109 protein-coding genes and 1 tRNA gene (2 of these 110 only partly in view) are annotated in these 115343 nt (G+C 40.4%); 71 read left to right on the top strand and 39 right to left on the bottom strand.

Annotated elements, in window-relative coordinates; translation table 11 throughout:
- Positions 1-1901: the 3' portion of a DUF2339 domain-containing protein gene (locus tag PS1M3_RS12865; protein WP_008128911.1), read on the top strand. Its footprint begins 766 nt before the window's first position; only the last 1901 of its 2667 coding nucleotides appear in the window; its start codon lies beyond the left edge, outside the window; its stop codon occupies positions 1899-1901.
- A 75-nt stretch (positions 1902-1976) separates the two neighbouring features.
- Here the strand turns inward: PS1M3_RS12865 and PS1M3_RS12860 are convergent, their stop codons facing one another.
- Positions 1977-5417, bottom strand: a complete 3441-nt coding sequence (locus tag PS1M3_RS12860; protein ID WP_138740515.1) for a PAS-domain containing protein — start codon at positions 5415-5417, stop codon at positions 1977-1979.
- 411 nt (positions 5418-5828) lie between these two features.
- On the opposite strand from PS1M3_RS12860, the gene PS1M3_RS12855 reads away from it, so the two are divergent.
- The 12 genes from PS1M3_RS12855 to PS1M3_RS12800 all read left to right on the top strand — a co-directional run bounded on the left by PS1M3_RS12855 (position 5829) and on the right by PS1M3_RS12800 (position 18979).
- Positions 5829-6092, top strand: a complete 264-nt coding sequence (locus PS1M3_RS12855) for a DUF4212 domain-containing protein (RefSeq protein WP_004586074.1) — start codon at positions 5829-5831, stop codon at positions 6090-6092.
- A gap of 10 nt (positions 6093-6102) precedes the next feature.
- The gene (locus PS1M3_RS12850; protein WP_203984694.1) at positions 6103-7827 is read left to right on the top strand and encodes a sodium:solute symporter family protein; all 1725 of its coding nucleotides are present in this window, start codon (positions 6103-6105) and stop codon (positions 7825-7827) included.
- Positions 7828-7932: 105 nt separating this feature from the next.
- Positions 7933-9771, top strand: coding sequence for a DUF294 nucleotidyltransferase-like domain-containing protein (locus tag PS1M3_RS12845; protein ID WP_203984692.1), 1839 nt, complete (start codon positions 7933-7935; stop codon positions 9769-9771).
- A 7-nt stretch (positions 9772-9778) separates the two neighbouring features.
- Positions 9779-10402 (top strand): 3'-5' exonuclease, encoded by a 624-nt coding sequence (locus PS1M3_RS12840; RefSeq protein ID WP_203984684.1) that lies wholly within the window; start codon positions 9779-9781, stop codon positions 10400-10402.
- 139 nt (positions 10403-10541) lie between these two features.
- On the top strand, positions 10542-11273 hold the full coding sequence (locus PS1M3_RS12835) for an SIMPL domain-containing protein (RefSeq protein ID WP_203984676.1): 732 nt from the start codon (positions 10542-10544) through the stop codon (positions 11271-11273).
- Between the two features lie 26 nt (positions 11274-11299).
- Entirely contained in the window at positions 11300-11560 is a 261-nt protein-coding gene (locus PS1M3_RS12830) for a hypothetical protein (protein WP_203984668.1), read from the top strand.
- Positions 11561-11725: 165 nt separating this feature from the next.
- Entirely contained in the window at positions 11726-12742 is a 1017-nt protein-coding gene (gene epd, locus PS1M3_RS12825; protein ID WP_006791866.1) for an erythrose-4-phosphate dehydrogenase, read from the top strand.
- Between the two features lie 68 nt (positions 12743-12810).
- Positions 12811-13986: a phosphoglycerate kinase gene (locus PS1M3_RS12820; RefSeq protein WP_006791867.1), complete on the top strand. Its 1176-nt coding sequence runs from the start codon at positions 12811-12813 to the stop codon at positions 13984-13986.
- Positions 13987-14186: 200 nt separating this feature from the next.
- A complete protein-coding gene (fba, locus tag PS1M3_RS12815; protein WP_006791868.1) occupies positions 14187-15251 on the top strand; it encodes a class II fructose-bisphosphate aldolase in 1065 nt (354 codons plus the stop codon).
- Between the two features lie 587 nt (positions 15252-15838).
- Positions 15839-16528, top strand: a complete 690-nt coding sequence (gene phoB / locus PS1M3_RS12810) for a phosphate regulon transcriptional regulator PhoB (protein WP_006791869.1) — start codon at positions 15839-15841, stop codon at positions 16526-16528.
- Positions 16529-16588: 60 nt separating this feature from the next.
- Positions 16589-17920, top strand: a complete 1332-nt coding sequence (gene phoR / locus PS1M3_RS12805; RefSeq protein WP_039036458.1) for a phosphate regulon sensor histidine kinase PhoR — start codon at positions 16589-16591, stop codon at positions 17918-17920.
- A gap of 90 nt (positions 17921-18010) precedes the next feature.
- Positions 18011-18979, top strand: a complete 969-nt coding sequence (locus PS1M3_RS12800; protein WP_006791871.1) for a PstS family phosphate ABC transporter substrate-binding protein — start codon at positions 18011-18013, stop codon at positions 18977-18979.
- Positions 18980-19047: 68 nt separating this feature from the next.
- Here PS1M3_RS12800 and PS1M3_RS12795 read toward each other — a convergent pair whose 3' ends face one another.
- The 8 genes from PS1M3_RS12795 to sfsA all read right to left on the bottom strand — a co-directional run bounded on the left by PS1M3_RS12795 (position 19048) and on the right by sfsA (position 25482).
- Entirely contained in the window at positions 19048-19284 is a 237-nt protein-coding gene (locus tag PS1M3_RS12795) for a hypothetical protein (protein WP_203984666.1), read from the bottom strand.
- 28 nt (positions 19285-19312) lie between these two features.
- A complete protein-coding gene (gene panC, locus PS1M3_RS12790) occupies positions 19313-20161 on the bottom strand; it encodes a pantoate--beta-alanine ligase (protein ID WP_203984664.1) in 849 nt (282 codons plus the stop codon).
- Positions 20161-20955, bottom strand: a complete 795-nt coding sequence (gene panB, locus PS1M3_RS12785; RefSeq protein ID WP_006791874.1) for a 3-methyl-2-oxobutanoate hydroxymethyltransferase — start codon at positions 20953-20955, stop codon at positions 20161-20163. Before panB ends, panC begins: the two co-directional genes overlap by 1 nt.
- Before the next feature lie 31 nt (positions 20956-20986).
- Positions 20987-21472, bottom strand: a complete 486-nt coding sequence (folK, locus tag PS1M3_RS12780) for a 2-amino-4-hydroxy-6-hydroxymethyldihydropteridine diphosphokinase (RefSeq protein WP_008130948.1) — start codon at positions 21470-21472, stop codon at positions 20987-20989.
- Between the two features lie 4 nt (positions 21473-21476).
- The gene (gene pcnB, locus PS1M3_RS12775; protein ID WP_006791876.1) at positions 21477-22904 is read right to left on the bottom strand and encodes a polynucleotide adenylyltransferase PcnB; all 1428 of its coding nucleotides are present in this window, start codon (positions 22902-22904) and stop codon (positions 21477-21479) included.
- 187 nt (positions 22905-23091) lie between these two features.
- Entirely contained in the window at positions 23092-23994 is a 903-nt protein-coding gene (gene gluQRS / locus PS1M3_RS12770) for a tRNA glutamyl-Q(34) synthetase GluQRS (RefSeq protein WP_203984662.1), read from the bottom strand.
- A gap of 18 nt (positions 23995-24012) precedes the next feature.
- A complete protein-coding gene (gene dksA, locus PS1M3_RS12765; protein WP_006791878.1) occupies positions 24013-24456 on the bottom strand; it encodes an RNA polymerase-binding protein DksA in 444 nt (147 codons plus the stop codon).
- A 306-nt stretch (positions 24457-24762) separates the two neighbouring features.
- A complete protein-coding gene (gene sfsA / locus PS1M3_RS12760) occupies positions 24763-25482 on the bottom strand; it encodes a DNA/RNA nuclease SfsA (RefSeq protein ID WP_203984660.1) in 720 nt (239 codons plus the stop codon).
- A gap of 115 nt (positions 25483-25597) precedes the next feature.
- Between sfsA and pepB the strand changes: the two genes are divergently transcribed.
- Both pepB and PS1M3_RS12750 read left to right on the top strand, forming a co-directional pair.
- Positions 25598-26893 carry an aminopeptidase PepB gene (gene pepB, locus PS1M3_RS12755; protein ID WP_203984658.1) on the top strand — a complete coding sequence of 432 codons (1296 nt, stop codon included), beginning with the start codon at positions 25598-25600 and terminating at the stop codon, positions 26891-26893.
- Positions 26894-27075: 182 nt separating this feature from the next.
- Positions 27076-27642: a phosphoribosyltransferase gene (locus PS1M3_RS12750; RefSeq protein ID WP_006791881.1), complete on the top strand. Its 567-nt coding sequence runs from the start codon at positions 27076-27078 to the stop codon at positions 27640-27642.
- A 95-nt stretch (positions 27643-27737) separates the two neighbouring features.
- Here PS1M3_RS12750 and PS1M3_RS12745 read toward each other — a convergent pair whose 3' ends face one another.
- On the bottom strand, positions 27738-28394 hold the full coding sequence (locus tag PS1M3_RS12745; protein ID WP_010555776.1) for a Crp/Fnr family transcriptional regulator: 657 nt from the start codon (positions 28392-28394) through the stop codon (positions 27738-27740).
- 384 nt (positions 28395-28778) lie between these two features.
- On the opposite strand from PS1M3_RS12745, the gene PS1M3_RS12740 reads away from it, so the two are divergent.
- Complete coding sequence (locus PS1M3_RS12740) at positions 28779-29030, top strand: YgjV family protein (RefSeq protein ID WP_008130966.1); 252 nt, start codon at positions 28779-28781, stop codon at positions 29028-29030.
- A gap of 52 nt (positions 29031-29082) precedes the next feature.
- Here PS1M3_RS12740 and PS1M3_RS12735 read toward each other — a convergent pair whose 3' ends face one another.
- From PS1M3_RS12735 to PS1M3_RS12710, 6 genes are all read right to left on the bottom strand, one after another.
- On the bottom strand, positions 29083-29760 hold the full coding sequence (locus PS1M3_RS12735) for a FlgO family outer membrane protein (RefSeq protein ID WP_010555777.1): 678 nt from the start codon (positions 29758-29760) through the stop codon (positions 29083-29085).
- 117 nt (positions 29761-29877) lie between these two features.
- On the bottom strand, positions 29878-31551 hold the full coding sequence (locus PS1M3_RS12730; protein ID WP_203984656.1) for an amidohydrolase: 1674 nt from the start codon (positions 31549-31551) through the stop codon (positions 29878-29880).
- Positions 31552-31706: 155 nt separating this feature from the next.
- The gene (locus PS1M3_RS12725; RefSeq protein ID WP_203984654.1) at positions 31707-31943 is read right to left on the bottom strand and encodes an EF-hand domain-containing protein; all 237 of its coding nucleotides are present in this window, start codon (positions 31941-31943) and stop codon (positions 31707-31709) included.
- An 8-nt stretch (positions 31944-31951) separates the two neighbouring features.
- Complete coding sequence (locus PS1M3_RS12720) at positions 31952-32188, bottom strand: EF-hand domain-containing protein (protein WP_203984652.1); 237 nt, start codon at positions 32186-32188, stop codon at positions 31952-31954.
- A gap of 180 nt (positions 32189-32368) precedes the next feature.
- Complete coding sequence (locus PS1M3_RS12715; RefSeq protein ID WP_006791887.1) at positions 32369-32596, bottom strand: hypothetical protein; 228 nt, start codon at positions 32594-32596, stop codon at positions 32369-32371.
- Between the two features lie 24 nt (positions 32597-32620).
- Positions 32621-32854 carry an EF-hand domain-containing protein gene (locus PS1M3_RS12710; RefSeq protein WP_203984651.1) on the bottom strand — a complete coding sequence of 78 codons (234 nt, stop codon included), beginning with the start codon at positions 32852-32854 and terminating at the stop codon, positions 32621-32623.
- 309 nt (positions 32855-33163) lie between these two features.
- Here PS1M3_RS12710 and PS1M3_RS12705 point away from each other — a divergent pair, with 309 nt between their 5' ends.
- The 4 genes from PS1M3_RS12705 to PS1M3_RS12690 are packed head-to-tail and all read left to right on the top strand — an operon-like array spanning position 33164 to position 37010.
- Positions 33164-34621: a HAMP domain-containing sensor histidine kinase gene (locus PS1M3_RS12705; RefSeq protein WP_203984649.1), complete on the top strand. Its 1458-nt coding sequence runs from the start codon at positions 33164-33166 to the stop codon at positions 34619-34621.
- 2 nt (positions 34622-34623) lie between these two features.
- A complete protein-coding gene (locus tag PS1M3_RS12700; RefSeq protein ID WP_203984647.1) occupies positions 34624-35139 on the top strand; it encodes a hypothetical protein in 516 nt (171 codons plus the stop codon).
- A gap of 2 nt (positions 35140-35141) precedes the next feature.
- Positions 35142-36491 carry a sigma 54-interacting transcriptional regulator gene (locus PS1M3_RS12695; protein WP_008130979.1) on the top strand — a complete coding sequence of 450 codons (1350 nt, stop codon included), beginning with the start codon at positions 35142-35144 and terminating at the stop codon, positions 36489-36491.
- 18 nt (positions 36492-36509) lie between these two features.
- Positions 36510-37010 (top strand): DUF1543 domain-containing protein, encoded by a 501-nt coding sequence (locus PS1M3_RS12690; protein ID WP_006791892.1) that lies wholly within the window; start codon positions 36510-36512, stop codon positions 37008-37010.
- A gap of 43 nt (positions 37011-37053) precedes the next feature.
- Here the strand turns inward: PS1M3_RS12690 and PS1M3_RS12685 are convergent, their stop codons facing one another.
- Positions 37054-37290, bottom strand: a complete 237-nt coding sequence (locus tag PS1M3_RS12685) for a hypothetical protein (RefSeq protein WP_203984645.1) — start codon at positions 37288-37290, stop codon at positions 37054-37056.
- Positions 37291-37414: 124 nt separating this feature from the next.
- Between PS1M3_RS12685 and PS1M3_RS12680 the strand changes: the two genes are divergently transcribed.
- Positions 37415-38668: a multifunctional CCA addition/repair protein gene (locus PS1M3_RS12680; RefSeq protein WP_203984644.1), complete on the top strand. Its 1254-nt coding sequence runs from the start codon at positions 37415-37417 to the stop codon at positions 38666-38668.
- A 491-nt stretch (positions 38669-39159) separates the two neighbouring features.
- Positions 39160-39525 carry a hypothetical protein gene (locus PS1M3_RS12675; RefSeq protein ID WP_021032388.1) on the top strand — a complete coding sequence of 122 codons (366 nt, stop codon included), beginning with the start codon at positions 39160-39162 and terminating at the stop codon, positions 39523-39525.
- Positions 39526-39925: 400 nt separating this feature from the next.
- On the opposite strand, the gene PS1M3_RS12670 is transcribed toward PS1M3_RS12675, so the two are convergent.
- A complete protein-coding gene (locus tag PS1M3_RS12670; protein ID WP_138740772.1) occupies positions 39926-41080 on the bottom strand; it encodes an IS110 family transposase in 1155 nt (384 codons plus the stop codon).
- Between the two features lie 116 nt (positions 41081-41196).
- Between PS1M3_RS12670 and PS1M3_RS12665 the strand changes: the two genes are divergently transcribed.
- The 4 genes from PS1M3_RS12665 to PS1M3_RS12650 all read left to right on the top strand — a co-directional run bounded on the left by PS1M3_RS12665 (position 41197) and on the right by PS1M3_RS12650 (position 42940).
- A complete protein-coding gene (locus PS1M3_RS12665; RefSeq protein ID WP_203984635.1) occupies positions 41197-41703 on the top strand; it encodes a hypothetical protein in 507 nt (168 codons plus the stop codon).
- A 95-nt stretch (positions 41704-41798) separates the two neighbouring features.
- On the top strand, positions 41799-42236 hold the full coding sequence (locus PS1M3_RS12660) for a hypothetical protein (protein ID WP_203984633.1): 438 nt from the start codon (positions 41799-41801) through the stop codon (positions 42234-42236).
- A 130-nt stretch (positions 42237-42366) separates the two neighbouring features.
- Entirely contained in the window at positions 42367-42588 is a 222-nt protein-coding gene (locus PS1M3_RS12655) for a hypothetical protein (RefSeq protein ID WP_006791898.1), read from the top strand.
- Between the two features lie 13 nt (positions 42589-42601).
- Positions 42602-42940: a hypothetical protein gene (locus tag PS1M3_RS12650; RefSeq protein ID WP_203984626.1), complete on the top strand. Its 339-nt coding sequence runs from the start codon at positions 42602-42604 to the stop codon at positions 42938-42940.
- Between the two features lie 188 nt (positions 42941-43128).
- Here PS1M3_RS12650 and pdsS read toward each other — a convergent pair whose 3' ends face one another.
- Positions 43129-45264, bottom strand: coding sequence for a proteobacterial dedicated sortase system histidine kinase (pdsS, locus tag PS1M3_RS12645; RefSeq protein WP_203984624.1), 2136 nt, complete (start codon positions 45262-45264; stop codon positions 43129-43131).
- A complete protein-coding gene (pdsR, locus tag PS1M3_RS12640) occupies positions 45264-45953 on the bottom strand; it encodes a proteobacterial dedicated sortase system response regulator (RefSeq protein WP_039036477.1) in 690 nt (229 codons plus the stop codon). The genes pdsS and pdsR overlap by 1 nt, the downstream gene beginning before the upstream one ends.
- Before the next feature lie 201 nt (positions 45954-46154).
- On the opposite strand from pdsR, the gene pdsO reads away from it, so the two are divergent.
- From pdsO to PS1M3_RS12625, 3 genes are read left to right on the top strand one after another with little or no spacing between them, the layout of a single operon-like run.
- Positions 46155-46889 (top strand): sortase-associated OmpA-like protein PdsO, encoded by a 735-nt coding sequence (gene pdsO, locus PS1M3_RS12635; RefSeq protein WP_203984622.1) that lies wholly within the window; start codon positions 46155-46157, stop codon positions 46887-46889.
- A gap of 25 nt (positions 46890-46914) precedes the next feature.
- The gene (locus PS1M3_RS12630; protein ID WP_203984620.1) at positions 46915-48909 is read left to right on the top strand and encodes a marine proteobacterial sortase target protein; all 1995 of its coding nucleotides are present in this window, start codon (positions 46915-46917) and stop codon (positions 48907-48909) included.
- The gene (locus PS1M3_RS12625) at positions 48906-49499 is read left to right on the top strand and encodes a class GN sortase (protein WP_033025547.1); all 594 of its coding nucleotides are present in this window, start codon (positions 48906-48908) and stop codon (positions 49497-49499) included. Before PS1M3_RS12630 ends, PS1M3_RS12625 begins: the two co-directional genes overlap by 4 nt.
- Here PS1M3_RS12625 and PS1M3_RS12620 read toward each other — a convergent pair.
- Positions 49394-50353, bottom strand: a complete 960-nt coding sequence (locus PS1M3_RS12620; RefSeq protein ID WP_008130411.1) for a DMT family transporter — start codon at positions 50351-50353, stop codon at positions 49394-49396. The genes PS1M3_RS12625 and PS1M3_RS12620 overlap by 106 nt on opposite strands.
- A 117-nt stretch (positions 50354-50470) precedes the next feature.
- Here PS1M3_RS12620 and proB point away from each other — a divergent pair, with 117 nt between their 5' ends.
- The 4 genes from proB to gltX all read left to right on the top strand — a co-directional run bounded on the left by proB (position 50471) and on the right by gltX (position 54598).
- A complete protein-coding gene (proB, locus tag PS1M3_RS12615) occupies positions 50471-51574 on the top strand; it encodes a glutamate 5-kinase (RefSeq protein ID WP_203984606.1) in 1104 nt (367 codons plus the stop codon).
- Positions 51575-51676: 102 nt separating this feature from the next.
- Positions 51677-52636 carry a GGDEF domain-containing protein gene (locus PS1M3_RS12610; protein WP_203984599.1) on the top strand — a complete coding sequence of 320 codons (960 nt, stop codon included), beginning with the start codon at positions 51677-51679 and terminating at the stop codon, positions 52634-52636.
- 72 nt (positions 52637-52708) lie between these two features.
- Complete coding sequence (locus tag PS1M3_RS12605) at positions 52709-53068, top strand: glutaredoxin domain-containing protein (protein ID WP_203984598.1); 360 nt, start codon at positions 52709-52711, stop codon at positions 53066-53068.
- Positions 53069-53113: 45 nt separating this feature from the next.
- Positions 53114-54598 (top strand): glutamate--tRNA ligase, encoded by a 1485-nt coding sequence (gltX, locus tag PS1M3_RS12600; protein WP_203984596.1) that lies wholly within the window; start codon positions 53114-53116, stop codon positions 54596-54598.
- 96 nt (positions 54599-54694) lie between these two features.
- Here the strand turns inward: gltX and PS1M3_RS12595 are convergent, their stop codons facing one another.
- Positions 54695-55093, bottom strand: a complete 399-nt coding sequence (locus PS1M3_RS12595; RefSeq protein WP_203984594.1) for a hypothetical protein — start codon at positions 55091-55093, stop codon at positions 54695-54697.
- A 171-nt stretch (positions 55094-55264) separates the two neighbouring features.
- Here PS1M3_RS12595 and PS1M3_RS12590 point away from each other — a divergent pair, with 171 nt between their 5' ends.
- The 4 genes from PS1M3_RS12590 (at position 55265) to PS1M3_RS12575 (ending at position 59824) form a co-directional block, all read left to right on the top strand.
- Positions 55265-55966: a DUF3581 domain-containing protein gene (locus PS1M3_RS12590; protein ID WP_203984592.1), complete on the top strand. Its 702-nt coding sequence runs from the start codon at positions 55265-55267 to the stop codon at positions 55964-55966.
- A 93-nt stretch (positions 55967-56059) separates the two neighbouring features.
- Complete coding sequence (locus PS1M3_RS12585; protein ID WP_203984590.1) at positions 56060-57307, top strand: DEAD/DEAH box helicase; 1248 nt, start codon at positions 56060-56062, stop codon at positions 57305-57307.
- Between the two features lie 241 nt (positions 57308-57548).
- Positions 57549-58088 (top strand): heme NO-binding domain-containing protein, encoded by a 540-nt coding sequence (locus tag PS1M3_RS12580; RefSeq protein WP_203984582.1) that lies wholly within the window; start codon positions 57549-57551, stop codon positions 58086-58088.
- Positions 58089-58090: 2 nt separating this feature from the next.
- On the top strand, positions 58091-59824 hold the full coding sequence (locus PS1M3_RS12575) for a response regulator (protein WP_203984574.1): 1734 nt from the start codon (positions 58091-58093) through the stop codon (positions 59822-59824).
- 85 nt (positions 59825-59909) lie between these two features.
- Here the strand turns inward: PS1M3_RS12575 and PS1M3_RS12570 are convergent, their stop codons facing one another.
- Positions 59910-60866, bottom strand: coding sequence for a methylenetetrahydrofolate reductase (locus tag PS1M3_RS12570; protein WP_203984572.1), 957 nt, complete (start codon positions 60864-60866; stop codon positions 59910-59912).
- 257 nt (positions 60867-61123) lie between these two features.
- Here PS1M3_RS12570 and PS1M3_RS12565 point away from each other — a divergent pair, with 257 nt between their 5' ends.
- A complete protein-coding gene (locus PS1M3_RS12565; protein ID WP_203984570.1) occupies positions 61124-64003 on the top strand; it encodes a pitrilysin family protein in 2880 nt (959 codons plus the stop codon).
- A gap of 172 nt (positions 64004-64175) precedes the next feature.
- Here PS1M3_RS12565 and PS1M3_RS12560 read toward each other — a convergent pair whose 3' ends face one another.
- Both PS1M3_RS12560 and PS1M3_RS12555 read right to left on the bottom strand, forming a co-directional pair.
- The gene (locus tag PS1M3_RS12560) at positions 64176-64496 is read right to left on the bottom strand and encodes a helix-turn-helix transcriptional regulator (protein WP_010555809.1); all 321 of its coding nucleotides are present in this window, start codon (positions 64494-64496) and stop codon (positions 64176-64178) included.
- 1 nt (position 64497) lies between these two features.
- The gene (locus tag PS1M3_RS12555; RefSeq protein WP_138527740.1) at positions 64498-64905 is read right to left on the bottom strand and encodes a hypothetical protein; all 408 of its coding nucleotides are present in this window, start codon (positions 64903-64905) and stop codon (positions 64498-64500) included.
- 302 nt (positions 64906-65207) lie between these two features.
- Here PS1M3_RS12555 and PS1M3_RS12550 point away from each other — a divergent pair, with 302 nt between their 5' ends.
- From PS1M3_RS12550 to PS1M3_RS12540, 3 genes are all read left to right on the top strand, one after another.
- Positions 65208-66137, top strand: a complete 930-nt coding sequence (locus tag PS1M3_RS12550; RefSeq protein ID WP_203984567.1) for a sensor domain-containing diguanylate cyclase — start codon at positions 65208-65210, stop codon at positions 66135-66137.
- Positions 66138-66278: 141 nt separating this feature from the next.
- Positions 66279-67097 carry a serine O-acetyltransferase gene (gene cysE, locus PS1M3_RS12545; protein WP_006791922.1) on the top strand — a complete coding sequence of 273 codons (819 nt, stop codon included), beginning with the start codon at positions 66279-66281 and terminating at the stop codon, positions 67095-67097.
- A gap of 35 nt (positions 67098-67132) precedes the next feature.
- A complete protein-coding gene (locus PS1M3_RS12540; protein WP_203984565.1) occupies positions 67133-67813 on the top strand; it encodes a hypothetical protein in 681 nt (226 codons plus the stop codon).
- Here the strand turns inward: PS1M3_RS12540 and xseA are convergent.
- Positions 67810-69141: an exodeoxyribonuclease VII large subunit gene (gene xseA, locus PS1M3_RS12535; RefSeq protein ID WP_203984563.1), complete on the bottom strand. Its 1332-nt coding sequence runs from the start codon at positions 69139-69141 to the stop codon at positions 67810-67812. The two genes, PS1M3_RS12540 and xseA, sit on opposite strands and share 4 nt — an antisense overlap.
- A gap of 147 nt (positions 69142-69288) precedes the next feature.
- Between xseA and guaB the strand changes: the two genes are divergently transcribed.
- From guaB to rimI, 5 genes are all read left to right on the top strand, one after another.
- Positions 69289-70758 carry an IMP dehydrogenase gene (gene guaB / locus PS1M3_RS12530; RefSeq protein WP_008130378.1) on the top strand — a complete coding sequence of 490 codons (1470 nt, stop codon included), beginning with the start codon at positions 69289-69291 and terminating at the stop codon, positions 70756-70758.
- Positions 70759-70854: 96 nt separating this feature from the next.
- Entirely contained in the window at positions 70855-72432 is a 1578-nt protein-coding gene (guaA, locus tag PS1M3_RS12525; protein ID WP_039036494.1) for a glutamine-hydrolyzing GMP synthase, read from the top strand.
- A 154-nt stretch (positions 72433-72586) separates the two neighbouring features.
- Positions 72587-72663: transfer RNA gene (locus PS1M3_RS12520), tRNA-Trp, on the top strand.
- Between the two features lie 65 nt (positions 72664-72728).
- The gene (locus PS1M3_RS12515; RefSeq protein ID WP_203984556.1) at positions 72729-73046 is read left to right on the top strand and encodes a hypothetical protein; all 318 of its coding nucleotides are present in this window, start codon (positions 72729-72731) and stop codon (positions 73044-73046) included.
- Positions 73033-73500 carry a ribosomal protein S18-alanine N-acetyltransferase gene (rimI, locus tag PS1M3_RS12510; RefSeq protein WP_203987320.1) on the top strand — a complete coding sequence of 156 codons (468 nt, stop codon included), beginning with the start codon at positions 73033-73035 and terminating at the stop codon, positions 73498-73500. Before PS1M3_RS12515 ends, rimI begins: the two co-directional genes overlap by 14 nt.
- 29 nt (positions 73501-73529) lie before the next feature.
- Here rimI and PS1M3_RS12505 read toward each other — a convergent pair whose 3' ends face one another.
- The gene (locus PS1M3_RS12505; protein WP_203984554.1) at positions 73530-76190 is read right to left on the bottom strand and encodes a hybrid sensor histidine kinase/response regulator; all 2661 of its coding nucleotides are present in this window, start codon (positions 76188-76190) and stop codon (positions 73530-73532) included.
- Between the two features lie 424 nt (positions 76191-76614).
- On the opposite strand from PS1M3_RS12505, the gene prfC reads away from it, so the two are divergent.
- From prfC to PS1M3_RS12485, 4 genes are all read left to right on the top strand, one after another.
- Positions 76615-78204, top strand: a complete 1590-nt coding sequence (gene prfC / locus PS1M3_RS12500) for a peptide chain release factor 3 (protein WP_008130373.1) — start codon at positions 76615-76617, stop codon at positions 78202-78204.
- Between the two features lie 62 nt (positions 78205-78266).
- The gene (gene argS / locus PS1M3_RS12495; protein WP_008130372.1) at positions 78267-80009 is read left to right on the top strand and encodes an arginine--tRNA ligase; all 1743 of its coding nucleotides are present in this window, start codon (positions 78267-78269) and stop codon (positions 80007-80009) included.
- Positions 80010-80402: 393 nt separating this feature from the next.
- Positions 80403-81041, top strand: a complete 639-nt coding sequence (gene pdxH, locus PS1M3_RS12490; RefSeq protein ID WP_203984553.1) for a pyridoxamine 5'-phosphate oxidase — start codon at positions 80403-80405, stop codon at positions 81039-81041.
- Positions 81042-81053: 12 nt separating this feature from the next.
- Entirely contained in the window at positions 81054-81821 is a 768-nt protein-coding gene (locus PS1M3_RS12485) for a TatD family hydrolase (RefSeq protein ID WP_203984552.1), read from the top strand.
- Here the strand turns inward: PS1M3_RS12485 and PS1M3_RS12480 are convergent.
- Positions 81788-82408, bottom strand: coding sequence for an AhpA/YtjB family protein (locus PS1M3_RS12480; RefSeq protein WP_058403049.1), 621 nt, complete (start codon positions 82406-82408; stop codon positions 81788-81790). The two genes, PS1M3_RS12485 and PS1M3_RS12480, sit on opposite strands and share 34 nt — an antisense overlap.
- Positions 82409-82550: 142 nt before the next feature.
- Between PS1M3_RS12480 and serB the strand changes: the two genes are divergently transcribed.
- Entirely contained in the window at positions 82551-83570 is a 1020-nt protein-coding gene (gene serB / locus PS1M3_RS12475; RefSeq protein ID WP_203984550.1) for a phosphoserine phosphatase SerB, read from the top strand.
- A gap of 25 nt (positions 83571-83595) precedes the next feature.
- Here serB and PS1M3_RS12470 read toward each other — a convergent pair whose 3' ends face one another.
- Positions 83596-86073 (bottom strand): PilZ domain-containing protein, encoded by a 2478-nt coding sequence (locus tag PS1M3_RS12470; protein ID WP_203984548.1) that lies wholly within the window; start codon positions 86071-86073, stop codon positions 83596-83598.
- 359 nt (positions 86074-86432) lie between these two features.
- Between PS1M3_RS12470 and radA the strand changes: the two genes are divergently transcribed.
- Entirely contained in the window at positions 86433-87818 is a 1386-nt protein-coding gene (radA, locus tag PS1M3_RS12465; protein ID WP_008130364.1) for a DNA repair protein RadA, read from the top strand.
- A gap of 75 nt (positions 87819-87893) precedes the next feature.
- On the top strand, positions 87894-88826 hold the full coding sequence (locus tag PS1M3_RS12460; RefSeq protein ID WP_203984546.1) for a hypothetical protein: 933 nt from the start codon (positions 87894-87896) through the stop codon (positions 88824-88826).
- A gap of 76 nt (positions 88827-88902) precedes the next feature.
- Here PS1M3_RS12460 and serA read toward each other — a convergent pair whose 3' ends face one another.
- The 5 genes from serA to metK form a co-directional block, all read right to left on the bottom strand.
- Complete coding sequence (gene serA / locus PS1M3_RS12455; RefSeq protein ID WP_138740242.1) at positions 88903-90132, bottom strand: phosphoglycerate dehydrogenase; 1230 nt, start codon at positions 90130-90132, stop codon at positions 88903-88905.
- 9 nt (positions 90133-90141) lie between these two features.
- On the bottom strand, positions 90142-90795 hold the full coding sequence (rpiA, locus tag PS1M3_RS12450; protein WP_006791940.1) for a ribose-5-phosphate isomerase RpiA: 654 nt from the start codon (positions 90793-90795) through the stop codon (positions 90142-90144).
- Between the two features lie 53 nt (positions 90796-90848).
- Positions 90849-91445: a 5-formyltetrahydrofolate cyclo-ligase gene (locus tag PS1M3_RS12445; RefSeq protein WP_138740243.1), complete on the bottom strand. Its 597-nt coding sequence runs from the start codon at positions 91443-91445 to the stop codon at positions 90849-90851.
- 20 nt (positions 91446-91465) lie between these two features.
- Positions 91466-92014 carry a hypothetical protein gene (locus tag PS1M3_RS12440; protein ID WP_138740244.1) on the bottom strand — a complete coding sequence of 183 codons (549 nt, stop codon included), beginning with the start codon at positions 92012-92014 and terminating at the stop codon, positions 91466-91468.
- 163 nt (positions 92015-92177) lie between these two features.
- Positions 92178-93329: a methionine adenosyltransferase gene (gene metK, locus PS1M3_RS12435; protein ID WP_006791943.1), complete on the bottom strand. Its 1152-nt coding sequence runs from the start codon at positions 93327-93329 to the stop codon at positions 92178-92180.
- Positions 93330-93634: 305 nt separating this feature from the next.
- On the opposite strand from metK, the gene tkt reads away from it, so the two are divergent.
- The 5 genes from tkt to PS1M3_RS12410 all read left to right on the top strand — a co-directional run bounded on the left by tkt (position 93635) and on the right by PS1M3_RS12410 (position 98566).
- Positions 93635-95626, top strand: coding sequence for a transketolase (gene tkt, locus PS1M3_RS12430; protein WP_203984545.1), 1992 nt, complete (start codon positions 93635-93637; stop codon positions 95624-95626).
- Between the two features lie 183 nt (positions 95627-95809).
- Positions 95810-96124, top strand: a complete 315-nt coding sequence (locus tag PS1M3_RS12425) for a pyrimidine/purine nucleoside phosphorylase (RefSeq protein ID WP_138740245.1) — start codon at positions 95810-95812, stop codon at positions 96122-96124.
- A 180-nt stretch (positions 96125-96304) separates the two neighbouring features.
- On the top strand, positions 96305-96661 hold the full coding sequence (gene hpf, locus PS1M3_RS12420) for a ribosome hibernation-promoting factor, HPF/YfiA family (RefSeq protein WP_006791946.1): 357 nt from the start codon (positions 96305-96307) through the stop codon (positions 96659-96661).
- Positions 96662-96803: 142 nt separating this feature from the next.
- Complete coding sequence (locus PS1M3_RS12415) at positions 96804-98039, top strand: NRAMP family divalent metal transporter (protein WP_203984543.1); 1236 nt, start codon at positions 96804-96806, stop codon at positions 98037-98039.
- Between the two features lie 71 nt (positions 98040-98110).
- Positions 98111-98566, top strand: coding sequence for a GNAT family N-acetyltransferase (locus PS1M3_RS12410; protein WP_138740247.1), 456 nt, complete (start codon positions 98111-98113; stop codon positions 98564-98566).
- Positions 98567-99265: 699 nt separating this feature from the next.
- Here the strand turns inward: PS1M3_RS12410 and PS1M3_RS12405 are convergent.
- Genes PS1M3_RS12405 through PS1M3_RS12395 form a run of 3 tightly spaced genes read right to left on the bottom strand, consistent with a single transcriptional unit; the run spans position 99266 to position 101580 of the window.
- Entirely contained in the window at positions 99266-100453 is a 1188-nt protein-coding gene (locus tag PS1M3_RS12405) for a VWA domain-containing protein (RefSeq protein WP_203984541.1), read from the bottom strand.
- Between the two features lies 1 nt (position 100454).
- A complete protein-coding gene (locus tag PS1M3_RS12400) occupies positions 100455-101303 on the bottom strand; it encodes a MoxR family ATPase (protein WP_058428479.1) in 849 nt (282 codons plus the stop codon).
- Positions 101304-101355: 52 nt separating this feature from the next.
- Positions 101356-101580: a DUF1653 domain-containing protein gene (locus tag PS1M3_RS12395; RefSeq protein WP_006791952.1), complete on the bottom strand. Its 225-nt coding sequence runs from the start codon at positions 101578-101580 to the stop codon at positions 101356-101358.
- 60 nt (positions 101581-101640) lie between these two features.
- Between PS1M3_RS12395 and PS1M3_RS12390 the strand changes: the two genes are divergently transcribed.
- The 11 genes from PS1M3_RS12390 to rpoS all read left to right on the top strand — a co-directional run bounded on the left by PS1M3_RS12390 (position 101641) and on the right by rpoS (position 109226).
- A complete protein-coding gene (locus PS1M3_RS12390) occupies positions 101641-102120 on the top strand; it encodes a DUF2947 domain-containing protein (protein WP_006791953.1) in 480 nt (159 codons plus the stop codon).
- A 74-nt stretch (positions 102121-102194) separates the two neighbouring features.
- Positions 102195-102827 (top strand): hypothetical protein, encoded by a 633-nt coding sequence (locus tag PS1M3_RS12385; protein ID WP_203984539.1) that lies wholly within the window; start codon positions 102195-102197, stop codon positions 102825-102827.
- 40 nt (positions 102828-102867) lie between these two features.
- Positions 102868-103155 carry a cell division protein FtsB gene (gene ftsB, locus PS1M3_RS12380; protein ID WP_006791955.1) on the top strand — a complete coding sequence of 96 codons (288 nt, stop codon included), beginning with the start codon at positions 102868-102870 and terminating at the stop codon, positions 103153-103155.
- Positions 103145-103846 carry a 2-C-methyl-D-erythritol 4-phosphate cytidylyltransferase gene (gene ispD, locus PS1M3_RS12375; RefSeq protein ID WP_008126883.1) on the top strand — a complete coding sequence of 234 codons (702 nt, stop codon included), beginning with the start codon at positions 103145-103147 and terminating at the stop codon, positions 103844-103846. The genes ftsB and ispD overlap by 11 nt, the downstream gene beginning before the upstream one ends.
- Positions 103843-104340, top strand: coding sequence for a 2-C-methyl-D-erythritol 2,4-cyclodiphosphate synthase (gene ispF, locus PS1M3_RS12370; RefSeq protein ID WP_008126885.1), 498 nt, complete (start codon positions 103843-103845; stop codon positions 104338-104340). The genes ispD and ispF overlap by 4 nt, the downstream gene beginning before the upstream one ends.
- Entirely contained in the window at positions 104337-105389 is a 1053-nt protein-coding gene (gene truD, locus PS1M3_RS12365; RefSeq protein WP_203984537.1) for a tRNA pseudouridine(13) synthase TruD, read from the top strand. Before ispF ends, truD begins: the two co-directional genes overlap by 4 nt.
- Positions 105370-106134 (top strand): 5'/3'-nucleotidase SurE, encoded by a 765-nt coding sequence (gene surE / locus PS1M3_RS12360; protein ID WP_006791959.1) that lies wholly within the window; start codon positions 105370-105372, stop codon positions 106132-106134. Before truD ends, surE begins: the two co-directional genes overlap by 20 nt.
- Complete coding sequence (locus PS1M3_RS12355) at positions 106124-106762, top strand: protein-L-isoaspartate(D-aspartate) O-methyltransferase (protein WP_006791960.1); 639 nt, start codon at positions 106124-106126, stop codon at positions 106760-106762. Before surE ends, PS1M3_RS12355 begins: the two co-directional genes overlap by 11 nt.
- Positions 106763-106771: 9 nt before the next feature.
- Complete coding sequence (locus PS1M3_RS12350) at positions 106772-107350, top strand: YqaA family protein (RefSeq protein WP_138740254.1); 579 nt, start codon at positions 106772-106774, stop codon at positions 107348-107350.
- A gap of 41 nt (positions 107351-107391) precedes the next feature.
- On the top strand, positions 107392-108216 hold the full coding sequence (locus PS1M3_RS12345) for a peptidoglycan DD-metalloendopeptidase family protein (protein WP_138740255.1): 825 nt from the start codon (positions 107392-107394) through the stop codon (positions 108214-108216).
- Between the two features lie 35 nt (positions 108217-108251).
- A complete protein-coding gene (rpoS, locus tag PS1M3_RS12340) occupies positions 108252-109226 on the top strand; it encodes an RNA polymerase sigma factor RpoS (RefSeq protein WP_006791963.1) in 975 nt (324 codons plus the stop codon).
- 68 nt (positions 109227-109294) lie between these two features.
- Here the strand turns inward: rpoS and mutS are convergent, their stop codons facing one another.
- Entirely contained in the window at positions 109295-111877 is a 2583-nt protein-coding gene (mutS, locus tag PS1M3_RS12335; RefSeq protein WP_203984534.1) for a DNA mismatch repair protein MutS, read from the bottom strand.
- Positions 111878-111898: 21 nt separating this feature from the next.
- On the opposite strand from mutS, the gene PS1M3_RS12330 reads away from it, so the two are divergent.
- Positions 111899-112390, top strand: coding sequence for a CinA family protein (locus PS1M3_RS12330; RefSeq protein ID WP_008128472.1), 492 nt, complete (start codon positions 111899-111901; stop codon positions 112388-112390).
- Between the two features lie 65 nt (positions 112391-112455).
- Positions 112456-113499 (top strand): recombinase RecA, encoded by a 1044-nt coding sequence (gene recA, locus PS1M3_RS12325; RefSeq protein ID WP_058403019.1) that lies wholly within the window; start codon positions 112456-112458, stop codon positions 113497-113499.
- A 263-nt stretch (positions 113500-113762) separates the two neighbouring features.
- Here the strand turns inward: recA and PS1M3_RS12320 are convergent, their stop codons facing one another.
- Positions 113763-115343, bottom strand: the 3' portion of a protein-coding gene (locus tag PS1M3_RS12320; protein WP_138740257.1) for a TonB-dependent siderophore receptor. It continues 543 nt past the right edge of the window; 1581 of the gene's 2124 nt are visible here — the last part of the coding sequence; the start codon falls outside the window, past its right edge — the gene reads right to left on this strand; it ends in the stop codon at positions 113763-113765.

The following is a 115343-nucleotide window of genomic DNA, read 5'->3' as shown; positions in this document are numbered from 1 at the left end:
GCGTGCCTATTTGGGTTAATACCGGCAGTAGCAACGTATTTGCATTATTTATGTATGTTGGCTTTGTTAGTTTATCGGCATCCTTGGTTGCACACAAAGTGCAGCGAGCTTGGCTTTGGTATTTAATGTGGGCAGGGCATATTGGTTGGTATTTAGTTGGTTTTATAATAATGCAGCTAAAAAGTAATACACCTTGGTTACTTGCAACCTTTGCATTACTGAGTATTGTTGGCCTGATTGCTTTGCCGCGTTTGGGTTTTAAATTAAAAAGTATTGAACATCGTCCGCACTCTTTAAAGCGCCTTATAAAAGTATTCCCCGATCACCTTTTACTCCTTGCCTTTATAGTTCCGCTAATTTTTACCATGTCGATAAGCTATTACAATTTAGAATGGCAAACTATCGGTGTATTAAGTATTGGATTGTTATTATTTTTAGCACTTAAAAATAGTCGCTGGGATCTATGGCAAGGGCTATCACTCGTTATTGCTACGCTAATGATTATAAGCGCAGAGCAAATGAATTCTTTATCCGCTTTTTTTGATGATGGATTATTTATATTTAAAAGCGAATACGGCTTAGGGTTATTGCTTGGTTTTGGCTTTATGGCGTACGGACTTTATTTTGGTAAAAAACAGGTAAAACGATTAGCGTTTCATATTACTGCGGCATTTAGCGTTTTTGTCATGATAAGTACCTTGTATGTACTAATTCCAAACAATGCATTAAGCATCGCTTATCCACTTTGGGCTTTTGTATTATGTGTGGTTGCGGCTATTTTAATTAAGTGTGCGCAGCATAATACAACGTTGTTTCAGCGTTTTACTTACTGGGTAGGCGCAAATGCGAATATTACTTTAGCTATAACAATGCTTCTAAGCGACAGCGGTTTAACCATTGCATTAGCTATTCAAGTACTGTTAATTAGTGTGCTCATAAAGCGTTATAATGTGCCTATGCCGCATTGGCCTATTAAAGCGCTAGTGGCTGCTTTATTACTTCGGTTAACGCTTGCGCCTTGGACACCAAGTTACGACGCTCTTACATTATTTGGCTTGCACTGGAGTATTATTGTATATCCGCTGTGTACCGCATTATTTTTTGCCACAGCTAAATGCTATAAAACATCGCAATTAAAAGTGTGGTTAGAAGGGGCCGCGCTTCATTGCTTTGCGTTGTTCATTACAACCGAAACCAGTTACCAGCTCGTTGGGCACTCCCCACAATTTGACGCGCTTAGTTTTTATGAGCAAGTTTTGCTTACCTGTAATTGGCTTGCGCTGGGCTGCGTTTATTTGCATCGTGCACGTATTGCGGGGAGCTTAGCTAAGCTTTATCAAATTGCAGGGAGTTTATTAGCAGGCGGCGCTGGCTTTATGTCACTTAAAACACTACTCGACGATAACCCGTTATTAACCTCTATTTATATTGGTGAGCTCCCAGTACTTAACTGGCTGTTTTTACTTTGGTTAGTACCAGCCGGCTTAACGGTTTGGTTATACTCACTTATTAAACCTATAAAGGCTAAGATAGCGCCGTTTGTACTTGGTGTTGCAGGTTTACTTGGCTTAATTGCCATTAACAGTTTTATTCGTCAATACTGGCAAGGGGCTTATATTTATCTATCAAAAGGGGCCAGTAACGAAGAGTTGTATAGCTACTCTGTTATTTGGCTAATACTGGGCGCTGGTACGGTTATATTCGGACACCTTAAAAACCAGTTACTTATTCAAAAAATAGGCTTAGGATTACTTGCGGCTGTTATTGTAAAAGTGTTTTTAATTGATATGGCTAATTTAACGGGGCTGTTAAAAGCCCTGTCGTTTATTGGTTTAGGGCTTTCGTTAGTTGGGCTAAGTTGGTTATTTCAAAAGCTTAGAAGCCGCTCAAAAACAATATAAAATATATAGACACTTTATTAAGCAAAGCCCAGTAAACGTACTGGGCTTTTTATTTGCGATTAACTAAGTTGCAAATTAAGTGCTGTGATTAAGCAGGGCTTTTAATTTACCCGGCTTAATAGGTTTACTTAAGTAGTGAATATTAGCTGCTTTTGTTTCTTGTTTAAGTTCGGTGTCGCGTACTGCGGTAATTAAAATAGCCGGAATGTCGCTTTGCCATATTTCTCTGAGTGTTTTAATTAAAGTGATGCCATCGCACTCATTGCCTAACTGGTAATCCATTAATATAACATCCGGTGCGCTATGCGCTTTAGCATGCGACATGACGTTTTCGACATTATCAAACAGGGTATAATTTGCTTGCCACTTTTTAAGTAAGCTTGCCATAGCTGCGAGGTTTTCTGGATCGTCATCTACGGCAATAATGTTTATTGCGGTACGGTTTTCTATTAGGTTACTCGCTGCGCTTTTTTGCTGAACAAACTGAGCGTCACCATAGGGTACGTCAATACTAAAGCGGCTGCCTTTACCGGGTTCTGAGTGCACATCAAGCTCTAAACTTAATAAATCTGCCATACGCTTCACCACGCCAAGGCCCAGCCCTACGCCTTTGTTGTCGCCAGACTCGACGCGATAAAAATCGTTAAATATTTTGGCTTGTTCAACGTCGCTAATACCAGGGCCTGTGTCCCATACTTCAATGCGCAGGCTATGTTTTCGGTTTCTACATGCCACTAACACGCGTCCTTTATCGGTATATTTAACAGCATTAGACACTAAATTTTGAATAATTCGGCGCAGGTAGGTGATATCGCTATGCACAACTTGGCCACCAGAACGCACGGTGAGCTTTAGCCCCTTATCACTTGATAAAATAGCGTACTCACTTTTTAGCGGCGCTAAAATATCTTCAATGTAAAAGTGGCGCGGTGTGGGGGTCATTGCGCCTTGCTCTAGTTTAGCTATTTCAAGTAGGGCTGACATTAAGTGAACAGTCGAATCTAGGCTGTCACCAAGCTTATTAAAGTTATTTGCATTGGTGGCATCAAGTTGTTTTTCATCAATGGCAGCTAGGTATAAACGCGCTGCATTGAGGGGTTGTAAAATATCGTGGCTAGCGAGTGCTAAAAAGCGCGTTTTACTGTCGTTTGCTTGTTCGGCCTCTCGTTTTGCTAAAGTAAGTGCTTCCTCCGTTTGTACTCGGCTGTCTATTTGCGCTTGTAAGTCTTTATTTATTGTTTGTACTTCTTGGGTTCGCGCCTCAATACGGTTTTCTAGATCCATGTTCACTTCTTCAAGCGCATTTTGGGTGCTTATGTGAGTTGTGATATCAGAAAAGCTCGTTACAAAGCCGCCATCAGGCAGTGGATTACCAATCATCTCAAACACTTGGCCATTACGACGGTGGCGTATAAAGTGATGAGAGCTACCATTTTTTAAATGTTGCACGCGTTTTTCTATTTGGCGTTCTATTTCGCCAGGCCCACATTCACCGCGTTTAGCGTTGTATCTAATAATATCCTCTATGGGTTGGCCAACTTCTAAAAAACCTTCAGGGTAGTTAAACATGGCACTGTAGCGCTTGTTCCATGCCACTAGCTTTAAGTTTTTATCAACAACCGAAATACCATGGCTTAAGTTTTCTAAAGAGGTAAATAATAGGTTTTGGTTAAATTGTAGGGCTTGTGTGGTTTCATCAAAAAAGTTAACCACTTCTTCAAATGCCATGCGCTTGCCCGATGACACCGTATGAATGAGCGCCTGTGCAGATGACGCGCCTAAAACACCGGTTAATGCGCGTTCGCAATAGGCTATAAATTCGGGCTCTGGGTGAGCGTTATTGTCGTTTAAATGGTGCGCAAGTGCGTAATGAGCCAGTACTTGTTGACTGCGTTGTATGCCTAAAAAGGTTTGCAGCAATATTTTAAAGTCGTAAACCGTGGCTTTAACATCTTTATTCAAACGGCGAGACAAAATAGCCTGATCTTTTGGATTTACAAACGCCGCGGCCTGAATTTTATCAATAAGGCGCTCTTCGGCTCCTAAAGAAAAACTAATATAACAACCAATATTTGCAAAGAGTGCGATGAGTGTTCCACGAGTGATGAGTGTTTGTTGTAACTCGCTATTTAAGGTATTACCTGCATCTAAAATGGGTAACATTAAGAACAGCACCCAGCAGGTTATACCAGCTAAAAGACCAGCATAAACGCCATAGGCATGACCTTTTCGCCAATATAAGCCACCAACAATAGAGGGCAATAACTGAGTCACTAACGAAAAGGCAACTAAGCCCATACTAGCCAGTGCGCTGCTATGGCCAAACCATTGTTGATAAAAATAAGCCAATATTAAAATACCGGCAATGGTAAAGCGCCTTACTAATAAAATTTGTGCCTTATAGCTGGTGGTAATTAGGTTACGTTTAAACTTACGACGCAGTATTAATGGCAGCACTACATCGTTTGAGATCATGGTACTTAGAGTCAGTGTTGCAACCACAATCATGGCAGTTGCAGCCGATAGGCCACCAATAAATACAAAGGTGGTTAAAAAGGCGTTGTCGTTAATTAGCGGCAGTGCCAGTACAAAGCTGTCTGGCGAATAACCAATACCAATATTTGGGTGAATAGCGGCAGTCGCTATAGGTAAAATCATTGCTGCGGTTAGTAATAAATATAAGGGGAACGCCCAACGAGCGGTATTTAAATGACGCTTATTTTGGTTGTCGACCACGGTTACATGAAACTGGCGGGGTAAACAAATAATTGCCGCGGCCGCCATAAGGGATTGACCAATAAAATTAAAACTAAAAAAATTAAAGTTACTCCAGTGTGCCCAAGCAGATTCGGTTAACTGAGCTGATGAGGTTTCTGGTAGGTTGAATAATGTATAAATAGCGAGGCCTGCCACAGCCATTAATGCAAAAAGCTTGATTAAAGATTCGAATGCTACAGCTAGCATTAACCCAGAGCGATACTCGGTGACATCGACTTTGCGGGTACCAAAAAATATTGCAAATAATGCCATGATAAGTGTGGCAGAAAGTGCCAGCATATCCCCCGATATTTTATTGCTATTTTGCAATAGCAAAAAGCTAGTGCTTAGGGCTTTAAGTTGCAACGCAATGTAAGGAATAGTGGCTAGCAGCGCAATAAGAGTCACCAAAATGGCGGTGGTTTGGCGTTTGCCATAACGGGCGGAAATAAAGTCGGCAATGGTCGTGATGTTTTGTTTTTTACTAACCAAAACCAGTTTGCGTAAAAACCCCTGCCCGAAAAAAAACAATAAGGCCGGACCCAATAAAATAGGTAAATAGCTCCAGCTGCTGGTGGCTGCGGTTCCTACCGAGCCGTAATAGGTCCAAGAGGTACAGTAAATACCAATTGCAAACGAATACACAAAAGGATGATGACTAATACGCTTTGCCAAAGGCGTTGTTTTATCGCCCCAGTTTGCTAGCCAAAACAGTACCCCTATATACCCTAATGCAACAATAATCAGAACGGCAGTCATGGTGTTATTAACCCTTATTATTTTTAAATGACCCTCAACCCAGAGGTTATTACACAATACCAGAACTGAGCTTAGGTGTGGGGGTTGATTTTAAATAGTAAATTAAAGTGAAAATATATCTTACTGAATAATAACAATAAAAAGTAAAGAGCCCCCGTATTAGACTAATGTCGCATTTGTGAGCTGAGTGGTAAATCAGCAATAAGTATAGCAAGTATAAAAAACGTAACATGCTGATATTAAATAAAAATAACGTTTTCTATTAAATAGGTTAAATGCAGTTTACGTAAACGTTAATCAGGTGTTACGACTATGGTCTCAATTCAATATGTGAGCTGCGTTGCTAAATTGATTAGCGAAGATAAAAAACCACCCATCGCGATACTGCGGTGCTTAAAGGGGAAAATAAAAATGGCTTTTAAAGACGAAGAACAAGCAAAAGCTTATTGGGCTGAAAACATTTCACTACTGTTTAAATTACTAGCAGTGTGGTTTGTGGTCTCATTTGGCTTTGGCATATTACTGGTAGATGTACTGAATGAAGTACGTTTTTTTGGGTTTAAACTTGGCTTCTGGTTCTCCCAGCAAGGCGCGATTTACACCTTTGTGGCTTTGATTTTTGTGTACGTTTTCAAAATGAATACGTTAGATAAAAAATACGGCGTAGACGAATAGGAGCTAAGCAATGGATGTTCAAACACTCACATTTATAATTGTTGGTTTAAGCTTTGCGCTTTATATCGGCATTGCAATTTGGGCCCGTGCGGGTTCAACAAACGAATTTTACGTAGCGGGCGGCGGCGTACCTCCACTAGCTAATGGTATGGCAACTGCAGCTGACTGGATGAGCGCCGCGTCGTTTATTTCAATGGCGGGTATTATTTCGTTCGCAGGGTATGATGGCGGCGTTTACTTAATGGGGTGGACTGGCGGTTACGTATTGCTCGCTATGTGTTTAGCGCCTTACTTACGTAAATTCGGCAAGTTCACAGTACCTGACTTTATTGGCGACCGTTACTACTCGCGCACAGCGCGCTTAGTGGCCATTTTATGTGCCATATTTATTTGTTTTACTTATATTGCAGGGCAAATGCGCGGCGTAGGCGTTGTGTTTTCTCGCTTTTTAGAAGTAGAAATTGAAACCGGTGTTTACATTGGTATGGTGATTGTATTTTTCTATGCGGTTCTTGGCGGCATGAAAGGCATTACCTATACACAAGTAGCGCAGTATTGTGTACTTGTATTTGCATACTTAGTTCCGGCTATTTTTATCTCAATGATGATGACGGGTCACTTCTTTCCACAAACAGGCTTTGGTGCCACTTTAAGTGACGGCTCAGGTATGTATGTACTTGATAAACTTGACGGGTTAAGCGCAGAGCTGGGTTTTGCACAATACACCGAAGGCTCTAAAAGCATGATTGATGTATTCGCCATTACAGGTGCATTAATGGTCGGTACTGCAGGTTTACCACATGTAATTGTTCGCTTCTTCACTGTACCGCGTGTAAAAGATACGCGTATTTCAGCAGCGTGGACGTTGGTATTTATTGCTATTGTTTATACTACCGCACCAGCAGTTGCTTCGTTTGCACGTGTAAACATGATCGATACAATCAATGGTAAAGACGGCAGCGGCACAGCGTACGCAGAAGCACCAGCGTGGATCAAAAACTGGGAGCGTACAGGCCTAATCACTTTTAATGATAAAAATGGTGACGGCAAAATGTTCTACACAGCAGGTAAAATAGAAGATCCAAATAGCGCAAATGAAGTAAAAGTAGACCGCGATATTATGGTATTGGCTAATCCTGAGATAGCTAATTTACCTGCATGGGTTGTTGCACTTGTAGCCGCAGGGGGGATTGCTGCAGCACTGTCGACAACAGCGGGTTTACTACTGGTTATTTCGACTTCTGTTTCGCACGATTTACTCAAACGTACTCTGAAACCCGATATTAGTGATAAACAAGAGCTACTGGCCGCTCGATTAGCCGCGATGATTGCCATTGTTATATCTGCTTACTTTGGTATTAATCCGCCTGGCTTTGTAGCGTCGGTGGTGGCCTTTGCCTTTGGTTTAGCTGCGGCGAGTTTCTTCCCTGCAATTATTATGGGAATATTCTCTAAAACAATGAACAGAGAAGGCGCTATTGCAGGCATGATTACCGGTATTGGCTTTACTGCAGCGTATATCATCTTCTTTAAATTTGTGAGCCCTGAGCTTAACAGCCCAGAGAATTGGTTCTTAGGTATTTCGCCTGAAGGTATAGGTTTAGTCGGTATGGTAGTTAACTTTGTTGTTGCTGCCGTAGTACTGAAATTTACTCAACCAACACCTGTTGAAATACAAGAAATGGTAGAAGGTATTCGTAATCCTAAAGGGTCGGCAGAAGCGCACGCGCATTAAGCCAACTTATATGTAAAGTACCAAAAGCCCGACCTTAGTCGGGCTTTTTATTTGTATAAATAATGAGTACATTGGTGCTGTGTATACTTTTAAGTGAGTGTAACAATGAGTGTAGAACAACAAGAAGTGGCCCAATATGTTTACCTTCAAGCGCCGTTCAGCATGCTCGATAACAGTGCTTGCGACTACTTTGTAAACCATCTTGATGTTATTTATTTAACGCGAGAAAACCAAGCGCAGTGGCTACAGAGCGAACACCCAAAGCTTTTTTTAATTCGCTCAGGTCTTTACGATCTAGTTGATGCTAAAGGTGAAGTCGTGGCGCGTCTGGCACAAGGTGATTATTTTGGTTTTCCCTCGCTTTTAACTGGCGAAGCAATTCAAAATAAATTGGCGGTTCAAAAAGAGGGCATAGTGTATATGCTCAACCAAGAACACTTTGATTTTTTACGCCGAGAGTACAAACCTTTTGAGCAATACTTTGTTAGAGCTCACGCCAATAGATTACTATCATCACATTATAAAAGTAAAAACGACAGTTGGTCAGAGCGCAGAATATCTGAACTCATGACCCGCACAGCCATAACGCTTTCACCCGATGCCAGCATTCGACAAAGCGCTAAAAAAATGAAAGAGCACGGTGTGTCGTCAATTATGGTTATTCAACACGCCCATTTAGTTGGCGTGGTAACAGACCGCGATCTGCGAAATAGGGTGCTTGCCGACGAGGTAGACCCGCAAGAAGCGGTTAGCAGCATAATGACCACAAACCCTAAATTTATATTTGAAAATAATCGCGTGTTTTCTGCGTTGCATTTAATGCTTAAATATAATATTCACCACTTGCCAGTGCTTGATGAAAGCCATAACCCGATAGGTATGCTCACCAGTACTGATTTACTGCGCCAACAAAAAAGTGATCCAGTGCAGCTCATTGGCCGCATTTATAAAGCGCATAACGTGACCGACTTAAAACGTTACGCCAAAGAAGTGCCCGATTTACTAAAGAGCTTCTCTCATAATATTGACGATATTTCACTTATTGGTAAATTACTAAGCGGGTTAACCGATGCATTAACATCGCGCTTGATCAGACTATTTCAAGAAGATCACGGCGCAGCCCCAACCAGTTTTAGTTTTATATGCTTTGGCTCACAAGCGCGCGAAGAGCAAACATTACATTCAGATCAAGATAACGGCCTACTGCTCCCCAACGATTTAACTCAAGAGCAGCATACTTACTTTAAAAAAATGGGAGAGTTTGTTTGCGAACAACTCGTTGAATGCGGCATTAGGCGATGCCCTGGTAACATAATGGCAAGCAGTGACTTATGCCGCATGAGCGTGAACGATTGGTCGGAACGCTTTTTTAAATGGATAAAAAGCCCAACCCCCGAAGCCATGCTTAATTGTAAAATATTTTTTGATTTACGCTTTATAGAAGGTTCAAATTCGTTATATACCGCATTTTGTGAACAATTAGTGCGGATATCGCGAAACGATTTATTTTATGCAGCCATGGCTACCGACATAAATAATAACAGCGTACCCATAGGGTTATTTAACAAGTTTAAAACGCAAAAAGATGACAACAACCACAAATACATAGATTTGAAAAAACGCGGTGTGGTGATCATTAACGACATAGTGCGCTTATACGCATTAAAAGCGGGAATTAAACGGGCTAACACCCAAGAGCGCCTAGAAGCATTATTAAAGTATAACCTCATCAACAAAGACGATATTTACAACTTAAAAGACTGTTGGCGGTTTTTAACTCAGCTGCGATTAAGCACACAAATTAATGAAGAGGGGTTACCAAGCAACTGTATTAACCCTAATAAATTAAATTCACTAGAGCGCCATCAGTTAAAAGAAGCGTTTTATTTAGTAAAACAAGCGCAGCAAGGCGCCGCGTTTAAATTTGCACGGGGCAGTTTGTGAGGCTCTCATGGTAAAAATGTTACTTACGCGGTATATAAAGCGCCGTCAATTACTAGCAAAAAATGCATTCTCGCAGCGCTATTTGGTGATTGATTTAGAGCTCACAGGGCTTGACTCAAAACAGCACGAAATAGTGTCGGTTGCATGGGTTGTAATTGATAGCCAATGTATAAAAATGAGCGAGTCGCAACATTTTATTAATAAAGACGTAAAAAGCCTTGAACAAAGCCCGGTTTTTCATGGTATTAGTAACGAAGCTATTAATACTGGGCTTAGCTTAAACCTTATTTTAAAAAGCTTAAGCGCTCATTTTAACGATTGTATTTTAGTATTTCATAACGCAGCTCTCGATTGGGGGTTTTTAAAAATAGCGCTTAAAAATGCCAATATAACCACCCGGCCTAAACTAATACTCGACACCCTTAATATAGAAAAAAAGCGACTACTTAACCAATCAACTGAAATAAAACAAGATGATTTAACCCTAAATGCCTGTCGCACTCGTTATGAGTTACCGAGCTATCATTGCCATCATGCACTGACCGATGCACAAGCAACTGCAGAATTACTACTAGCTCAGTGCCATCAAATAAGCCGAGGTAAAGAGCTAAAAGTAGGCGAGTTGAAGTAGGTTGGCTGCAGGCGCGGCTATATGCCGCGCGAGATAAACTATGGCTATTACAAAGAGAGCATTTACTTTTATAGTTATTGGTATGACTATAGGTACAGTTATATCTTCATTATTTAACTGATTACTCCAAGGAACGAATATGAAACTTTTTATTACTATTTTTCTACTCTTTTCACCACTTACCACTTTTGCTAATTCAAGCGTGCCTGCTAATCGCCATATTGCAGTGCAAGGTACTGCAGAGGTATTGGCAAAGCCTGATATGGCTCAAATATCTTTCGAAGTAATAAGCTTTAAAGACAAATCACTTGACGCTAAACGTGATGTGGATGACCGAGTGAATTTGTTATTTCAAGGGTTAAGCAAGTATGGTGTTAAGGAGACTGATGTTTCCGCTTCAAGCCTGTTAACCCAAAATGATGGCGATATGTTTGATGTCGAGAGCGGTACAGCAATTAATGCAGGATATGTAGCAATAAGAACACTTAAAGTAACATTAAGAAATATTGAAAAGGTGAATGATTTTATCGATTTTGCATTAAGTGTAAATATTAATGAAGTGACGAATATTGAGCTTATGTCTTCAAAAGCTGCGCTGTTAGAAGCTGAAGCAACACAAGGCGCAATAGAAAACGCTATAGTTAAAGGAAACGAGCTTGCTAAAGCGTTTGGGGCAGAACTTGGAAAAATTTACAGTATTAATTCACATTTTAACCGTTCAAGTTATGGTTATGGCGCAGATAGTTTTGAGCGAATAGTTGTGACCGGCTCTAAAGTGACTAGAAATCCATTTGAGCAAGGTAAATACCTGCAAGAAACGATTACATTTAAATCATCTATAAACGTGGTGTTTGATTTAGAGATAAAATAACAATTAGGGTATGAGGCATTAGAGAAATGGAATTAAATTATTTTTATATTGGGTTTGGTGTCATTGCATTACTGAATCTCATTGTTAGCGTTCTTTTAATAAAGCGCGATGATTTAGAGGTTTTTCAAAAAGTGGCGCAAGTCATATTGGTCTGGTTAATTCCGTTGTTTGCTGCGGTTGGTTTGTGGTTGTTTTATCGCTCACAGGATAAGCCCAAAAGCATACCTAAAAGCTTTGGTGGAGGAACTTCCTCTGGTACGAACACACACAATGGAAGCGGGTTATAAGCAAATTTTAACGTGTATACTTTAATGCTATGTGGGGATTTTCAACGTTAATTTAAAGTTTCTAATCGCCCCCTCTTATAATCAGGCGCAAGGTCGATTACAATACAGGCATCTAAAAGGCACATAGCCTTTATCTGCACGCTAAAAGAGTGGATTTTATATTTCATGGCAATCAAACTTGCAATTAATGGTTTTGGTCGTATTGGTCGAAATATTGTCCGCGCGTTGTACGAGTCAGGTTTGAGCGACGAGATTAAAATTGTTGCCATTAACGAACTGGCTGACCCTGAAGCTATTGCTCATTTATTAAAATACGACACATCCCACGGTCGTTTTTCTTTTCCTGTAAAACTTGGTGAAGACACCATTAGTGTTGCAGGCGATACTATTGCACTTTTTTGTGAAGAAAACCCAGTAGAATTACCTTGGCAAACCCTTGATGTAGATGTGGTACTTGAATGTACTGGTGTTTATCATTCGCGTGAGCATGCACAGTTACACATTACAGCGGGCGCCAAAAAGGTGTTGTTTTCGCATCCGGCTGATAACGACGTAGATGCCACAATTGTTTATGGCATAAACGACGATGAGCTTAAAAGCGAGCATACTATTGTATCTAACGGCTCGTGTACCACAAACTGTGTAGTGCCAGTAATAAAAGTATTAGACGATGCCTTTGGTATTGAGTCGGGTGCTATTACCACTATTCATGCATCGATGAACGATCAACAAGTGATTGACGCGTACCATCATGATTTACGCCGTACCCGCGCCGCGAGTCAGTCTATTATTCCGGTAGATACAAAACTTGCCCGCGGTATAGACCGCATATTACCTAAATTTGAAGGTCGCTTTGAGGCCATAGCTGTTCGCGTTCCAACAATTAATGTAACGGCTATGGATTTAAGTGTAACGGTTAATGCCGATGTAGATTTAAAGGCCGTTAATAATGCACTTAAAGCACAAGCAAAAGATAGACTCGAAGGTATTTTAAGCTACACCGAAGAGCCGCTTGTATCAGTTGATTTTAATCACGATCCACATTCTTGTATTATTGATGGCACACAGACACGAGTTAGTCACAAACGGCTGATAAAGTTACTTGTTTGGTGTGATAATGAGTGGGGATTTGCAAATCGTATGCTCGATACCGCGCGTGCGATGGTTGCAGTAACTCAGTAACTTTTTATATTACTATAATAATTTAAACGTATTTTTCAGGTTCAGTATCGTTAACTAAGGAGATATTCATGTCGGTCATAAAAATGGCAGATTTAGATTTAAACGGCAAACGCGTATTAATTCGTGAAGATTTAAATGTACCAGTTAAAGCAGGTAAAGTGACGTCAGATGCGCGTATTCGTGCTGCACTACCTACTATTAAATTAGCCCTTGAGAAAGGCGCTAAAGTAATGGTTATGTCACACCTTGGCCGTCCTACGGAAGGGGAATACAACGAAGAATATTCGCTTGCCCCTGTAGCTGATTACCTAAACGATGCGCTAGCGCAAACAGTACGTCTTGAAAAAGACTACTTAAATGGCGTAGATGTAGCTGATAACGAAGTGGTTGTATTTGAAAACGTGCGCTTTAATAAAGGCGAGAAGAAAAACGACGAAGCGTTATCAAAACAACTTGCAGCTTTATGTGATGTATACGTAATGGATGCCTTTGGTACAGCTCACCGCGCACAAGCGTCTACTCATGGTGTTGGTTTATTTGCTGATGTTGCCTGTGCAGGCCCATTACTATCGGCTGAACTTGAAGCTTTAGGAAAAGCACTTGATAATCCAGCTCGCCCATTAGTGGCTATTGTGGGTGGTTCAAAAGTTTCGACTAAACTAACTGTATTAGATTCACTGTCTAAAATTGTTGACCAGCTAGTAACTGGCGGCGGTATTGCTAATACGTTTATTGCAGCTGCAGGCAATCCGGTAGGTAAATCACTTTTTGAAGCTGATTTAATGGATGAAGCAAATCGTTTATGTGCAGCAGCGAAGGCAAATGATGGTGAAATTCCAGTTCCTACGGATGTAGTGGTAGGTAATGAGTTTTCAGAGTCAGCAGTTGCTACGCTTAAAGATGTAAGCGAAGTGACTAGCGACGATATGATTTTTGATATTGGCCCAGATACCGCCAGCCAACTTGCTAAAATTATTGCAAATGCAGGCACGGTAGTATGGAATGGTCCTGTAGGTGTATTTGAGTTTGATCAGTTTGGCAACGGCACGCGTGCTATTGCTCAAGCAATTGCTAATTCAAACGCATTTTCAATTGCGGGTGGCGGTGATACTTTAGCTGCAATTGATAAATACGGCATAGCCGATAAAGTTTCTTACATTTCTACCGGTGGTGGTGCGTTCTTAGAGTTTTTAGAAGGCAAAAAGCTTCCAGCAGTAGAAATGCTAGAGTCACGCGCTAAATAAAGTTATTTAGCCGTGTAAAGTGAGGGGAAACCCTCACTAATCATTAATTATTAAATACCTCTCACCCTAATTTAATAATTAATGTGTACGAAGCTTAACTGCAGAGCAGTGGGTTTCGTGGTGTTATTTAAACGCCAAACTAACATATCCGTTCAAACTAGATGGCAGTGAAATGCTATCGATAAATTGGAGAATACCCAATGGCTTTAATCAGTATGCGACAACTTTTAGATCATGCAGCTGAGCATGGTTACGGCGTACCCGCTTTTAACGTGAATAACCAAGAGCAAATGCGCGCAATAATGGAAGCGGCTGACAAAACAAACAGCCCAGTAATCGTTCAAGGATCAGCAGGCGCTCGTGCTTATGCCGGTGCTCCATTTATTCGCCATATGATTTTAGCAGCCGTTGAAGAATGGCCACATATCCCTGTCGTAATGCATCAAGATCACGGCACCTCGCCTGGTGTTTGTCAGCGTTCAATTCAACTTGGTTTTTCATCAGTAATGATGGATGGCTCGTTAATGAGCGATGGTAAAACGCCTTCAAGTTATGAATACAACGTTGAAGTTACTCGCGAAACAGTGGCTATGGCACATGCGTGCGGTGTATCGGTTGAGGGCGAGCTAGGTGTATTAGGTTCACTTGAAACGGGTGAAGCGGGCGAAGAAGACGGTGTAGGCGCAGAAGGCAAATTAACAACTGATCAAATGCTAACTGATCCTGAAGAAGCCGCTGACTTTGTAAATAAAACCCATGTTGATGCGCTTGCGATTGCATGTGGTACATCGCACGGGGCTTACAAATTTACGCGCCCACCAACAGATGATATTTTAGCAATTGATCGCATTAAAGCCATTCACGCACGTATTCCTAACACGCATTTAGTAATGCATGGATCGTCGTCGGTACCACAAGAATGGCTAGAGATCATAAACCAGTACGGTGGCGAAATTCCTGAAACCTACGGTGTACCAGTTGAGCAAATTGTTGAAGGTATTAAGCACGGTGTTCGTAAAGTAAATATTGATACCGATTTACGTTTAGCGTCTACCGGTGCTATTCGTCGTCATATGGCGCTTAATCCATCTAACTTTGATCCACGTAAATACCTAGCAGAAGCTACAAAAGCGATGACAGAGATTTGTGTTGCACGTTACAACTCGTTTGGAACGGCAGGGCAGGCTGGTAAAATTAAACCAATTTCTCTTGATGACATGCACCTTAAATACTTAAGCGGCGAGTTAGCACCACAGATTAAATAATCGATCGATTAAACAGATCAATGTGTAAGGCCAGTAATATTATTACTGGCTTTTTTATTGCCTGCCAATAGCAGATCATGCAATTACCAACGGTATCAATTGGGATCACTCATTTACTAACACAGGTTGTATTGGATCATTACTTTACTAAGTAAACGTAATTTTTAGCTTTATTTAGCATTAAAAATAATCAGATCTTTTTTTATTTGTACAAACAATCAACAGCTTAACTTTTTGAGTAGGTAGAGTATTGATCTCAACATTGATCGCCTTGGTAAAAATCTGATCTTTAAAGTGAAGCTTAGTAAAATCCAGATCTATTAAAAGCTGAGTAAATACAAACAAAGGCAGACTTAGTAAAGCAATGATCTGAGTATTCGAACATATTTAAAGTTTAGTTTTTGTAAGTACTAAAAATGTCTTTATTCAATTTTTAAAATATATAAATTTGTGACAGTAGTGAGGTTTTTATTATTAATTTGGCTTTTTTTTACCCCGATTTTAATTTACACGTTACACTTTCATAAAAATGTAATACTTAGTCATAATAATGAAAACTTATTCGATAGCTTAAGAGATAAATTGGAATGTCACGTAAAGTACTAGTCGTAGACGACGAAGCGCCTATCAGAGAGATGCTTGTTTTTGTATTAGAGCAAAATGGATTTCAGGCAATTGAAGCTGAAGATTATGATTCTGCTATTGCTGCAATGGTTGAGCCTTACCCTGATATGGTATTGCTTGATTGGATGTTGCCTGGCGGAAGCGGTATTCAAATTGCTAAAAAGTTTAAGCAAAACGAACACACGCGCCAAATACCTATTATTATGCTTACAGCTCGCGGTGAAGAAGAAGACAAAGTACGCGGCTTAGAAGTAGGCGCTGACGACTACGTAACTAAACCGTTTTCGCCAAAAGAATTAATGGCGCGTATTAAAGCGGTTATTCGTCGTGTGTCGCCAACCTCTTTAGAAGAAGCGATTGAAGTGCATGGCTTACGCTTAGATCCTATTTCTCATCGTGTTACTTCTGAAGGAAATGAGCTTGATATGGGCCCTACAGAGTTTAGGCTCCTTCACTTTTTCATGACTCACCCTGAACGGGTTTACAGCCGTGAACAATTGTTAGATCATGTGTGGGGAACCAATGTGTATGTGGAAGACCGTACTGTTGATGTTCATATTCGCCGTTTACGCAAAGCAATTGGCCCGTTAGGACACGATCGTTTGGTTCAAACCGTGCGTGGTGCAGGGTACCGTTTTTCAAGTAAACTATAACCTACTTAAACACCAGCTTAGTTTTATACGTGTATAACTACTCTAAGGTAAAGTGAGTGTATGTATCGAGTTGTTAATAAGCAGGCGTTAATAAAACGTCTGTTTATCTATTTTTTACCCTTACTATTAATTGGTGTGCTAGTTGGCGCACCTTTTTTGCTTTTATTTTTAGGCTCTTTTTCACTTCTTGTTTGGCATTATCATCAATTATACCGTTTAAGCGATTGGCTTTTAAATCAGCGCAGTTTTAACCCCCCTGAAGGCGAAGGTGCATGGGAGCAAGTGTTTGAAGGCATTTATCACCTACAACACCGTAACCGAAAAAAACGAAATGAATTGGCCGATTTAATTAGGCGATTTCGTGATGGGGCCGAAGCAGTACCCGATGCTGTTATTGTGCTTCAAACCGATTTAAGCATTGTGTGGTGCAATCAGCTAGCGCTTAAGGTACTAGGGCTGCAGTGGCCTACCGATCATGGGCAGCGCTTAGATAACTTAATACGCGAACCTAAGTTTGCAAAATATATGCACAAAGGTAATTTTGACGAAGCACTAGAACTTGATAATGGCCATGCTATTGAACAAGTGCTTGAGTTTAGGGTAATGCCCTATGCAACTACGCAGTTAATGGTTGTGGTGCGCGACGTAACCCGTTTAAAGCAGCTTGAACAAATGCGTAAAGATTTTGTTGCCAATGTATCGCATGAGCTGCGTACGCCGCTTACGGTGGTTACAGGCTACCTTGAAATGATGGACAGCGACAACTTACCGCCTCCTGCAATGTGGAATAAAGCACAATCTACCATGCTTGAGCAGTGTAAACGTATGGACAGCTTGGTCAGCCAGTTATTATCCCTTTCCCGAATAGAAGGTTCGCGCCGACAAGACAACGATAAAGCGATTAATGTACCTCAGTTACTTGGTTATATTCAAACAGAAGCCCAGTCTATTAATCAAGACAAAGGCCACGAATTACTCTTTGATATAGATAACACACTCGACATAAAAGGCTCTGAAGATGAGCTGCGTAGTGCGTTTTCTAATTTAGTCTTTAACGCTATTCATTACACTAAACCTGGCGGAAAAATACAGGTTAGCTGGCTTCGTAAAAATAATACCGCTTGTTTTACTGTTGTTGATAACGGTGATGGCATTGCTGCAGAACATATTAATCGACTGACTGAGCGGTTTTATCGTGTGGATAAAGCACGAAGCAGAACCACAGGTGGGTCTGGTTTAGGCTTGGCAATTACAAAACATGTGTTAACACGTCACGATAGTAAATTAAATATCACCAGTGAAGTTGGAAAGGGTTCTTGTTTTTCTTTTTGTTTTTCAATAGATAAGATCGTTGAACCCCAAAATAAACAACAAGTTTTGGTAAAGTCATAAAAGTGTCATTTAAGAGTCATATCATTGTCATGTACTCACTTTAGAGTGGGCAGCAGTTAGAAAATGGGACGAACAAATCGGAGAACCCACATGAAATTTAAAAATTTAGTTGCCGCAATGGGTGTGGCTGTTACAACTTTCGTATCTGCTCAAGCAGTGGCTTTAGATCAAGACATTCCTGAGTATCAAAAAATCAGCGGCGTATCAGGCAACTTTTCATCAGTAGGTTCTGACACTTTAGCTAACATGATGACGTTTTGGGCTGAAGAGTACAAACGTATTTACCCAAATGTAAACATTCAAATTCAAGCGGCAGGTTCTTCTACAGCGCCTCCAGCATTAACCGAAGGTACTGCTAACCTAGGTCCAATGAGCCGCGCAATGAAATCAAAAGAAATCGAAGCGTTTGAAAAACGTTACGGTTACAAGCCAACAGCCGTTCGCGTAGCTATTGATGCACTTGCTGTTTATGTACACAAAGATAACCCTATTGAAGGTCTTCGTATTGACCAAGTTGACGCTATTTTCTCATCAACTCGTAAGTGTGGTGCGTCAGAGCAAGTTAACCGTTGGAGCGATGTAGGCCTTGAAGGTAGCTGGGCAGCACGCGACATTCAATTATACGGACGTAACTCTGTATCAGGTACTTACGGTTACTTTAAGAAAAAAGCACTGTGTAAAGGTGACTTCCGTAATAACGTAAATGAACAGCCGGGTTCTGCATCTGTAGTACAATCAATTTCGTCTTCACTGAACGCAATTGGTTACTCAGGTATTGGTTACAAAACGTCAGGTGTACGTACTGTTCCATTGTCTAAAAAAGGCACTAACTTTGTAGATGCAACACTTGATAACGTTGCGCAAGGTAAATACCCACTTTCTCGCTTTTTATACGTGTACGTTAACAAGCACCCAAATAAAGCCTTGTCTCCGATGGAAGCTGAATTCTTAAAAATGATTCTTTCAAAAGACGGTCAACAAATTGTAGAAAAAGATGGTTATGTTCCTCTTTCTGCAAAGCTAGTTGAAGTAGAGCTTAAAAAGCTAGGTTTAAAATAATAAATCTAAGCAATAAAAACCGCTCATTGAGCGGTTTTTTTGTGCTTAAAATTAAACATTTTAGGGAATTAAATACCACCTAACTTTTCAGCACGTGCTTTACATTGGTTGTATGTTTCTACACATTTAGCAGAACACACCTGTTGCTTAAGCCCTTCAGCTGTTGTTTGTTGCTCGCAGGTGCTTTCGCAACGAAAGTTTTGTTGAGCACATTGGTTCATCTCGGCATTTTCAACATGGTTTTGACAACCGACTAAAACAGCTAAAGTGAGCGCAACCACGCTTGTTTTTATTAATATATGCATTTTTAATCCTTAAAGTAAGCTCAATAAATTAAATATCGACCTGCATGTTGTCAATTAATCTCACAGAGCCTAAAAAGGCGGCGGCTAAAATAACAAAATGGTTATCATCGAGTGTAGCACTTTTTAAGGTATCTCGTTGAGCTATCTCAAAATAGTCTGGCTTTAAGCCTGCTTGCTCTAGGCTTTGTTTAGCATGTGCTTTAAGCGAAGTGAAATCTTTATTACCTTGCTTAAGCTGCTCGGCACACTGGCCTAGCGCTTTAAATAAAGCAGTTGCTGTTGTTTTTTGCTCTGCTGATAGGTAGCCATTACGTGAGCTCATAGCAAGCCCTGATACTTCACGCATGGTGGGTACACCAATAATTTCAACAGGCATAGATAGGTCGCGAGCCATCGTTTTAATCACTTGCAGTTGCTGAAAGTCTTTTTCACCAAAGCAAGCGTAGTCAGGTTGCACCAGGTTAAATAGCTTAGTCACAACAGTTGCAACGCCTTTAAAGTGCCCTGGGCGCGAACCACCACAGTAACCAAGCGACACGCCTGGTACGTCAACAAAGCTTTGCTCACCAAGCCCATTTGGATAAATTGTGCTAACACTTGGTGTAAATACAATATCAGTACCTAATTCTGCAAGGCCTTGTTTGTCCTCTGATAATGTACGTGGGTAGTTATCTAAATCTTCGTTAGCGCCAAATTGCATTGGGTTTACAAAAATACTAACAACCACTTTATCAGCTAAAGTTTTTGCTTTTTCAACGAGTGAAAAGTGTCCTCGGTGTAAATTGCCCATTGTTGGTACAAACGCCACACTCAAGCCCGCTTGTCGCCATGCTTTAATTTGACTACGTAAAGATTTAATTTCAGTAATTGACTGCATTATTTAAACTCATGTTCAGCACTTGGAAAAGCGCCACTTTTTACATCGGTACAATATTTTTGAACGGCCGCTGGCATGTTGCCAGTTTCTAATAAAAAGTTTTTTGAAAATTTTGGAATATAACCTGCCGAAATACCCACTAGGTCGTGCATTACTAATATTTGACCGTCGGTCACATTACCAGCACCAATGCCTATGGTTGGAATACTAAGTGCATCAGTAATACGTTTTGCCAATGCACTCGGGATACACTCAAGTACTAATAATTGTGCGCCAGCGGCTTCAAGTGCTTTTGCATCATCAATCATTTTTTGTGCTTTGTCTTCTTCGCGGCCTTGGATTTTAAAGCCGCCAAATACGTGCACAGATTGAGGGGTAAGGCCTAAGTGCCCACACACAGGAATACCTTGTTGAGTAAGCGCTTTAATACTGTCGTAAAGCCATTCGCCACCTTCAAGTTTAACCATGTTTGCACCAGCGCGCATAAGTTCTGCGGCATTTTTACAGGTGTCGTTAACGCTTGAATATGTCATAAATGGCATGTCAGCAATAACAAATAATTCACGGCTTCCTGCACGCACACAGCGCGTATGATAAGCAATATCTTGGTTGGTTACGCCAAGCGTATCATCACCGCCTTGCAGCACCATACCTAATGAATCACCGACTAAAATAACGTTAACGCCATTATCATGAAATAACTTTGCAAAGCTTGCATCGTAAGCAGTTAATGCTGTGATTTTGTTATTTTCTGCTTTCATTTTATTTAAAGTAGAAACGGTTATTTTAGACATAATATTCCTCGCAGGCACAAGCCTTGGTTAATTACAGAGGTAATTGTTGTAAGTCGTTGAGCGGTAAATTAGTTGCAATGGTTTTTAGTGCAATGCCGCTGGGTAAAATAAGTTCTGGCGCAAGTTCAAGCAGTGGATACACCACAAACTCGCGTTCATTCAAGCCATAATGGGGCACAGTTAAGCGTGCAGTATTAATAATTTTATTACCAAACAAAAGGGTATCTATGTCTAGCGTTCGAGGACCCCAACGTTCAGCTTTTCTAACACGGCCGTGCTCTAGTTCAATTTTTTGTGTTAAATCAAGTAGCTGTTCTGGTTCAAGATGGGTATTAATACATGCAACTGCGTTAATGTAGTCGGGTTGGTCTTGCGGTCCCATGGGTTTACTTGCGTAATAGTGAGACACGCTTACAAACTCGCTATGCGGCAGTTTTTTAAGTGCCGCAATCGCGTTATCAAGCTGTTGTTTAGGCGAGCTTAAGTTAGCACCTAACCCTAAATAAACACAGTTCATGTTATTACTCAGCTGGCTTTCTTGGTGCGCGGCGACGAGAGCGTTTACGCGGCTTTGGACCACCTTGATGACCTAAGTTTTTAACCATGTCTTTTTGACCGTTAATATCTTGGCTAAGGTATTGAGTCCACCACTGTGCAAGTTCTTTATGCTCAGTTTCACCCGCATCAACGCGCAATAATAAAAAGTCGTAAGCGGCTTTAAAGCGCGGTTGTTGCGTTAACCTGTAAGCACGTTGGCCTGCACGTTTATCTAAACGGTGCTGGATGTGCCAAATATCGCGCGCACCCAACGTAAAGCGTTTTGGAACTGCAATATGTTGTGCGCTTTCGCTAAGTACTTTATTCATTGCTTGTGCAAAGGCATCGTACTCGCTAAGTTGTTCTTCGGCTTGAAGCTTTTTGGTTATTGCTAAAAGTGGGAACCATAATAGCGCGGCAAAAATAAATGCAGGCGTTACTTTTTTATCAGCATTTATGCGTTTATCGGTATTTTGAAACATTTGCTGAACAAAGGCTTGTTCTAAGCCATTTGGGTTGGCTTCTAAAATTTTATCAAGCGCAGGAAATAATGCACGGAAAAGCCCGTATTGGCGAAGCATTAAAAAGTTAGCTTCAGCTTTACCGTTTAAAAACAGTTTAAGCACTTCTTCAAACAAACGCGCCGGTGGAATGTTATCAAGTAAGCTGGCAAGCTCGCTGATCGGCTTTTCGCTATTAGGCGCAATGCTCATATCAAGCTTTGTTGCAAATCGAACTGCGCGTAACATACGCACTGGATCTTCACGGTAGCGTGTTTCAGGATCGCCAATAAGCTCTATTTGTTTTGCTTTAATAGCGGCTAAACCATTGGCGTAATCATGAATGCTAAAATCGTTAATTGAGTAATACAGCGCGTTAATTGAAAAATCACGGCGCTCGGCATCTTCTTCAATGCTACCAAATACGTTGTCGCGTAATAATTGCCCTTCAGTACTTGATTGGCTTATTTGGTTTTTAGACTCAGGCGCTTCGTGATGACCGCGCATGGTTGCCACTTCAATAATTTCACGGCCAAAAACAATGTGCGCTAAACGAAAACGGCGACCAATTAATCTACAGTTTCTAAATAGCTTTTTAACTTGGTCGGGCGTTGCGTTAGTGACTACATCAAAGTCTTTAGGTTGTTGACCTAACAATATATCGCGAATACAACCACCAACGAGGTAGGCATCAAAGCCACCGTCTTTTAATCGGTATAAAACTTTGATTGCATTTGGGCTAAATTGTTTACGAGAAATACCATGCTCACCGCGCGTGATTACTAATGGTTCGCTGCTTACAGAGGCAGAGGCATTTTCAGCACTCGTATTTGGGCCGATTATCTGTCGGCAAAATTGAAAAAGCTTGGAAATAATAATCCGTCTCCTAGAAGGTGTTGATTGGCCTTTCATCGCAATCAAAAATAACCGCAAATAGTGGTGTTAAACCCCAATACTCACCGTCTTACTCAAATAGCACATATTTAGGCGGCTATCATATACCAGCAGGGTTTAAAAATTAAGTTGATGTGTTGAAATTAAGCTGTTTTTAACGATTTTATTTACACAGTTTAGTAAATTGCTTGGCTTAACTTGTTTGCTACTGAGAAATTTGTATTTCAGCGACTTGCGGCACTTGCTTTAACTCAAAGGTATTTACGCCCCACTCAATGAGTTGCTCAGTAGTTAAATCCATTAAATTGGCATGAGTTGGCAAGCCTAAAAATTCAAAGACACTTATCAATGCGGGTTTTGGCTCTGCTTTACTAATTGCAGGAGCGTAGTTTTGTTTAGATAGTTTAAAACCGGGCTTGGCAACGGCTAAAGGTAAGTGAGCAAACTCAGGAATAGGGTGATTAAGTTGTTTAAATAAACTGATTTGCCGTGCTGTTGGCTCAATTAAATCGGCGCCTCTAACAATCCTATTTATGCCTTGGTCAATATCGTCCACAACAACCACTAATTGGTAGGCGAATAAGCCATCACTGCGCTTTATTATATAATCTTCGTGTGCCAGCTCGCTACTAACACAAATATCACCTTGAATCAGATCGTTAAAGTGTGTGGTTGCATGGCATTGTGTTAATCGAAGTGCGCCTGTATGGGTTGGGTGTCCAAGGTTTTTACACTGGCCTTGGTAAATTCCACCCAATGCTTTTATTTGTTTTCGGCTACAGTGGCAAGCATAAACACATTGTTGATTTTCAAGGGAGCTGACTACGTCTTGGTATAAATCGAGCCGCTTAGTTTGATAAACAACTGATTCATCCCAGTGGAGGCAATAGGCTTGTAAGGTATTTAGAATATCGGTGTCGGCATTTTTCACCACCCGAGTGGTGTCTATATCCTCGATACGGACGAGCCAAGACCCTTTATTTGCTTTTGCATCAAGGTAACTGCCCACAGCCGCAACAAGTGAGCCAAAATGAAGTGGCCCAGAAGGAGACGGTGCAAAACGACCGCGATAGTTGCGCATAGGCGCAGTAACGGCTGTAGGTGGCATGCTAATTAATAGGGTTAATTAGCCGCGTCCAGCTTGTTTTTCTTTAATTTCTGCAAGTGTTTTACAGTCTACGCATAAATCAGCAGTTGGTCGCGCTTCTAGGCGGCGAATACCAATTTCAATACCACAAGACTCACAAAAGCCAAAATCATCTTCTTTAATTAAAATAATTGTTTTTTCAATTTTTTTAATTAATTTACGTTCGCGGTCACGAGTTCGAAGTTCTAAAGAAAACTCTTCTTCTTGTGCAGCGCGGTCAACTGGGTCAGGAAAGTTAGCAGCTTCGTCTTGCATATGCGATTTTGTACGATCAACTTCGTTACGTAAATCGTTACGCCAAGTTTCTAAAATCGTTTTGAAATGAGCACGTTGTGCTTCATTCATATACTCTTCGCCTGGTTTTTCTTGGTATGGTTCTAAACCGGCTTGAGCCAATAAACCATGTTTCTTTTGGTCTGGCATAACTCTCTCCTAAATCCTTAATTTAATGCCTCAGCATTAGCCGGCGGTATAAATAACAGAAACTTATACCCTAGGCAAATTTATTTTTAATTATTCGAATTAGCTTCAACCATGCTTTGCGAGTAAAAAGTGCGTTAAATGAGGGTGCTTATTTAACTAACTTACTGGTTTGTAAAACTTGCCTATATATGAGGGCAAAACTTTAAAAAACAAGTTTAACTCTGGAATTGATTTTTATTGCTTCAATCTTTTCATCGCGTTGTTTGTTCTAATTACAATTACTGAGCTTAATGATTGGGTTATACATTAAGCTACAAATGCTATTTTTTTATGAAGAACGACTTCGTTTGCGCAAATAAGTGCTTTATAAGCGATAACTTCAACACCGCCATCGATGGCTTGTTGTAAAAGCGCTGCGTATTTTTCATCAATATGCGCCGCCGCGCTAACAATATTAATACCCTCATGCAAAACAGCGAACATTAGTACGGCGCGATGGCCTAATTCGACCACTTCAATAAGTTCGCGAAGGTGTTTTTGTCCACGCAGTGTTTGTGCATCCGGAAAGTAACCTTGGCCGCTGTGTGGATCATCTTGGCTTATTAAAGTGACCGATTTAACTTCAACGTAGCAGCTTGGTTTGTTTGGGGTTGTGAGTAAAAAGTCGATTCGGCTATTTTCACTGCCGTATTTAACTTCACTTTGAAGTTGCTCATAGCCTGTTAATTCATCAATCACTTTATGATTAATCGCTTCTTCTACTACTTTATTGGCTACCGCTGTATTAACACATATTAATTGCCCTAAATTGTTTTTGGTCAGCTCTAATGAATGTGGATATTTTCGTTTTGCGTTATCGCTGGTTGAATAAAAAGCAGTAAAACCTGGTTCGGCGCAGCCGGTCATTTTTCCGGTGTTAGCACAATGGGCGGTAAACTCAGCGCCATTGTTTAATTTTAAATCAGCTAAAAAGCGCTTGTAGCGTTTTAATAGTGTGGCTGATTGCAGTGCAGGTGTGTACTTCATGGTTGTGTCCAATGCGGTTAAATAGCGTGATAGGGGTTATTTATCTCAAGCTGTTGGGAACTTAGGCGCACTATAGTAAACTCAACAGCACATTTAAGTGCAAGGATATTCTAACATGAGTGAAAAATTTGTTGTTCAACTAAGCGAACACGCAGCACCGAGTCATTGGGGCGAAAGCGCAACGTTGTCTTTTAACGAGCGTGGCGCAACCGTTCATTTATCTGAGCAAGAAACATTAAAAAATGTTCAAAAAGCAGCGCGTACAATTGCTAATCAAGGTGTTAAGCATGTTGAGCTTGCGGGCGACACCTGGTGCACAGAAAGCCAATGGGCTTTTTACCAAGGCTTTGTAACACCAAAATTGTTAAATGGTGTTGAATTTGTTGATAACGCACAGTCAGATCTTAAAGAACTTGCGCATTTAAAAAGCTCAGCAACATGGGCGCGTGAAATGGTTAATGGCACCGCAGACGATATATACCCTGAAAGCCTTGCTGAAAAAGCAGCTGAGTTTATTCAATCACTTGCGCCAGAGCACGTAAGCTACCAAATAATTAAAGGCGATGCGTTATTAGAGCAGCAATGGATTGGTATTCATGCTGTTGGTCGCGGAAGTGTTCGCCCTCCGGTATTGTTAGAGCTTGATTACAACCCAACAGGCGACGATAACGCACCCGTTAGTGCAGCCCTTGTGGGTAAAGGTATTACGTTTGATTCGGGCGGTTATTCAATTAAATCGAGCGAAGGCATGCTAGGGATGAAGTGCGATATGGGCGGTGCTGCAACAGTAACGGCTGGTTTAGCACTTGCTATTAATCGTGGTATTGAAAAACGCATTAAATTATTCTTATGTTGTGCTGAGAACTTAATTTCTGGCCACGCTTACAAATTAGGCGACATTCTTACTTACAAAAATGGCACAACCGTTGAAATTGTAAATACTGATGCAGAAGGGCGTTTAGTGCTTGCCGATGGCTTAATGGCTGCGGGTGAAACAGGCGCGCCTTTAATTATTGACGCTGCAACATTAACGGGGGCAGCGTTGGTTGCTGTTGGTCAAGAATACAATGCGTTGTTTGCACTAGATAAAGAGCTTGCGCGTGAGGTTGAAGGTTTTGCATCTCAAGAAATGGAAGCAGCTTGGCCATTACCACTTGAAAAGTGGCACCAACAAAACTGCCCATCACCTTATGCTGATACGGCTAACAGCCGAGCGCAAAAAGGTGGCGGCTATGGTGGTGCGTCAAATGCTGCAGGCTTCTTATCACGCTTTGTGCCAAACGATGGCAAAGGTTGGGTACACATTGATTTAGCTGCTGCATTTAACATGGGTAGCACGAGCCAATGGGCTGCAGGCGCAACAACACAAGGTATGCGCACGGTTGCTCGTACGTTGCTAGAAAAAGCATAATATTAACTAAGTTAGGCTTTTTATATTAAAATTAGGCACCGTTTGGTGCCTTTTTTTATCTACAAGCAAGCAATTTTATTTAATTTACGGTAAAATCCATCGCCAATACCTGTTTGAGTGGCTAAGTTAGTTTTACTCTAAACTACGCTCAAATATAATATCCACCACTGGGGTTTCTAACTATGTCAGATAAGTGCTATATCACAGCTCAACAGTTACTTGAAGATTCATTCCGCGTAGCGGCACAAGTATACAAAGACGGCTTTCGTCCTGATTTTATTATAGGTATTTGGCGAGGTGGTGCACCAATTGGTATTGCTGTGCAAGAATATTACGATTACAAAGGTATTGAAACTGACCACATTGCAGTGCGTACATCGTCTTATTACGGTATTGGCCAGCAATCAAAAGAAATTAAAGTACATGGTTTACATTACATTGTAGAAAACGCTAATGCGGGTGATTCTCTGCTTATTGTTGATGATGTATTTGACTCAGGGCGCAGTATTGTTGCACTAAAAGAAAAGCTTTCAGAACTAATGCGCTTAAATTTACCACGCGATATTCGAATTGCTTGCCCATACTACAAACCAAAAAATTCAAAAGTAGATACCGTGCCTGATTACTACATTCATGAGTCGGAAGAATGGTTAGTATTCCCGCATGAATTGTCGGGTTTAACACCGGATGAAATTATTGAAGGTAAATCAGACCTAGTAAAAATTCACGATATTTTGTTAGAAGATTAATACAACGAGTGCATCGAATGCATATTTAGCCTTACGAACGTGTTATTCGTTTTTAGGGCAATAAAAAAGGCCTTAATTGGCCTTTTTTTGTGTGCTTAGAGTTGTGCAAAGCTGTCTACATATTCACTAAGCATTGGAATATCGACCGCTTGTAAACCATTAGTACTTCTTTGCACTAGGCCTTTTTCTACTAACTCTGTTACAACACGCCTGTAAGCTCGCTCAGTGGTTGCAAAACGTTCTGCCTCTGCGTTTACCGTTGGGTAGGCTCTAAGTAGGGTAGGGTTGCTATTCTCGGCTCTCAGCAGGCAATCTTTAGCTATATTGTAACTAAGTGGCAGTAATAACTTATCTAAGTTGATTTTTTGATTTTCTTGAAACTTAGCCGCAATAGTTTGTGCTGTGTATAAACTTAGCTCTGGTTTTTCGAGCAATAATGCACGCCAATGCCTTAATTCAATCAGGTTGTAAGTCACATCACTAAAACACGTTACCGTATAAATACACGGATTGTTGTTAAGTGCTTCTATTTCACCTATCAGGGTATTATTACAATCCAGTTGTCCTAGCAGCAGGCGTCGTCCGTTTCCTACGTCATAACTAAATGACACAGTGCCGCTGCGCACAAGCACAAGCTTGCTTAAAGGCTGATCTTGATGGATCAGCACTTCTTTTTTTGATTGTTGATAACTACTACCTGCAAAGGTTAATAGCTGTTCAACAAGATAACTAGAAAAATGGTATTGAAACATCAATATGCTCTTCGGACATTTGTCCTATTTATTATGTTTTAATGACGGTAGCATTAACACATTAAGAATTTACGCTAACTTGCTACTAATACTTTTAGCTTTGCTATGGGTATTATTTTACCTTCATTTCCCGTGTAATGATTTAAGAATTTGTTGGTTTTTTTGCCGGCAAACTTTTTCAGGTTTTTAAGCAAGTTAGCTTTTTATTTACGTATGTCACTTCGCTTAATTATTAATATGAGAGAGCTACCCTCTTACTAGCCAATTATTTTTCAAAATCTAAATAACGATCATAATTAAGCAAAGTGCTATTACTTTGCAATACTTACAACTGTAATAAGTTAGCATTAGTGTAATGCTAACCCAAAGGTTAGGAGAGAACAATTGAGTTGGGAATATTTAGGCTATATTGCGTCAGCTTTATTGGTTGCATCACTCACTATGACCGATGTAGTAAAGCTTCGTTGGTACAACATGTTAGGGTGTATTGTGTTTACGGCTTATGGCGTAGCTATTGGTGCTGTTCCTGTTGTTTTTACCAACGCGTTACTGGCATTGGTTAACTTGTATCACATTATAAAATTATACCGTCAGCCAAAAGCTGTTCAGCCAGAGGCACAGCAGCCAAAAAGCTAAATGACATGGTTTGTAATAAAAAGGGTTAACTTTCGTTAACCCTTTTTTGTTTTTATTGAATGGCGTCTAACATTATTCCATCTGTTTTGCGTGTCGGATATAAAGATTCAACAATAAAGCTAGGTATAAACCCTTTAGCAGAAGAGACTACAACCTTAGATTTTGCACCTATAATGCGAGCATTAACAATCACGCCTCTGTTCGTATATGTAAGGGTTCCAGATAGTGTATATTCAATATGCGGGTAGCCTTTAATTTCTTGCCCATTACGACTAAATGAAAAATCACCCATAGGTGTAACATGAACGGCACCAGTATGTTTATAGTCTACAACTGATAGCCCAAACTCTTGCAACTCAGAAATAAAACTTTCAGCTAAGTGATTGCCAAAAATATTTGTGGTTTGCAAGTTGTCGTCAAGGTTAACAAAAGATGTAATTGCTATAGGCGTACTACTATTAATGTAGTTCATGTTTTCAATTAGCTTCATGGCTAATTGCTCAGTGTAATTGCTTAATAACTTACTGCTGTTAACTGGCCGATAGTTATTCTCAGGGAATTGCCAATTGCTTACTCTTGGGTAATTGTTTTCTTCGTATTTAACATATGATTTGTGGTGATGCTTGTTATTGTGTGGCGCATGGCCGTTATAAATAGGGTGGGTAGAACAAGCTGATAGTGAAAGAGTAAATAGTGCCGATAAACTCAAAGTTACTTTTTTTGATAACATGCTTTCATCCTGAAACATAATAAGAAATTATAAGTACTTATGATTATCGACACGCTTTTTAATTACTTTAGTGATATTTATTAATTTATTTATCTATTTAAAACTAATGCTTTATTGTTATTCTTTTTCATAGCGCTTCATACCGGCAATCCATGTTTGTAGCACCTGGGTTTTGTATATATCTTCAACGGGTACTTTAAAGTAATCTTTATCCACTAGAATAAAGTCGGCCCATTTACCTTGCTCTAAGCTCCCTATTTTAAACTCTTGATGCGCAGCATAAGCACCGCCCAGTGTAAATGCACGTAGTGCATCTTCGCGGCTTAGTACTTCGCTTGGACGCCAGCCGTTTTCAGGCAGTTTGTTATGATCCATTCGCGTTATTGCTGAATATAAACCATCAAACGGGTTTGCAAGCTCTACAGGGTAGTCAGAACCCGCAGCAACCACTGAACCTTGTTGTAAAAATGTTTGCCATGCGTATGCAAAGCTAAGTTGCTTTTCAGTTAGGCGTTGCTCTGCCATATGCATGTCAGACGTAGCGTGAACAGGTTGCATTGATGGAATAATTTTTAGTGCTTTAAATCGAGGAATATCGTCTGGCGTTACTATTTGTGCGTGTTCTATGCGGTTGCGCAGTAAAATACCGCCTGTTTTTTTAAATACATTTTCGTAGGCGTCTAAAACCACACGATTGGCCTTGTCACCAATGGCATGGGTGTTGGCGGTAAAACCGTTTTTAAAGCTTTGCGTAAATAAAGCTTCGAGTTTTTCTTGGGTTTCAAGCATCAAACCATGATGTCCAGCACGATCGGCATAATCTTCAATAAGCGCTGCGCCACGCGAACCTAATGCACCATCGGCATACACTTTAACACTGCGAATTTCCATAAAATCGTAGTTATCGTGATATGGCCCCGCTTTTAACATCGCTGGTAAATCTGGGCTAGCACCACTTAGCATTGCCACAATACGCAGAGGTAAATTACCTTGATCGCCGCGTTCTTTGTACACTTCCCATGTGGCTTTATCTATGCCAGCGTCGTGAGTAGAAGTAATACCTAAGCTTAATAAGTGCTTTCCTGCGGCATCTAGCGAGTTGCTAATATCTTGTTTTGAAGGGGCTGGCATGTGCTGAACAATTAACGACTCAGCTTTATCAACAAAAATACCGGTAGGGTGACCAAATTCATCTTTTATTACTTCACCGCCTTTTGGCGATTTTGTATCGGCGTTAATGCCCGCAAGCTCAAGCGCTTTTGAGTTAACCCAAATTGCATGGCTATCAACACGAGATAAAACAACCGGACGATCGCTTACTACTTTGTCTAAATCTTTAGCGGTAGGAAAGCGCGTATCTGGCCATAACTCTTGGTTCCAGCCACGGCCGATGATCCAACCTTGTTTGCCTTGCGCAAATTGCTTTAGTTTATTTGTAACATCATCAACCGACTTAGCGCCGCGTACATCAAGTTGCGATAAGTTATCTCCTAGCCCAATAACGTGGCCGTGAGCATCAATTAAGCCGGGCAGTAATGTGTTGCCTTCTGCATTTATTAATTTGGCATCTGGGAAGCTTTCTTTTAGTGTGTCGCCGCCTACTTTTACAACTTTGCCATCTTTTATAACTAAAGTGCTAAATTGCTGAAGTTCACCTTTTTGCATTTTGCCTTTATAAAGCGGGGTGTAGCCATTAGCATTATAAATAACTTTGGTTTGTGCAATGGCAAAGCTAGAGCCCGCACAAAGGCTGGCAAGTACAAGTGGTTTAAGTAATTTTTTGAGTAACATAGGACACTGTTTTGTTATTTTTAGTGCAATAACACTAGCAAACCCTTTTTTAGAATACCAACAGGATGCGATAAGCTCGTAAATTAGACAGGTAAAGCTAAGCTGGTTGCTTAGCTATTAAATTAATTAAGTTAGAAAGGTTACTTAAGTTAGGGCTACTTACTGGCATATAAATGGTATTCGCTTAGTGTTAGCCGGCCGTCTTTATCTTGGTCGTAACGAATAAACTTAGACCATAAGGCGGGGTCTATTGAGGCTTCAGAACGCGTTAAAAATCCGTCTTTATTTCGGTCTATTTTTTTAAACTGATTGTTAATACTGTCACTTGCGGCAAAGCTTGATGCACTAAATACAGTGAGAGTGCACACAATAAATAAGTGTATGGGGTTCATTAAAATACTCAGTAAAGATTGTTAGTAAGGTAGTTTTTAAATTCAATTAATGAAATTTGTTTATCTTGATTTTCATCCCACATTATAAAAGTGCTAAGTAACTGTGGCTGGCGCTCTAATTCGTTATGGGTAAGGTAACCGCTTTTATCTGTATCGAGGTGATCAAAGCGTTGTTTTACATCAAGTGCTAAGGCATTAAAACTTAACAGCAATGCCGTGGTGGTTACAAAGCAACGTATCTTCATGGTAGTCCTTCCAAAAGGGTAATTAAGTTGTATTTAATAACAAGGTATAAAGCTTGATAAGATAAAGCACTTGCCATAATTTAACTCCCAACATTAAATCCTTTTACACACTCCCTCAGGGATTATGGCAAATGCTTTAGTACACTTTACATGCTAAAAACTTAAGCAAAACTTAATCTGTTACGGCTTAAAGTTTTCAAACTCTGCTTTAGAGATCATCTCATCGTTGTCTTCATCTAAATCGGTAAACTGTCTAAGCAGCTCTTTATCCTCCTTAGCTTCAACAAACGAGATACTTCCGTCCATGTTTGTATCTAAGTGTGCAAATCGCACAGCCGAAGGAGATGCCAACACTGTTGCACTAATAGCTAAAAATAATAATAAAAACGCGGCAATAAGTTGTTTCATAATTTCATTCCTTTTGAAGTTGAATTATTGAATAAATTTACTAAATTCATTTAGCGACAGTTGACCATTTTGGTCTGTGTCTATTTGTGCAAAGTTTTCTTTAAGCACAGCATCCATTTGGGCCTCAGCTTCGCTTAACAAGCCGTTATTATCCTTATCTAGCGCATCAAACGTAGCCTCAACGTCCATAGCATGTGCGTCTGTATTAACTAAACCTAATGCAAGTAATATTGAAAAAACCAACGCTTTTGCTCTCATGAGTATTTCCTTATTAAATTCATTTGTCATACCTACTAACAAAAAGGGTGCCATGTTTTGTTTTTGTTTATTTTCAATGGTTTACGTTTTATTGCTTGAAAGGGGAGGTAAAAATTACACTTTATGTGTGTAATTTTGTATGAGTACAGCAACAGAGTTTGAGGTGTTTTTTATGATGTTAACTAAATCAATAGGTTGCAATGTTGCTATTTAGCAACACTATAGCGAGTGAATATTAATATGGTTCAGCATGTGTATAGGCGGTATTGATAATAATAGGCGAGTTATTTACTGATAGAGTTTTCTGCAATGGCTGCAACGCTTACTAAACATTACAATGCAATGCTTAATTGGCGCCCTAATTTAATAGGGCAGTTTGCGTTAAGTATGCTGCTGTCGTTATTGCCACTGTCTATTGTGGTCATTGTGTTTTTAAATGCGTTGAACAAGCAGCTAGCAACCACTCAACAAATTGTAAGTAATAATTATCAGCTTACAAAATCGTTCGCTAGCTTAAAGCAAGACCTTAATAGCCTTGAGCGCGCAACAAGACAAAACTGGGTATTAAAAAGTGATTCGCTCGACACCCTCATAGTTGATAAATGGCAATCTTCAGTACAAAGCATAAACGACCTTAAACACATTAATACAAACCCAGATTACACACGCCAATGGGCACAGCTATTAAATGTTTTACAAACAGCACACCAGCAACTTGTTGATCAAAAAAAGCAAGATGCAGCGCTATTTGTACCTGTAAGCGAGTTAATTACAGCGCTAACAGTGTGGCTTAAAAATAAAAACGAAGCGCAAATAACCCTTAATCAAAACGAGCTAGCTAGCCTACAAACGTCGTTTATAAATTGGCTGGTGGCACTTATTCCACTTACTTTATTGGTTGGTGGTGGCTTTTTATGGCGTATAAGTGGGCGCTTAAAGGGATTAACTAGGGTTATTGATAAGCTAGGGCAAGGGGATTGGCAGCAAAAAATAGCAGTAAAAGGCTCGTCAGAGTTAGTGGAACTTGGAGAAAAACTACAGTGGGTACAAACTCAGCTGCATATGCTTGAGCAACAAAAAGATACGTTTTTACGCCACGTAACACACGAGCTTAAAACACCGCTTGCTTCTATGGTTGAAGGAACCGATTTACTAACAGATGAAATTGTTGGCCCCATTAATGACGAACAAAAAGCAGTACTTTCCCTTATAACTCAATCTATGGTGCGCCTTCGCATGATGATAGACAGCTTACTGAGTTATAACGCTATTAGATCAACAATAAATAGCTCAAGCGAGGTTAATATTGATCATTTAATTAAAAAAATTAATGGCCATTTTGAGCATCGTCTAACGGCTCGAAAGCAAAGTATTCAGTGGCAAAACTCTGTTTCAAGCACTGTCCTTGCGCTTCCTAATGAGCTAATAGAAATGATGCTAATTCAGTTAATTTCAAATAGCTTAAAATTTTCTGATGATAACCAAGGTGTGACTGTAAATTTAAAATGCGAGCAACATCAGCTGTGTTTGGTTGTGGCCGATAATGGCTGTGGCATTAAAGAGCACGAAATAAACCATATTTTTAGTGCGTTTTATCAAGGTAAACATGACCAAAGCATTACCTTACAAGGCAGTGGTTTGGGCCTAACAATTGTAAAAGAAACGGTTGAGCAGCTACAAGGCACATTAAGTGTTGAGAAAAATAAACCACACGGTTGCCGTTTTTTAATAAAAATACCAATCAGTAAAAATTTAGGAGTTAATTAACAATGCGCATACTCACTATTTTATGTGTGCTTGCAGGTAGCCTAATTGTATCGGGTTGTGAGCTTAATAATGGCACGCAAGCGCAGGGCGGTAATAAAACATCAAATACCAAAAACGTATCTCCTAGCCCTAAGGCAATGCCTAAATTAGCCCCTGTTTATCCCTCTGCTGAGCGGGTTATAGCGCTTCATGCAAATCAATGTGGTGGGTTTACATTGCCACCAACAAAGCGATCATTTAAAGGTGAAAATGAGCTAAAAGCATTTTTTAAATTTATGTGCTTAAAAGTAAGTACCGACCCAAATACAGTAATGACCAAGTTACTTAAACTCGACCTAGCCTATTTTTGGCCTGACGATATAAAGCAGTATTTATGGCTGCAAAAACAGCAGATTACCTTACAAATAAATGCTCAAAAAGAGCAGCAAGCACTTAATACCCAAATGCAGAAAACCCTGTCGTCGCTGGCAGATATAGAGCAGCAGCTATTACTTCGCGAAGATACCAAGGAGCAGTAACCATGGCCACAAATAGTCCGCACAAAGCAAAAGTGTTATTAGTTGATGACGATGCAAGTTTATTAAAGTTACTTGCTATTCGTATTGAATCAAAAGGCTATCAAGTAACAACTTGTGAAAGTGGCTTAGCAGCGCTACAAATTTTAAAAAGCCACGTGTTTGATGCCGTAATTACCGACTTACGAATGGATGAAATGGACGGCATGGCGCTCCATCGTCAACTGCAAAGCCGATACCCTGCATTACCAGTAATTATGATGACAGCGCATGGCTCTATTCCCGATGCGGTTGAAGCCACTAAACAAGGCATTTTTGCCTTCATTACTAAACCGGTCGATAAAGACGAGCTATTTGATAGCCTTGCAAATGCAATAGACATTCACGGTGTAAATACCGATGAAGCCCCATCAAAAAGTAATATAGTAACGCGCAGTGGTGCCATGTTGCACTTGCTCGAACAAGTTAAGTTACTTGGGCCTACTCACGTTAATGTGCTTATTTCGGGAGCCAGTGGAACGGGTAAGGAGTTATTAGCGCAGGCTATTCATCAGCATAGCCAAGTAAGTAACGGGCCCTTTGTGGCTATAAATTGTGGTGCTGTACCAGGGGAGCTTTTAGAGTCTGAATTATTTGGCCATAAAAAAGGAGCGTTTACTGGTGCCGTAAAAGATCACCAAGGTTTATTTCAGCAAGCGCAGGGCGGTACATTATTTTTAGATGAAATTGGCGATATGCCCCTTAACCTGCAAGTAAAGTTACTGCGTGTACTGCAAGAAAAAACCATTCGCCCAGTGGGTTTTCAAGAGGAGATCTCAATTGATGTGCGTATTGTATCGGCAACTCACAAAAACTTACCCGAAGCCATCAAAAACCAACAGTTTAGAGAAGATTTATACTACCGCCTAAATGTGGTTAATTTAAAATTACCACCACTGTGTGAACGCCGTGAAGACATAAGCCTACTAGCCCAATACTTTAGCGCAAGTATCGCTAAACGAATGAACCAAAATGAAAAACATTTTGCCAATGATGCTATGCACGCATTGGTACGTTATGATTGGCCGGGAAATATTCGTCAGTTACAAAATGTTGTTGAACAAGTGGTAGCCTTAACACCTGGTGAGGTTATTTCAGCGCATTTAGTGTTAGCAGCACTCGATAGCAACGAAAAAAGTGTAGAGCCACTCTCATTAAACGACGCTAAAAAAGAGTTTGAACGTGATTACGTTATTAATACGCTAAAAATGGCAGGCGGCAACGTAGCAGAAGGCGCCAAGCTTGCTAAGCGTAATCGTTCAGACTTTTATAAACTCATTAAAAAACACAATATTGATGTTGATAGTTTGGCGTAAAAAATTAAAGGAATCCTCATGCAGTTATTTATGGTGTATTTAGGCGGGCGAATTCAAGGCTGCCACATAGAAATGCACGACATTCGCTTTGTAGTTGGGCAAAACATAGAGCAAACCTACACCAAATTAAAAAGCCAATGGGTTGGCGACAAAAACAGCGTACACATGGATAGTTTTATGGCTGTTAACAATATTGATGGGTACAAAGTAGAAGTGGTAGAGGGTTATGTTGAACAAAATAAACAGCTTTATTTTGTAAACTTAGGCGCTTACAGAAGCGACTCAATGGCAGAGCAACACGACTTTGCATTATATGTAGCAAGCAGTAGTGAAGAGGCAAAGCAGCGTGCTAAACATGATTTATTAGCAGGCCTGAGCCATATTCATAAAGACGACTTACACGACGTAGACGATTGCTTTGCAATTGATTTACTCGACAGCCAATTAACAATAAAACTTAGCCCAAGCGGGCTTTCACAACCCATAAAACCGGATTGGTTTGGTTACCATGTTTTATAAGTTAAGTAATCTGAACACTAAATAATAAAGCTATCTCAAACCGCTATTTTTCTTGCTCGTTTTGCTCGTTTTGCTCATTTTTTTCACTGTTTGATGCCAGCTTAAAAGCCACAATAACTAAGCCAAACATAGCAAATGGCAAGGCTGCTAACATATATTCAACCATGTTGCTGTCTTGAAAGTTAGCTTGCAATAAAAAGTGCCCCGCCACACACATAACAATAACGACGAGTAAAATTGGCAGCAGCATGAGCTCTTTTTTTGATGAATGATTTTTCATTGAATAACAGCTTAAACAAAAAGTGATGCGCTATTGTAATGAGCTTGCATATGCTTGGCAAACCACAACGCTTTTAATGATATGATTGCTATAAATGAAGTTTGTAAATTAGTGTGGAAACAACGTGGAAAGTAGCTTAAAAAACGTTTACTTAGTCGGTGGAGCAGTACGCGATAAACTGCTAAACATTGCATCAAAAGATAACGATTATGTGGTTATTGGCGAAACGCCCTGCACCATGGAGTCGCTTGGCTTTTTACCAATAGGTAGCGACTTTCCTGTTTATTTGCACCCAAAAACAAAAGAAGAATACGCACTAGGGCGTACCGAACGAAAAAGCGGCAAAGGTTATACCGGCTTTGTGGTTGACGCCAGCCCAAGCGTAACACTTGAAGAAGACCTCGCAAGGCGCGACTTAACCATTAACTCTATGGCGCTTGACGAAAACGGTAAAATTATTGACCCTTTTAATGGCCAACACGATTTACAAAACAAAATACTGCGTCACACTACACACGCCTTTGTAGAAGACCCTGTGCGAGTGCTGCGTATTGCAAGGTTTTTAGCGCGTTACGGCAGCGATTGGCAAATCCATCCCAGCACTTATGCGTTAATGCGAGAGCTTAAAAATAAAGGCGAGCTTAACCACTTAGTGCCTGAACGTGTATGGTTAGAAACCGAAAAAGCGCTTGGCGAAAAACACCCCGAGCTTTACTTTCAAGCATTAGATGGGCTGGGCATTTTTCCTGAAATAGAACAAATGAAAAACGTACCACAACCTGCCAATCATCACCCTGAAGGCGATGTATTTGTGCATACAATGTTGGTGCTTAGGCGTGCGGCCGACTTAAATTTTAATTTAGAAACCCGCTTTGCTGCGCTTACCCACGATTTTGGCAAAGCCCTTAGCTATAAAATACGCGGCAATTTACGCGGTCACGAACGCGAAGGGGTAGCGGTAGTAGAGTCATTTTGTAATCGTTTAAAAGTGCCTAATCGTTTTCGTGATATTGGCGTATTGACCAGCGATAACCACACTTTATGCCATACGATTGATCAGCTTAGGCCGCAAACTATTCATAAATTAATTGTCACTAATTTAAATGGTTTGGTGCACCCTGAACGCTTTTTAGCATTTACTCAAGCCTGCCAGTGTGACGCGCAAGGTCGCGGAGAAACACTGGTTAATAAGCCTTACCCGCAGGCAATTAAGTTGCGCGCCATTCATAGTAAATTACAGCAAATGGATAAAAAGCACATAGTGCAAGAGGCGCTTAAAAGTGGCAAAAAAGGCCCAGAAATAGGCGAGGCAGTAAAGCTGGCAGAAATAAACTGTATCAAAGCGTTTTTAAGCGATGAGCCAAGTACAACAAGCTAACAAGTGCATATTAAATTAAGTACTGAGATACGCCTTGTTCATCAAGGCACGGTACTTTTTGAAGGTCGTTTATTTGCGTATGCTGTGATTTATTGCCTCTGGCTCAGCGCTTTTGTCTGATTTATATAAACTAAAAATAAAGTCGAGCTCTTCTCGTTCAAGTGATGGGGTCACGGCAAATCCTACTGCTTAATGCGTTAATATAGTCCCAGAGTATGTGAACGCGACTGAATTAAAGGTGAATAGTTACAAAGGAAGGTGACTGTTTATTTCCTCACTGTTTATTAGCACATTACTTTTCTGTCTAATATTACTGATCTCTACCATTTTGGGGTATTTCTACATTTAGAATATTTAAATGCTGAATAACTATTTGTTTACATGCGCTTATTAGCTGGCTACATTGGATTGATTGTAATATTTGGGTATGTGCCGGTTTATAAAGCGACACATGTCGGATACAAAGTTGTTATGTTTTCATGGAGCCCGTAGTGAGTTCAAGTAACTGGGATAGTGCTGTAATAAAAAGTATTGGCTATGTTGGTATAGGAATCGCCGTTTGGTTTTTATTCAATGGACTGGCACCTTCATCACTTGATGATATTTATGGACTTGCCGTTACTTTTTTACTTTATATTAGTGTTTACCTACTAATTTCTATCGTTGGTTGGTTAGTTGTTGGCTTTCCTGTTCACTGGTTTGTAAAAAAGTACACTAACGGCTCTTATGCTTTTTATATCGCAATACCACTAATAGTTGTTGTTGGTGGCTTGTTTAACAACACTCCTCAAATATTAGGTTTGGCGGCATTATTTCAAGCCTTTTTGTTTAGGTATTATCTGAACAAAAAAACATAACAAGGGTTTTCAAGTTGGACAAATTACAGTTGGCTTTTGTTCGTACCTCACTTATTTTAGCCAACTACAATTTGCCGCTTAAAACGGCGTTGGTATGACTCCCATTGTCAAGTTAAACGCACTGATCCTTGCCTAACTTTTTAAGCCATAATTATTTTAGCTCGAATTAGAGCGAGTTAATACATAGGATGAAGCAAGTAATGTCGTCGGTTATCTTGCTGATATTCGTTGGTTATTACTATTTCTAGTAACAGAGCAGACCTTACTTATTTCGTCGTGGCACCTGTCTTCAGTCTATGTTCGTGGTTCAATGCAGCGTTAGCTGCATTGCCATCCTAACGCCGTCGGTGGTTGTGCCACACCCGATGCTTGATCCCATGCATTAACTCTAATTCTTTTATCATGCGGGTACTCTTGCCAATCTAAGTTTTTTATTCACTGGCGTAAGCACCACTTCTCTTGCAATAGCCCATATGTACGCAATCATTTCTCGGGCAATGGCGGTAACAACCAGATTGTAGTGTTTCCCTTTGGCTATCATTTTTTTATAGCGTTTGCAGAGCCTAATCTGTGCTTTCCACGCAATATCAATAATGTCCTTTGGTAAACCTTCTTGTCGTTTTTGCATATCTGTGGATATATTTGCTGCATAGCGATAAGTATGTGCACCTTCCACAAGAAGGCGCCTTGCTCGGCCGTTCCCGCATTTTGTGATGGCGCCAATATGGCGTTTGCCACCACTCGAGTGTTCACTGGGTACAAGACCGAGATAACTCATTAATTTGCGGGGATGGTCGAAACGCGATAAATCGCCAAGCTCAGCAACAACGCCAGTGGCGACCAACAAACGGACACCACGCATAGCTTGTATTGCTTTTACTACAGGATAATAACGCCACTGGTGAACGTGGTGTGTTAGTTCATTATCTAGCCGCTCAAGTCGGCTTATTCGTTCGGTAATTGTGTGTAAAAATTCTTGTAAGACGATGTGCTGAGCGGGGTGTGGCAACACAAGCTCAGTGAGCCAACGTAAATGTTTTTGTGACCAATTCGCAGTGCCTTTGTAATTAATATTATTGCGAAGCAGCAGCGCCTTTAATTGATATTTGGCATCTTTTAAATCCTTCATGGCTACTTCGCGTGCACGAGATAAATCACGTACAGCTTCATCTTCAGGCTCAGGAACATAGATAGGTGTTAAATCTTCAGACTTAAGTAATTTAGCAAGCTTAAGGGCATCACGTTTATCGGTTTTAATTTTCTCACCAGGTTTTTTAGGAATAAGAGAAGGTGCAACCACATAACAGCAATGGCCAAGGCTGGTAATTAATCGGTAAATCCAATAACCACATGGGCCAGCTTCATAAACAAAATGAAGTGTTGCGCCAGGGTATTTCGATTCGAACTGGCGAACAAGCTTTTGAACGGCCATTTTGGAAGACGAAACTCGGCCAAGATGAACAGGTTGCGCACCTCTATGTTCTTCAATATAGGCAACTTCATTGAATTCTTTATGTGTATCAAGACCGATAAAAAGTATGCTATGTTTATTCATGTTAGCCTCTGCTGTTTAGTTAATTGACAAACTAATTATGGCTCTGGCTTTGAATTAAGCTAACCCACGAAAAGCGGAGGCTAACACCGTGTGGGAGTCATTATGTCTAGGTGCAAATGAAGAAGTTTAGGCCAACCATTCCAATTTCGGAATGGAAAATAGCAACTCATTTAGAAGCTACGGGTTCAATTCAGAATCAAAGTGGATTACCTGCTTATGCATGCAGCTGCAAATGGTGCTCGCTATGGAAGAGTAGTTTTAAAAATATCTTGCCTAGTTGGTTTGCATCTGAGCTAAAACGTATACTTGTTGATATACCTAACCCAGCAGATTTATATAGATTTGAGACAAACGGAAAATATAGCTCTATTCGTATAGTCTACTTTATCGTTGGTAAAATACAGTCAGGGCCAAATGCTTGGAGTGAAGGAGATTCGGGCAATACTTTAATGTATAGGACGATCCAAGAGAAACCCTACATTTCGTTAGCAGTATATTCTGCGACTCATTATTATGGAGATGTACCAATCCTTAATGATAATAAGGCTGGCGAACTGATATGTTTAGACATGCGGTTGATGGTAAATAATGAATTTCAGCATACTCACCTAACAAACGCATGAAATATCGCGCGTTTAAAAACACCGCTTCGCGGTACGCGCTGGACTCGCAACAAGTTGCTCGCCATTTATGCGGGCGTTAAATTAATAGAGAGTCTATGTCTGTTATTCGTAGCTCAGTATTTCAAATTATTTTTAAATCGATATTTTTACTACTATTTAACTTTATCGGATTTTTTCTGATTTACGCAGCTGCTCTTTTGTTAGTTAGAGAGAGCAATACCCCGTTATCGTTAATTGAACAACTTTCGGCGTTAATTTTAGCTTTGTTTACAACATCTATTTTTGCTTGGTGGATGGTAACTAGTTTTCGTCAATACGAAATCAAAATAGATAGTGAATCGATCCTACTCAAAGGGTTATCGAGCTGGAAAAAAATTGATAAAACTATTTTACTTTCTGACATTGATAGTGCAGAAATAGGGACCGACTTAGCTCTATTTAAGGGAAAAAAGTTGGTGGTGAAACTTTCAATGGTTTCTATAGCATTTGAAACAGATTCGCTTAACAAAAATATAAAAAATATTGTCGTCTGAACTGAAATAACAAAATATAAAGAGTAATTTAACAAGGGCTAAATATCAGCGGGCTGTTCGCTTTGCTTCATTTAAGCCAACCATTTTAAGTCGACTTTGATGGTCTTACATATAAAGAGGAGTACTTATAATGGTTCGTCAATCACGTAAATTTAAAATATTTGCTGCAATAATTACCATCCCACTATTTGCGGTGTTTTTATTCGGGTACAGCTTTATTATCTTTATGTATGCTGATGGGTTAAGCAACATTAAGCACTACTTATTACTCGGTTTAGGTTTTATTGGTATTCTTTTGTGGGTAAAAATGTCCGTGAATATGATTAAAGACATAAGATTGATTAAGGTGTAATAACAAGAAAGATATGCGTTCAATTCAATTTTTAGGTTTATTGACATCAATAGTGTCATTTTTGTGTTTGTTTTGGGCTTTAGCTCCGCTTTCGCCTGACAGTAGCGCTTCAGTAGAAGGTGCTATTGGCTTGTTTTTAATGTTTGGTGTAGCACCACTTTTTGGTTTTTCAGCCTTGTTGTTAATTCCTTCATCTATCGCACTATTTAATGCTAAGTTAAGGGCGAACACTTATTTTTATGGTAAGTTTTGGTACGGTGTATGGGGCATTAATAGTTTGATATCTATAGGGTATGTGTTTGTCATTTTATACATTGGTTATATTTACTTAACTTTAAAAGTTAGCAACTAGTACTGTAATTAAACTTCAGTGAAATAACGTTTACGTTTTGATGCCCGTTTACCCACTACTTTATACTTTAATCGCCGTTTTTCTAATGGTTTGTAATCAGCAGGTATTAAGCTCCTTGGTTTAATTAAGTCTTACAAGTTTCCCCGCTAGGTTAGGCTAAAAACTACTTAACACTAAATAATTTTCAACTAATTTGCTAACGGCAAACTCACTGTAAAAGTGACCCCATTATGTTGTGTGTTATTTTGCGCAGTTACACTGCCTTTATGGTAATCGCACACCAGCCTTACAATATAAAGCCCCAAGCCTAAATGCGGTTGTTGCTGCATGTGCTGGCTGCGCACAGACACCATAGAATCAAATATGTGCTCGCTCAACCCTTCGGGTAATAATGGGCCTGTGTTACTTACGCTAAGAACTGCTTGTGTATCTTTGCTTTGTAAAGTTACGTTAATCGCGGTATTAGCTTGGCTAAACTCTAATGCGTTATTAATGAGCTTATCAAGCAGCTGCGCTATAAACTCAGGTGCGCCTTGCATAGGTAATTTGTTTTGGCATACATCAAGCGTAAATAACTGGTTTGGGTAAGTAAGCTGATAGCCTTGCATGCAACCATTTATTACTTTTTGTAAATCAAAAGGCTCAGGCTCGTTACTTTGAATACTTTGCTCAAGGCGAGTAGCCTCACTCATGGTGGTGATAATTTTACCTAAGCGCTCAACGCCTTCACTGGCGCGATCGAGGTATTTTTGGCTAAGTTCGGTTTGTTCCAAACTTTGTAAGTTTTCAAGGGATGATCGCACCACGGCAACAGGCGTGCGTAGTTCGTGAGATAAACGCGACGACATGTTTTCTAAATAGTCGGTATAGCCGCCCAATCGGCTCACAATATTAGCAAAGCTACGCGACAGGTCGCCAATTTCATCATTAGAATCACTGTAACTAATACTGCCAGTAACACGCCCTTGTGCATCTATTGCTTGCTCTGCGGTATCGCGAAGGCGCCTAATACGGCTCGATATTCGTGATGCAAAAAAGAATAAAGTCACGGTACCAATCAGCATAACGGCTAAAATAACGTTAAATAACTTTTCGAGCGATTTATTACGAAGCGTACGTACACCATTTGTAGTTTCTTCTGCTATTACTGCACCAATGACTTTGTCTTCAATCCAAATAGGGTAGGCGGCAGATAAAATAACGGCTTTGCTATCGGGGGTGAGCCGCCAAGACGATGCAGGTTGGCCTTTTAATGCATTAGCTAAATGACTGCCTTGCATAGATGCTACGTCGTGTAGGGTATCTATAAATTCGTTTTCAGGTCGGGTTAAAATTTTATAATAAAGTGGGTGCAAATAGGTTTGCTCAAAGCGCTGCCAGGCATTTTTGGGTGGTTGATTTTTAAGACCATCGGCCCACACTCCATCAGCGTTTTGAATCGTGCCCGATTGCGCAAGTACGCGGTGATGATTGTCTACCACCCATATACGGCTGCCACTGTGGCCCATCCCTTTTAAAATGCGGCTAATTTCTGGTGAAGGCACAAGCACTGAGCCTAAATCGCTTGGGTTATTTAAATTAGAGGTCGACATAACGTTAGCGTTAGGTAATTCGCTTAAGCTATCGGTATCTACAATAGCAAAACCCAGTTTGTTTCCTAGCATGGCTAACGGAAAGCGTAGTTCAACGGTGTAGCCTGTTTGGGTGCGTTTAAAATAGCCCTGAATTTTTGTAAATGGTGCTTTGGTGTCTGCATTAAATGCATTAACCCAGCCGTCTTGCCTTGGGGCGATGATATAGGTATTAAATTGGCCATCAGGGGCTTTTAAACCAATTTTTAAATGGTCGTTATTAGTAATGCTTAAGCTGTTTTTAGCACGATAAATAAGTGTGTTGTCGGTCACATTAAAAACGGCATATAAGTAGTTATCAAATTTGCCTACCATGTGGTCGAATGACAGATCGCTGGCTTGGTGGTTTTTATTAGTTTTTTGTAAATAGCGTTTATCGTAATGCCAAAATAATGGTTTGTAGGGTTCCCAGTCGGTTAGTTTGCCATCGAGCTGAATAGGGTTTTTTAAGTTGTAGGCGTATAAATCGCGGCCTTTTATTACTTGGTCTAAAAAGTTGGTTTGCTCGTCAAATAAGGCAGGGCGTTCGTGCAGAGCAGTGGCAAGTGCACGCGTTGTGCCTACGAGAGTTTTTTCTTGGCCTTGGCGTAAAAACTTTTCCATTTCCCATACGTACTCGTAGCCTAGCCACGGCAGTAAAAATAAAAAACAAGAAAGCACAATAAACTTACTACGTAGGCCAAATCTAAGCATTAGTGCTGCTCCCACCTATAACCCATACCATACACGGTATCGATACAATCAAATTGTGAGTCGAGGGCTATAAACTTTTTACGAATGCGTTTTACATGAGAGGTGATGGTGCTGTCGTCCACATAAATTTTTGCATCGCTCATTAAATCGTTACGACTTTTTACATGGCCTGGGCGCTGCGCCAGTGAATGCAGCATCCAAAATTCGGTCACGGTTAAATCCACTAATTGCTGTTGCCAAAATACTTGCATGCGTTGTGTGTCGAGCGTTAACTGTCCGCGTGTTATAAGTGCATTGGCATCGGCGGGATGTTCAAGGGCTTCCATTCTACGAAATAATGCGCCTATCCGTGCTGCTAAGTGTGCCAAGCTAATGTCTTTTGTTAAGTAGTCGTCAGCGCCCATACGTAAGCCGCAAACCGTATCTATTTCGCTATCGCGTGCGGTTAAAAAAATAATAGGGAGCGTTTTAGATAAGGTACGCAGGGTTTGGCATAGTAAAAAGCCGCCATCAATTTCGTGGCCAAGGCCTATATCAACGATGGCTAAATCGGGGAGTGCGTCTTTAAATGCACTTTCTGCCGTTATGCGGTCGCTGTAACCACTCACTTGGTAGCCTTGTGCGCCTAACATTTCCATGTAGTTTTCGCGAATGGCGGTTTCATCTTCAATGATGGCTATTTTTTTCATTCTACACACCCTTATTTATTTTAAAACGCACTATATCGAAGTTTTTCAGCTATGTACGGTTAAAAAGGCAATTGCCATTTTTTTGCCACAATTGCTCAGCGGTTTGCCATTTTTGCTCCCCTTTGTTGCCACTTGATGTTGTTTTAATGCACCTATCGAAACAAAACATCACTAAGTTAAATCAATTTTAAGGATCATATTATGAAGAAGACATTAATCGCGCTAACGCTTGTTGCTGGTTTTTCTACTCCGACATTTTCATCGGCTGCTGAACATTCGCCCTCAAAAGAAGCAACTCAAGAAACCGCAATAGGTTTAGGTACAGGCGCTATTATTGGTGGTGTGGTTGGTGGACCCATTGGTGCGTTTTTAGGCGCATTTGCTGGTGGCTTAATTGGTGATGCAAAAGTCGCCGACAACAAAATTGACGAACAACAACGCGCCTTGGCCGTAATGAAACAAAAAACCAACGACTATCAACACGTACTTAATCATAACAATCTGTTAGAACAGCAATTAGAGGTGCTAGCACAGCAAAACGAGCAGTTAGCACAATCTCAAATTAATAACCTACTTGCAATGACCGTTCAATTTAAAACGGGTTCAAGCACTATAGCGCCTCACTTTGCTAAGCAGCTCGACCAGTTAGTTGTACTTTTAAACAACCAACCTCAATTAGCGCTTGATTTAAGTGGCTTTGCCGACCAACGAGGAGATGAACAGGCTAATTTTTTACTGTCTAAAAAACGTGTAAATGCAGTGCAAAGTTATTTAATAAAACACGGCGTTAGCCACAAACGTTTAAGTACGCAAGCCTTTGGTGAACAACACACATTGGCAAATAGCAATACCACAGAAGATAACTTTTTTGACCGTCGAGTAACGCTGACTACCCGCTCACTAGCGCCTGAAAGTGGCCAAACGGCGAGTAACTAATTTTAGCATTCGATGGAGTGATTTTATGTTGAGTAACCCAACCAAAATGCTTGTTAAGGCAAGCATTTTTATATTCATGGCAATAGTGCTATTAGCAAGTAAAAGCAGCTATGCACAATCGCCAAAGCTTGAACTAACCGATACGTTAGGTAAGCCCGTTAGCCCTGCCATAATATTAAAAAGCGACGCTCATATGACAGTAACAGGGTTAATCAACCATGTTGTCGTTAAGCAAACTTATCAAAACGAAAACCCATTTGCGGTGAATGCACGTTATGTGTTTCCACTACCCGACGAAAGTGCAGTGCACGCCATGACAATGCGTATTGGTGAGCGCGTTATTAAAGGGCATATTGATAAAAAAATAGAGGCCGAAAAAAAATACGCACAAGCTCAAAAGGCAGGAAAGCAGGCTGCACTGGTGCGTCAACAACGTGCAAATATGTTTGTCACTAATGTGGCAAATATTGGCCCTGGTGAACAGGTGGCCATTGAGCTTGAGTATCAAGAAATTATTAATTACCGCAGTGGTACTTTTACTATTCGTTTCCCTACCACAATTACGCCGCGCTACCATGCAATAAATGGCACATTAGAGCAGCCTAGTTTAAGCCTTATGGATCAAAACTTAGCGCCCAGTGGTTGGCTAAGCCCGGTATATAACATTCAAAAAAATAATGATGCACCTAGCAGTGAGTTTACTTTAAACATAGACATAGATGTGGGGTTAGAGCTTGTTGATATAACCTCTAAACATCACCGTATTAATGTTAATAATCCCGCGTTTGGGCAATATAAAATAGCACTGAACGATACAAATGGGGCTAATCGTGACTTTGTTTTAGCGTTTAAGCCGCTTCAAAAAGAAAACGCGCAAGCTGCCTTTTTTACCCAGCAGTTTGAAAACGCAGACCGCTATGGCCTTGCTATGTTAATGCCGCCTGGAGATCATTTTACGCAAACTCAGCGCTTACCCCGAGAAATGGTATTTGTAGTAGATACATCGGGCTCAATGCATGGGCAGTCTATTGAGCAGGCCAAAAAGGCATTATTTTATGCGCTGTCGTTACTTGAAAGCGACGACAGTTTTAACATTATTGGTTTTGATAATAATGTCACCGCCATGAGTGATAGGCCTCTTATAGCCAGTGATTTTAACTTACGCCGAGCAGAGCGTTTTATTTACAGCCTTGAAGCCGATGGTGGCACCGAAATACAAGGCGCGCTTGACGCGGTACTTGATGGCAGTACGTTTGATGGTTTTGTACGCCAAGTAGTGTTTTTAACAGACGGCAGTGTAAGTAACGAAGCTACTTTATTTAAAAATATTCAGGCTAAATTAGGTGATAGCCGTTTATTTACGGTAGGAATTGGTAGTGCTCCTAATAGCTTTTTTATGCGCCGTGCAGCCGATATAGGAAAAGGCACATTTACTTTTATTGGCAGCACACAAGAAGTACAGCCTAAAATGGAGCAGTTATTTGATAAGCTCGCCCACCCAGCCATTACAGACCTCGCTTTAAGCGATGAAAACGGTAACAGTTTAGATTTTTGGCCGTCACCACTGCCTGATTTATATTTTGGAGAGCCTATCATGGTTGCTATAAAACTTAATGATGCTAAAAGTGTGATACTTACAGGGCAAACAGCACAAGGGCCTTTAAGTATTAAATTAAGCATACAAAATAGCTCTCAAGCCAAAGGCATAGCAAAACTGTGGGCGCGTCAAAAAATTAAATCGTTACTTTTATATAACGAGCAAAGTAGTGTTAAAGACGAGGTGCAAAAATTAGCTTTAACGCATCAGCTTTTAAGTCCATTTACTGCGTTTATTGCCATTGAACACACTCAAATTAAAGACGTTGCAGATCAAACAGCGCAAGCCGCTAACCAAGTACCGCAAGGAATAGAAATGCGTTTGCCGCAAACCGATGGTCAAAGTAGGCTGCATATAATGTTGGGTAGTATGTTACTTATAACGTTTGGTGCTCTTAAATTAAAAAGACGTGTTAAAACATGAAAAAGTGGTTAAGTGCAGGGTTATTAATTGCTGGGCTCAGCTTGTTTGGCCACGGTGTGTATATGCAAGCAAAGGCATGGCTTGCACAAGTGCTTATTGAGCACGCGTGGCAGCAAGCGCTTGCAGAGCCGGGTAAAAAAGTAAAACCGTGGTTTTATGCTGACAGTTTTGTAACCGCGCAGCTTCACTTTCCATCGCATAATAAAACGTTAAGTGTGCTCGGTGGTGCGAGTGGTCGAAATTTAGCATTTGCACCAAGCCATTTTTTGCCCGCGGGGGAATTGGGAAATCGCCAAAAGGGAGCGTTAATAGCAGGCCATAACGACACCCACTTTGCGTTTTTACAGCACGCCAAAGTAGGGGAGCAGTTTACTATGCAGTTACAAAGCGGGGAGTTACAGCAGTATAAAGTCACGGCGGTTGATATAATTCATCAATCGCAGCATGACTTTTTACGCACACCGGGGCTTTATTTACTTACCTGTTATCCCTTTGATGCATTAGCGTCGGGCACCGATTTGAGGTTATTGGTATCGGCAGAAATATCTTCACCAGATTCACTAAGTGGTATATCAACAACTAGCTCTTGATGGCGCTGGCTAACCATAACGCCAATAAATACCACAAAAATACTAAGCCACTGCCAAAGTGTAAGTACTTCTCCCAAAATAATGGCCGATAAAATAAGTGTAAAAATAGGAATTAAATTTGAATACGCCGCTGCAGTAAGTACCGATACCTTGCTAATTGCATAGTTGTACATACCGTAGCCACCTAAAGTAACGCAAGAGCCTAAATATAAAATACTCATAAGTGCCGTTAGGTCGTGTTGATTTTCGCTGGGTAGGTCAATAAAAAATAAAAAGGGGGCAAAAAACAAACTCCCGCTAATGCCTTGTAATGCAATTAAAGTCAGTGGTGAATACCGGTTTGCTAAGTGCTTAATACTAACAGTATAAAATGCAGCACACACCATAGCCATTAACTCTAAAAAGTTACCCAAAATAGGATTAGGCGCTTGTTCTGAACTTGGTGAGAGCAGCGTAAGTAAAATACTGCCGCCAATACATAGCGTAAAGCCCACTACAATGGCTTTACTTATGTATTCTTTGAGCATAAAAAATGCTAAAAACGCGACTATTATTGGCAAGCACGACACAATAACACCCGCCTGAGATGCCGATGTATATTCCATTGCGTGGCCTTCAAATAAAAAGTACAAGCAAGGTTCAGCAAGCGACATGCCCACTAAATACTTCCAATCACCTTTTTGATATTCAAAGCGAATAACATAACGCCATAAACACAATGAAATAACGAGCGTAGTAAGCATACGTAAAAATATCACTAATGCTGGATCGTAAATGGCAATGGCGTATTTAAGCGCTATAAACGAACTGCCCCATAAAAAAGTGGCAATAATTAAACATAAACTGGCAGGCATAAGACGTAATTTAAACAATAAAATATAGCGCGATCCTAGCATGAATATTTTTAACTTGTTCAAAAATACCGAGCTGGTATAAGTTAAATCATAATAAAATTTTAATAGCTAAAAACAATGCAAAGGGAACAGATAATAGTTGTAAAGTTAGGTACAAGCGTACTAACTGGTGGCACCGATAAGCTAGATAAAGCCCATATGGTTGAGTTAGTTCGCCAATGCTGCGAGCTTAAAAAGCAGGGGCATCAGGTTGTTATGGTATCGAGCGGCGCCGTAGCTGCAGGCCGTGAGCAACTATTAAAATCCTGTGGTACGAGCTTAGTGGATAAACAAATGTTAGCCGCCATTGGGCAGGGCCAACTTATTCATATATGGCAAAGTTTATTTGCCTTGTATGGTGTAAACGTAGGGCAAATGCTGCTAACACGCGCTGATGTTGATGACAGAGAGCGCTACTTAAACGCACGCGATACATTAACGGCCTTACTTAGTTACAACGTGGTGCCTATTATAAATGAAAACGATGCGGTGGCGACGAGCGAAATAAAAGTGGGTGATAACGATAACCTATCTGCCTTGGTGGCTATATTAGCTAATGCAGACAAATTACTATTACTTACCGATCAAGACGGCTTGTTTACCAGCGATCCGCGCACCAATGCCGATGCAAAGCTTATTGACGAAGTAACTCACATAAACGATGAACTGCGTCAACTTGCTGGTGGCAGCGGTACAAGCTTAGGCACTGGCGGTATGGCAACAAAGCTTCAAGCGGCTGATATAGCAAGGCGTGCAGGCGTTGAAGTTATTATTGCCAAAGGCGCTGGCAGCAACGTTATTTTAAAATGCATGAGCGAGCAATTACCGGGTACTCGCTTTTTAAAGTTAACTGCGCCTAAAGATGGTCGCAAAAAATGGTTATTGGCCGGGCCTAAAAGTAATGGGCAAATAGTAATAGACACAGGCGCTATTAGTGCGCTGCAAAATAATGGGGCAAGTTTATTGGCCAAAGGAGTCACTTGTGCCTTTGGGGATTTTGAGCGTGGTGATTTAATAGATTTGATTGATACAAATAACCAAGTAATTGCGCGTGGTTTAACCCGCTTTAGTCGCTCGGAGGTTAATAAAATTAAAGGCGCACATTCAAAAAATATTGCACAGTTACTTAGTTATGACGCAGGGGCAGAAGTATTGCATAGGGATGATTTGGTACTACTTTAATGCTTAGCTAAAAAGCATGTATTTTAATTAACTGTCTAATTATTTAGTAAAGTTATAGATTATGTCTATACTGGTTAAAAATTACTCAAATTGGGTATGGCAATGCAAGCCAATTCATGTGGCCACGAGTGGGTAGTCGAACTCACTTGTCAGGAAGACGAAAGCCATTTAGATTCGGCTTTAATAGACGTGCTAGGTGACTTACTAAGCGTAAATAATTTTGCGATTTACATAAACAAGCACGTTACCTTGCAAGCCCCACCAATACTGATAAACAAACACAGCAACTTAACATACTTAGAGCCCAATCAAGCCCAATTAATACTTAATAAAGCAACACCTAGTAAAACAAGAGTTATTCATACGACTGATGATGTAACAACATACATCCCGGTTAATCATAGCGATACTATTTTGGGTGTTTTAATTATTAAAACCAAGCAGTTAATAACCGATAGAATAAGTGCATTAGCGATGTACATTTTAAATGTGTATGCGAATCAATTATGGATTTTGCATAAGTCGCGGCTTGATCCTTTAACGGGGCTTTTAAATCGCCAAACCTTTGACAAAAAGGTAATGGAAATAGTCACCGGTAATGGTTTTTTATTACCCCGAGAGCAAGCAGATACAAAACGCTGTTGGTATTTAGCCATTGTTGACATTGATTTATTTAAAAATGTTAACGATACATTTGGCCATGTAGTTGGCGACGGTGTGATTGCACAAGTTGCTAAACTCATTAAAAATAATTTTAGAATTGAAGATTATGCTTTTAGATACGGAGGGGAAGAGTTTGCAATAGTGTTTCAGTCGCAAACAAATACAGATGCATTTAATGCACTCACTCGTTTACGACAGCGAGTAGCCAGTCATGATTTTGAGCACATACAGCAGTTAACAATCAGTATTGGCTTTTTAGAGCTACAAAGCGCTGATACCGTTTCAAGCATAGTAAACCAAGCCGACATGGCGTTATATCACTCAAAAAAAACAGGACGGAATAAGGTGACATCATGTCACGAACTTACGCTCAGCAAAGAAGTCAGGATTTCTCAATAGTATTGAGCTTTTTTGATTGTAAAATTGTGCTAAAATCTGGCTCCTTAAATTGTTGTAGTCAGAGTATTAAGCATGAAATTCGTTCGTTGGTTTTTAGGTTGTATAATTTTATTCTTTAATTTTATATTTACTCCTCGTAGTAAAAAGCGTGCAAGCGAAGAGCAAGCCAAGCTTGATCTGCAAACCTCTCATTTTAAACTTTACCAATTTAAAGCATGCCCGTTTTGTGTGAAAGTACGCCGTACTATTAAGCGCGAAGGCTTAAACATAGAAACACGCGATGCAAAAGACAATGAGCAATATCGTCAAGAGCTACTAGAACAAGGTGGCAAAATTAAAGTGCCTTGTTTACGTATAGAGCAAAATGGCCAAACTCAATGGCTTTACGAATCTAACGATATTATTGCGTACTTAAATAAAGTAGCTGCTTAAACGATTCACTTAATTTTTATCTCACTTATTTAAAGAGACATTATCATGACAATCCGTACTCGTGTTGCCCCGTCACCTACTGGTGACCCGCATCTTGGCACCGCTTATATTGCATTATTTAACTACTGTTTTGCTAAGCAGCAAGGCGGCGAATTTGTTCTTCGTATCGAAGATACAGACCAAGTACGAAGCACACATGAGTCGGAACAAGCGATAATGGATAGCCTACGTTGGTTAGGTCTTGAGTGGGATCATGGCCCTGATGTAGGCGGTGAATTTGGCCCTTATCGTCAGTCTGAACGTAGCGATTTATATAAAAAATACGCGCACCAACTAGTTGAGCAAGGCAAAGCATTTTACTGTTTTGCAACAAGCGAAGAGCTTGATCAAATGCGCGAAGAGCAAATGGCTGAAGGTCTGCGTCCTAAATACGACGGTCGTGGTTTAAACCACACAGAAGACGAAATTAAAGCTAACCTAGCTGCGGGTAAGCCTTACGTTATACGTATGAAAATTCCAAGTGAAGGCACCTTCAAGTTTAACGACTACCTACGCGACGAAATTGAGATCCCGTGGGAAAACGTAGACATGCAAGTGCTATTAAAAGCCGATGGCTTCCCAACGTATTTCTTAGCAAATGTGGTAGACGATCACCATATGCAAATTAGCCATATTTTCCGTGGTGAAGAGTGGATTAACTCAGCACCTAAACTATTAAAGCTTTACGAAGATTTTGGTTGGGAAGCGCCAGTACTTGGGCACCTGCCACTATTACGTAACCCAGATAAGTCAAAGCTTTCTAAGCGTAAAAACCCTACAAGTATCAATTACTACAAAGAAATGGGTTACCTACCAGAAGCGGTACTTAACTACTTAGGCCGCATGGGCTGGTCAATGCCAGACGAGCGTGAAAAGTTCACACTTGATGAAATGATTGAACACTTTGACATGAAACGTGTATCGCTTGGTGGCCCAGTATTTGACGTAGATAAGTTAAGCTGGTTAAACGGGACGTGGATCCGCGAAAACTTGACTGACGAAGAGCTTGTACAGCGCTTTGTTGATTGGAAGTTTAACGGCGAAATGCTAGCTAAAGTATTACCAGAAGCTAAAACGCGTATTAATACGCTGTCGGATATGGTTGATTTAGCAGGTCATTTTGTAGGTGGTATTCCAACTTACGACCCAGCACTGTTAACGGCGGGCAAAGCCGACGAAAATGTAATACGCCAAGCGCTACAATTTTTTGTATGGCAATTAGAAGGCTTACGTAGTTTTGATAAGCCAGCTATTTTTGCCATTGCAAAAGAGGTTGCCACATTCCACGAGCTAAAAATTAAAGACTTTTTAGAGCCAATATTTGTAGCAATCACAGGTAAAACGTCATCGACGTCGGTACTTGATGCAATGGAAATTTTAGGCTCTGACTTATCACGTGCGCGTTTACGTGTAGCACTTGCTCATTTAGGTATTTCTAAAAAGCAGGCTAAAAATATTGAGCGTGCGTACCGCACATACCCAAGCGCATAACCTTTAGTCATACTTTATAAAAAGCCGAGCTTATTAAATAAGCTCGGCTTTTTTGTTTTAGGGAGCCAGTGTTAATTAGTTCTGGTATTACTGCATTTATTTCAAGTCGTAAGCTTGACCCGTACAAGTAACCGAAATGTCGCAATAAGATTGAGGAGTTTCTCTACAAGAATTAATAGTAAAGGCATTACCGCCTCTGCGCATTGCATCCGCTTTAAGTGAATCAATGGCACTTGATTTGGCGCGATTGTAACTAACGTTACTGTTTGCACCACGGCCATCTCCATTACAGCTCTCGCCTTCAATTCGGCCTAATAATGAAGCACCGCTTTCATGGGCTTGTTGGTCACTATAAAATTGATGCAAATCTCTTTTATTTACATAAGTACCAATTTCATCACCTAAAACATCGTTGTTTATATTGGTATGGTAAGTAACGCCAGAACACCCAGTTAGTGCAGTTAGCACACAGGTTACAGCAAAAATACGCAGCATAATGATTAATCCCTTAGTTATTGTTGGCTTAAGAACAAATTATCAATAAAAACAAAAGCAAGCAAAACAAAAAAAAAGTAAGTTGTATCATTTTGTAAGTGATTCGACCTCTCTTTAAATTTTTTCTGGTAGTATGGGTAAGTTATAAGCAGTTTAAGCAGTGAACAAACTATGTTAAGTCCTTACTTTCAGCAGCACGCTGATTATGTTTCTATCTCTCGTGAGCAAGGGTGTCGTTTCGCAAAGTGCGTTGCCGATGATTACAATCCACTTCATGATAAAGATGCCAAAAAGTTTTGCGCGCCAGGAGACTTACTTTTTTCTTTAGTGTTAGACCGCTACGGTATAAGTGAGCGAATGGAGTTTACCTTTGCTGGCATGGTTGACGAAAATACCAAACTTAATTTTCCACAAGGGGATGATGAGTTTGATGTAACCAACGGCGATAAAGTAATTTTAAAGGTAAAACGCGAAGGCAAAACCAGCAAATGTCCAACACTTACAAATAGCCTAATAAAAAACTATGTTGAGTTTTCTGGTGCGGCATTCCCGCATGTCATTATTCCGCTAATGGGTAAGCAAGAGGTAATGATTAACCCAGCGCGCCCTATGGTTATTTACGAGTCGATGATTATTAATCTTGATAACATTGAGATTAAAGCACCTATGCTTGAATTTGCAGAGCCAAGCTTTGAATATACAGGTAAACGCGGCAAAATTACCCTGCGCTTTAACCTATTAGAAAACGGCGAAAAAGTTGGTTTTGGTGAAAAGCACATGGTGGTGTCGGGTATTCGTGAATACTGCCAAGCAACGGTTGATGACTTAATCGCATTTTATAATGAGCGAAAAGCGACCCTAAAACCGGTTTAAAATCAGCATTTAAAAAAGGCGCTATTGATAGCGCCTTTTTTATTGCTAAAGCTCAGGTATAATGGCGCTCTTTGTTATTTTAAAGCTAAGCCTATGTCTGCTACATCATTTTCATCACTTAATCTCGACCCGTTATTATTAACAGCGATTGAGCAAAATAATTACACTACGCCTACCGCAATTCAGATTAAAACTATTCCGCCAATTCTCGCGGGCAACGATGTAATGGGCAGCGCACAAACTGGCACAGGTAAAACAGCAGCCTTTGTATTGCCACTACTACATAAGCTTTTAAATACACCTAAAAAAGATGAGCCAGGCATTGCTCGAGTGGTCATTTTAACGCCTACGCGTGAGCTTGCTCAGCAAGTGTTTGCAAGCTTTGAAAAATACGCTCAAGGCAGTAATGTTCAGGGTGCTTTAGCGTATGGCGGCGCAAGTATTGGCCCGCAAATTAAAGCACTTAAAACGGCGCAAGTGATAGTGGCAACACCAGGTCGTTTGCTCGATCATATAGTTAAAGGCAGTGTGGTGCTTTCTAGTGTTGATTCATTAGTATTTGATGAAGCCGACCGCATGCTCGACATGGGCTTTATTGATGAAATAAAACGTATTTTGCGCCACATTCCAGGCGATCGCCAAACCTTATTGTTCTCAGCCACATTCGATGACAGCGTGTTTGAGCTAAGTAAAAAGCTACTTAAAAACCCCGAGCTGATTGAAGTTGATAAACGTAACTCAGCCGCCGTTGAAGTCGAACAGGTTATTTACGCTGTTGATGAAGACAGAAAACGCGAGCTGGTATCGCACATGATTGGCATGAAAAATTGGCGCCAAGTACTTATATTTACGCGTACTAAACAAATGGCCGATAAGCTTGCCAAAGAAATGTGTAAAGACGGTTTAAAAACAGAATCCATTCATGGCGATAAATCGCAAGGTGCGCGAGACCGTGCACTACAAAACTTTAAAGAAGGCACTACACGCGTATTAGTTGCCACTGATGTAGCTGCCCGTGGTTTAGATATTCCGGCGCTTAAATACGTAATTAACTTTGAATTGCCATACATAGCTGAAGATTATGTCCACCGCATAGGTCGTACGGGTCGCGCAGGCGAGCAAGGCCTTGCAATGTCGCTTGTAAGTATTGACGAGCAATGGTTACTTGAAGAAATTGAAGTACTGCTTGATACGCGTTTAGCACCACAATGGTTAGAAGGTTACGAGCCTGACTTAAACAAAGCCCCTAAAGATAACCGAAAAAACACCAATAAAGCGCGTAAAGATCGTGACAAAAAGCGTATTACAGGTAAAAGGGCACCAAGCAGACGACGAAAATAATAGCCAATAGCATGGGGCAGTTAATGCCCCATTTAGTGATAAAAAATTAGTTTTTAAATAGTATTTAGCAATTTTATACACATCCGCTGCGCTTATTTTAATGGTCTCTTTTACATAAAGCGGCTAAATAAATACCCCCCCATTAAATAGCAATACTTTGTAAGTGTTTTTTCTTCTTACAAATGTGCATTATTACAGTTTAAATCTATACTTAATCTACGACTAATAGGTTGGTAGAGCGATGAAAGGTATTATTTTTACTGAATTTTTAGAAATGGTCGAAAGCACATTTTCACCTGCCGTTGCCGATCAAATTATTGAACAAAACGAACTGGATTCCAATGGGATTTACACCAGCGTTGGTAACTATAACAAGCAAGAGCTTTTAAAATTAGTGACTTCGTTGAGCAACATCGTCGATGTTCCAGTAGATGTACTGGTTAAAGAGTACGGAAAATATCTGTTAACACGCTTCTTGGTTTACTATCCACAGTTTTTTGAAAACCTCACTACCACGTTTGATTTTTTAGATACCATAGATAGGCACGTACATGTAGAAGTTGAAAAATTGTATACCGACGTTGAGTTACCTAGCTTTCAAACCAAGCGATTAAGTGATACCCAAATGCAGATGGTTTACCATTCGAGTAATCCCTTTGCAGTGCTTGCTGAGGGGTTAATAGAAGGTGCAGCCGAGCATTTTAAGGAAAATACCAGCATACGCAGCGATATCAGTGACGATCATCAAGTTGCTACATTTAACTTAACTCTGGTCGGTTAAATATGGATGTAGCTCTTTTACAGCGCAGATTAGAACGAGAGCGTTTGGCACGAAAAGAAGCTGAAAAACTACTTGAAGCCAAATCGTTACAGCTTTACGAAGCCAATAAGGTACTCAAAGGTGCGGCTGAAAATTTGGAGCAGGAGGTTGCTAACAGAACTCACGACCTTGAACTGGCTAAACAAGATGCAGAAGCTGCGAATGAGGCTAAATCAGACTTTTTAGCAAACATGAGCCATGAGATTCGCACCCCGATGAATGCCATAATAGGCATGGCTTATTTGGCTTTAGATACTGAGCTTTCGGAAAAACAGCGCGACTATGTTGAAAAAATTCATTATTCGGCAGAGTCTTTATTAGGGATCATCAACGATATTTTAGACTTTTCAAAGGTTGAAGCGGGTAAAATAGAGCTAGAACAAAAAGAATTCAATTTTAATACCTTCCTAGAAAATCTTGTAAATATTATTAGCACGCTAGCATCACAAAGAAAAATTGAAGTGGTGTTTGATATTGACCCCTTACTGCCTGACTTTTTTATTGGTGATGCATTAAGACTCAACCAAGTACTATTAAATCTGTTAAATAATGCACTTAAATTTTCAACACGGGGTAAGGTTATATTAGCTGTAAAACTAGTTCAGAAAGTAGATAGTTATTGCAGTGTTGCTTTTTCTATTTCAGATAACGGCATTGGGATGACCCAAGCACAAGTTGACTCACTATTTAAACCTTTTACTCAGGCTGACGTATCGACAACCCGAAAGTTTGGTGGAACGGGGCTTGGTTTGGTAATAAGCAAAACATTGGTCGAACTAATGCAGGGCGATATTACAGTAAACAGCAAATTAAATAAGGGGAGCTGCTTTAGTTTTACTATTCCACTAAATTATTCGACTAAGCAAAATGAGTTTGACATATCACATATTAGAGCCAAGCGAGCACTTGTTATTGAGAGTTCAGATAGTCAGTTAACATCATTACAAACGCTGCTTTTAGGTTTTGAAGTAAAATTTGACACTGTAAATAACATCAACCAAGTATTAGACCGGCTAGGTATGCTACATGATTACGATTTTATATTTATAGATTGGCGAACGTTAAATTTAAATCATGATAGTGCTGCGCAGTCTTTGCGCAATAAGCTTAAATTAAATGCAAAAAAGCTAATTGTAATAGCGCCTTGTGAAAATAAAGCGCTAAACGAAAGCCTACTAGGGTTTGGTAATAACACTTATAAAATACTTATAAAACCAATAATTAAAAGTACTTTGCATAACGTGCTTTTACAAATTATGCATATAAAAACACTGAAAAAACCAGAATCGCAAGAGAGCTTAAATACGCAAAACACACTACAAAAACTGCAAGGCATTCATATTTTATTGGTTGAAGATAACCCGCTCAATCAACAAGTAGCAACACAAATACTGCGTAAAAATGGCTTGATTGTTGATATTGCTAACGATGGCCTTGAGGCATTAGATGCGCTAAAACATAAAACTTACGATGGTGTGTTAATGGACTGCCAAATGCCTAGAATGGATGGTTATACGGCAGCCATAGAAATAAAAAAACAAGCAAAGTTTAAAAATTTACCCATCATTGCAATGACTGCTAATACAAGAGAAACCGATTTATTAAAGGCGCAAGACTGCGGTATGAATGGCTATATTTCAAAGCCCATTAAGGTTGAAAGTATGTTTGAAGTAATAGCAAAGTGGGTGTGTATTTAATTTTTTTGAGTTGTTTACTAAGTAAGCTGGTGAGATAAAAAAGGCAAGCATTAGCTTGCCAAGAAGGGTGTAAATTAGTTTAACTTTACGCTATTTGTTTCTCAGCTAGGTTGAGCTCCATAGTTGCTTTTAATAAACGGTATAGGTTAATTGATGCGTCAATTTCTTCTTTACGGTTTGTTAAGCTTTCAATGTTTAAACCCAGTGGCACATCTAAGTGCGCACAGCTTTTTAAAATTGAATCGAGATTTTCGCGGCAAATACGCACCGATTCACTCAAGGTGTTGTCGGCGTCAAGCATGCGCCATTTGGTCGCCTCAGGTACTGAAATACCCAACCATTGCATGAACTCTAAGGTTTTTTCTCCGCCACACGGCGTAAACGTTAGTATAATACGTTTTGGTGCAACGCCTTGTGCTTTGCAAGTACGCGCGTAACTTGTTATTAAATCAATAGTAGCTTGAGCATCATAAACCGCTTGCGATATAAAAAATTGGCAACCTTGTGTTGTTTTTTCTATTAAGCGCTCGTGTTCATTGCGCTTGCTTGCATGTCGCTCTGCAATGGTTACGCCTCCTAAAAAGAAGTCATTACTTTGCTCAGCTAATGTTTTATAAGCGTCAGGTAGGCTTAGTTTAATATCACCTTCCGACGATGGGCTACCCACTAAAACGACATTTTTTAAATCAAACTCGTTTTTAGTTTCATCTAGCCACTCTTTAAATTCAGCCTCACCGCGTTGCGCTACACTTTTGTAGGTAATTACATCTAGGCGTGATAAGTCTTTTAGCAACTTACTGTACTCACGCGGATCAACCGTTTGTTTAAATGGAAACGGACGAGCCTGATTAGTACGGCTACTCTCATCTTGAATATCGTAAATTACAACACCGTCGTATTCAATTTCGTGTAAGCGGCCTAATAGTTTTTCTGCAATGGTTTTTAACTGCGCTTTATCAGTGCCTATTTTGGGTGGCGTTGTGCCAATAAGATAAACACCTTGATTAGTGTCCTCAATTTTCTCTTGAAGTGATAAAGCCATAATCCTCATTCCAGCTCAATGGTTGATAGATTTAATATAGCAGCCATTTAGACGTCTAGATAGGTATTTTAAGTGAAAGTTTTTCAAGCAACGTGAGGATTATTCATACAAAGGAGTTCCTAAATTAAGTGCATGACACAGTTGTTTACATAATAAAGCGACTGAGGGCTCTTATATTCATTGGCTTTGGGGCATAATTAGTAGTGAAATTGTAAATATTTTGACAACAACTTTGCTCAATTTACTAAAGGACAATTATGAAATTTAAATTATTAGCAACAAGCCTTGCGGTATCACTCGCTTTAACTGGCTGTGCAATGCAAAAAAATGAAACGACGCAAACAGCAAAACAAGAACAAATAAAAAAAGCTGATGACCGTGTTTTTTCACAAGATTACCTAATTGAAGAGCTTGAGAATGGCTTACGTGTAATGGTTGTAAAAACGGATTACCCTGATGTCGTTTCGTTGCAAATACCCGTTTCTGTTGGCTCGCGTAATGAAGTAGAAGCGGGCAAAACGGGTTTTGCTCATTTTTTTGAACATATGGTATTTAAAGGCTCTAAAAAATTTCCGCAAGACGAATACACCGCCATATTTAAAAATGCAGGGGTTGACAACCGCGCATACACAACAAACGATTACACTAACTACCATTTAAACTTTTCAAAGCAGCACCTTGATAAAGTACTTGAGATTGAAGCTGATATTTTCCAAAACTTAACCTACACCGAAGAGCAATTTAGAACCGAAGCATTGACGGTAAAAGGTGAGTACTTAAAAAATAACGCCAGCCCAATTCGTAAGTTATTAAGTGCTGTGCGTGCAGAGGCTTTTGAAAAACACACTTATAAACACACCACAATGGGCTTTTTTGAAGACATAGAAGCCATGCCAGACCAAATGGCTTACGGTAAAGAGTTTTTTGATAAGTTTTATAAGCCAGAATATGTATCGCTAGTTATTGTGGGTGATGTTGACCCAAAAGCCACAATGGCAATGGTTAAAAAACACTGGGGTGGTTGGGAAAAAGGCAATTACGTTGCCGATATTAAAGCTGAGCCAAAACAGCAAGCTCCTAAGTATTTGCATGAACAAAATAAAGCCTTGCCGGGGCATTGGCTATTGGTATCGTATAAGGGTGCTGCGTGGGAACCCGCTAAAAAAGACAGAGCTGCACTTGATTTAATCTCGCAGCTTTATTTTTCAAGTAACTCAGATTTATATCAAGAGCTCGTTGTTGATAAACAAATAGCGAGTCAAATGTTTACTTATAATCCAGAAACCAAAGATCCAGGCTTACTGCATGTATTTGTAAAAGTAGAAAACGCTGATGATTTAGCAAAAGCGCGTGATGCAATTAACCGCACTTATGCAAAAGCCAGAACAGAGTTGGTCGATGCACAAAAATTAAGTGACTTAAAGTCTAACCTTAAATATGGCTTTATTAATGGTTTAGATTCTTCGCAAGCAATTGCATCAACCCTTGCAAGTTACATGCATTTTGAACGCGATCCTGAAGTAATTAACCAGCTTTATAAGTCGGCCGACAACATCACAGCAGAAGATATTAAAGCGGTTGCTAATAAATACTTTGTAGATAACACGCGTACTACCGTGACTATGTCGGCACTTGATAAAGCACCGGGGTTTGCAGAAGAGGCGAGTTTAAGTGCAGTAGTTGCAAAACTTGAACAAGCCCCAGAGGCACCTGTATTTAAAGTGCTTGATAAAACCAATAGCTCGCCGCTGATTGATGTAAACTTTTTATTTAATACAGGGGCAGCTGCTGATCCTCAAGGTAAAAAAGGTGTAGCTGCGCTTACCGCCGCAATGCTTGCTCAAGGTGGGTCGCAAAGTACCAGCTACAAAGAAATTCAAAAAGCGCTTTATCCACTTGCAGGTAGTTTTGGTTACCAGATTGACAAAGAAATGCTGTCGTTCCAAGGGCGTATTCATAAAGATAACGCTGAAACTTGGTATGCACTTGTAAGCGAACAATTACTTAACCCAGGCTTTAGAGACGATGACTTTAAACGCCTTAAAAAAGAAATGATCGACGGTATTAAGTCGGGATTAAAAGCATCTAACGATGAAGAGCTAGGTAAAGAAGTACTCTACAGCACGCTTTACAAAGGCCACCCATACGAAAGTTACAACTACGGTGATATTTCTGATTTAGAAGCATTAACGCTTGATGATGTAAAAGCATTTTACAATTCAGAGCTTACTCAATCTAAACTAACACTAGGTTTAATTGGCGCCGTGCCAAAAGCGCTTAAAGCAAATATTATGAGCGATTTAGCAACCTTACCTAAAGGCGAGCAAAGCCGTTTAAGTATTCCTGATGCGCCAGAGCTTAAAGGCCATCATGCAACGATTGTAGAAAAATCAGCGCAATCGACGGCAGTGTCGTTTGGCTTCCCAATTGATACTATTCGCAGCAGCGAAGATTGGACTGCCCTTTGGCTTGTGCGTTCGTACTTTGGTGAGCATCGTAGTTCTAACTCATACTTATATGAGCGAATTCGTCAAACGCGCGGTATGAACTACGGCGATTACGCATATATTGAATACTTCCCACGTGGTATGTTTCAAACTAAGCCTGATGCAAATTTAGGGCGTTCTGAGCAAATATTCCAAGTATGGTTGCGCCCACTTCGCTCTAACAACGACGCGCACTTTGCAACGCGTACCGCATTATTTGAGCTGGATAAGCTTATTAAAAACGGCTTAACCGAAAAAGACTTTGAGGCAACACGTAACTTTTTAATTAACTACGTGCCGCAGCTTGTAGCAAGTCAAAACCGCCAGCTAGGTTATGCACTTGATAGCGAATTTTATAACACTGAATCGTTTGTAAAATACGTAACAAGTAAACTTGAAAAGCTAACGCTTGCTGATGTGAATCGGGTGATTAAAGATAATCTACAAACAGATAACGTGCAGTACGTGTTTATTACCGGTGACGGTGAAGACATGAAAAAACGTTTAGTGTCAGAGCAAACATCGCCAATGGTTTACAACACAGAAAAACCAGCAGCGCTTGTTGCAGAAGATAAAGTTATTGCCGATTACGCATTAGCTATTCCGGCTAACAATATTGAAGTAGTGAAAGTTGACAGTGTTTTTAAATAAACCTTAAACAAAACGACTTGTAGATAGTTAAAAGCCCCACGTTTGGGGCTTTTTTATAGCATTGAGCCAACCTTTATCCCTAACCCTAAAATTATTACTGCGCTTATTATGGCTATTAATGTGATATGGCCTCGTAGTTCTTTTTCTTTACGTTCTGACACTTTTTAGCGCCTCAACTCATTATAAAAAATACAGTGATCATCCCCAATATAAAGCTGACTACTGACGATAGTGCTAAAATTGAGGTTATATTACGCGTGTTTAAAGCTGGACTAACATCGCAAGAGTTAGTGTTATCTTCAAGTTTAATTAATTCACCTTGGCGTACTTCCAATACAGCACATAAAGCCATTGTTGTTTCTTTTGATGCAGCACCTTCTTTCTCTACCCGTTGAATTGTTCGTAAACTAACATCGCAGGCGTCAGCAAGTTGCTGCTGAGTCCAATTTAACTGGCCTCTGAGTGATTTAACAGTTGTAGGATTTAATTGCACGTTAAAGCTTCCCTACAAATAGTTCAACAATGGTTGCAGTTGCATAGCCAAACACTGCACCGCCTAATGCGCAACCAGCAATAAAAAAGAAAGCCTTTTTAGGATCGTCAGGAAGACTGCATTGAATTTGTTTGGCAACGACTTTTGTATCTTTATAAAGTGTGCACTCCATTCGCCCTGTGAGTATGTTTAGCATGTCAAACTTTACTTGGTACTGTGAGTTCTCAAAATCAAAAGAGTGGGTGCTTGTGCAATTTACATTGCGCTTTTTACTAAATAAATCATCATTTATGTACACCTCTTCTTTACCAGTAAAGTAACTTCCAAAACAGGCTATTTGATTGTCGCCATCTTGAAAATAAAATTTATAGCCGAGTTTTTTAGTATTTAATATGTCGTTTTTCATCATCGTTATCCTTGTTGAGTTGATGATGCTAATTTAGCGTTTATTATTATTTTTTACGCCGTCATGAATATGCCAGTGAGCAGTTTGGCATATGACACTGTGGATGTCATGTGTGTTTAACTACTGATTTTAATGTGTTTTATTTGATTTTCGTTCAGGTTTAAAATGAGTGTTGCTGTCGTATCATTTTTATTCTTTGATTGAGTAAATAATAAATTTAAAGAAAAGTACGCATTTATTTTTGTCATAAAAACGCTAAGTACATATACTTTCAGACAATTATTCTTATAAGTCTGAAGGTAAGCGTGCTAGATGATAAATTATTTTTAAAGTTAGTTTTGGACACTATGCCAGAGCAGGTTGTTGTAATTAATAAAGAAGGAGAAATGGTTTTTATAAATAAAGGATGGCAAAACTTTGGTGAAGAAAATGACTGCTCATGCGGTGCTTGGGAAAAAGAAAATTATTTATTTACCTGTAAAAAGGCCGCAGACAACGGTGACGAAATAGGCGAAAGGGCATTGAAGGGAATTAATGCTGTTATTAATGCAGAGCAAGAAGCGTTTTACTTAGAATACCCATGCCATAGTGATGATGAAAAACGCTGGTTTATGATGCGCGTAGTACCATTTAAGTACAGTACTGATTTTTATTATGTAATTACGCATCAAAATATTACAGAGCGAAAGCTCGCTGAAGAAGAAGTCCAGAAACTGGCCAATATTGATGGGCTAACTGATATATTTAATCGTGGTTATTTTGATAGCTTTTTAGAGCAAGAATGGAATAGGTGCAAGCGTTTAAACATGCCTCTTTCATTGGCATTAATTGATTTAGATGACTTTAAGCTACTTAACGACACTTATGGCCATCAACAAGGTGATGAGTGTTTAAAACAAGTTGCGGCAGTACTTAAGCAATATACAAAAAGACCCAGTGATATTTGCGCACGTTTTGGCGGAGAGGAGTTTGTACTTGTTTATGGCAACACAAACTCAGAGCAAGCTACAATAATTATTAATGCTATTGTAGAGCAGCTAAAGCAGCTTAATATTTGTAATGAGCTGTCATTACCAAGTAAAACACTTACTGTTAGTGTTGGGCTGGCAAGTGTTATTCCTTGTAACAGTTATAAAATACAAAATATGGTTAAAGAAGCCGATGACTTATTATACAAAGCAAAAACTGCGGGTAAAAATTTAATATGTGCAGCCGATTTAACCGTGGTTGACTAAATTTTAAATACTTAGTTGTTAAATGTGCTTTGTTATACCTAATAACCAGAACAAATAACTAAGGCGTTAACACCTTGAGCTTTAAATCCGTTAGACTTAGCAAAAGGCTCTTTTTATATCAATTTAAGGCAGTTCAGTATTATGCGTCATGAAATTTGGCAACAGCTTCGAAGTGAAGCAAATGAAGTCGTCACTCGCGAACCACTTTTAGCAAGTCACGTGTATTCATGTATTTTGAATCATGAGTGCTTGGGTTCGGCGTTAAGCTTTATTGTTGCTAATAAATTGGCCGATGCTGTTGTATCTGCATTTACTATTCGTGAATTATTCGATCAATCATTTGTAAAATGCGATCGCATGCTGTCTTTTGTCGCAGAAGACATTAAAGCTGTAAAAGATAGAGACCCAGCCGCAGAAACCTACCTGACTGTTATTTTAAATTTAAAAGGGTTTCATGCTATTCAGGCTCACCGTTTAGCTAACTGCTTGTGGCAACAAAACCGTAAAGAACTGGCGCGTTTTATTCAAAGCCGTACCTCTGAGGTGTTTGGCGTAGATATTCACCCTGCGTGTCAGGTTGGTAAAGGCATAATGTTTGACCACGCAACGGGTATTGTTATTGGTGAAACGGCAGTCATTGAAGATAACGTATCAATACTGCAATCGGTTACGCTTGGTGGTACAGGTAATGAGCAGGGCGATCGTCATCCTAAAATTAGAGCGGGTGTGTTAATTGGCGCAGGTGCAAAAGTGCTGGGTAATATTGAAGTAGGTGAGGGCGCACGTATTGGTGCAGGGTCGGTGGTATTAACTGCTGTGCCACCTCATACAACGGCCGTTGGCGTACCTGCTAAAATTATTGGCAGACCTGAATGCCCGTGTCCTGCGCAAAGTATGAACCAAAACTTTTTAGCTACACCAGAGCCAGAAAACGAATCGCATACCAGCGCTATGCTGTGACATAGAATAAAAAATAAAATTTAAAGGGAATTAATATGAACAAAGAAAACGTTTTAATCCTTGGAATTGGGTTTATTGCTGGTGTGGGTTTAACTTGGGGATATTTTAGTTTGGCTTCAAGTGACTCAACTCCCGCAAAGGTACAGCATGCTGATACAAAGCAGCAGACCCCTCTTGTTCAGCCAGCTAAAATAAGTGAAGCAACAGCAAAGCGTGTTGTACCAGCTGCGCCTGAGCAAAGTGCTCGCTTAGAGCAAAAAGATATTTCCCCTAAACCAGATCCACAACCCCTTGATGAGCTTCCCCTAGAAGAGCAAGTTACACAGCTTAAGCTGCAATTAGCTCAGCAAAAGTCGGTAATGGAAAGTGTGGTCAAGCAGTTGCGAGCTCCAAATGATGTGCAAGCCGCTTTACAGGCACAGTTTGATGAACAACAACGTGATGAAGAGTGGGCTTATCAAACTGAAACCGCATTACAGGATTTTTTACTTACCGCAGATTTAGCATCGATACCTGATATTGTCAGCGCAGAATGTAAAACATCGGTTTGTAAATTTAAACTTGCAGCGCCAACGGATAACGATTCATTCGATCATACCCAATGGCGAGAGCTAAACGATAAGTTAATGAAGCAAAAGCTTTGGTTGCAATTTAAAAGAACAACCTCGACTTCAAGCGACACCGAACTAACGTTACTAATGGCAACAGAGCTTTAAAGCGCTGTTGACTTTACAGAGCCATCGACCAGCTCTGTAACTAAAACATCACCGGCTTTAATTTGACCCACAGATTTAACCACCTTCCCTTGTTGTGTTTTAGTGATGCTATAACCGCGTGCTAAAACATTAAGCGGGCTTACCGAATCTAGCTTACTTGCTTGTAATGCCAGGCTATTATTGGCTTGTTGTAATTGTTGTTGTATAGCTTGGTTTAATCTTGCTTGTAACTGCGACAGCTGATGAGAAGCTTGCGCTAGCTTTTTGTCGGGAGATTGACGCATTAAACGTGGCGTTAAATTATTAAGCGTGCGCTCTTGTTGGTACAACCGGCTTTGCATAGCTTGTTGTAAGGCAATACTTAACTCATCTAATCGCTGCGCTTTTTGATTTAGCTGATTGCGCGGGTGGCATAGATTTAAACGATGTTGCAATTGGGTTGCGAGTGCACGCTTATCTGCAATGCTATGTTTAAATGCATTATTTAAGCGGTTAATAAGCTGGGTTACTTTGCTATGCAACTCTTGCGTGTTAGGACTGACAAGCTCAGCCGCCGCAGAGGGGGTAGGGGCTCGCATATCGGCAACATAATCACTGATTGTGGTGTCTATTTCATGGCCTACGGCACTTATAATAGGTAAATCACTGTTATGAATAGCGCGGGCGAGTTGTTCGTGGTTAAAACACCACAGATCTTCAAGTGAACCACCGCCGCGCCCTAAAATAAGTATGTCTACTTCGTTGCGTGTATTGGCTAACTCTATTTGGTTAATTAAATGTATGTGGGCTTCTTTACCTTGCACCATGGCTGGGTAAATAATGACTTCTAATTGCGGTGCGCGGCGTTTAAGTACGGTTAATATATCTTTTATAGCTGCGCCCGTTGCAGAGGTTATCACACCAATACGGTTTATATTTTGCGGCAGTGGTTTTTTGTATGCAGAGCTAAACAGCCCTTCAGCAGCAAGACGCATTTTTAGCGCATCAAACTCTTGCTTGAGTTGGCCTTCGCCTGCCGGCTCCATATGTTCAACAATAAGCTGGTAATCGCCGCGAGGCTCATAAAGTGATACGCGTGCTTTTACTGTTACTTGTGCGCCGTTTTCTGGGCGGTAACTTTGGCTTCGGTTATTACCTCGCCACATAGCCGCTTTAATTTGTGCTTTGTCATCTTTTAACGAAAAATACCAATGCCCAGAAGCTGGCGCAATAAAATTAGAAATTTCACCGGTAAGCACTAATGAAGCAAAGCCTTGCTCAAGTACTGTTCTGATCTCTCTATTAAGACGCGAGACGGTATAAACCGTTTGCGAAGGCTTTGAAAACATAAAAAACAACCTAAAACTATTTATGAGGCAAGTTATAAGGGAAGTTTATCATAAATATTTGCGAAATATTATTTACGAATGCCTATAACGCTGTTAAAATTTGGCCGCAATTCCTTATCTTAGATCCACATGTGAGAAGTTGCCAAAATGCTTAGAATTGCTAAAGAAGCTCTTACCTTTGATGACGTACTTTTAGTACCAGGTCATTCTACTGTTTTGCCACACACGGCAAATATTTCAACTCGCTTAACGCGTGGTATCAAACTTAACTTGCCGCTTATTTCAGCATCTATGGATACTGTTACAGAAGCTCGTTTAGCTATTGCCCTTGCGCAAGAAGGTGGTCTTGGTTTTATTCATAAAAACATGACTATTGAAGAACAAGCGAAAAACGTACGAAAAGTTAAAACCTACGAAGCGGGTATTGTGTCTTACCCTGTAACAGTGACTGCTGATTTAACAATTGCAGATGCTATGGACCTTGCAGAAGAAAAAGGGTTCTCAGGCTTTCCAGTTACCGACCCAGAAAACACTTTAGTAGGTATTGTTACAAGCCGCGATATGCGTTTTGAGACAAAACTTGAACAGCCAATTTCGACTGTTATGACTAAAAAAGAAAAGCTAGTTACCGTTAAGGAAGGCGCAGCTCGCGAAGAAATTTTAGGTTTAATGCACGAACACCGCATTGAGAAGATTTTAGTTGTTGATGATGCGTTTAAACTTAAAGGCATGATCACCGTAAAAGATTACCAAAAAGCGCAAGATAAACCACATGCATGTAAAGACGAGTTAGGTCGTTTACGTGTAGGTGCTGCGGTAGGTGTTGGTGCGGGTACTGATGAGCGTATTGCTGCACTAGTTGAAGCGGGTGTTGATGTTCTACTTATCGATACTTCTCATGGTCACTCTCAAGGTGTAATTGACCGTGTATCTGCAACTCGTCAGGCTTATCCAGATCTTCAAATTGTAGCGGGTAACGTTGCAACTGCTGAGGGAGCAATAGCGCTAGCTGATGCCGGTGTTGATGCAGTAAAAGTAGGGATCGGCCCTGGTTCTATTTGTACAACCCGTATTGTTACCGGTTGTGGTGTTCCACAAATCACGGCTATTTCAGATGCAGTTGATGGTTTAAAAGGTCGCGATATTCCAGTGATTGCCGATGGTGGTATTCGTTTTTCAGGCGACATTGTGAAAGCGCTTGTTGCGGGTGCATCGTGTGTAATGGTGGGCTCAATGCTCGCAGGTACCGAAGAAGCGCCAGGCGAAGTAGAACTATACCAAGGGCGTTACTACAAATCATACCGTGGTATGGGCAGCTTAGGCGCGATGGATCAAAAAGAAGGTTCATCAGATCGCTACTTCCAAAAATCAAACGAAGCTGACAAGTTAGTCCCTGAAGGTATTGAAGGTCGCGTAGCGTATAAAGGGCCAATAGCGACTATTATTCACCAGCAGGTAGGTGGCCTTCGCAGCGCAATGGGCTTAACGGGTTGTGCAACAATTGAAGAGCTAAACACTAAGCCTCAGTTTGTGCGTGTTACATCTGCAGGTATGGGTGAGTCGCATGTTCATGATGTGCAAATTACCAAAGAAGCACCAAATTACCGCTTAGGTTAAACAACGACTTGAAATTACGGGGCTGGCTTTACCAGCCCTCTTTAATAGCCACTAAGCAAATTAGTGGAATTTAGCATCTACTTTACGAGATACTCCATGAGCAAAGATATTCACGATTCACGAATTCTCATTTTAGACTTTGGTTCACAATACACTCAGCTAATCGCTCGCCGTATACGCGAAATTGGTGTTTACTGTGAGCTGTGGGCATGGGATGTGACTGAAGAGCAAATTCGCGAGTTTAACCCACAAGGTATTATTCTTTCTGGTGGCCCAGAGTCAACCACACTTGAAAACAGCCCGCGCGCTCCTGAGTATGTGTTTAATGCAGGCGTTCCTGTATTAGGCATTTGTTATGGCATGCAAACAATGGCTACTCAGCTTGGTGGTAGTGTTCACAGCTCTGATAAAAAAGAGTTTGGTTATGCGCAAGTTGAAAAGGTAGGCAACTGTGCATTGTTTGATGCAATTGAAGATCATATTACCGATGGCGGCAATGGCGTTTTAGACGTATGGATGAGCCACGGCGATAAAGTAATGGAAGTACCAGCAAGCTTTAGCACTACAGCTAAAACACCAACGTGTCCGCATGCTGCTATGTCTAACGAAGAAAAACGTTTTTACGGCGTACAGTTTCACCCAGAAGTAACGCACACTCATCAAGGGCAACGTTTATTAGAGCGCTTTGCTATTGATATTTGTGGTTGTGAAAAACTGTGGACTCCAGCAAAAATTATTGATGATGCCATTGAGCGCATTAAAGAAACCGTTGGCGACGACGAAGTTATCTTAGGCTTATCAGGCGGTGTTGATTCATCGGTTGTAGCTATGCTTATTCATCGTGCCATTGGTGATAGATTAACATGTGTATTTGTTGATAACGGTTTACTTCGTTTAAACGAAGGTCAGCAAGTAATGGACATGTTTGGCAACAAGTTTGGTTTAAACATTGTTAAGGTTGATGCTGAAGATCAATTTTTAGCTGACCTTGCCGGTAAGTCAGATCCAGAAGATAAGCGTAAAGCTATTGGCCATACTTTCATTAATGTATTTGATGAGCAAGCTAAAAAACTTAAGAATGCTAAATGGTTAGGTCAAGGTACCATTTACCCAGACGTTATTGAGTCAGCAGCATCTGCTACAGGTAAAGCACACGTTATCAAATCTCACCACAATGTGGGCGGATTACCAGATGACATGAAAATGGGTCTAGTTGAGCCACTTCGTGAGTTATTTAAAGATGAAGTACGTAAAATTGGTTTAGAGCTAGGTTTACCGTACGACATGCTTTACCGCCACCCATTCCCTGGTCCTGGTTTAGGTGTACGTGTACTTGGTGAAATTAAAAAAGAGTACTGTGATTTACTTCGCCGTGCAGATGCTATTTTCATTGAAGAGCTACACAAAGCCGAGCTTTATCATAAAGTAAGCCAAGCGTTTACTGTGTTCTTACCGGTTAAATCGGTAGGAGTTATGGGTGATGCACGTAAATACGATTGGGTTGTGTCACTGCGCTGTGTTGAAACTATCGACTTTATGACTGCGCGTTGGTCACATTTACCGTATGAGTTTTTGGGTGTGGTTTCTAACCGTATCATTAACGAAATTGATGGTATTTCACGCGTTGTTTACGATATTTCTGGTAAGCCACCGGCAACTATTGAGTGGGAATAATTTACCCTGCATTTAGTTATGTAAATTAAAGTGATAAAAAACGGCGAATTAGCATGCTAATTCGCCGTTTTGTTTATTTAAAAAGCAGTTAAACTAAATGTGTGATTTTTCTCTTTACCTTTAGCGAAACTTCTCTATAATTCGTCGTCATTGCAGGGGCGTAGTTCCAATTGGTAGAACAGCGGTCTCCAAAACCGACGGTTGGGAGTTCGAATCTCTCCGCCCCTGCCATTTCTTCTTTACATCGTATTTATTAATTCTTATATTATCTTACTTCCTCATTTCATCGAGTCGTTATGCATTCACGGTACGCAGCTGTTTTTGATATTGAAAATCTCGAATTAAATACTCACTTTCGACCAGTAAATACTGAACCCCTTAGAAATAATGTTGAAAAAGAATTAACGCCTGCTTCATTTGAATCCCTTGAGCTTTCTAGCCAATTACTTGCAGATATTAATCGTGCAGCAGTGCCTGTAGCTATAAATAGCGTGGTGAAAAGCAAGCACATGCAATTAACGGGTGATCAGCTTGAATTGCCATCCCCACAACTAAATGCAACCGATAAACGTGCTTTGTGGGCTTTAATAAGTGAACACCTTGATAAACTTTAAACCTGTAAATAATGATGCCGTAGAAGCGCTTATAGCTATTGAAAACGCGTGTCATAGTCATCCTTGGACTTTAAAAACGATGAGTTCATGTATTGGTGGGCGTTATTTTAATTTAGCGGCTTTTGATAGTGGCATACTCGTTGGTTTTTACATTGGTGAAAAAGCAGGGCCCGATTTTACGCTTATGGATATATGCGTGAAGCCTGAGCACCAAGGTAAGGGGATTGCTAAGCAGCTATTGAGTAAATTTATAGAGCACGGTGAACAGCAAAATGCCGAAAATTTATTTTTAGAAGTTCGAGAGTCAAATACGCGTGCAATTAAACTTTATGAGCAAGCTGGGTTTATAGAGATGTCGGTACGAAAGAATTATTACCCAAGTGATGATGCAACTAAAAACGGTTTTGAAGATGCTATTTTAATGGGTATGGCATTAAGCTTAGGGTTTATGTAATTCTTTTTAGTTGCAGGCAGCCAACTGTTTTATTTTGAGTTAATAGCCTGCTGTATTGCCACTATTACTGAGTTTATAATTTCATCTCTTTGTGATTTATCGTTACTTTTTAGGTTTTCTTCAAGGTTGCCAGCGCTTTTGTAAATGGCATCAAAGTTAAAACATCCTGCGCTGCCTTTAACACTATGCGCAACTGCTTTTAGGCTTTCCCAATCTTGTGCATGGTGAAATGTTTTTATTTGTTCCAAATAACTGGGTAAGTTTGCTAAGTAATTATCAGATATCTGTTGAAACTTTTCACTTTTTAACAAGTCATCCCACTTATTTTGATTATCCTTTTCAAGGTGCAAGTAGCTAACAAGTACGTTTTCGAGGGCATCTTTATCTATTGGTTTTCCAAGCGCTTTGTCGCAGCCAGCTTCTATATAGGTACCAATATCGTGATTCATTACGTTTGCGGTAAGTGCAATAATGGGACCGTCGTAAGCAGCATGTCGTAGCATTTTGGTGGCTTCAAGCCCACCCATGACGGGCATTTGCATATCCATAATAATGAGTTGATAGTCGTTTACTAGCGCCATTTCTACGGCTTGTGCACCATTATTAGCTATGTCAGGCTCAAGCCCCCAAGTTTGCAACAGCAACTTAATTAGTAGCTGATTATCTGGGTTATCTTCAGCAACCAAAATATTTGCGTCAAAGCTGTTAGTCGCAAATGATAATAGAGGGTCTTTTTCAGGGGTTAATTGTGCATGATCGACAAGCAGCTCAAGCTCGGGTGTTTTGCCTTTTAAGTGGCAAGCAGCACTAATTGAAAATTCACTTCCTTCGCCCACTTCGCTTTCTAGTTTTATGTCGCCACCCAATAAATTTGCCAGATTTTTGGATATACATAATCCTAACCCAGTACCACCAAAGCGACGTGTAGTTGTCGCATCTGCTTGTTCAAACGGTTTAAATACACGAGAAATTTGATGCTCAGACATACCAATACCGGTGTCGGTTATTACAAACTCAATGAGGTTGCTTTTAGCATGATAATGCACACAAATAGAGACATGCCCTTGCTCTGTAAATTTAACGGCGTTGTTGGCCACATTAATTAAAATTTGTTTTAAGCGTGTTACATCAGTGTATATAGTTTGCGGTATTGGTAAGTCAAAAATAATATTAAGTTCTAAACGCTTTTCTTGCGCCAGTGGCGTTATGATTGACTCAATATCATGGATTAACTGCACAACGTTCACAGAGGCTTGCTCTACAGCTAATTTTTCAGCTTCAATTTTAGATAAATCCAAAATATTGTTAATGAGTTCAAGTAAGTGCTTTGAGTTTCGTAAAATAGTACTTAAATGTTGTTTGTCGTTTACTATTTTATCGTTATGTAGCAACTGCTCTGTAAAGCCCATAATAGCGGTGAGAGGGGTTCGTATTTCATGACTCATGTTTGCTAAAAAACGACTTTTAAGTTGGTTAGCTTGCTCTGCTTGAGTAATAGCGAGTTCAAGTTGGCTATTCATAGACTCAAGCGCTTGAGTTCGGCTTTCCACCTTGTCTTCTAGGTGATGTTTGTATTCTTCGAGTTGTTGTTGATAGTGCCTAATTTGATTAACCATGTGGTTAAAGTCGTTAAACAGTATGCCTACTTCGTCATCGGTATGAGCGGGTAAGCTTACTGCTAAGTCACCGTCACCTACTCGGTGACTGGCTGCACCTAATAGCTCTATTGGATTTAACAATAGGTTACGTACAACAACAAATATCAAGATAGGTAACGAGATCACTGAAATAATAACAATCAGACCCGTAATTAAGCTAATGGCTTTGCCCGACTGATGAAGTACCGCTTTGGGAATTGTTGATACGTAATAATAGCCGCCGCTCATTTGTACGGCAAAAATCATACGTTCGATTTTATCAATGCTCGATAACTCAATAGTAGAAAGTGAGCCTATGTCGGCCAAATCGTGAACCTTATTAAGTTCATATTCGCTAATGTATTGGCCTCGTAAATTATAATTAGAGCTAAATAGTATTTTACCGTCTTTGGTCAACAATAAATTGAGCGTATTGTTATAAGGCGCTTCTAAAATACTAGTATTTAAAATTGAAGGCTCAACATTTACAACAATAAACCCCAGTTGTTGTGGACGTTTTAGGTAATAACCCACGCTGTCTATTCGTTGCACAAAATACAGGCTGGTTGTGCCGTCGGGTTTTTGAACCATAAACTGTTGTTGGCTCAAATTGCTTTGTATAACCTGATTAAAAAAGGGGTAGTTTTTTGGCGCTATGGTTAAATTATTTGAATGATAGGCGTCACTTTTACCACTAGCCGACACTAGATTTATACTAATAATGTCAGGGTAGGCTTCGCTGTAACTGGCAAATACATCCATTAGAGCGCCAAGCCTGCGTGTATAATTTCCGTCTAAAAGGGCGTCATTGGCCAAAAAGTCGTTAAGTACCGGAGAGCGAGAAAGTAGCTTAGTGGTAGAGTGGAATGAGTCTATATAGTTAAACGCTTTTTGTTGTTGCTGCTCAACAAAGCGGCTCATGATTAGATCGGCTTGTTTTTGCGTAGAGTTAGTTACATTAGTTAACGTAAACCCACCTAAAAATAGCAGGGGCAATATAACAAGCGGAGTTATATACCATAATAATCTAATGCTTAACTTACTGGTTTTCATTAACTAACTAATATCCTTGACGCAATCTTTTTATAGTATGCGTTACAAGTTTATTAAACAAGCCTGCGTTTTACTCATCGCTAAAATATAAACTTTAGTTAGAGATAACTTCTCCTTTATGCATAGGTTTTAATTACCTAATTAGTTAAAAATTTTTATTTAGCTTGAGTCAAATTACAAACTAAACGGCCTGAGCTTAAATATTAATAAAAAAGATCAGTTAATAACTAACCATTGATTGTTTAAAGGGTCAAGATCAGCGAAAATAGTCTTTAATTACGATTAACATAACGGATCGCAAACTAGGAGCTAATTTACTCTTGGTTTTGGTGTGTTGAGGTTTCGGGGTTTAGCAGTTTTAGCCTTTAAACGTCTGCACACTTTATGGTGATATTATCCGTATTCAAACTATAAGAACTTTTTAATGGCAGACCAAAATCTCCTTAGCGAAATAAATAAACGACGTACTTTTGCAATTATATCTCACCCGGATGCAGGTAAAACCACCATCACCGAAAAAGTACTTTTGTTCGGACAAGCGATTCAAAAAGCCGGAACGGTAAAAGGCCGTGGCTCTAATCAGCATGCAAAGTCTGACTGGATGGAAATGGAAAAAGAGCGTGGTATATCGGTTACTACCTCTGTAATGCAATTTCCGTATAACAATGCGCTGGTGAATTTACTTGATACCCCTGGACACGAAGACTTCTCAGAAGATACGTACCGTACATTGACCGCGGTAGATTCGTGTTTAATGGTTATTGATGCCGCAAAAGGTGTAGAAGAACGTACCCGTAAGCTAATGGAAGTTACGCGCCTACGTACCACGCCAATTGTGACCTTTATGAATAAGTGTGACCGTGATATTCGTGACCCAATGGAACTACTTGATGAAGTAGAAACAGAGCTCAGTATTGCCTGTGCACCTATTACCTGGCCAATTGGTTGTGGTAAAGAGTTTAAAGGTGTTTACCACATTCATAACGACGAAGCGGTTTTATACAAAACAGGCCAAGGTCATACAATTCAAGAAGTTCGCACTGTTAAAGGCCTTGATAACCCAGAGCTAGATATCGCCATTGGTGAAGAACTCGCTGAACAACTACGTGAAGAACTAGAGCTTGTTATAGGGGCTTCAAACGAGTTTGACCTTGAACTATTTTTAGCGGGTGAGCTTTCGCCAGTATACTTTGGTACCGCCCTTGGTAACTTTGGTGTAGACCATGTACTTGATGGTTTAACACAGTGGGCGCCAACGCCACTACCGCGTGAAACAGAAGACCGCCAAGTAATCGCAACGGAAGAGAACTTTACTGGTTTTGTATTTAAAATACAGGCTAACATGGATCCAAAACACCGTGACCGTATTGCCTTTATGCGTATTGTGTCGGGTAAATACAGTCAAGGCATGAAGATGAATCATGTACGCCTTGGTAAACAGGTGAGTATTTCAGATGCAGTAACCTTTATGGCAGGCGATCGTGAGCGTGCAGCAGATGCATTCGCAGGCGATATTATAGGCCTACATAACCACGGTACTATTCAAATTGGTGATACCTTTACACAAGGCGAAAAGCTTAAATTTAGCGGTATTCCAAACTTTGCGCCTGAGCTATTTCGTCGTATTCGTTTGCGCGATCCGCTTAAACAAAAGCAGCTATTAAAAGGCTTAGTACAGCTTTCTGAAGAAGGTGCAGTACAAGTATTTAGACCGCTCATTAATAACGACTTAATTGTAGGCGCGGTAGGTGTACTTCAGTTTGACGTAGTTGTAGCGCGCTTAAAAGCTGAGTACAACGTAGATGCAATTTACGAAGGCGTAAACGTAAATACAGCACGTTGGGTAAGCTCAACTGATGTTAAAAAGTTTGAAGAGTTTAAACGTAAGTGCGAAAGCAACTTAGCACTCGATGGTGGCGATAACTTAACTTACATAGCACCGAGCCGTGTAAACCTTAATTTATCGACAGAGCGTTACCCAGAAGTAACCTTTAACCACACGCGCGAAAACTAGAATCGACTGACTAAAGTTAACTGAAAGCCTGCTATGGCGGGCTTACAAAGGTAAATAATATAATGAACATTCGTACTATTTTAGTAGAAAAAGCCATTGCCGCCATGACCGCAGCAGGCCTACCAGAAGACACAAACCCAGCTGTTACACAAAGCACACGCCCACAATTTGGTGACTACCAAATTAATGGTGCAATGGGCGCCGCTAAAAAAATGAAAAGCAACCCACGTGAGCTTGCGCAAAAAATTATTGATAACCTAGATGTAACCGACATCGCTGAAAAAACAGAAATTGCCGGCCCAGGTTTTATTAATATTCATTTAAAGCCTGAGTTTTTAGCCAACAGTGTAAAAGCAGCAAACAGCGATGCAAAACTGGCTGTAAACGAGCACGCAAATCCGCAAACTGTCGTGGTAGATTACTCATCACCTAACCTTGCAAAAGAAATGCACGTAGGCCATTTACGTTCAACCATTATTGGTGATGCCATTGTACGCGCCCTTGAATTTAGAGGCGACAAAGTAATTCGTCAAAACCACATGGGCGATTGGGGCACACAATTTGGTATGCTAATTGCCCATTTAGAAGATCAAATTAGCCAAGGCGTAGACTTAGAGTCGGTAGCGCTTGCTGATTTAGAAACGTTTTACCGCGATGCTAAAAAACGTTTTGACGATGAAGAGGGCTTTGCCGATAAAGCCCGTGACTATGTAGTTAAACTACAAGGTGGCGACGCGCACTGTGAAAAGCTATGGAAGCTATTTATAGCGACCTCTGTTAAGCACTCTGAAGAAGTTTACAAACGTCTAAATGTAACGCTTACTCAAGCTGACATTATGGCTGAAAGTGCTTATAACAGTGAGCTTAACGACATTATTAGCTTATTAAAAGATAAAAACATAGCGGTAGAGTCGCAAGGCGCACAGGTTGTGTTTTTAGATGAACTTGCAAATAAAGATGGCGAGCCTTCGGCGTTTATCGTGCAAAAATCTGGCGGCGGCTTTTTGTATGCAACCACCGATTTAGCCGCGTGTGATTACCGCTCAAATAAATTGGGTGCTGAGCGTATTTTAATATTTGTTGATGCGCGCCAAAGTCTTCACTTCAATCAAGTGGAGCTTACTGCACGAAAAGCTGGCCTTTTACGCGATGAAACAAGCTACGAGTTTTGCCCGTTTGGCACCATGATGGGCGCCGATGGTAAACCATTTAAAACCCGTACTGGTGGTACTGTTAAGCTTGCCGACTTACTTGAAGAGTCGATTAGTCGTGCAGCAACAAAACTTGCTGAGCGTGAATCTGATTTATCGGATCATGATCGCAGCGAAATTGCCCGTAAAGTAGGTATTGGCGCCGTTAAATATGCTGATCTTTCTAAACATCGTACCAGCGATTACATATTCAACTGGGACAGCATGTTAAGCTTTGAAGGCGCGACAGCACCTTACTTACAATATGCTTATACCCGTGTACGCAGCATTTTCCGTAAATCAGGTGTCGATGCCGCTTCGCTAAATGCTGATGTAGCCATAGCCGAGCCGCAAGAAAAAGCACTCGCGCTTAAACTACTTCAGCTTGAAGAAGTGCTTGATTTAATGATCTCAGAGGCCACTCCGCACGTATTATGTGGTTACTTATACGAGTTAGCTAGCTTATACATGACATTCTACGAAGCCTGCCCAGTACTTAAAGAAGGCGTAGAGCCAAACGTACGTGACAGCCGTTTAGTGTTGTGTAATTTAGTGGCAGATACGCTAAAAATAGGATTGGATTTGTTAGGCATTGAAGTCATGGAGCAAATGTAATCACCGTCGTATTTTAACCTAATACTGCGTTATCCACCCCGACTTACCCTAATCACATACAAACCGTATGCTCATAGGGATAAGTAGGGGTGAATGCCTTGTCTTAGGCTAAACTACTTAGGTGAACCTTCTGTTTCGTGTAGTTCGCTTTGGCTGCGTTGTCGTGCTTTTTTAGCCTAAGTCGCATACTAACTGTATGCTCCTTGGCATAAAAAAGTACTTCGCCTTGTCAGCACTCCTACACTTGCAGATACATAGGTTTGCACCGTAGGTTGGGTTGAGTGAAACGAAACCCAACATTAAACAAAACACTTTTATTTTTGCTCTTGTAACGATTAAATACCTGACCTTACTTACCCACATACGCTTTAATAAACAGAGAAGGATTTGTTTATGAAACTCGAAGACATCCGCCGTGAATACCTGCAAGACGCGCTAAGCGAAGATAACTTGCAAGATGATCCATTCAAACAATTTGAAACGTGGCTTGAGCATGCTGTGGGCAGTAATATCCCAGACCCAACGGCCATGGTGGTCGCTACGGTTGATGAAACCGGGCAACCTTCACAGCGTATTGTATTGTTAAAACATTTAGATGATAACGGGTTTGTATTTTTTACTAATACCGGCTCACGTAAAGCGCAAGAGCTAAAAGGCAATAACAAAATATCGCTGCACTTTCCGTGGCACCATATGGAACGCCAAGTAATTGTATACGGCGAGGCAAAACCATTACCTACATCAGCCGTGGCAAAATACTTTTTATCGCGTCCTAAAGAAAGCCAATTAGCAGCATGGGCGTCGCAACAAAGCAGGCCAGTGTCGTCGCGAAAAGTACTTATGGAAACCTTTGCTAATATGAAAAGCAAGTTTGCTAAAGGTGAAATCCCATTGCCAGATTTTTGGGGGGGGTACTGCGTAGTGCCTACTAAAATTGAGTTTTGGCAAGGCGGCGCTCATCGTCTACACGACCGCTTTATGTACCAACGCCAAGATGATAATAGCTGGCAAATAACACGCTTAAACCCTTAAGCGGTTTACGCTATGAAATTTATAGACTCCCACTGCCACCTTGATTTTAACGAGTTTGACGCAGAGCGTGAATCACTTATAAAAGCGTGTGTGGCAAAGGGCGTTGAGCGCTTTATTGTGCCGGGCATTAGCTTGGCGCAATCTAAACAGTTAATTGAGTTTAAAAGTAAATACACACAAGTGCATATAGCCGCAGGGCTTCATCCTTACTTTTTAGCTGATCATAAAGAGTCTCATCTTGCGCAGCTGTTTGATTTTGCAAAAGCAAATATTAACCAGCTGGGGGCAATAGGTGAGTGTGGGCTTGATAGAAGTATTGAAGACCTTACAAAGCAAACGTGGTTATTTGAGCAGCAAATAACTATTGCTAATGAGTTAAATTTGCCACTTATTATCCACCATAGGCAAAGCCATGATTTAATTGCGCAATCGTTTAAACGTTGTAAGCCAAAATATGGTGGGGTGATACATGCGTTTTCGGGGTCACTACAGCAAGCGCACTATTATATTAAACAGGGCTTTAAACTAGGTGTAGGTGGGGTTATAACTTACGAGCGTGCATTAAAAACCCGTAATGTTATTGCTCAAATTGAGCCACAGCATTTAGTGCTCGAAACCGACTCGCCCTCAATGCCACTGAGCGGGCATCAAGGTGAAATTAATACGCCGCTACATATTCCAAATGTATTTAACGTACTATGTAGTTTAAAACAATGTAGTGACAAAAAGGCGCTTGCTAAAGCGCTTTATAAATCTTGCTCAGAAGTTTTTTGCATATAGCGGTTTACCTGCCAACGTTTTAAACCACGCCCCAATTGCCAAGTAAAAATACACGCAATAACCAGCATTAATAAAACTTGCCTACCTAAATCGTGAAAATGACTGTGGCTGTTCGATATAGCTGCACGCGTTAGATACGTTACAGACACAAAGCCAATAGGACGGTCATCATCACTTATAACAGGCTCTACAAAAGGGGTTTTTAGTTTACTTATTCCTGGAGTCGACTCTGGAAGTTGACCTAAAATGTGGTGCGACTGCCAATTATCGCTACTGGCAACTAAAATGCCCTGATGATCATAAATGGTAGCCGAAAGTACAAATTCGTCTTTAGCTATATCGTTACATATCGCATTTAGTTCGGGTTTGTTTTTTTCTATCAGTGGCGTTTTAACATTTAATGCCATAAATTGGGTTAAACTTTTTGCCGTGTTATCGGCGCTATCGTACAACAATTGATGACTTTGAAAGCTACTATTTACACCAACCCAGCTAAGCAATACAAAACAGCCCGCAGCTAGCAATAACCGTAAAAGTCGTTTTTTTTGTGATGCTGATATTGGATTTTTTAGATGGTTATTTTTCATAGTCACCGTATATGCTGCTGACAGAATTTTGATTTGATGTTACAACTACTACTATAACCTTAAACTGACCCTGATGGCGAATTTAGCACTATTTTCATCAACTTTTTTAAATCAGGTAAATAAAAATAAACACGGAGATCCCATGTCGCAAATCAGCATGGCACAGCTTATTTCACAGCAATCATTATCAATGTTAACGCTTAACCAATGGTTTGCTCATAAAAATGGGGTTTTTAAGCTGTTTGACGGTGTACCAAATACACAATACGGGTTATTTAGCATTGCGTTTGCAGGTGATTTTAATGCAACGAGTATAGATACATTCATTCAGTTTTTAGCTCACCATGGGCAAACGGTTACTGCGCTTTGCCAATACCAACCTGACTTAGGGTTATCACCAGCACTGTGCTTTTATACTCAAAATACAACGCAATCTATCAACCCACTAACGCTTAAAGCGTTTTCAGAAACACTAGAATGTCAACTAGTACAAATTAATACCCCGCCTAACCTATACGAGCCAGGCTTGCTAGTGATGGATATGGATTCAACAGCGATTACTATTGAATGCATCGATGAAATAGCGCGCTTAGCAAATGTTTATGATGATGTAGCATCCGTAACTGCACTTGCCATGGCGGGTAAACTTGATTTTAGTGAAAGCTTAAATCAACGAGTAGCTAAGCTTAAAGGTATTGAAAAAAGCCTTATGGATGAGTTAAAAAGTACCTTACCACTTATGCCAGGCATAAAAGCTTTGTGCCAAGTATTAAAACATCACAATTGGTATTTAGCTATTGCCTCTGGTGGTTTTGTACCATTTGCAGAGCGTGTTCAGCAGCTTATTGATTTAGACGAAGTACATGCAAATGTGCTTGAATTCGAAGACGATAAGCTAACAGGTAAAGTGTTAGGTACTATTGTAGATGCACAGCAAAAGGCAATTATTTTAGAGTCTTTGCAGGCTAAGCTCGGACTTGAAAAAATACAAACAGTGGCGATTGGCGATGGTGCAAATGATCTCGTTATGATGGCAAAGGCTGGACTTGGGGTTGCTGTTCACGGTAAACCAAAAGTAGTTGAGCAAGCGCAAGCGGCTATTTGTAACGGTTCGTTATTACAGTTACTTTATATGCTCGCTATTCCGTTAAACAAAAAATAACGATGGCATATTAGCGTTAAACCGCTTAGCGAGAGCGGTTTAACCAAAGCAGTTTACGACGGCCCATTTGGTCAACCTTTTGTTGATCTAACTCAAAATGACTTAAAGCTTCTTCTGTAATATCAACCACATCACCCACACCTGTTACCGACCATAAAGCTTCTTCCAACTCTTTAGCTTTATGTAACGCGTATTGACTCACATAGCTAAGCTCGTTGGATAGGTAATCTGTATCTGGGCGACCAGTACGTGAAATATATAGTCGCATAACAAATATAATTTGAGACTTAATCCCCTTGCTAATTTGTTCATTAAAGCTGCTGTAATCTTCACCTAATATACACTGGCTTTGAATAGCTTCGGTGACTTTATCTTGTCGGGGATCAAAATTGATTGCCAGTGTAAACGCAAGTGGCGGATCTTGTCTGCTGCGATCTTTTATATTTGGAGTGATCACATTTAAAATTTGCTCGTTAGTTATTATACTCGACACGTCGGTTTTATTGCTAAGTAGACCAAAGTTTTGTAAAAGTACATGCAGCGGGCTTGAATATAAACCATAACCAATTGCACCCACTTTAAAATGTGCCGCTTCTTTGTGTAAATACAGCGGAAATTGGCAAACGCTTTTTGTTACCATGTTTCTAAGTGCTGTAGAGAGCCCTTCAATTTTAGGAGCCTCTTCACTTACCTTTAATTTATCTTTGTTATTTTCAATTAATTGTGTAAAAAAGCTAACGCCTGCATGAGGTAAATCAGCCACTCTATTTGCTTTTAAACTAACGGTGGTCAGTGATTTACTAATGGCCATAACTTCATACTTGAGCTCGCCCAATTTATGTTTTTTAGTTATTTTTTGCAACTCAGGAAATGTTAAAAGGACGATATCGCCTTTTTTAAAGTTAACAGGCTGATCGCACTCTAGTTGTAGCCCCATGACTGAAAAATCGCGCGTATGTCCACTTAATACCGTATCATTTATGTGTAATTTAACGTCGGTTTTGTATAAATAGCGTTTATGCGAGCGTAAATTTACATACTCAAGCGCAACAATGTCTAAATAGGGAGCCGTTTTATGTTTGGCATGCCCAAAAAGTTTAAGCTGATTGACCAAAGCTTTATCGTAAGTTATTTGTTTATAACGCAATTGCTCAACGCTATTACCTACACTAGTTAGTACAACAATATATTTTACGTCTTTTACTAGTCCTTCAACACGTGGGGAGGGCGGCTTATTGAGTTTTTCAATATTACTGCCCGCAGAATTTGGCAGTGAAAGTGGTATGTAAGCATCATCAGGATGACTTGGCATTATTTGAATTTTAAAACACTGCCAGCTTTCTTTTTGGCTACCAAATCCCAAGAATAAATCACGAAGTTTTGGGTTTTTATTAAGTTCGGTTCGTGTTGCAGAGTAAAAATAAACTTTACCAGAGGACACATGTGTAAAGGTATACAGGTAATCTTCTTTAACCGCTGTTGGTTGTGTTAATAACCCACTGACCCGTTTATGGTTAAGCACGTTGTATAAGCAAGGTACACTTCTTTCATCGGTAAAGTAGCGCTGAATAAAAATATTATTTTCGGTTGTTAGGCTTAAACTAGGATAATACTGATCGTCTTTTTTACTTAAAAACACATACAATGAAGTAACACGAGGTATGTAATATTGCTCATAACCTTTTGATACAACCGCATCGAGTGTGTTATCTAAATTAACTTTGTAGCGGCGTTTATTTCCGTGAATAAAGCTTTCTAAAAAGTTATCAAAGGCTTCATTATTTTCAACGTAAGTTCGCTTTAAACGAATATGATTAAATTCACGTGAGATATTCTCAACGGCAACTACTTCATATTGAATGCCATTTTTTAAACCCAGTTCAAAGTCTTGCTCTAGACCCACCAAACGCATTGCTATTAGTTGGCCTTTTCTGATTATGTTTCGCTTTGCCAGCTTTATTTTACAGCCGCTCAAAGAAATATCAGAGGTACTTGCTTTAATATTTTTCTTATCGTTATATTCAATAGTAACTTTTATTGAATAATTCATTCTTTCTTCTGCACGGCTTTCGTAAGATGCAAATTTAATAACATTAGTATTTAGTAAATCTTTTTGCTCTTGTTTATTCCCTTTTTCGGCGGCTTCTTTTTGCATTACGCGGTGGTTATTTTCCGTATTCATAACCGCTTCGTAAACAGCAAGTGTGTATTTACCATGCTGTTTTAATGCGCTTTCAAACACTTCAATGGCCGTTTCATCCATAAAGTGCTGTTTACCATTATGTTCGTAAGGTTTTACTTGTCCTGTAACTAAACCGCGTAGATCAATAAAGCGCTCGACAGGCTGAGAAAGGCGCGACATTTCCATTTTAATTAAAAACTGTTCAGGCTTCGTAAGCTCTGCTGTTTTTGATTTAAAAATTAGGTCAAACTTGGCGTTGCCTAAATATTGTTTTAGCTCATTAACGAGGGACTCGTGTTTGAGCATGATGTCATCAGCCATTTATAAAACCATCACCGTCTCTTTGAAAAAGTAGGTATACTATTAAATCCATTTATTAGAAATTCAATAAACGTAAAGCGTGCTATGTTGTTAATATAGGTACGATTTTTAGAGCAACTACCATTTAGTTTTTGTTATTATGTGTTATGTGCCATTTTATTGGCAAGTTACTTTTATTCAATTTTAAAGCAAAAACTGTGCCCTAAGATATATAAAGGTAAAACAGTTAATTAGGTAATGATTGTGGCTTAAGAAATTTGTACAGGCAAGCTATGTTGCTATGTAAATAGATGAAATGGCAAAATAACAACAAGACAGTACGCATTTTTAAATTCAATGATTAATAAATAAGGTTATTAATGGCTAAAGCGGCAAAAGTAGAGTTTGTTTGTACAGAGTGTGGCATGAACTATCAACGTTGGCAGGGGCAGTGTCGTTGCGGTGCGTGGAACACGTTAGCTGAATTTAAACCTTCAGCAGGACAAAGTAAGAAAGCAACAGCGCGCTCAAGTGTTGGCGGTTATGCCGGAGGTATTGGTGGTGGTTCTAAAAAAATTAATGACATAGCAACCGTTGAAGCTGAAAAGCAACTCACAGAAATAGGCGAGCTTGACCGTGTTTTAAGCGGTGGTGTTACTACGGGTTCTGTAAATATTATTTCGGGCGATCCGGGGGCGGGTAAAACAACGCTTTTATCTGACTTGGTAGCAAGAATGTCAAAGCGTATGCCGTCTCTTTACTGTACCGCTGAGGAGTCTTTGTCGCAGTTTAAAAATCGTGTTAACCGCTTAAAGTTAGACTATAACGCCGATGAGCTTTATTTGCTTTCAGAAACCAGCGTTGAGACTATTATTGAAGAGCTTGATAAAAATAAAATAAAGTTTGCAGTCATCGACTCCATTCAAGCCGTTGTTACAGATACTGCAAATGGCAGTCCAGGCTCTCCTTCGCAAGTTAAAAGTGCCGCTCAAGCATTAACTCAATATTGTAAGCAGAATGATGTGACCATGTTTATTATTGCTCACGTGAATAAAAATAACGAAATTGCAGGCCCGCAAACCTTGGTGCATATTGTTGATGCGCTATTACACATAGACACCAATGATGGACAAATACGTACCCTACGTGCCAATAAAAACCGCTTTGGTGACATTGATACTGTGGGTATTTTTAAAATGTGTGAACGTGGAATGTTAAGCGTAGACAACCCGAGTGAGATATTTTTATCGGGCTCGACGACTGAATCCCCGGGGTCGTCTATTACCTGTATCCGTAAAGGTAATCGGAATCTATTGCTTGAAATACAATGTTTAACAACAGAAACCGAGGCTGAATTTCCACAGCGTGTTTGTGTCGGTTTAAATATGAACCGCATAAAAATGCTCACAGGTATTTTACGTAAACATACAAAAACAAAAATATTTCACGATACCTTTTTTAATATTGTGGGTGGTTTAAAAATTGATGAATCAGAAACCTGTATAGATTTAGCCCTTGTTACTGCGTTACTAAGTAGCTTGAACGAATTTGTTGTGCCTCGAACCACTTGTATTATGGGGGAGTTGAGTTTAAACGGTGATGTGCGACCAATAGACAGCGGCGTACCACGAGTTAAAGAAGCTGCACAGCATGGTTTTACAGAAATATTTATCCCGTTTCGTAACTACCATAAATCAATGGAAGGCCTAGGCGCTAAGATAACTCCAGTAAAAACGGTACATGAGTTATTGAGCCTGATTAATTAACGCTTACAGCGGTTGCTATGCAATGTTACTCTTAAAGAAATACAATTTTTATAAAAAATAAAATAAGGATATAACATGAAAAAATTAATAATAGCAGCAGCGATTATTGCCGCAGGTGTTGGCGGCGTTAGCTATGCTAACTATGCTGCAACCCAAGAGGTTCGTGCTGAAGTAGACAAGCAGCTGGCCATGGTGAGTGAGCAAACGGGTGCAACATTTAAATATGCTGGCTTATCTGCAAGTGTTATTTCAAAAAGTGTTGAAATTACAAGTATGGAAGTAATAAGCCCTGAGGGCGAGAGTGTAGCCAACGTTCAAAGTATTGAAGTTAAAGGCTACGAAACCGATAAAATTTCGCCGCATACATCGCTTGATGTAAAAAATCTGACACTCAGTAAAGACTTTATTGCCACACTGCCTGCTGACACAAATGCTATATTAGCATCAGCAAGTTACAATCTGCATTCATCTTTAGATTATAATGAAGAGTCTGGTGAAAGCGATATGGTTGTAAAGCTCAATGCTAAAGATGTGATCAGTTTTAATATGGACATAGGACTAGCTAATTCTAAACCGCTCATGGATACGTCGCTTGCGATGAGCAAAGAACAAAAGCAAGCGGGTGATACCCCATTAACTTATGAGCAGCAACTACAACAGCAAACACGTATGATGCAAGCAATGAGCAAGCTTGAACCCCGTAACGCAAGCTTTGTTATAAATAATCAAGGTAAACTTAAAGAGTTATTAGAAAGTGAGCTTTCAAAGCAAGGTATGACTATTGAGCAAATGCAAGCAATGTTAGCCCAGCAGTTAGAGCAAGCGCCTGTAACTGAAGAAATAGCGAATGCGTTAACCAGCTTTGCCAGCGGTTTAAATTCGTTAACTGTTTCAGCAAAATTGCCTGAAGGCCAAACTATGATGGAAGTTAACCAGCAATTAATGATGCTAGCTGGTAAGCCAGAGGAACTGGTTAAGTTTATAAATTTAGAAGTTAAAGGCGACTAATCACTATAAGTCGTTAAATCATAATTTAAAAAGCCGCACTTGTTTAATCAAATGCGGCTTTTATTATAGATAATGTTTAGTGAAGAATACGCGCTCTAATTGTTCCTTCAACTGCACTTAGCTCTTTTAGCGCTACTTCAGAGTGGTCGGTATCAACGTCAATAACCACATAACCAATTGCTTCATCAGTTTGTAAGTACTGAGCCGCTATATTGATACCGTGCTGCGCAAACGCTTGGTTAATTTGCGTTAACACACCTGGACGGTTGTGGTGAACATGCAATAAGCGACTACGGTTAGCAAGCTCTGGCAGTGATACCTCAGGGAAGTTAACGGCGGTAATTGTAGAGCCGTTATCTGAATATTTAGCCAATTTACCTGCCACTTCAATACCAATATTTTCTTGAGCTTCTTGAGTTGAGCCACCAATATGCGGCGTTAAAATAACGTTATCGAAGTCGCGTAGTGGCGATACAAACTTTTCATCGTTAGATTTAGGTTCAACAGGGAACACGTCAATTGCTGCACCACTTAGCTTTTTCTCGTTAAGTGATTCTGCAAGGGCATCAATATCAACAACGGTGCCGCGAGAGGCGTTAATTAAAATAGCGCCTTGTTTCATTACCGCAAGCTCAGCCGAACCGATTAAGTTTTTGGTCTGTGGTGTTTCTGGCACATGCAAACTAATTACATCAGAGCGCTGAAGTAGCTGAGTCAAGTTATGAACTTGTTTTGCATTACCCAGTGTTAGCTTATCTTCAATGTCGTAAAACTCGACGTTCATACCTATGTTTTCAGCCATAATACCTAGCTGAGTACCAATGTGGCCATAGCCAATAATACCCAACGTTTTACCACGTGCTTCAAATGAACCCGTTGCTGTTTTTAGCCACTCACCACGGTGAGCTGCAGCATTTCGCTCAGGTATACCGCGAAGTAAAAGCAGTATTTCACCAAGTACTAGCTCTGCAACAGAGCGTGTATTTGAAAATGGCGCATTAAATACAGCAATACCGCGCTGGCGAGCGTTACTTAAGTCAACCTGGTTTGTGCCAATACAAAAACAACCAATGGCAATCAGCTTCTCTGCAGCATCTAAAACAGCTTCGTTAATATGAGTACGAGAACGCAGACCTACAAAGTGAGCGTCTTTAATACGTTCTTTAAGCTCGTCTTCAGGTAGCGATGTTTTAACGTAGTCTATATTGCTGTAACCATTTCGTTTTAGCGTTTCAACTGCGCTTTGGTGCACACCTTCAAGCAAGAGAATTTTAATTTTGTCTTTTGCTAACGATACCTTACTCATAACCTCATCCTATTTAATTTGAGGCCCATTTTTAGTGCCGATAATTACTTTATCAGCACCACGCATCGCAAATAGGCCATTGGTAACTACGCCAACAATTTGATTTATATCTGTCTCAAGTTGCTTAGCATTGGTAATATTTAAATTATATACGTCTAAAATAACGTTGCCGTTATCGGTAACCACACCTTGGCGGTAGACTGGGTCGCCGCCTAACTTTAATAACTCACGTGCTACGTAGCTGCGCGCCATTGGAATAACTTCAACTGGAAGCGGAAATTCCCCCAATGTGTCCACTAGTTTGGTGTCATCAACAATACACACAAACTGCTTAGCAACTGCAGCCACAATTTTTTCACGGGTAAGTGCAGCACCACCGCCTTTAATCATTTCATTTTGAGCGTTAATTTCATCAGCGCCGTCGATGTAAACATCGAGTACATCGATATCGTTTAGCTCAAATACTTCAATACCGAGCTCTTTTAAACGCGCTGTAGAAGCTTCAGAGCTTGATACAGCACCTACTAAAGTGTCTTTAACTGTGCCAAGGGCATCAATAAAGTGATTAACGGTTGAGCCTGTGCCTACACCTACTATCGTGTTTTCTTTTACAAACTCGAGTGCAGCCCATGCTGCTGCTTTTTTTAATTCGTCTTGTGTCATTATTTTGTGCTCATGTATGTCAAACGTGTGCTGTAAGTATGCGAATAATCACATCACCAGCAGTAATTATTGTTCGGTGTTATTATGGTTTTAAGCGGTACATCCCAAGACTCTATTGGCAATACATCAACTTTTTGGCACTCATGTGCAAGGCCTATAAGTCGTGGTTTTTGCCAGTTTTCATCGTGTAAACGAGCCAGTGTTCTATCGTAAAACCCACCTCCCATTCCTAAGCGATTACCTTGATTATCAAATGCAACTAATGGCATAAGTAAGTAGTCCAGCTCGGGTAAAGGGCATATTTGACTGCAATTTAGCTTAGGTTCAAAGATACCATAGCAATTTGCCTTCATGGGTGAGTTTTTCTCATAGCGCTGAAACAGCAAAGTGGCGCCATTAAATGGGTGTATTACTGGTAGGTAAATAACGTGATTTAAGTTCCATAATTCTTTAATTAACAAGGAGGTATCAAGCTCTCCGTCGTTACTTAAATAAATGGCGATATGTTGATTTTTAGCTGTTTTTTTTGTTTTTAAGTATTGAATAAAATTCATACTTAAAGATTGAGATGCTAAATTTTGCTGTTCATTAGACAAATTATTACGTAATTCGCGAATAGATTTTCTTATTTGGGCGCGTGAATCGCTCATTTTTCAAACTTACCAACTAATTAAAAAGCAAATAAAGCAGGAAACGCCAAGTACACCGCAAGTATAATAAGCAACGTAACAACCGTAGCTATTAACGAATAAAGCAATGCATTACTGCGTTTTTTAGGCTGAGTTATTAGCTCCTCGTCCAGTAATAGCTCTTCGTCTTGCCATTCGTCTTCATCTACTTCAGGGGTTTTTGTTTGGTTTTCAGGTAAGCGCTGCTCGAGGTCTTCGAGTTTTTCTTCTAGCCTGATTAAACTGCTAGTTATGTAGTCTAATGCGTCAAAAATACGCTCATCTCGCTGGCTACCACTTACCGTTTGAGTGGTTTTTTCAGTATTTGTCGATACAGCTTGAAGTTTACTTTTAATACCCATTCCAACAAGTAGCTTAGCTTGTTTTAATGCTTTGTTTTTATCGCTAGGCGCAAATAAAGGCTTACCTTTAAAAAATAAGGCTACTTTTTCTTCTGAGATTTTTAGTTTTGCCGCCAGTGTTGTACACGCTGTGTTTGAGTCAACGTTATCAGCGAGTCCAGCAAACATAACGCGAAAGTTATCGGTCATTTAAATATCCCTAAAGCTTTATAATTAAATGAGTATATACCTAAAGTATAAAAAAGTTCGAGGACCAATTAATAGTTATTTTTTAAACTATAAATTAGCGTTGCGTTACATAATTGCTAGCTATAAAAAAGGCCCTTAAAAGGGCCGTTTTTTTGCTTTAGTCTTAAAGACCCGCTGCTGCGCGAAGTGCGTCAGCTTTATCTGTGCGTTCCCATGGGAATTCGTCACGGCCAAAGTGGCCGTAAGCTGCAGTAGGAAGGTAGATAGGGCGCTCTAAATCAAGCATTTGAATTAAGCCGTAAGGGCGTAGGTCAAAATGTTCACGAATTAATTCGATTAAACGTGCTTCTTCTAATTTACCAGTACCAAAGGTTTCAACACTGATAGAGGTTGGCTCAGCAACACCTATTGCGTAAGATACTTGTAATTCACACTTATCAGCAAGGCCAGCAGCCACTACGTTTTTAGCCACGTAACGTGCAGCGTATGCAGCTGAGCGGTCAACTTTTGATGGATCTTTACCAGAGAAAGCACCACCACCGTGACGTGCCATACCACCGTATGTATCAACAATGATTTTACGTCCTGTTAAACCACAGTCACCCATTGGACCACCAATTACAAATCGGCCTGTTGGGTTAATAAAAAACTTAGTTGCGCTTGTGATTAGTTCAGCAGGAAGTACTGGCTTGATGATGGTTTCCATCACAGCTTCTACTAAATCGTTTTGAGAGATGTCTTCGCTGTGCTGAGTTGACAGAACAACCGCATCAATACCTACTGGCTTACCGTTTTCGTATGCAAAAGTAACTTGAGATTTTGCATCTGGGCGTAACCAGTTAAGCTCGCCGCTTTTACGTACTTGTGCTTGACGTTGAACTAAACGGTGAGAATACGTAATAGGTGCAGGCATTAACACTTCAGTTTCGTTACATGCGTAACCAAACATTAAGCCTTGGTCACCAGCGCCTTGTTCTTCTGGGCTAGTACGGTCAACACCTTGGTTAATGTCTGGAGACTGTTTACCAATGGTGTTCAAAATTGCACACGAGTCAGCATCAAAACCCATATCTGAGTGAGTGTAGCCAATTTCACGTACTGTTTTACGCGTAATCTCTTCTATATCAACCCATGCGCTAGTAGTGATTTCACCACCAACCATAACCATACCTGTTTTCACGTATGTTTCGCACGCAACGCGGGCATGAGAGTCTTGCTCTAGGATAGCATCAAGAACCGCATCAGAGATTTGGTCGGCGATTTTATCCGGATGACCTTCAGAAACAGATTCAGAAGTAAATAAATGTTTTGCCATTGTAATTATGCTCACAAATATTGCGCTTCACAAACGTCGGTATTAGCGCTAAAAAATTAAGGGGCGTATTTTATCTAAAACGAAACACCTTGCATAGTGTTTTTACGCCTAGACGTCTAAATTAAATTAGTTATGACATTATGGTCTTAAAAAATATTCATAATACCTCATTTTTATAGGGTTTTTAATTGCACACAGCCCCCACAATAAGTAAGAATGGTCGCAATAAAAGTGCTCTTGTAACTTGAGTACATAAACGAACACATAAATACCCGCGCAAATACATATATAAGGTAGGAGAATTCATGCCATCTCGCAAAGAACTTGCAAATGCTATTCGCGTCTTGTCAATGGACGCAGTACAAAAGGCCAAATCTGGTCACCCTGGAGCCCCTATGGGCATGGCTGATATCGCAGAAGTATTATGGCGCGATTATCTAAAACATAATCCATCAAATCCAGAGTGGGCAGACCGAGATCGATTTATACTGTCAAACGGCCACGGTTCAATGCTTATCTATTCTTTATTGCACTTAAGTGGTTATGATTTACCGTTGGACGAAATTAAAAACTTCCGTCAAATGCACTCTAAAACACCAGGCCACCCAGAATACGGTTATGCGCCAGGTATCGAGACCACTACGGGCCCACTAGGCCAAGGGATCACAAATGCGGTAGGCATGGCAATTGCTGAAAAAGCGCTTGCGGCACAATTTAACCGTGAAGGTCACGACATTGTTGATCACCATACCTATGCATTCATGGGCGACGGTTGTTTAATGGAAGGCATTTCGCATGAAGCCTGTTCGCTTGCCGGCACATTAGGCCTAGGTAAGCTGGTTGCTTTTTGGGATGACAACGGTATTTCAATCGATGGTGAAGTTGAAGGCTGGTTTAGCGATGACACACCAGCACGTTTTAAAGCGTACGGCTGGCACGTAATTAGTGACGTTGATGGCCACGATAGCGATGCAGTAAGTGCTGCAATTAGCGAAGCAAAAAGCGTGACTGATAAACCAACCCTCATTTGTTGTAAAACAATTATTGGTTACGGTTCACCTAATAAATCGGGTAGCCACGACTGTCACGGTGCACCACTTGGCGATGACGAAATTAAAGCATCGCGTGAGTTTTTAGGTTGGACGGGCGATGCATTTGAAATCCCTGAAGACATTTACGCACAGTGGGATGGAAAAGCTAAAGGCCAAGAACTTGAATCAAGCTGGGACGAAAAGTTTGCAGCCTATGCAAAAGCATTCCCAGAGCTTGCAGCTGAGTACAAACGCCGTACAAATTCAGATTTACCTGCCGACTGGGCTGAAAAGTCACAAGCGTATATTGAGCAGTTACAAGCAAACCCGGCAAATCCAGCATCTCGTAAAGCGTCACAAAATGCATTAAATGCATTTGGTCCATTATTACCAGAATTTATGGGTGGCTCTGCCGATTTAGCAGGTTCAAACTTAACAATTTGGGAAGGCTCTAAAGGCCTAACAGCGGACGATGCAAGTGGTAACTACGTTTACTACGGTGTGCGTGAGTTTGGTATGTCGGCAATTATGAACGGCATTGCACTTCATAAAGGCTTTATTCCTTACGGTGCAACGTTCTTAATGTTTATGGAATACGCACGCAATGCGGTTCGTATGGCTGCATTAATGAAGCAACCAAGCATTTTTGTATACACGCACGATTCAATTGGTTTAGGTGAAGATGGTCCAACTCACCAACCAGTAGAGCAAATTGCCAGCATGCGTTTAACGCCTAACCTTTATAACTGGCGCCCGTGTGACCAAGTTGAGTCAGCAATTGCATGGCAACAAGCTATTGAACGTAAAGACGGTCCTACATCGTTAATATTCACACGCCAAGGTCTTGAGCAACAGGCGCGTGATGCACAACAGTTAAGCGACGTCAAAAAGGGTGGTTACATCCTTAGCTGTGACGGCAACCCAGAGCTAATTATTATTGCAACCGGTTCTGAGGTGCAATTAGCACAAGATTCAGCTACTGAATTACGCAGCCAAGGTAAAAAGGTACGTGTTGTATCTATGCCATGTACTGATGCATTCGAAGATCAATCGCCTGAGTACAAAGAAAGCGTATTACCAGCAAGCGTTTCTCGTCGCGTAGCGGTAGAGGCAGGTATTGCTGATTATTGGTACAAGTATGTAGGCCTAAATGGTGCCGTAGTCGGTATGACCACCTTTGGTGAGTCTGCACCAGCTAACGAGTTGTTTGAGCACTTTGGCTTTACGGTTGAAAACATTGTAAGTAAAGCAAACGCACTTTTTTAATCGTTTTTGATTAAATAAGTTAAGTAACTTAAAACCCGCCAATGTGCGGGTTTTTTTATGCCCATATATGAAACAACTTCACCTTTATCAATGCAGCTTTCCTTGCAAGAAAGTAAGCTATCAGGCAAGGTAGTGCGATAAAATTTATGAAGAAAGATCTTTAAATTAATAGCAGGAGCTAAAATGTCTCAGTTTGAAAATGTAAGCGTAGTTAAAAAGGCCAACGTGTATTTTGACGGTAAAGTGTCAAGCCGTACGGTTGTATTTAGCGATGGAACTACCAAAACATTAGGCTTTATGCAGCCGGGTGAGTTTGTATTCGATACCAGTAAAAAAGAACTCATGGAGCTTTTAGGTGGCCAGTGGGATATTTTATTACCAGGCGAGAGTGAGTGGAAAACATTTAATGCGGGCGAGTCATTTAATGTAGACGCTAACGTAAGCTTTAAAGTAAAAGTAAGTGATTTTGCCGACTACTGTTGCTCGTACACAGATTAATAGCTAGCACAGCTAGACGTCTGAAAGCCCATGATTTATGGGCTTTGCATAAACTTTGCGCAACACATGATTTAAATCACCAAAAACCGCAAATAAACCTCAAATATCTCTCTTTTTTCCTTGTGTTAATCTAAATAGCCCCCAATACTATTTATGAGGTAACAAATAAAAGGATACCCTATGAAAATTAATCTTTCTGGTCACCATGTTGAAGTTACTGACTCTATTAGAGAGCACATCAACGAAAAATTTTCTAAAATTGAGAGCCACTTTCCATCACTTATTTCTCTCGATATGATCTTGTCTAAAGAGCATCATAAAATCCAAGCCGAAATTAGCACTAATTACGAAGGTGCGCGAATATCAGTAAAAGGGGAAAACGAAGTAATGTACCCAGCTATTGCAAGCGCAGCTAAAAAACTCGATGCAGCACTAAAACATCGAAAAGGGCAAATAAAAGCAAATTTACACGAAAAGCCTGTAAGTACAACGCCAGAAATAGCGCACGAAATCATCCAAGAGATGGAACTAAAATAATTTTTAGTCCCAAAGCACTATAAAAAAGAGCCTTATGGCTCTTTTTTATTGCCTTTAATTTAGGTAAGTTATGCAGCCTTCGGTGTTATTAATTGTGAAAATTAATAACCAGAGTGAATAACACACATAATTTGAGAAATTAATGCAGCAAACACACACTTCTTGGAAATCTCACGTAGGCGCACTAGGCCCTGGTATTTTAATGGCAACCGCAGCAATTGGTGGGTCTCACTTAGTTGCATCTACTCAGGCTGGCGCGCTATTTGGCTGGCAACTATTTTGGTTAATACTGGCTGTTAACGTATTAAAATATCCGTTTTTTCGCTTTGGTATGGAATATACCTTAGCCACTAAAAACAGTTTAGTAGAAGGCTATAAAAACAAAGGTCCGGTGTATTTTTATAGTTTTATAGGCCTAAACATACTCGCTGCTGTTGTTAATACCGCAGGCGTATTACTACTTACCGCCAGCTTACTACATTACGCATTGCCTGTAGTTATAGAGATAACCCTGCTATGTTGGATATTGCTCGGTGTGTGCTTAGCCATATTATTGTTAGGGCACTTTAAAGCGCTCGACAGCGTTGCCAAAGGCTTAATGGGGTTATTAACACTGGCTACTGTTATTGCGCTAGTTATCGCATTTAGTAATGGCCCAATGGCGCCAGCTGACTATGTTGGCCCGTCACCGTACGAACTTGTTATGCTCAGCTTTATGGTCGCGTTAATGGGTTGGATGCCAGCACCCATAGAAATATCAGCCCTTAGTTCGCTGTGGCTTAAAGAAAAGCAAGCCCAGCAAGCGGTCACTAAAAGCCAAGGCTTGTTTGATTTTAACGTAGGCTATTGGCTAACAGCCTGCTTAGCATTGGTATTTTTTAGCTTAGGTGTGCTGGTGCAATACGGGCAAAGCAGCAGTATTGAGCTTGGCGGTGTTGCCTTTGCTAAACAGCTCATAGACATGTACGCACTGACTATTGGTGAGTGGGCAAGGCCGCTGGTATCAGCTATTGCTTTTTTATGTATGTTTGGCACTACACTTACCGTGCTTGACGGCTACGCACGTACACTTAACGAGTCACATAAATTGCTTGGTTTTGGGCAATCAAAACACAGCCTAAATATTTGGTTAATACTACAAGCGCTTGCAGGTATGGCCGTTATTTTATTTTTTAAATCGGCCCTGGGGCCAATGCTTACTTTTGCCATGACACTTGCTTTTGTCACTACTCCCGTTTTTGCATGGCTTAACTTTAGCCTTGTGCGATCAGAGCCCGCCATTAAACACAGCGTACTATTGCGCTGCTTAACGTGGCTAGGCTTAGTGTACTTGGTTGGTTTCGCTGTTGCGTTTGTAGTGTGGAAACTAGCATTCTAAATAGAGCCACTTACTTTAGGGTTTTCATTAAAGCCCTAAAGCATTAAATTCTAGGGTTAAACGAGGTATAAATGGATATTAGAACAGGCGAGCTTTCAAACCCTCACGTTATAAAGCTACTACAAGCGCATCATAACGATATGCTAAAACACTCCCCCATAGAGAGCGTACATGCACTGGATGTAACTAAACTCACTCAGCCCGACATAACCTTTTATAGCTTATGGATTGATAATAACTTAGCGGGTGTCGGCGCATTAAAAGCGCTAAATACAACGCATGGCGAAATTAAATCAATGCGCACCTCAAGCAACTATTTACGCCAAGGCATAGCCGCTAAGTTACTCACGCATATTATTGAGCAAGCAACACTGCGAGGCTATAAAAAACTTAGTTTAGAAACCGGCACTGCTAAGGCATTTTTACCCGCACAAAAGCTTTATGTCCAATTTGGTTTTAAAGAGTGCGAACCGTTTGGTAATTATGAGTTAGACCCGTATAGCTTGTTTATGAGTAAATCGGTTTAAACTAAAATGACCGAGAAGTAACGTTTTGTAGTTGTATGATTTAAATATTATCCGCATGGCTGTTCAGAGCGATAAGCGGACATTGAGATTGGCTAAATATCGTCGTTAATAGATTGGTTAAACTGCTCTGCGCATATATTCATGAAAGTAAGCGCTGCGCGCATATTGGTTAATTTAACTTTACCTAAAAACTTTAGAAAACTTTGCGATAGTAATACCTTAGGTAATTTGTTAAAACTATATAATGTAGAAAAATGAGCGTAGCGTCGGCAGAAATATGCGCGACGAGCGCACTATTAAATTGTTATGAGCTTTAGTCGTCGTGTTAATTTTAAATAAAAGGAATTTTAAGTGTTTTATTTGCAGCTAGTATTTTCAATATTGTTTGTTTTTCTAACTATCTATGGGTATGTAAAAAACAAACGAAACACTATGCTTCTAGGCGCTATGTGTTTGGTAATTGCGACCGCGGTAGAGCCATTCTCTAAAGGTTTTAACGATGGTTTTTCCAGTGCTAAAGAGCAACTGAAAGAATCAAATGGAAAGGACTAAGGTTTGAAATCAGCTCATAACAAATCTATCAACCGGATGTTGGCAAGAGCGGCCAACACAGGTTATAAGTGAATGGAGTCAAATCTTGACTTAAGACATTAAAGTCGATGTCTGCTAATGGCACTGAGCTGTCATTGATATTAACGATCAACTCAGATCTTTTATCGCGCTACTTATCCCATCCAAGCTCAGCGCGTACATGCGATTGTTCATTAACTCTTTTATAAAGCCAATTGATTGATAGTACGGCCAGTGTTCAACGGGTTGTGGGTTGAGCCAGGCGACTTTATCAAAGTGGTTTGTTATACGTTGCAACCATGCACTGCCGGGCTCTTCGTTGTAATGTTCTACCGAGCCGCCGGGGTAGGCTATTTCGTATGGGCCCATAGTAGCATCACCCACAAATATGACTTTGTAGTCGCTGGTAAATTTATTAATCAGCGTCATGGTGTCTATTACGTTTGAATGGCGGCGTTGGTTATCCTGCCAAACGTGTTCGTATAAACAGTTATGAAAGTAGTAAAACTCTAAATGCTTAAATTCACTGTGGGCTGCGCTAAATAATTCTTCGCAGGTATGAATGTAGTCATCCATTGAGCCGCCAATATCAAACAGCATTAATACTTTTACCGCATTGTGGCGCTCGGGTGCCATTTTTACATCTAGCATGCCGCCTTGCTTGGCGGTTGCGCGAATGGTCTCGTTTAAATCAAGGGTGTCACTTGCGCCGGTGCGGGCAAATTTGCGCAGCTTTTTAAGGGCGAGTTTTATAGTGCGTGAGCCAATTTCGCGGTCTGAATCTAGGTTACGGTATTCGCGCTTGTCCCACACTTTTACCGCTTGGCGATTGCGGTTGCCGTCTTGTCCTATACGCACGCCCTCAGGGTTATAACCATACGCGCCAAAAGGAGATGTACCGCCGGTACCTACCCATTTATTACCGCCTGCGTGGCGTTTTTGTTGCTCTTCTAAACGCTCTTTCAGGGTTTTCATGAGCTCGTCGAGCCCACCCATCGCTTTCAGTTGGGCTTTTTCTTCATCGCTTAGTTTTTTTTCAAACTCTTTGCGAAGCCAATCTTCAGGTAAGTTGTGCTGTTGCTTTAAACTCTCGAGTAGGTCTAAGTCGGCAATACCGCTAAAGTAGTCGCTAAAGGCTTTATCAAACCTATCAAAATGGGTTTCGTCTTTTACCATTATGGTGCGGGCCAAATGGTAAAAGGCATCTACGTCGGCAAATATAACGCCTTTTTTTAAGGCGTTAATTAAATCGAGTAGTTCGCGCAGGCTTACCGGTAAACGGTATTCACGTAATTTGAAGAAAAACGCAATCAACATATTAACGGCGGCTCATAAACGCAAGTTTTTCGATGAGGCTTATGTCTTGCTCATTTTTAAGCAGTGCGCCAAACATCGGCATTAAGCCGCCTTTTTGGCTTTTGTCGTGTAATGTTTTAGCGTCTATATCCTCTGCCATTAAAAGTTTTAACCAATCTAGCAATTCGCTGGTGGAGGGCTTCTTTTTAAGGCCGTTGGCTTCACGTAAGTTAAAAAATACTTCTAATGCTTGGCGTACTAAATCTTGTTTAACGTTAGGGTAATGTACATCAACAATTTGCTGCATTTCCTCGCTGCTTGGAAAGTCAATATAATGAAAAAAACAGCGGCGTAAAAAGGCATCAGGCAGCTCTTTTTCGTTATTTGAAGTGATGATCACAATAGGACGCTCTTTTGCGATAATGCGCTCACCTGTTTCGTAAACGTGAAACTCCATTTTATCAAGTTCGAGCAGTAAATCGTTTGGAAACTCAATGTCGGCTTTGTCTATTTCGTCAATGAGTAAAACTGGGCGTTTGCCGTTAAGCTCGGCATAGGTAAATGCTTGCCACAGCTTACCTTTAACAATGTAGTTGCCAATATCATGCACGCGCTCATCACCTAGCTGGCTGTCGCGCAAACGCGATACGGCATCGTATTCGTATAAACCTTGCTGTGCTTTGGTGGTCGATTTAATGTGCCACTGAATAAGCTCGGTGTCTAAACTTTTTGCAAGCTCTTCGGCCAACATTGTTTTGCCTGTACCAGGTTCACCTTTAATAAGTAATGGTTTTTCAAGCATGATAGCAGCATTTACAGCCTGTTTTAGCGAGCTGCTTGCGATGTAATTGTCAGTAGAATTAAATTGCACGGTGTACCCTTGTCTGGTCTGAGCAGTATTGAATGGGGTTATAATGCCACAGTTAATCTGCAGGTCCAAGGTAGGCAAAACGAGGTATAGTTTTGCCCTCTTTTTCAACGGTTTCTAAAAACATACTAAGTGGTCGTGCCCAAATACCGAACTCACCATATAAGGCTTGGTATATCACCAATTGTTCGTCTGTTTCGCTATGTGTTGCCTGATATAAAACTTTGTACTGCGGGCCTTTGTAGTGTTGATATAAACCCAGTTTTAGTGCTGTAGTCATGCTTCAATCTCTTGTATAATTTGTGTTTGCACTTTTAATGCTAACTAATTTGCCAATATTATGAACTATATTTCGTTAGATGATTACAGAAAAGCGTGGGTTTTTCGCCATAAAGACATTCCGGTATCAAGTGATGACGCAGCTAAAATAAAACCAATGAGCGACGAGCGCGCAGCTGTGCTTTGGAGCACAATGGTAAGCCGGGAGTTTGACCACCCCGACTTTTTTGATGACAGTATGTGGTGCGGCCAAGATAAAAGCTTTAGTGATGAAGTTAACTGGGAAGCAGCTTGGGAAAATGGCGATGCTTTACCACCTCAAGAAATTTTAGAGTTTTTAGGGTGGGAAGCAAATACCACGGTATATTTTTGTATGGCGCGCGATAATGTTATTGAAACAACGTTTGACGTATTTAAACGTAATTGGCAAAACTTTATGTTTTTAGCCGATGGCAGTTTACTAGTTGGTAAAAAGCGCAACAGTGTTGTGCAATTTTTAGAGTCGGGTAAAGCTAAGTTAGGTGAAAAACCAAGCGCTTAATTTTTTATGTGTGCTTAAAAACTATTCAGTACTATGTTATAAAACAGTTATCTGAATGTTTTTGAGTAAAGCAATTGGTCGCGAAAAATCAGTCACTTGGTGAACAGCAGCAAGTTGAAATTTGGCAAACTGATGCGCAAAAGGCGCTTTATGCGCAGTTGTGCAATGCATTTTATCAGCGAGAAGTTCAGCGGCTTGTCGCCGAACCTAATGCCGATAAGCTGCGTAGGCAGTTAAAAAGTTTGCCTTATTACATTGAACGAGCTGCATCGCTTGTAGTAAACGGGCATTCGCCTTTTACGCTTGATGCACAAAATGGCTCGTGGCTCGAAAAACAAAAAGCAGCGCCGCCCAATGTAAATAAACAAGCCAATGAACTTTTTTTTCAAGCGCATGCCAAAGTGGGACTAATTGTTCCGGTGATAGTAAACCAGTATGACAAATTACATCTTAGGATAGACAGTATTGATCAGGTGTCTGAAAACAAGTTGCATTGCAACGAGCTAGGGTGGTTTGATTTTTTAGGCAACAGCCTAGAGCAGCAATATGCACAACTTTTAAAGCCAAGTAAGTTGAGTTTAGCTGCAGCGTGCTGTGGGCATCAGTGGCAGTTTTCAAAGCGTTGCACACCACGTGTATTATCATTGCGTGAAATGCTACTGGCAGGGAACATTAATTGGCGCAATATAAAACGCCCATTAGCTTAGTTAAGTTAAAACTTTTAAATTATTAAATAAGGAGTGTTAAATGCGTGTTTTTCAAGTGTGCTTACTGTGCTTAGCACTGTTTGTTCAATACAGGTTATGGTTTGGTCAAAATGGTGTGCAAGATTACTCGCGCTTAAAAGGAGCGGTGGCAACCCACCAAGACACTAACGAAAAGTTGATAAAACGTAATAAAGTGCTCAAAGCCGACATAGAAGATTTAAAGCTTGGCCTTGAAGGTATTGAAGAGCGTGCCCGAAACGAATTAGGAATGATTAAGCCGGACGAAACATTTATTCGTGTTTTACCGGGCAACCAATATGAGAAATAAACAAACTATCGTTGCGATTGTACCCGCAGCAGGTGTAGGCAGCAGAATGCAGCACAATGCACCTAAACAATATATACAGTTAGCGGGTAAAACAATTTTAGAACATACCCTAACTAAATTATCTCAATTACCACAACTGCAAACTATTGTTGTTGCTCTTAGCGATACAGACCCATACTTTAGTGAACTACCATTAACCGATGCGCGCATTGTTCGTTCAAGTGGTGGCAAAGAACGTGCTGATTCAGTACTTAATAGTTTGTTATTTTTAGCACCCAATCCCCCTGATTGGGTATTAGTGCACGATGCAGCGCGCCCATTGGTTGACCTAGCAGACATTGAGCGCCTTATCAGTGAGTGCCTTAGTACAAATGAAGGCGGAATTTTAGCCACTAAAGTAAAAGACACCATCAAACGCGGCGATACACACTCAAAGCAAACTGTCCCCCGAGACGACCTGTGGCAAGCGCTTACCCCTCAATTTTTTAAGTACAGTGACCTTAAAAATGCGCTGCAAAATGCGCTACAAAGTGGGGTGCCTATTACCGACGAAGCCAGTGCAATTGAGTGGGTAAACAAACCAGTAAAACTTATAGCGGGTCGTAGTGATAATATTAAAATAACCACGCCAGAAGATTTAGCTTTGGCAGGGTTTTTATTAAATAAACAACAAAACGAGAGTGCAGTATGATACGAATTGGCCATGGTTTTGACGTACATAAATTTGGCGGCGAAGGCCCGTTAACTATTTGTGGCGAAAAAATTGATTACCCACAAGGCTTTTTAGCACACTCAGATGGCGATGTAGCTATTCATGCATTATGTGATGCTATTTTAGGTGCGCTCGCTATGGGCGATATTGGTAAGCACTTTCCTGATACAGCGAGCGAATATGAAAATATAGACAGCCGCATTTTGCTTCGTCATGTTGTTAAGTTAGCTAAAGAGCAAGGCTATGTATTAGGAAACGGCGATGTCACCATTGTGGCACAAGCACCAAAAATGCTGCCGCACATACAGGCTATGCGTGTAAATCTAGCTAATGATTTAAACTGCGATCTTAGCCAAATAAATGTTAAGGCTACGACAACTGAAAAGTTGGGCTTTGAAGGACGTAAAGAAGGTATTTCTAGTCATGCCGTGGTTATTATGAGTAAAGAGCTTGCGAGTACAAAAAACGCATGAGCGACTTAAATTATTTATACGGCGCACCGCTTTCAAAAGCTGACTTTAAAACCACTGCAGAAGACTTTATGGTAGATGAAGATCTAGGTATAGAGTTTACAGGTAACGGTGAGCATGTATGCTTGCAGGTGGTTAAAAAAGGCGAAAACACACAATACGTGGCTAAAATTATCGCGCAAAAAGCCGGTGTATCCCCTCGCGATGTAAGCTACGCGGGCATGAAAGATCGTCATGGTGTATGTAGCCAATGGTTTAGTGTAAAAGTGCCCATTAAAAAGCATATAGATTTTACAGAGTTAAATAGCGAAAGCATTTTTATAGTGTCGCAACAGCGCCACGAGCGTAAATTACGCACCGGTTGCCACAAGGGCAATAAATTTACCATTACTTTTCGTAATGTTACCGAGCCGCTTGATATATTATGCCGCATAAATGCTGTGCGTGCTGGTGTGCCAAATTACTTTGGCGAGCAGCGTTTTGGCCGCGATGGGCATAATTTAGTTATGGCCGAAAAAATGTTTGCCGGCGAACGTATTCGCGATAAGAAGTTACGCGGTATTATTATTTCAGCTGCGCGTTCACATATTTTTAATCAACTTGTAAGTTTACGTGTAAAAGAACACGGTTTAGCTAAAACTATGCACCGCGAAGTATTTATGCTCAGCGGCAGTAATGCATTTTTTGAAGATGCAATTAACGACGAAAACATAGCACGTTTAGCCTCTGGTGATATTGTAATGTCGGCACCAATGGCAGGCAAAAGTGATAAAGGGTTAACTGAGCAAGAAAAAATATGGCTTAAACCCTATCAGGCTTGGTGTGAAGGCCTGGGTGAATTAGGGCTTAAAAACGAGCGTAGAATGTTGCGTTTGATTCCTGATAACTTGGCTGTAGAAACACTTGATAACACCACACTTAAGCTGAGCTTTGGTTTACCTAAAGGATGTTTTGCAACCGCATTACTACGTGAGCTGGTGGACTATACAGATGCAAGTCCAAAAGAGCGAAAAGAAAAGGATAATGGCATAAATGAAGATACTGTTAAGTAACGATGATGGCGTTAATGCTAAAGGCATAGCGGTCTTATATAACGCGCTTACAAAAATTGCAGACGTCACTTTGGTGGCACCCGATCGCAATTGCAGTGGTGCAAGTAACTCGCTCACATTAATGAACCCATTGCGTGCAACAACTCTTGAAAATGGGTTTATGTCAGTTAATGGCACGCCAACCGATTGCGTTCATTTAGGTGTTAATCAGCTTGTTGACCAAAAACCAGATTTAGTTGTGGCAGGCATTAATCATGGCGCCAATTTAGGTGATGATACGCTTTATTCAGGCACTGTTGCTGCAGCGACCGAAGGTCGTCATTTGGGGTTGCCTGCTATTGCAGTTTCACTTTGCTCACACAATGGCGAGCACTTTGAAACAGCAGCCGCGGTAACAGTTAATATAATTAAAGAACTTGCATCGCACCCATTACCAAAAGACCAAATTATTAATGTTAATGTGCCAGATGTTCCGCTAAGTGAATTAAAAGGTGTGCAGGTTACGCGTTTAGGCGCTCGGCATAAAGCTGAAACTATGACCAAGCAAACGGACCCTTGGGGTCGAAGTATTTACTGGTATGGCTCGCTTGGTACAGAGAGTGATGCAGGTGAAGGAACTGACTTTTACGCCATTAATAATGGTTTTGCATCGGTTACACCACTCAGTGTTGATATGACCGCACACAATAGCATTAAGGCAGTTGGGGACTGGTTATCTAATTTGGAGATAAATCGTGCTCGCTAATTACACGCGAAGTGCGAAAGCGTTATCAGATTTACTTAAACGTGAAGGTGTTGAGGATCAAGGCGTACTTGATGCCATTGCAGGTATACCTCGTCATTTATTTATTGACGACGTATTGCAGCACAAAGCTTATGAAAATACAGCGCTACCTATTGGGCAAGGGCAAACTATTTCGCAGCCTTATATTGTAGCCCGTATGACGGAGCTTTTGAGGTTGGCCGGTGTGCGCGATAAAGTATTAGAAATTGGCACGGGCTCTGGCTATCAAACAGCGGTATTGGCTAAAACGTTTACTAACGTTTATTCTGTTGAGCGGATCAAAGCTTTGCAATGGCAGGCTAAACGGCGTCTGCAGCAGCTTGATTTATACAATGTAACAATGAAACATGGAGATGGCTGGCAAGGTTGGCAATCTCAAGCACCATTTGACGGTATTATTGTTACCGCTGCGGCTGCCACCTTACCTCAAGGTTTGTTAAGTCAACTCGCCGATGGCGGTGTATTATTAGCGCCGGTTGGCGAAGCTGATCAAAAATTAATAATGGTTATTCGAAAGGGCGAAAGCTTTACAGAGCATGTTATTGCACCAGTAAGATTTGTACCTTTGGTACCTGGTGATATTGAATAGGAATTCACTTTGAAGTTGTTTACTAAGTTGTACGATATGGCCCTAGTATGGGCAAAGCACCGCCATGCGGAGAGTTATTTAGCAGGAATGAGTTTTGCCGAGTCTGTTTTTTTTCCTATCCCACCCGATGTAATGTTAGCGCCAATGTCGCTGGCTCAACCTAGTAAGGCGTGGCGTTTTGCAAGCTTCGCGACGATTGCATCTGTGCTGGGCGGGGTAATTGGCTATTTACTTGGTTTTTGGCTATTTGAACCTGTTGTAGAGCCGCTAATTGCACAGATGCATTGGCAAGAAAAGTTTGATGTAGCATTAAATTGGTTTAAAGAGTATGGCGTTTGGGTTGTGTTCTTAGCTGGTTTTTCACCCATACCCTATAAAGTATTTACAATTGGTGCGGGCGTTTTACAGATGGCGTTTTTACCATTTTTAATTGCTTCTGCAATCGGGCGCGGTGCTCGGTTTTTTCTAGTTGCTGCGCTTATGAAATGGGGCGGAGCGCAAATGGAGAAAAAATTACGTCAGTATATTGAAGTGCTTGGCTGGGGATTAGTAATATTAATAGCCGTTGCGTACTTTTTGTTGCGTTAAGCTATATAAAATAATGTTACTTAAACATGGAGAAAAGCACGATGAATAGACAATTTATGCTTTATGTTGCTTTGTTCATTAGTGTTTTTCTCTTTGGTTGTTCATCTCGCCATGTTCCAGCGCCCGTTAGTAGCTTAAATAATAATGTTAATGACTCAAACCATTTAATTAACATTGTAGATGGCAAATATACAGTACAAAAAGGAGATACACTTTATTCAATCGCATTTAGCGCAGGAAAAGACTTTAGAGAACTTGCTAAAAACAACTCAATTTCAAGTCCTTATGTTATATATCCAGGCCAGTCAATCTCTCTCTCTCCCACTATCAAAAAAATTAAAAGCTCAAAAAAATATACGAATTCGAGTAAAAAGTCTAGAAAAAACATACAAAATAATAACAAAAAATTAAAGAAAGGACTTGAACGGCCAAAAAAACGAGAGTATGTTCAAAAACAAGCCAAATATAAAGTTAGTAATCAAAAGCAGTTGTCGAGCGGTAAATTAAAGTGGTTTTGGCCAGCAAAGGGCAAAATTACCAAACGCTTTTCTAATAAAGAAAACGGCTATAAAGGCTTACAAATTACTAATAAAATGGGGGCTACAGTTTTAGCCGCTGCACAAGGAACGGTGGTGTATGCGGGTAACGCGCTTCGAGGTTATGGTAATTTAATCATTTTGAAACATAATGATGATTACCTAAGTGCTTATGCACATAACTCGAAATTACTTGTAAAAGAAAAGCAAAAAGTTAAGGCAGGACAAAAAATAGCAGAAATTGGCAATTCAGAGTCTTCGGTTACCGCGCTTCGCTTTGAAATTCGTTACCGTGGGAAAGCTGTCAATCCTGCTAAATACCTTCCTTAGATTTTAGGTATTGATAATTGCTCTGGAGAAGGCTTATGGCTAGCGCAGCAAAGATTGAAAAAAATATCAGCAATGACGACAAGTTTGATGAAAACACCGTTGAAGAAGCAACACCGCTACTTGAAAAAGTAGATGACGAAGACATATTTGCCAAAGAAGAAGTGACTAAAAACCTAGATGCCACCCAACTTTACTTAGGTGAAATAGGCTTCTCTCCATTATTAAGCGCTGAAGAAGAAGTATTTTTCGCGCGTAAATCCCTCAAAGGCTGTGAAGCCTCTCGTAAACGTATGATTGAGAGCAACTTACGTTTAGTTGTTAAAATTGCACGTAGATACAATAACCGTGGACTTGCACTACTCGATTTAATTGAAGAAGGTAATTTAGGGTTAATTCGTGCTGTTGAAAAGTTTGATCCTGAACGCGGGTTTAGATTCTCGACCTATGCAACATGGTGGATACGTCAAACAATTGAACGCGCCATTATGAACCAAACACGCACTATTCGTTTGCCCATCCACGTAGTGAAAGAGCTAAACGTTTACTTACGTACAGCGCGAGAGCTAACCCAAAAGCTCGACCATGAGCCAACAGCTGAAGAAATAGCTGAATGCCTAGATAAGCCAGTGGAAGACGTAACCAAAATGTTACGTTTGAATGAAAAAATAGCGTCGGTTGATATGCCAATTGGTGGCGAAAACGACAGCGTGCTGCTTGATATTTTACCTGACGAAAAAGGCAACGGCCCTGAAGGTGAAGTGCAAGACACCGAAATTAATAAACACATTGTTGATTGGTTAGGAGAATTAAACCTTAAGCAACGTGAAGTACTGGCGCGTAGGTTTGGATTACTAGGCTATGAGCCATCTACACTTGAAGATGTAGGTAGAGAAATAGGGCTAACACGAGAGCGAGTAAGACAAATACAAGTTGAAGCATTACGTCGTTTAAAAGATATTTTGCAACAAGAAGGGTTAAGCACAGATAGTTTATTTAACCAATTTTCTTAATAATAAATTTAAGGCCTTACAAGGCTTGAATAAAAAATGCCGAAGAAATTATTCTTCGGCATTTTTTGTTAAAGCAACGCTTTTAATTTATAGAGCAATTCGTGTGCTTGACGAGGCGATAAGTTATCTGGGTCAATTGCACTTAATTGTTCTTCCACTAATGAAGGCTCAATAACAGCGCCATTATTAAATGAAAATGCGTGTTGCTCAGCATTAGGTGCAGTAACACTTTGGTGATTTTCAAGTAACTTAAGCTTTTGTTTAGCTTGTGTAATTACCGCTTTAGGCACACCAGCCAGCGCAGCCACTTGTAAACCAAAGCTTTTGCTTGCCGCACCGTCTAGCACAGTATGCATAAATGCAATGGTATCGTTATGCTCTATTGCATCAAGGTGAACGTTTACAAGGCCCTGCGTTTGGTCTGCAAGCTCAGTTAATTCAAAGTAGTGAGTTGCAAACAGGGTTTTAGCGGATATTTTTGATGCTAAATGATTCGCTGTGGCATATGCAAGCGAAAGCCCGTCATAGGTACTTGTACCACGTCCAATTTCATCCATTAATACCAACGACTGCGCTGTCGCATTATTTAAAATTGTGGCGGTTTCGGTCATTTCAACCATAAAGGTTGAGCGGCCAGACGCTAAATCATCACTTGCACCAATACGCGTAAATATACGATCGATATTACCTATTTTTGCGCTATCGGCAGGGACATAACAGCCGATGTGCGCCATTAATACAATAAGTGCTGTTTGGCGCATATAGGTTGATTTACCACCCATATTTGGACCGGTAATAATCAGCATTTTGCGCTGACTATTAAGCTCTACAGGGTTTGCAATAAATGGGTCTTTCATTACCTGTTCAACAACCGGATGACGGCCTTGTTGAATGCTAATGTTGTCGTTGTCGCAAAGCTCTGGTTTAGCATAATTAAGCGCAAAGGCACGCTCTGCTAAATTATTTAATACATCTAAGTCAGCAAGCGCTACTGCCATTATTTGCAGCTGCTCAATGTGTGGGGCGATAAATTCAAACAACTCTTCGTATAGTTGTTTTTCAAGCGCGAGTGCTTTTGATTGGCTACCAAGTACTTTGTCTTCATGCTCTTTAAGCTCTGGAATAATATAGCGTTCATTATTTTTGAGCGTTTGACGGCGAATATAATCAGCAGGTACTAAATGTGAATTAGCGCGGCTCACTTCTATAAAAAAGCCGTGTACTCGGTTATAGCCAATTTTTAATGTACTAATGCCTGTACGTTCACGCTCGCGTTGTTCAAGCTGCTCAAGTACATCAGTTGCCCCTTTACTTAGGTTACGCCATTCATCAAGTTCACTGTTATAACCCGGCGCAATTACGCCCCCATCACGAATAAGTACTGGCGGATTATCAATAACAGCTCGCTCTAGCAATGCTTGTAGCTCAGGTAATTCAGGCGAGTGTTTGATAATACTTGTAATGCGTGGGTCGCTCGCATCACTTAATAAATTATGCAGGGGTGCAAGTGCTTGTAGTGCACTGCGTAAGCGCGTTAAGTCTCTTGGGCGTGCAGTACATAATGCTAAACGGGCTATTACACGTTCTATATCACCAATCTCTTTTAATGATTCGTGTAATTCGCCACATAGTTGTACGTCTAAAATTGCGCTAATAGCATTTAGACGAGAGTTCAACTCGTCTTTATTTCGAACAGGTGTATGAATGCGGCGTTTTAATAAGCGTGAGCCCATTGCCGTGGCTGTTTTATCAAGTACTTGTGCAAGCGTGTTTTCAAATCCGCCCGATAGATTAACCGTTAGTTCTAAATTTTTACGGGTAGCGGCATCTAATATAACAGCGTGTTCGTTATGCTCAAGTGTAATGGCGCGAATATGAGGCAAAGCAATGCGCTGTGTATCTTTCACGTATTGCATTAAACAGCCCGCAGCTACGAGCGCTGAGTGAGCTTTTTCTACACCAAATCCAACTAAATCTTTTGTTCCAAATTGATCGCATAATAAGTGCTGAGCCGTATCTAAGTCGAACTCCCATTCAGGGCGACGACGAGCGCCTTTAATATGTTCGATTAGATGGGTGTTTTCAAAATTTTCGCTATAAAGCAGTTCTGCTGGCGATAAACGTTGTAGCGTTGAGCTTAACGCTTCGTCAGTATTGACTTCTACAACGTTAAAACGCCCAGAATTTATATCAAGATACGCAACACCGTATTGGCCTTTTTTATTTTGCCAAAGACTGGTCAGTAAGTTGTCTTGTCGTTCCTGAAGAAGCGCCTCATCTGAAATAGTGCCCGGTGTTACAATGCGCACTACTTTTCGTTCAACAGGGCCTTTACTGGTTGCGGGGTCGCCAACTTGTTCACAAATAGCAACTGATTCGCCCATTTGTACCAAACGCGCTAGGTAGTTTTCTACGGCATGATAAGGCACACCTGCCATAGGAATTGGGTCGCCACCGGCTTTGCCGCGTTGAGTTTGCGAAATATCGAGCAATTGAGCTGCACGTTTTGCGTCGTCAAAGAAAAGCTCATAAAAATCACCCATACGATAAAACAATAAAATATCGCGATGCTCTGATTTTATTTTTAGATACTGCTGCATCATAGGGGTTTGTTGTTTTATAGTGTGTGGTGCAAAAAGATCAAACGACATGTATTTACCCAAAGGCTGAATATGGAATTACATCAAGAGATTAAAACACTTGCTGCGAAATTAGGTGTTATTTTAACGGATAAATGCTTATGGATCACTACTGCTGAATCATGCACGGGTGGCGGGGTGAGTTATGCACTAACAGACACACCTGGCAGCTCGCGCTATTTAGGGCGTGCATTTGTTACTTATAGCAATGAGGCAAAGCACGAACTACTCAATGTAGCGACGAGTACGTTAGAGCAGTATGGTGCTGTGAGCGAGCAAACCGTAAAAGAAATGGCGTTGGGGGCAAAAAATCTTGCCAATGTTGACGTTGCTATTGCTATATCGGGGATAGCAGGGCCGGGTGGAGCAACACAAGATAAGCCAGTGGGTTTTGTATGGTTTTGCCTACAATTTGCAGATAAACAATTTACATTTAAGCAAATATTTAGTGGTGATAGAGCCCAAGTTAGAATGCAGGCTATTGAATTTGCATTAAAAAATACAATTGAAAAGATAAATTTATAAATTTCGCTTGATACTGTGGTTTCATACAGTATACTTGTTCGCATTAGCCGGATTTGGAGAACAAAATGAACGATAACAAACAAAAAGCGTTAGACGCTGCACTATCACAAATTGAGCGTCAATTTGGTAAAGGTTCAATCATGAAGCTGGGCGACAATAAAGCCCTGAACATTGATGCAGTATCTACAGGTTCATTAGGGATCGACATTGCTTTAGGCATAGGCGGTTTACCAATGGGTCGTATTGTTGAAGTATATGGTCCTGAATCTTCAGGTAAAACAACACTGACTTTGCAAGTTATCGCACAAGCTCAAAAAGAAGGTAAAACATGTGCCTTTGTTGATGCTGAGCATGCTCTAGATCCTGTATACGCTCAAAAGCTAGGTGTTAACATTGATGAGCTGTTAGTTTCTCAACCAGATACGGGTGAGCAAGCGTTAGAAATTTGTGACATGTTAGTGCGTTCAAGTGCTGTAGATGTTGTGATTGTCGATTCAGTTGCAGCCCTAACACCTAAAGCTGAAATTGAAGGCGACATGGGCGACTCGCACATGGGCTTACAAGCACGTTTAATGTCGCAAGCATTACGTAAGCTTACGGGTAATATTAAACGTTCAAATACATTATGTATTTTCATTAACCAAATTCGTATGAAAATTGGTGTAATGTTTGGTAACCCAGAAACAACAACCGGTGGTAACGCGCTTAAGTTTTACGCATCAGTTCGTATTGATATTCGTCGTATTGGTTCGGTGAAAGAAGGTGATGAAGTTGTTGGTAACGAAACGCGCGTTAAAATTGTTAAAAACAAAGTAGCGCCTCCGTTTAAACAAGCCGAATTTATCATCATGTATGGTGAAGGTATTTCTAAGCAAGGCGAGCTAATTGATTTAGGTGTTAAGCACAAAATTGTTGAAAAAGCAGGTGCTTGGTACAGCTACAATGGTAACAAGGTAGGCCAAGGTAAAAACAATTCAATTAAATTCTTAAAAGAAAACGTAGAAATTGCAAACGAAATTGAAGGCAAACTACGCGATATGTTATTGCTTAAAGCGACAATTGAGCCAGAAGACGGTGAAGATGTACTAGGTGATGAAGGCGACCTTTAAGCTTTACAATGTTCTCTAAGCTTGATTTGACCCGAGCTTTATAAAAACGCTAACCAGTAATGGTTAGCGTTTTTTTATGTTTAAACATCTATTAAGTCAATAATAACGATTCGCTTAACTAGCTGAGCTATTTTTGCGAAAGGAAGTCTAAATAGCATTAGGTTGATTTCCTAAATTATTATTGCGGGTGCTATTACAAATTAAAAAAACGACACAGAGTATGTGTCGTTTAAATTAAGTTATATAAAGACGTTTAATTTGCTTTATAACTGCCAATTAATTGATAGGGCGTAGTTGCGTGGCGCGCCATAGTAACCTTGCGCCCAATATAGGCTATGTAAGTATTTTTCGTCAGTGGTGTTATTAATGTTGAAAGTAACCCCTACGTTTTGAGTGATTTTGTAGTTAGCCATTAAATCAAGAATACCGTAAGCACCTTGGTTTGTTGTTACAAGCGCTGCCCCCGTTGGATCTGATACTTGCACTCGGCTAACGGAATCTTGCCAGCGGTAGTTTGCACCAAATGTTAAACCCTCAACAAGCGGTACTTGGTAAGTAGCGGCCATTTTTAATTGGTTCTCGGGGGTGTAGTCTTTTACTAAATCATCACCTTCAATGCTTAGGTTACTAAAGCTTATGCTTGCACTTAAGTCTTCGGTAAGTTTCCCACTTAGTTCTATTTCAAAGCCGTCGCTGTTAATACCTTCGGCACCGTAGTAGCGTGTATCACTTGGTAGTGAATCAGGAAGTGCGACTGCAAGCCCTTCTTGCTTAGCATCAAAATACGCTAAAGTTAAAAACACTTGATCGTCTAAAAGCTGTGCTTTTAAACCTATTTCACTACTTTTACCTGTAATTGGCGCAAGTTGTTCTGCGTTTATATCAAGTTCGTTTTGTGGCACGAACGTTTCGGTGTAGCTTGCATAAGCCGAAAGTGACTCAGTAAAGTCGTAAACCGCACCTATATAAGGAATAACTTCACTGTCATCTCGTGTTTGTACTACCCCATATGCAGTGCCTTTTGTTTCCCAGTCGGTGTAACGAACACCTGCAAGCACACTTAGTGGGTCACTAAGTTTTATGCGAGTAGATATATAAGCAGATTGCTGCTTGTTTTCAATATCACTGCCGTTTAAACCATCTGCAAGTGTTGCTTCTGGCGCTACGCCATTCCATGTATCAAGCGATGGCATGGCAGGAAACCCATTACCCGTTGTGTAATCGTATAGTGACTGCTCGTTATAATCCATGTTTGCTTGGCTTACACCAAATGATAGGTCGTGCTCTTGACCAAATAAATCAAACTTACCACTAGCGTATAAATCAAACAGGTCGTGTTTATCCTCGTAATCATAACGGCTTGCGTAACCAGTAAGACCTAGGCCTGTTTCTCTATCGGGTGTGCCATAAACATAAAAAAGCTCTGAATCTTGCTCGTTTTCAATATGTGCATAACGGGCGGTTGCTACCCAAGTTGCTGATAAGTTTTGCTCAAGCGTTACATAAACCTGTTCAGCACTGTTGTCCCAGTATGACCAATCTGATGCAGTACTAGTAGATGCATCGTAATCAGTGGCTGAGCCATCAGTGTAGTAAAGGGGTAATGCTCCCCAAAGAGGACTATCGGCATCTTTTTGTTGATTAACGTAGTTGAGACTTAGCGTTGTATCATCTGTTAATTTACCTTCATAGGCTAAGTAACCTATTGTTTTGTCAGTTTCGTAACGGTCCAAGTAAGATTCTGCTTTATGCTTAGTAAATACCGCGCGTACAGCGTGCTCATCGTTTATTGGAGTCGAAACATCAACCTCTAGTCGTTTGTTATTCCATGAGCCATAAGATAC

Source organism: Pseudoalteromonas sp. PS1M3 (assembly GCF_016865405.1).
GTDB lineage: Bacteria > Pseudomonadota > Gammaproteobacteria > Enterobacterales > Alteromonadaceae > Pseudoalteromonas > Pseudoalteromonas marina.
This window is presented reverse-complemented; position numbering and strand designations above follow the sequence as displayed.

Bases quoted from the DNA above. Each gene is read 5' to 3' on its own strand.
- PS1M3_RS12860 (WP_138740515.1), bottom strand. From the start codon at position 5,417: ATGACTGCCGTTCTGATTATTGTTGCATTAGGGTATATAGGGGTACTG.
- PS1M3_RS12855 (WP_004586074.1), top strand. From the start codon at position 5,829: ATGGCTTTTAAAGACGAAGAACAAGCAAAAGCTTATTGGGCTGAAAAC.
- PS1M3_RS12850 (WP_203984694.1), top strand. From the start codon at position 6,103: ATGGATGTTCAAACACTCACATTTATAATTGTTGGTTTAAGCTTTGCG.
- PS1M3_RS12845 (WP_203984692.1), top strand. From the start codon at position 7,933: ATGAGTGTAGAACAACAAGAAGTGGCCCAATATGTTTACCTTCAAGCG.
- PS1M3_RS12840 (WP_203984684.1), top strand. From the start codon at position 9,779: ATGGTAAAAATGTTACTTACGCGGTATATAAAGCGCCGTCAATTACTA.
- PS1M3_RS12835 (WP_203984676.1), top strand. From the start codon at position 10,542: ATGAAACTTTTTATTACTATTTTTCTACTCTTTTCACCACTTACCACT.
- PS1M3_RS12830 (WP_203984668.1), top strand. From the start codon at position 11,300: ATGGAATTAAATTATTTTTATATTGGGTTTGGTGTCATTGCATTACTG.
- epd (WP_006791866.1), top strand. From the start codon at position 11,726: ATGGCAATCAAACTTGCAATTAATGGTTTTGGTCGTATTGGTCGAAAT.
- PS1M3_RS12820 (WP_006791867.1), top strand. From the start codon at position 12,811: ATGTCGGTCATAAAAATGGCAGATTTAGATTTAAACGGCAAACGCGTA.
- fba (WP_006791868.1), top strand. From the start codon at position 14,187: ATGGCTTTAATCAGTATGCGACAACTTTTAGATCATGCAGCTGAGCAT.
- phoB (WP_006791869.1), top strand. From the start codon at position 15,839: ATGTCACGTAAAGTACTAGTCGTAGACGACGAAGCGCCTATCAGAGAG.
- phoR (WP_039036458.1), top strand. From the start codon at position 16,589: ATGTATCGAGTTGTTAATAAGCAGGCGTTAATAAAACGTCTGTTTATC.
- PS1M3_RS12800 (WP_006791871.1), top strand. From the start codon at position 18,011: ATGAAATTTAAAAATTTAGTTGCCGCAATGGGTGTGGCTGTTACAACT.
- PS1M3_RS12795 (WP_203984666.1), bottom strand. From the start codon at position 19,284: ATGCATATATTAATAAAAACAAGCGTGGTTGCGCTCACTTTAGCTGTT.
- panC (WP_203984664.1), bottom strand. From the start codon at position 20,161: ATGCAGTCAATTACTGAAATTAAATCTTTACGTAGTCAAATTAAAGCA.
- panB (WP_006791874.1), bottom strand. From the start codon at position 20,955: ATGTCTAAAATAACCGTTTCTACTTTAAATAAAATGAAAGCAGAAAAT.
- folK (WP_008130948.1), bottom strand. From the start codon at position 21,472: ATGAACTGTGTTTATTTAGGGTTAGGTGCTAACTTAAGCTCGCCTAAA.
- pcnB (WP_006791876.1), bottom strand. From the start codon at position 22,904: ATGAAAGGCCAATCAACACCTTCTAGGAGACGGATTATTATTTCCAAG.
- gluQRS (WP_203984662.1), bottom strand. From the start codon at position 23,994: ATGCCACCTACAGCCGTTACTGCGCCTATGCGCAACTATCGCGGTCGT.
- dksA (WP_006791878.1), bottom strand. From the start codon at position 24,456: ATGCCAGACCAAAAGAAACATGGTTTATTGGCTCAAGCCGGTTTAGAA.
- sfsA (WP_203984660.1), bottom strand. From the start codon at position 25,482: ATGAAGTACACACCTGCACTGCAATCAGCCACACTATTAAAACGCTAC.
- pepB (WP_203984658.1), top strand. From the start codon at position 25,598: ATGAGTGAAAAATTTGTTGTTCAACTAAGCGAACACGCAGCACCGAGT.
- PS1M3_RS12750 (WP_006791881.1), top strand. From the start codon at position 27,076: ATGTCAGATAAGTGCTATATCACAGCTCAACAGTTACTTGAAGATTCA.
- PS1M3_RS12745 (WP_010555776.1), bottom strand. From the start codon at position 28,394: ATGTTTCAATACCATTTTTCTAGTTATCTTGTTGAACAGCTATTAACC.
- PS1M3_RS12735 (WP_010555777.1), bottom strand. From the start codon at position 29,760: ATGTTATCAAAAAAAGTAACTTTGAGTTTATCGGCACTATTTACTCTT.
- PS1M3_RS12730 (WP_203984656.1), bottom strand. From the start codon at position 31,551: ATGTTACTCAAAAAATTACTTAAACCACTTGTACTTGCCAGCCTTTGT.
- PS1M3_RS12725 (WP_203984654.1), bottom strand. From the start codon at position 31,943: ATGAACCCCATACACTTATTTATTGTGTGCACTCTCACTGTATTTAGT.
- PS1M3_RS12720 (WP_203984652.1), bottom strand. From the start codon at position 32,188: ATGAAGATACGTTGCTTTGTAACCACCACGGCATTGCTGTTAAGTTTT.
- PS1M3_RS12715 (WP_006791887.1), bottom strand. From the start codon at position 32,596: ATGAAACAACTTATTGCCGCGTTTTTATTATTATTTTTAGCTATTAGT.
- PS1M3_RS12710 (WP_203984651.1), bottom strand. From the start codon at position 32,854: ATGAGAGCAAAAGCGTTGGTTTTTTCAATATTACTTGCATTAGGTTTA.
- PS1M3_RS12705 (WP_203984649.1), top strand. From the start codon at position 33,164: ATGGCTGCAACGCTTACTAAACATTACAATGCAATGCTTAATTGGCGC.
- PS1M3_RS12700 (WP_203984647.1), top strand. From the start codon at position 34,624: ATGCGCATACTCACTATTTTATGTGTGCTTGCAGGTAGCCTAATTGTA.
- PS1M3_RS12695 (WP_008130979.1), top strand. From the start codon at position 35,142: ATGGCCACAAATAGTCCGCACAAAGCAAAAGTGTTATTAGTTGATGAC.
- PS1M3_RS12690 (WP_006791892.1), top strand. From the start codon at position 36,510: ATGCAGTTATTTATGGTGTATTTAGGCGGGCGAATTCAAGGCTGCCAC.
- PS1M3_RS12685 (WP_203984645.1), bottom strand. From the start codon at position 37,290: ATGAAAAATCATTCATCAAAAAAAGAGCTCATGCTGCTGCCAATTTTA.
- PS1M3_RS12670 (WP_138740772.1), bottom strand. From the start codon at position 41,080: ATGAATAAACATAGCATACTTTTTATCGGTCTTGATACACATAAAGAA.
- PS1M3_RS12665 (WP_203984635.1), top strand. From the start codon at position 41,197: ATGAAGAAGTTTAGGCCAACCATTCCAATTTCGGAATGGAAAATAGCA.
- PS1M3_RS12660 (WP_203984633.1), top strand. From the start codon at position 41,799: ATGTCTGTTATTCGTAGCTCAGTATTTCAAATTATTTTTAAATCGATA.
- PS1M3_RS12655 (WP_006791898.1), top strand. From the start codon at position 42,367: ATGGTTCGTCAATCACGTAAATTTAAAATATTTGCTGCAATAATTACC.
- PS1M3_RS12650 (WP_203984626.1), top strand. From the start codon at position 42,602: ATGCGTTCAATTCAATTTTTAGGTTTATTGACATCAATAGTGTCATTT.
- pdsS (WP_203984624.1), bottom strand. From the start codon at position 45,264: ATGCTTAGATTTGGCCTACGTAGTAAGTTTATTGTGCTTTCTTGTTTT.
- pdsR (WP_039036477.1), bottom strand. From the start codon at position 45,953: ATGAAAAAAATAGCCATCATTGAAGATGAAACCGCCATTCGCGAAAAC.
- pdsO (WP_203984622.1), top strand. From the start codon at position 46,155: ATGAAGAAGACATTAATCGCGCTAACGCTTGTTGCTGGTTTTTCTACT.
- PS1M3_RS12630 (WP_203984620.1), top strand. From the start codon at position 46,915: ATGTTGAGTAACCCAACCAAAATGCTTGTTAAGGCAAGCATTTTTATA.
- PS1M3_RS12625 (WP_033025547.1), top strand. From the start codon at position 48,906: ATGAAAAAGTGGTTAAGTGCAGGGTTATTAATTGCTGGGCTCAGCTTG.
- PS1M3_RS12620 (WP_008130411.1), bottom strand. From the start codon at position 50,353: ATGCCTGCCAGTTTATGTTTAATTATTGCCACTTTTTTATGGGGCAGT.
- proB (WP_203984606.1), top strand. From the start codon at position 50,471: ATGCAAAGGGAACAGATAATAGTTGTAAAGTTAGGTACAAGCGTACTA.
- PS1M3_RS12610 (WP_203984599.1), top strand. From the start codon at position 51,677: ATGCAAGCCAATTCATGTGGCCACGAGTGGGTAGTCGAACTCACTTGT.
- PS1M3_RS12605 (WP_203984598.1), top strand. From the start codon at position 52,709: ATGAAATTCGTTCGTTGGTTTTTAGGTTGTATAATTTTATTCTTTAAT.
- gltX (WP_203984596.1), top strand. From the start codon at position 53,114: ATGACAATCCGTACTCGTGTTGCCCCGTCACCTACTGGTGACCCGCAT.
- PS1M3_RS12595 (WP_203984594.1), bottom strand. From the start codon at position 55,093: ATGCTGCGTATTTTTGCTGTAACCTGTGTGCTAACTGCACTAACTGGG.
- PS1M3_RS12590 (WP_203984592.1), top strand. From the start codon at position 55,265: ATGTTAAGTCCTTACTTTCAGCAGCACGCTGATTATGTTTCTATCTCT.
- PS1M3_RS12585 (WP_203984590.1), top strand. From the start codon at position 56,060: ATGTCTGCTACATCATTTTCATCACTTAATCTCGACCCGTTATTATTA.
- PS1M3_RS12580 (WP_203984582.1), top strand. From the start codon at position 57,549: ATGAAAGGTATTATTTTTACTGAATTTTTAGAAATGGTCGAAAGCACA.
- PS1M3_RS12575 (WP_203984574.1), top strand. From the start codon at position 58,091: ATGGATGTAGCTCTTTTACAGCGCAGATTAGAACGAGAGCGTTTGGCA.
- PS1M3_RS12570 (WP_203984572.1), bottom strand. From the start codon at position 60,866: ATGGCTTTATCACTTCAAGAGAAAATTGAGGACACTAATCAAGGTGTT.
- PS1M3_RS12565 (WP_203984570.1), top strand. From the start codon at position 61,124: ATGAAATTTAAATTATTAGCAACAAGCCTTGCGGTATCACTCGCTTTA.
- PS1M3_RS12555 (WP_138527740.1), bottom strand. From the start codon at position 64,905: ATGATGAAAAACGACATATTAAATACTAAAAAACTCGGCTATAAATTT.
- cysE (WP_006791922.1), top strand. From the start codon at position 66,279: ATGCGTCATGAAATTTGGCAACAGCTTCGAAGTGAAGCAAATGAAGTC.
- PS1M3_RS12540 (WP_203984565.1), top strand. From the start codon at position 67,133: ATGAACAAAGAAAACGTTTTAATCCTTGGAATTGGGTTTATTGCTGGT.
- xseA (WP_203984563.1), bottom strand. From the start codon at position 69,141: ATGTTTTCAAAGCCTTCGCAAACGGTTTATACCGTCTCGCGTCTTAAT.
- guaB (WP_008130378.1), top strand. From the start codon at position 69,289: ATGCTTAGAATTGCTAAAGAAGCTCTTACCTTTGATGACGTACTTTTA.
- guaA (WP_039036494.1), top strand. From the start codon at position 70,855: ATGAGCAAAGATATTCACGATTCACGAATTCTCATTTTAGACTTTGGT.
- PS1M3_RS12515 (WP_203984556.1), top strand. From the start codon at position 72,729: ATGCATTCACGGTACGCAGCTGTTTTTGATATTGAAAATCTCGAATTA.
- PS1M3_RS12505 (WP_203984554.1), bottom strand. From the start codon at position 76,190: ATGAAAACCAGTAAGTTAAGCATTAGATTATTATGGTATATAACTCCG.
- prfC (WP_008130373.1), top strand. From the start codon at position 76,615: ATGGCAGACCAAAATCTCCTTAGCGAAATAAATAAACGACGTACTTTT.
- argS (WP_008130372.1), top strand. From the start codon at position 78,267: ATGAACATTCGTACTATTTTAGTAGAAAAAGCCATTGCCGCCATGACC.
- pdxH (WP_203984553.1), top strand. From the start codon at position 80,403: ATGAAACTCGAAGACATCCGCCGTGAATACCTGCAAGACGCGCTAAGC.
- PS1M3_RS12485 (WP_203984552.1), top strand. From the start codon at position 81,054: ATGAAATTTATAGACTCCCACTGCCACCTTGATTTTAACGAGTTTGAC.
- PS1M3_RS12480 (WP_058403049.1), bottom strand. From the start codon at position 82,408: ATGAAAAATAACCATCTAAAAAATCCAATATCAGCATCACAAAAAAAA.
- serB (WP_203984550.1), top strand. From the start codon at position 82,551: ATGTCGCAAATCAGCATGGCACAGCTTATTTCACAGCAATCATTATCA.
- PS1M3_RS12470 (WP_203984548.1), bottom strand. From the start codon at position 86,073: ATGGCTGATGACATCATGCTCAAACACGAGTCCCTCGTTAATGAGCTA.
- radA (WP_008130364.1), top strand. From the start codon at position 86,433: ATGGCTAAAGCGGCAAAAGTAGAGTTTGTTTGTACAGAGTGTGGCATG.
- PS1M3_RS12460 (WP_203984546.1), top strand. From the start codon at position 87,894: ATGAAAAAATTAATAATAGCAGCAGCGATTATTGCCGCAGGTGTTGGC.
- serA (WP_138740242.1), bottom strand. From the start codon at position 90,132: ATGAGTAAGGTATCGTTAGCAAAAGACAAAATTAAAATTCTCTTGCTT.
- rpiA (WP_006791940.1), bottom strand. From the start codon at position 90,795: ATGACACAAGACGAATTAAAAAAAGCAGCAGCATGGGCTGCACTCGAG.
- PS1M3_RS12445 (WP_138740243.1), bottom strand. From the start codon at position 91,445: ATGAGCGATTCACGCGCCCAAATAAGAAAATCTATTCGCGAATTACGT.
- PS1M3_RS12440 (WP_138740244.1), bottom strand. From the start codon at position 92,014: ATGACCGATAACTTTCGCGTTATGTTTGCTGGACTCGCTGATAACGTT.
- metK (WP_006791943.1), bottom strand. From the start codon at position 93,329: ATGGCAAAACATTTATTTACTTCTGAATCTGTTTCTGAAGGTCATCCG.
- tkt (WP_203984545.1), top strand. From the start codon at position 93,635: ATGCCATCTCGCAAAGAACTTGCAAATGCTATTCGCGTCTTGTCAATG.
- PS1M3_RS12425 (WP_138740245.1), top strand. From the start codon at position 95,810: ATGTCTCAGTTTGAAAATGTAAGCGTAGTTAAAAAGGCCAACGTGTAT.
- hpf (WP_006791946.1), top strand. From the start codon at position 96,305: ATGAAAATTAATCTTTCTGGTCACCATGTTGAAGTTACTGACTCTATT.
- PS1M3_RS12415 (WP_203984543.1), top strand. From the start codon at position 96,804: ATGCAGCAAACACACACTTCTTGGAAATCTCACGTAGGCGCACTAGGC.
- PS1M3_RS12410 (WP_138740247.1), top strand. From the start codon at position 98,111: ATGGATATTAGAACAGGCGAGCTTTCAAACCCTCACGTTATAAAGCTA.
- PS1M3_RS12405 (WP_203984541.1), bottom strand. From the start codon at position 100,453: ATGTTGATTGCGTTTTTCTTCAAATTACGTGAATACCGTTTACCGGTA.
- PS1M3_RS12395 (WP_006791952.1), bottom strand. From the start codon at position 101,580: ATGACTACAGCACTAAAACTGGGTTTATATCAACACTACAAAGGCCCG.
- PS1M3_RS12390 (WP_006791953.1), top strand. From the start codon at position 101,641: ATGAACTATATTTCGTTAGATGATTACAGAAAAGCGTGGGTTTTTCGC.
- ftsB (WP_006791955.1), top strand. From the start codon at position 102,868: ATGCGTGTTTTTCAAGTGTGCTTACTGTGCTTAGCACTGTTTGTTCAA.
- ispD (WP_008126883.1), top strand. From the start codon at position 103,145: ATGAGAAATAAACAAACTATCGTTGCGATTGTACCCGCAGCAGGTGTA.
- ispF (WP_008126885.1), top strand. From the start codon at position 103,843: ATGATACGAATTGGCCATGGTTTTGACGTACATAAATTTGGCGGCGAA.
- truD (WP_203984537.1), top strand. From the start codon at position 104,337: ATGAGCGACTTAAATTATTTATACGGCGCACCGCTTTCAAAAGCTGAC.
- surE (WP_006791959.1), top strand. From the start codon at position 105,370: ATGAAGATACTGTTAAGTAACGATGATGGCGTTAATGCTAAAGGCATA.
- PS1M3_RS12345 (WP_138740255.1), top strand. From the start codon at position 107,392: ATGAATAGACAATTTATGCTTTATGTTGCTTTGTTCATTAGTGTTTTT.
- rpoS (WP_006791963.1), top strand. From the start codon at position 108,252: ATGGCTAGCGCAGCAAAGATTGAAAAAAATATCAGCAATGACGACAAG.
- mutS (WP_203984534.1), bottom strand. From the start codon at position 111,877: ATGTCGTTTGATCTTTTTGCACCACACACTATAAAACAACAAACCCCT.
- PS1M3_RS12330 (WP_008128472.1), top strand. From the start codon at position 111,899: ATGGAATTACATCAAGAGATTAAAACACTTGCTGCGAAATTAGGTGTT.
- recA (WP_058403019.1), top strand. From the start codon at position 112,456: ATGAACGATAACAAACAAAAAGCGTTAGACGCTGCACTATCACAAATT.